Below are 109,169 nucleotides of genomic sequence, written 5' to 3'. Positions count from 1 at the left end.
GCCATACGCGTGACCGCTTAGGGACTTCCTGCCCCAAAAGCGGCCGTCCACTCGCCATGGCCAGTGCCTCAACGATCTTGAGCGAAGTCTTACCGACAGCACCAGATGCAATCGTTGCCGACACATGCCGCCTCAATAGATGGCGGCCGTAAATCCAATCGCGCGCCGGAATGACTGATGGTTCTCGCCACACGAACGGAGACGGCTCAAATGAAATATTGTCGTTCGCAGTCTTTGGACCAAACAGCGACCTGACTTCGTCCCTTGTTAAAGTCTCCTTGCTCTGGTGGTAGAATGCCCGAACGTCTCCTATTCGCTCCTCCGGTACTTTCCTTACGTCCAAGTTAACATTCAACAACGAATAGGCGCGATCGTGCGTGAGATAGGTTTCGGAAAGCCAACCTATCTCTTGGGCGGCCCGCATAGCGCTAACTATGTCACCCTGCTTCCAACGCGATATGACGTCGCGCGCGAACTGCTCGCCTTCGCTCAACGAAGCAGTCTTCAATGCGCACCGCCCTTCTCCAGATTTTCGAGAAGAAACGCGATGTAGTCGGAGCAATCGTACAATCTGCGATGAAAGCCGACTTGACGGTTCGTGAGTGTTACTGCGTCACGCCATATCCCGCCGCCATAGTATGGCTCAAGCAACTGAACATCGGCGTCGCTCAATGCGATCTGCGCACTCAATTCGCGAAGCTGGTTAGCAGCCTCCCCGTTCCGGGCGTCCTCGGAATATTTCGAAGCCCGATCTTCGCGCCAAGTTGCCGAAGCTAATGCTCTAAGCTTTAGGTCTCGTTCAATCGTGTTTAGCGCTGTCATCAACTTCACTCGCCCATCGCTGCAATTTCAGCCGCGAACTTCTGAGTGTAGAACGTGAGGCCTTCAGCCACCTGCATTGTATTTTCGTCCTCGTACAGCACGATGGTACGCTTCTTGACGACGTCGACGCCGATCAATTGCGCCTTGAGCACCTTGCCGTCTTTCTCGATAAAGCCCAACACGGGCTCACCAACCGAGACGATAGATTTGGTCATAAAATTTTCCATAATGATTGAATGTAACGGCGCCCAACGTGCGGGCGCCGTGCTTGCTGCAATTCAGTTACGCAGCGATCCAAGCGAGGTATTCACCGCCTTCTCGCTTCGCGAACACGTCCATGGACGTGTTCATTTGCAAAAAGCGGCGCGGTCCGTTGGTCGCGTCGGGGTTTGTGCCGATCGCAAAGTAAATGTCCAAAGTCGCGGTAATCGAAAAGACGGCAGCGCCGAGAACTTCGCTTTCGACGGGACTAGCGTTGGTGGTTGTGCCTGCAGTCGCCATGCTCTGCGACCACTTGCATTCAGCAAGCAGCGCGATATTTCTTTTGTTATAGCCTGCATAGCCACAGCTAACGTGTACGCCTGAAAAGGCCATGTGTAGAATTTCCTTACATGATTGATTAGGCCGCGCGGACCGCTGCGGCCAGTTCTGATAGAGCGCGACTGAAGCGGGTGCTTTCGTCGTCGCGGGACTTCACAGCGTCGACACGGGCAAGGCCGTTGCTAGGATCGCTAACAATCGACACTTCAAACAGCTTCACCGCCTTTAGGGTTCGTCTAGCCGGATGATGCTTGCCGTGCATCACCCACGAAGTAGCGCGGTAGCCAATTGACATACCGTTGAGCGCGCCCATTTTCATAAGTTCGTAGACGTCAGCGCCTCGCGACGTCTTCGTGGCAATCTTGCCTTCGACGTACAGGCCGTTGTCGTCTTCGTGCATCGAAGTCCAGCGGCCAACTGGCATTTCGCCTTCAACGCCATGTTGCCACAGCATTTGAACCGGCCTGTTTTCTCGCTTGGCTTCTGCCAGCGTGTCAGCGAATGCGCCCTTGGCTACAATGTCGCCGTGTGAGTCGATGTTGCCGAAGACGGAAGCGTAGCCGCTGAAAGTGCCCTGCTCGTCCCATTCTTTAACTTCGAAGGGACGACTTAGCTTTTCCATTCAGGCCAACTCCGAGAGCTTTCGAAGGAATTTGTCAAACGCTCTATCGACGTCGGACGAAGCGGCATCTACGCGGACAATGTCGCCCCCGATTACTTTGTACTCACCTTCGGGCAATTTTGACCAGTCGAACGACTTCGTGTTGGCACTGGCTTTCTCGTAATACTCGCTCATCTTTAAGCAAGCTCCTTCGGAAGGCGCTTCAGATAGCCCGCCTTCTTTTCGGCGAGCAGATATTCCGCAAGCCCCGATGTTCGCTGCGATGGCACACCCAGGAACTCTGGCGCGTTCAAGCAAATGCCATGCAGACCAGCGCCGGAATCGATGAGTGACTTTCTGAGGTTCCAATATTTCGAGTTCGCGGAATAGGCGGCTGCGAGTGCCTCGTTCAACGCAATCCGTATCGCGTCGTGTTGCGGCTTCACGTCATCGCAAATCTTTCTTCCTGCCTTGCGTGTCTCGTCCGCGATCTGCCGACTCAGAAGATGTGAAGCGTCCGCCAATGCGTTGTTGTTCGCTGTCTCCTTTCGAAGGAGTGAGTCCAAGTCGTTATCAATTGAGACGTCCTGATTGTTGATGACTCGTTGAACGTTTTCAGATGCGGTCAGATTTACATTTCCCGACGCAATCTTTTCTTGCGTTAGTTGAAAAACCCGATCATCTGATTCTTTTTTACGTCTCTCAACGTCTCGATGCTTTGCCTTCAGATTGGTCAGCCCTTCGAAGCCGGGGACGATGTCAGCGCGTAGATTTTGAATGTTCATTGAAAATGCTCCAATATGATTATGCTGCATTGGCCACGCGGGCCGTCCAATGATCCGTGTTCATGAACGCAGCTAGTTCGAACAGGACTTTGCCGGAGATGCGCTTCGTAGTGGAGACGCCCTCCTCTCTCGACTTCGCGGCTTTAACGCCAAAGACCGTTTCGGTAGGCAACCGGCCAGCGCGTTCGCGAACGATACTGATACGCGGCCGTTCCAGATCGACAACGACGTAGGCGTTGTAGCTGTTTACGGCGTCGGACAGATGGCCTTCGATGCCTCGCGGATCGAAGCTATCTAACATTGCCGCAATCGCGTCGCCCGCTCGGTTGCCGTCCTTGTCGCGGAGGTCGTAGTACAACTGCGCCGCCTTTGCGGCATTGTGCGCCGGGACGTCTGCGACGCAGCCAAGTAGCAACAGGGTCGCGTGGGTGCTGTCGACATCTGCGTGGCTGGAGCCTTCGCATTTTGGAATGAGTCCGTCTTCCCGCTCAGTGCGGTAGACGGCGTTGACCGTCGACGCTCGAAATCCGGTGATCGCCGGAAACGATTTCAATAGTTCGGGTGCCGTAGGCACGGCTATGTCTCCTTGTCTGTTGGAGGTTGGTGCACGGCGCATTCCGCCGTGCGTTGGTGTAAAAAAAACGCGGACGCCCTGCGGTAAAGGGCGCCCGCGCAAGTCCAGTCCGCCGCCAGAGGCGCCGGGGCTGAGTAATTCATATGTCAGGGGTTGGCAGGTGGTCCGGGCAACAAAAAAGCCGCCCAATGGGCGGCCCGGACGCAACTACGACCTATGAGTACATCCTAACCTAAAATGGTACAAAAGTCAAATCACAGCCTATGCGGGATTGATATCATGGATCTTTTTTCTGCCGCCCTCGCTGAGCCGTCGACTTCACTAGTTGCCTTTGCAACCATCTCGCCTAATTGGCCTGTAACAGCCCGTAATGCTGAGCCAATAAGAACAGTCCGACCTTGAACCTCTCCAACCCAACGGCTCGCGCCGTCTTGGGGCATTTGGCGCCAGTCAGGGCCACGCCCACAGCCGCAAGGTCGTCCTGCCCGTCTAGCAGGATCATATCGACAGGCCGCCTGTAGACGTCCGGCAACGTGTCCCGGGCCGCTCTGTAGCGTTCGCGGCTCTGCGTCTGCAGTCGCCCCACGGGCAAGCCGCCACCCGATCCCCCGCCCGTGCGAACGCGGCCGTAGTCGATCCCGATCAAGGTCGACATACCGGCGCCGTACCAGTCTTCGTAATACTTGTCCCCGGCCACCTTCAGAGCCGCGTTCAGCATGGCGTCTGGATAGAGCTTCCCCTGCTCTGCCAGCCTTTCTAGGAGGCTCTTCCGAAACTGGCGCGGCTTGGGCGCGTCGTCGTTAGCAGGCTGGTATTTGGTCTTGGCGGCGGTAACTGAAATGTCGAGCAATCAAGTCTCCGCAAAAAGCGATTGCCCGCGCGCTGCCGCACACGGGCGTTTCTGTTCAAAATGTTCGAAGCCCGGTGCCGAGTCCCAATGGCAACCGATAGCTGACCTTATACTCGAAGAAGGCCCCAAAAGTCAATGTGTATCTAGAAATAATTCAATGATTTCAAAGTGGTATGGCCGCGCCATTGAAATCGTTGGCCGAATTTCGCGATTGTCCAACTATTCGAAGCAGATTTCTCCGGACACCTCGTTACGCGCTAACGTACGTCGTATTCGTCGGCTACGACGATCTATGCTTTCGTTGGACTGGCGGCGCGATTATTGGTGCGCCAGCCGGTTTCATCATCAACATCAGTCGGCGCCTCTTCGGCTGAGCCACTTACCGCCGCTTCGTATCCGACCAGACGCCGAAGCTGAAAATCCCGCTTCGTTCTTGTCGGCTACAGGGTTCAATCCCCTCAGCCGGCACCAGCAACGGTTCACGCTGACCTGTGGGCTCCGTTCGTCGGCTTCTATCCCGGCACGCATCGGAATGGCATTGCCGCGAGCTCAGAGGCCGTGCAGGAGGATTCCGAGACTGCATGGTCCCGCTGCTGCCCACCTTCCTCGACAACGCCTTGGCCGAATGGCGCCTCGATCGCGACTAGCCAGCGAGCGCTGGACGTCAGCCGGACCGATCAGGGCCCTATTCGGCTGAGATGAAGCACAGGCTCGTCTCCCTCCGCCCAGTCGATCTTGTAAACACCTTCCGACTTACCTCGTTCTTCAGCATCGAAAGCGTTGGCATATCGCCGCCAAAACGCCTCGTCGGCGGCCGCGATGACAAGCAACGTATAGTCCTTCAATCTCTCTTCGAGTGACACATCGCATGTCCAAATATCCGCAGCCGAATAGGGCTTTCCCAGCGACCAGCAAGCTGACTGGGTCGGGTTCTCGTACATTTCAAACTGAAAAGCGTAGATCCCGAACCCGGTATCGGCCTGTTTGATGAAGTAGACAGTTTCGGCGGGTTTCAGAAACTGCTTGGCGTGGTCGGCAAGCCGCCGAACCTGACGCCTGGGGAGTTCGACGTTGGTCTTGCGATATTGCACGTCAGTGCCGAGTTCGAGCTCGAGACGGAATAATAGAGGATAATATGCAAGGAGAGCGATCAAGAGCAGCGCCGGACCCCAAGGCTTTCGCATCCTGTGAATGAACGCGGTCACGATCAAGGTTGCGCAGAGGGCTGACCAAGCCAGCAAATACGTCCCAAGGTACCTTTCGAAAGAGGCTAATTGGAGCGCTTCGTAGTCCGAGAAGCGTTCGATGTATAGAATGAGAAGCAGCAGGATAAAGGCTGCGGCACCTAATGCGATGGTCGCAAACGTCAAGGCGTAGGATGCGAGAGACTTCCTGAACAGAAGACATACGATCAAACTTACGGCGGTGAGCGTTGCAAGCACGTAGATGGGCCGGATCGCCGTGGTCGGACGGATGCCGAATAATGGCACTCCGCTGTAGGCTGGGAGGCCGATGGTCAGTCGCGTATACATCTCTCGTACGATCTGAGAATTGCGCGCCGTGAGCCCATCGTCTCGCAATGCGCTTGCCAAGGTCTTCAAACCATTGACGAGATAACCAGAACCGGATTCACCGCCTATCGACATAGAGAATTTTGTCCAAAGGCTGTGCGTCACGATGACAGCGGCGGGCACAATTAGGATTTCGACCAGCGTCCGCCCCGTCAGCACACGATCTCGACGCCGCAGCAGAATTGAAATCGAGCTGACCGCGCAGGCGACCATCGCGAACGGAAGGCCGGTTGCCTTCAAGAGCACCAGAAGCCCGCAGAATAGTGAATTGCAGACAATGATCGCGGCGACGGACTCTTCCGTCAACGCCACGACAAAGGCGGCTCCCAGAACCATCGCAAGAAGCACGTCGACCAGCGTATCATCGAATGAAAACTGAAACAGGAAAACAAGCAAAAATATGAGTGCGACGCTCGCGGCGCCCGCGGTTAAACTCTTCCTGGCCGCCGGTGCGGCGAGAACCGCAATTGCGCTGATCGACAACATGAAATGGAAGAGCAGCGCTTTGGGTTCGCTGTATCCGGAGAATTTATTGAAGAAGTAATTGGCCAGTGCCGCGCCCGGTGGATAGCTCTTGCTGCCGATCCAAAAGCTGCTGCCCTCAAACATGCGATCGTAGATCGCGAGAAATTTTGTCATTCGGGTCCACAGACCCAGGTCGTCCCAAACGTAGAAACTATAATCACTCTTCGCGAGGTAGAAGACGACGATGAGGAACGCCGGCGTGATCAGCCGCGCAACCGGCATAATTGATCGCGCATCGCGCCGGAACGCGAAAAAGACGTAAGGCAGAACCGCCCAACCTAGGAATGCCAAAGCATATGTCGCTACAGCAAGCAGGTCGAAAAGCGACGCCACAAATAGAACGATAACGATGGCCGAAAGTGTCGCTAGAACGCAATTCTCGATTTGCGCGCCTAGCCTCAACGAAAGGACCAGCGCAAGCGACAGGACAGCGATAACCGGCACGAACAGCAACATGTTGGACGATCTCAGTAAAATTTAGCGATGGTCACGATGTACTTCACCCGCCAAACGACCGCGTCGGCGGCCCGCATCTCGACGGTAACTTCGTCGCTCGATCGGAACCAACTTGAGTCACGATACTCCAGCCGCGCGCCCTCGATCGGCCGCCCGTTGCAATTCTCGTGGACCGAGCTGGCAATGACACCAGAGACGCTGTCAATCTTCGCCGTGCCGTGCTTGGCCGTCGCCACAATCTTCCAGCCGTTCGTCGACTTACAATCGGGCCCATGAGATGCTAGCCAGACGTTAATTGGCGCCGCCTTCCCGCGAGGGACTGTGATGGGCACATCGGGCATAGTTGAAAGCTGTGGATCGCTCGGGTTCAGGAGCTTTTGAAAGCCGAACAAAACTATCGCTAAGGTAGTAACATAGTACGGAACTTCTCCGCGTATCAAAGGGGGCCCTCTTTGGCTGATGCATGCTTGGCCGTGGTTATTCCATGCTTTCGCGTCAAAAATCAAATACTCGAGGTTATCGGGGCGATACAGGCTGAGGTTGCGTTCATCTTCGTGGTTGACGACAAATGCCCCGAGCAGACGGGCGACTACGTTGAGGCCCATTGCAGTGATAAACGAGTCGTCGTTCTCAGGCATCCCGCGAATCAGGGTGTCGGCGGCGCGGTGATGACCGGTTACAAGGCCGCCATGAAGGCCGGTGCGGACATCATCGTGAAGATCGACGGCGACGGTCAGATGGATCCTCGGCTCATCCCCTTTTTCGTCGAGCCAATCATCAACGGTGAGGCTGACTACACGAAGGGAAATCGCTTTTTCTTCTTAGACGAATTGCGGTCGATGCCGACACTGCGAATCTTCGGAAATTCCATACTGTCATTCTGCAGCAAGGTCTCGACCGGCTATTGGACGGTCTTCGACCCTACGAATGGGTTCACCGCCATTCATACGAACGTCGCCCAACTCCTTCCCTTCGCGTCGATCAGCAAACGATATTTCTTCGAGACGGACATGCTGTTTCGCCTCAACATCGTACGCGCGGTCGTCGTCGACATTCCGATGGATGCGAAGTACGGGGACGAGCAGAGCAACCTCAAAATTTCGAAGATCATCGCGGAGTTCAGCTTCAAACATTTCAGAAATGTCGTGAAGAGAATTGTGTATACCTACTACCTCCGAGATCTATCGCTTGCATCGTTCGAACTTCCCATCGGCCTATTTTTGATGGTCGGCGGCGCAACATTCGGAATAAACCGATGGGTCGCCGGCGCACACCTCCATGCGGCCGCGACCGCGGGAACGGTCATGCTCGCCGCCCTGCCGTTTTTGGCGGGCCTCCAACTTATTCTGGCGTTCTTGGGGTACGACATTTCGTCGGCACCTAAGCGGCCGATTCACAAAAGCCTTCGCAGGGCGAAATTGCTCGGCACTGAAACTCATTGAAATCGCCGTCCGAATCACCGGAACCGGTCATCGCTCGCTTACCTGCAAGAATGCGTGGCCAGAACGAAGGTTGGTGTTGCCGTAACCGGCGACATGTCGCGTGGAAAGGCGCAGCGCCGGTTTTGCTCGATCATGGGTTGCGGTGATAGCCCTCACCGATTAGGATTCAAGCAGGACGCCGATTTTTCGCGCGGCGGCGCGACACCGGGGGCGGGAAATAGCGATGCCGTCTTTGAAGCTTTCACAGGTCGCCGGGATCTTTCTGGCCCTGATCGCGGTCTATTTCCCGGTCGCGCTTTATCTGCAGTACAGCTTCGTTCCGAAGCCTGACCCGCCGAAAGTCACGCAACTGACCGGCCCGTTCCGCAAGCTCGACCCGACCGCCTATCAGGCTCCGATGCCGACGCTTGACGGGTTCGGAGATTTTGAAAGCCTCCCGACCCGATCGACCGTCACACTTTTTGAAAATGGACGACCGCTCGGCCCGGCGCACAGTCCCAAGGCGGTCGTCAACGGCGGATACTCGCATCACCGCGGCACCGGAATCATCTTCTCGGCCAGCGACAACAGCGATCCGAACACCAACGGGCGAACCTATTCGGTGACATGGCGATGACGGCGGGATCTGGAACGACCACATCCATCCGCGTTCGTCAGCTCGACGTCTTCCTGATGCTGCAGTGTGGGAGATGCTCGACGTCTGCGCCGGTGATCTCCACCCATACATGCTTCGACCGCTCGAAGACCGATTTGATTGGCGCGGGGAAGTTCGGGTCTGCGATCGCGCCGAGGGCGACGCCGATCATCGCCGGCAGATTGTCGGCTTTCCAATAAACGGTCGAGCCGCAATCAGGACAAAAATAGGAGCGGACCGTGCCGCCGCTCTCGGCGGGACGGACATATTCCTTCGTCGTCCCGAAAATTGTGACGGTGTCTGCAGGATAAAAGGCACCGACGCCAAATGGCGCGCCGCTCCGCCGCTGGCATTCGATACAATGACAGGCCGCGACCCGGTTGGTCGGTCCCGGAAGCGAAAGTGAGACTGCGCCACAACTGCATCTGGCATCGATCATTGACTACACTCCTTGTGTCTAACTCTTGCATGTCCGGGCATTTTGTTCCGCCGAATCTCGCATGGCCTCATGCACAACCATCCGTATCGCGCTCCGTAACTCGAAGCGGTGGACTCGGAGCTTGCATGGCAATTTTGACCAACGAAGAAAATCTCGCCGTGCAGGCGAAACTCAATTTCATCCTCGGTGCCAAGACATACGATACATATTTCCAGGGGTTTCACTGCTCGGAATTGTCTGACGGGATCGCCATCGCCTATGCCAAGAGCGAGTACATGGCCGGTGTTATCAGCGCGGAATTCAGCGGCGAGATCGCAGTGGCGGTCGAAAGTATCGTCGGAGAACGCGTGACGGCCGTGCTGGTCTTGCCGCCTCCCACGTTGCGGCGATGAGCGCGGAGCGGCCGGTCAAACGGCCCCCGCGCCGCCGTCCGGCAACTCATCCATCCGCCAGAGCCCGATACTCTTGTCGCGCCAGCCGCCACCGCCCTCGTCGCAGCGCTCATCGATCAGCTCGGACGGGCGCGGCCAGTGGAACGGCGCCTTGGTCATGTTGAGCGCGCGCCAGTCGCCGTCCTCGCAATCGCCATTGTTGTCCCACTCCGGAAACGTCGTAACCAGCAGGAATTGCGCGCCGCTTGCACGAAAGCGAGCGATGGCGCGCGCGATGTTCTGGAAGCTCAGATGCACGAGGCAGTCGCGGCACAGGATGACGTCGCAACCCGGCAAGGAATCGCGCGTGATGTCGGCGACCAGAAAGCGGCCGCGCACATCGCCTCGCGCCACGCGCGCCATGTTGGCCGCGATCAGCGACGGCACGATGTCGATGCCGGTATAATCGACCTCGAGCTCGACGCTGCCGATCCAGCCCGCATCGCCGCAAGGCGCATCGAGCAGCGAACGCGCGCCAAGCCGCTGCAACAGGCCGGGCAGCGTCTCGCGGATTCCTGAGGTGGCATGCCCCTCCGACCCAAGGCCCGAGACCGAGGTCGGAGCGCCCCACAGGTTGGTCCGCTGAATCCGCTCGAAGCGCGCGGCAAGATCGAGGCCGGCAAAATTCTCGCGGTCGGCAACGAACCGTTCATGGGCGAGAACAGAGGGACGATGGACAATCATCGGGTGGGAACTCGCGTCAAGATTCCGTCGCAAGCATACTATAGGGGCGAGCCATTCAATCCGGAATCTCTCGCAAGCGAGTTCGTTGATGATCACCCGACGAATGGCCCTGGGCGGTCTCGCCGCTCTGCTGTCACCCATTGCCGCGCGCGGCGCACCCGGCGAGCAATTCAACGTCGCGAGCGGACATGACAGCCTGCCGGTGTCGCGTTATGCGGCGGCAGTCGACGGAAAACGTCCCGCCGTCATCGTGCTGCACGGCTCCCGCGGGATTGAGCTCAGGGCCCGCGCCTATGAGCGATACGCCGACGCGCTGACGGCACAGGGCATCGACACCTATTTTCTCCGCTACATGACACCGGCCGACATGGCTGCGTTGACATCCACCTCGCACGACATCCGCGAGGCCTATGAGACGACGCGGTTCGACGGCTGGGCCGATACGGTCGCCGCCACCGTGACGGCGGTCCGCGATCGATCGGACAGTTCGGGACGCATCGGCCTGCTCGGCTTCTCGCTGGGCAGCTATGTCGCCGCCGAGGCTGCCGCGCGCGACACCCGCATCAAAGCCCTCGCGGCGCTCTATGGCGGCATGCCCAAAGCGATGACCGCCAAGGTCAAGCACCTGCCGCCGCTGATCGCGCTGCATGGCGAAGCGGACAAGAACGTCCCGATCGCGGAAGGCCGGCAACTGGTCGCGCTCGGCAAGTCGGTCGGCGCCGAGACCGAATTCGTGCCCTATCCGGGCGAGGCTCACGGCTTCGATTTCTCGGACACCGATCCGATGACCCAGGATGCGATCGATCGGGTCACGCGGTTCTTCCAGGCCAAACTCATCGTCTGAGCTTAATCCGGCTTCTGCCACTCCATGATGTAGAAGAACGGCACGCGACGATGATGCGCAATTCTATTGGGATCGCCGGCTGTGGGCTGCGGTTCAACGAACAGGCGCAACTGGAGGCCGTGACCGAGCAGCAGCGTCATGTAGGTGCTGAGCGGACGATGCCAGTTCTGGACACGGATGCCGCTCCAGCTGACCCAGATCGGCCGCTCGTCCATGTAGTGGTCGATCGCGAAGCGCAGGACACCCTCGCGGTCGCGCGTCCATCCGTCGGGCTGCCCCGCGGTATTGAAGCTGGTCAGGTTCGCGATCAGCAGCGTGCCGCCCGGCCTCAGCGCGGCCGTCATCTTCGCGATAGCCCCAGCAAGATCTGGCATGTCGATCAGGCTGAGATAACTGACAACCAGGTCGAACTCCGCCTCGACCTCCATCGTCTCGGCGGAGCCGAGCCGGTAGTCGCCCTGCGGATCCAATTCCCTGGCGCGCGCAAGCAGCACCTCGGTCGGATCGATGCCGGTGGTGCGGATGCCGGCACGCTGCATGATGCGGCAGAACCGCCCTTCCCCGCAGCCGACATCGAGCGCATTGCGGAAGCCGCGCCCCTCGACGCGCGCCCGCATCGGTGCATCCAGCACAAAACGCCGGCCATAGTCGCCGTGTTCGCCCTGCTCGACGATCCATGCGGACGCGGACGCGGCCCAGCCGTCGCCGATGTCATCGCTCATGGCGTAGCCTTCGCGAATGGAGTTGGCCGCTTGCGAGCGGGGACGGCTACTGACCACAGATTGGATCAGAGTTCAACATGAGGTAGCATGCGAGCCGCATGCCGTCCTACACCAACCGGGAAAACGCCAAGATCATCGCCGGAGCCGTCGCGGCCGTCGTCGCGACGCTGTTTCTCTTCGCGGTCGCGATGGCGTTCTTGCTACAATAAGATCTGTGGTCCGCCGGCGGCCTGGAGTGCCGCCGGATCTTCTCCGTCGCGCGGCTCAGGCCGCGCGCACCGTCCGCAGGAATTTTCCGACTTCGTCCTTCAGCCGATTGCTGTCGGTCGCCAGCATCTTCGCGGTCGAGAGCACCTGCGAGGACGCCGAGCCGGTCTCGGCCGCGCCGCGCTGCACGTCGGTGATGTTGGTCGAGACCTGCTGGGTGCCGTGCGCGGCCTGCTGCACGTTACGCGAGATCTCCTGGGTCGCGGCGCCCTGCTCCTCGACGGCGGCGGCAATGGTCGAGGACACTTCCGACAGCCGCTCGATGGTCGCGGAAATGTCGCGGATCGCCGTCACCGATTCCTGGGTGGCGTTCTGGATGCCGGAGATCTGCTGGCTGATCTCGCCGGTCGCCTTCGCGGTCTGCTCTGCCAGCGTCTTCACCTCGGAGGCGACGACGGCGAAGCCGCGGCCGGCCTCGCCCGCGCGCGCCGCCTCGATGGTGGCGTTCAGCGCCAGGAGATTGGTCTGGCCCGCAATGGTGTTGATCAGCTCGACGACGTCGCCGATGCGCGTTGCCGCGACCGAGAGCTCGCTGACACGCTCGGTGGTGGTGCGGGCCTGATTGACGGCCTCGCTCGCCATGCGCGCGGATTCCTGCACCTGCCGGCTGATCTCGTTGACCGAGGACGACAATTCCTCGGTTGCAGTCGCGACCGACTGGACGTTTCCGGTGGCTTCACCGGAGGCAACCGCGACCACCGAGGTCAGCTCCTGCGCGCGGTGCGCCGTGGTGGCCAGCGTCGAGGACGACGCTTCGAGCTCGGTCGAGGCGGATCCGACGGTGTCGATGATCTCGCCGACCGCGCGCTCAAAACCGTCGGCCAGGTTGAACATGTCGCGGCGGCGTTGCTCGGCAGCCTGCTTCTCGGCTTCCACCTGGGCCGCCTTGAGCCGCTCGACCTCGATCGCGTTGGTCTTGAACACCTCGACCGTTTTGGCCATCTCGCCGATCTCGTCGCGGCGATCCTTCTCCGGCACCTCGGTCTTGAGATCGTTGCGCGCCAGGCCCTCCATGGCGAACTTGAGCCGGGCGATCGGCTTCGACATCGCCACGAGGCCGATGAAGAGTGCGATCGCGATGCCGACGATCAGGCCGCCGGCACTGACGCTCACCACGGTCCAGGTCGCGGATTTGGTATCACGCTCGATCGCTTCCTTGCGCTGGGTCACGGCCTTGGACGTATCGGCCGTGAACTTGGCAACGCGATCGAGGGCGGCATCGATCAGCGGATCACACTCCTTGTGAGCACGATCGGCGGCCTTGGCGTTGTCTTCCGGGCTGTTCGCAGCCGCGCCGGCCTGGAGCACGGGATCGCAGCCCGCAAAGGCAGCCGTCAACTGCGCGCCGACGCTCTTCGTTTCGCTCGCTCGCGCCGGGTCGTCCTGCTCCGCAGCGTCCAGGTACTGGCGAATCTCATTGCGGTTCTGGTTCGCGATCTTGAGGCGATTGGCGTTGCCCGCCTCGGTCGTCTCGGTGAACACCGCATAGAGCGCGGCGTGATAGGTCTCGATGCGGCGTTGGGCCCGCGTGAGATTGAGGGCCGACGACTGCATCGCGGTGAGTTCGCTGAAACCGTCGACGGCCGCCGACAGCTCACGGATGCCGAAGGCGGCGACGGCGACCAGGGCGCAGCCCATCACGGTCACGATCAGCGCAACCTTCAACACGATCTTCAAATTGTTCAAAAAGCTCATCGCAGCCGCCTAATATTTTCCGGTCACCATTGACCGAAGCAGTCCCAGCGGCGGCATTGGAACCCGCTAACGTTAAAATTTGATACTAAATGACGCGCGTAACCTTACGGGAAAATACCCAATCGGCGGCCGCGTGTAAGCCTCACGTAAGTTTCGATCGATTATGGGGCCGCCCGAGCCGCCATTGCTCGCCCGGAACCAACCGCCGGGCTCGCTCGTTCTCGCCCCCATGCGGATCAGAGAAGACAATCGAAACATGTTCCTGCTGACGACGGTCGCGCTGTGCTGCGCGGTTGTCGCCGGCGCGCTCGCGGTGCTCAAGCCCGCTCTTGCGGTGCTCGAGCCTACGCTTGCGGTGCTTCAGCCGGTGTATGGAGAGCCTCCCGCGAAGCAGGTCGCCGACAGCAGGTCGATCGATAGCTCGGGCCTATCCCAGGTCAGGGTGGTCGGCGGCGCCCCGTTCGTGCCCAACGTCAATCCGCGCCAGCGCTAGCTCGCGATCAGGTCGGAGAGGCCTCGTGGCCGTCCTCGGACCGGGCTTGGGCACGCACCAGATTCTCGACGAACGCGATCACCTCCGCCCGCTTGTCAGGTGGCAATGACAGAAAGGCGCGCACGAGCCGCAGGCCCTGCGCTTCCTCCGACTGGTCGGCCCCGGAATCCATCCATCCAATGTCGGGCGTCCGGGAAAAATATGCAATCCCCTGCATACAGCCTGCTTGATTCGGCGCCCCGGCTTTGGTGGAATAGCTCCAAACAGGGTGGTGGATCATGAAGTGGATCAGAGAGCGCGACGCGCTGATCGCGCAGACACTGGCCTTCGTCCAATCGGTTTCCGGCAAGAAGGACGACATCCGTCAGCCGGATACCGCTGCTGCTGCGCCGGTTCTGGCTGCGGAGATCGTCTCCGTCCAGACCGTGACTGTCGCGTTCGAGCCGCAGCCGGCCAATCCACCGCCGCTCGCCCCGCTGCCGCAGCCCCCGCCGGTCCCTTTGCCACCTCGCGCGGCAGGCGATTTCCGCAGCGAGATGCAGACCCGCATCGCCAATTTCAGAAAGCATCAGGAGCGCTTCGAGCGCGAGCGCGAGGAATATTGCGCGGCGACCCTGAGCAAGCTGCGCGCCGCCATCAGCGCTTCCGGCCCGCCGCCGGCCCAGAAGTAGGGCCGGCCCGGCTCCGACCAAGACGCTAGAGCCAGGACCTTACAGCCACGACCACACCAGCCAGAGATTGGCTGCGCAGGCGCCTAAAAGTGCCAGCGTCAGTGGCAGAAGCATGTGCCCGCAGCAGGTTTTCAGGTCGGTCGTCATGGCCGGAAACATCCGCTGATTCCGCCAAACGAGTCCCAATGTTTCTTTTTTTACGGATTCAGGACTCGTTAAGGACTCAAGCGCCCAGCTCCCTCACCCCCTCGATCACGGCCCCGTGATCGAGGCGGAACCTCCCATGGATGAAGTCGTTAACGCGCTTTCCGGGAGCGGGAAGCATGCCCTACGCCCTGTTCTGCAACGACAGCCAGATCAGCAAAGCCTATCCCGATGAGGCCGACGTCTGGAAGCTCGCGCAACGGAGCGGCCTGGTCGTGGACATCGGCACCGACGACGATCGGCACGGTCCGCGCCGGGTGCTCGACAATGACTATGAGATCAAATCGTGCCGGGCTGCCCAAGGCGAGGACCCCGCCAAGAACAAGGCGGACGCCGAGCGGGAATCCAGGATGGAGCTTCAGCTCAACTCGTGAGAGCCGAGGCCAGGGCTACCGCTTTTGAGGAAAGCGTGGCGGGACGTTCGCCTGTGGCCATCCTTCGAGACGCCCCCTCCGGCGGGCCCTCGGGATGAGGATGGCGTATGTGGCAGCAATCTCGCCAGCAAAAGCTGCCGTTCAGCCTCATCCTGGGGAGACCGCGGAGCGGTCGTCTCGAAGGACGAGGCGCTCGCGCAGGCCTTGCCAAGCTCACATGCGATAGCCTGCGGCCGATAGAAGGGAGCCTCAGGGCGTCGCTGTCGCCAGCGAGGCCTGCTCACCGGCCAGCGCCACGCAGGCCTTGCGGCGGTGCAGCCCGCGGATCGCGCCCGTCACCTTCAGCACTTTGCCCGACTGACAGGAGGCGTCCTTCACGAAGGCGACCTCGTAAGGTGCCAACATCAGAGGCTCGGATTTGAGGATTGTTTGGGCAGAGCACGGCAGGGCGACGAAGCACGAGACCACCACCACCGACGCCAAGATACGCATGTTCGTTGTCCCACCAGCCGGCAATTGAGTAATTAACGCTTTCCGGAGCGCGAGTTCCGTAAGTCGCAAAAATTATTTTTGCTTTACCCGATCCCCGTGACACGCGTGAGAAGGCGCGCGCCAGACTGTTTGCTTGCAAATGACGCGCCAGATGGTTCACGCAAGGCAAACAAGCGGTCGGCATGGGGTTGGCAGACGACATGGGGCTGGCAAACGAAAGGCCGGCGGGAAGCCGGCCTTTGTCGGATCGTGGTCGTGCTAGTGCGCGGCGGATTAGTAGCGCGAGGCCGCCGGACCGCCCCAGCCGAAGCGGTAGTTCACACCGACCTTGACGGTATGCTCGTCGTCCCGGCCGCGAACGCCGACGACGTCGGCCGGACCGGACGTGATCGTCGTGCTGCCGAAATTGTAATACTGGTATTCGGCCTTGGCCGACCAGTTCGGCGCGAACATGTATTCCAGGCCGGCGCCAACGGTATAGCCGTCCTTGCTGTTGCCGGTGGCGGTGAAGGTCTGCGGCACGCCGGCAATGTTCACGCCCAGCCCGCCGTTGCGCCAGGCGTAACCGCCCTTGGCGTAGAGCAGCGTCGGGCCCCAGGTGTAGCCGATGCGGCCGGTCACCGATCCGAGTTGGTCGGTGCCGGACGTCACCTGCGTGCCCAGCGGGAACGTGACGCCCTTGTTGTTGGTCGGCAGCCAGGAGTACTGCGCCTCGATACCCACCACCCAATTGGGCGCGAACTGGTAGTCGAAGCCGCCCTGCACGCCGCCCAGGAAGCGGGCGTCGCTGGACTGGAAGCTGCTGTCCCCGGCGAAGGCGCCGCCGACATGGCCGCCGATGTAGAAGCCGGTCCAGTTGTAGATCACCTGCGGCGGCGTATAGGCCGGAGCCTTGGTGTAGGTGCGCGGCTGCATATCCGCCGCGGCCGCCGGTGCGGCCAGCGCAAGCAGAGCTGCTGCACCGAGCAAAATGGTCTTCATGGTCATCCCCGTTCTTTCAGTTACGACACTCAGGAAACAACGTGGCGTGAATTGGGTTGCTTCGCGGCGATGCCGGAACGTTGATCGTTCGTGACTGTGACGGAGCGGCAACATCGCGCTTTTGTTCCATCACGTCGGCCTGCGCCGACAGATTTTGTCGTCCGCACAAGTCCAGCCGTAACGATTTGTCGCAAGGCAAAACCGATCCGTTCAAAGCTCGCCGAAATGTGATCCGGCGACCCCGGCGGTTGTTGTCCTAACACCGCGCGATGAAGACGGGCTTTGCGCTACCGCGTCATCTTTTCCAGTTCTGGAAAGGGTGCGTAAACCGCGCCTGCGCAGATCTCGTTGGCGCGATCGATGACGCGGTCGGCGCGGCCGTTGACGTAGACGACGGCGCGCTCACGCACCGTCCTATAGCTGCCGTCGGTCTCGCGCGGGGTGAAGTGCAGGCAGCTGATATAGAACTGCCGGCCACCAACCTCCCGCAGCACCGGATCGGCCATGCTGGCGTCGCGCACGCCGACTGGATTGTTGAGATAGGTGCGCATCAGGGCCAGCGCGTCGGTGCGAAAATTGTCGGGAAACGGCTGAGGGCCTCCGGCCTGGCTTCCCTCCATCAGGCTGGGACGGTCACCGTCGCCGCCGAAACATCCCGCGAGCGCCAGCGGCAATGCCAGGATCAGTGCCAGGCTCGCCGCACGTTTCGCCAATCGCCCCACAGTTCGCGCTCACCGCTCAATCGACCTGGAGCGTTCCAGCCCCATGGTTGCAATCATGCATGTCTAGAGGTGTTTTGCCCGACGAGTCAAACGGATTCGCAAAATCCGCAGATGCGTGTCCATCGGCTCGTTGCTGCCGTCTACTGTGCATGGGGTTGTTTTCGAGATTCCTGTTTGCGCGCTCGACGCGACGGAAATTCGTTGCGGCAAACGGCGCACCGGCCCGCCGCCAGCACCTCGCGCTTGCGCGCGGGGCGTGACGTGCGAGCCGGGCCTGAACTCCACACGCGGCGGCAGGGCAATCCAGGGATGCCGCCGCGCGGGATCAGTTTTTAGCTGCGCTTCTCGGTGGTCACCGGCTTGGTGACACTCGACTGCGTCTTCAGCGACTTCTTGGTCGACAGATGCTTGTGGTGATGGCGATGCGTCCGCACCGTCTTGTGCTCGTCCGGCGTGATCGCGGCATTGGCGTTCATCGCCTTGGTCTTGGTATCGACCTTGGCATCGGCCTTCACATCCGGCTTGGCGGTCGACTTGACGTCGGCGCTCTTGCCATCCGTCTTGACGCCCGTCTTGGCGTCGGCCTTCACGCCGGCGTCGGGTTTGGCGGCGGTGGTCGAGACCTTGCTCTGGGTCTGGTCCGCCTTGATCACCGGTGCAGCGGTCGTGGTCTTGCCGGCTTCAGCGGCGAAGGCCGGGGCTGCGATGACGGAGGCTGCGAGCAAGGCTGCGGAAATGGTCTTCAACATGGTGGTCTCCTCTTGGAAGGATCTTAGGCGGCGCCCTCTCGCCAACCCTTCGATCATGGGTCAGAGCCTAGGGGGAGCGCACTGAACCCTGTCTGAAGCCCTCTGCCAGCTTCCGTTCATCTGGATGACAAGTTTGTCATCTGAGGAAAGGCGAATAGACCGGGGGGCCGGGGAATGTTTTTGCGAACCGGGTGTTCCGGTATTCGGGCAATCGTGTAGGATCGCCACGTTCCATACGGGAGAACTTCAATGCGCAAACTCTCAATGCTAGTTGTGCCGGGACTCGTCGCCATGTCGCTGGCGGCCGCGCCGGTGCTGACCAGCGCCTATGCCGCGGGCAGCGACGAGCCCTCCTCGCCGCCAAAGTCGGACTCCTCGTCCACCAAGAAGGGCAAGAAGAAGAGCTCTTCCGTCAGCGATCCGAAATTCCTCGCGGCCTATCGCACCGCCTACACCACGATCTACGACAATCACGACTACACCGGCGCGATCGGCCAGTTGAAGTCGCTCAAGCGTGACGACGTCGCCGACGTCGCCAACCTGATCGGCTACTCCTATCGCAAGCTCGGCGACTACCAGTCGTCCAAGGTCTATTACGAGATCGCGTTGAAGGACGATCCGAACCACGTCCGCACCTGGCAGTATTACGGCCTCTGGCAGCTCGAGCAGGGTAACCGCGAACAGGCCCAGTATCATCTGAACAAGATCGCCATGCTCGCCGGCACCGACAGCTCCGAGTATCGCTCGCTGGCGGCCGCGCTCGACAAGCCGACCGGCGCGACGCTCGTCTACTAAAGGCATCGCATCTTCGCATCACGCGAACGGGCACAACCTGACGGTTGTGCCCGTTCTGCTTTCTCGGCTAGCTTCTCGCAACCAATCCCCTCGCAAACCGGTAGCGCAATGGACAAGTGGCTGCGATCCGCGATCGACTACATCAGCTCCTGGATCGAATTCCAGCAGACGACCTTCCAACAGCCCGGCGTCCTGGTCGCCTTCGTCCATCGCGGCGAGGTCGTCGCCGAGCATGCGTTCGGCCTTGCCGATCTCGACACCGGTGAGAAGCTCACCCCGCGCCACCGCTTCCGCATCGCCTCGCACTCGAAGAGCTTTACCTCGGCCGGCATCATGAAGCTGCGCGAGCAGCGCAAGCTCAGGCTCGACGATCCCGTCGGCCAATATGTCAGCGGCCTGCATCCGCGTGTGGCGGAGACCACGATTGCGCAGGTGCTGTCGCACAGCGCCGGGCTGACGCGCGATGGCGCCGATTCCGGCCAGTTCATCGACAGCCGTCCCTATCTCAACGCCAGGGAGCTACTCGCCGAGTTGAAGGGGCCGACCGCGATCGAGCCCGGCACGCGCTTCAAATATTCCAACCACGGCTTTGGCCTGATGGGCCTCGTCATCGAAGCCGTGACCAAGGAGCCCTACTCCGCCTGGATCAAGCGCGAGATCATCGAGCCTGCGGGCTTGCGCGAGACGGAGCCGAACGCGCCGCTTCCGAAGGGCGCGCTGTTTGCGCGCGGCCACACGCGCAAGCTGCCGTTCGGCGAGCGCTGCGTCATCCCGGGCGACAATCCGGCGCACGCGATGGCGTCCGCCGCGGGCTTCGTCGCCACCGCCGCGGACACCGCACGATTCTTCGCGCAGCTGGCTCCCAATGCCAGGAAGAGCGTCCTGTCGGTCGCGAGCCGACGCGAGATGACGCGGCATCAATGGCGCGTGCCGCAGAGCTTCGAGGCCTATTACGGCCTCGGCGTCAACGCCGGCAAGACTGACGGCTGGGATTGGTTCGGCCATGGCGGCGGCTTCCAGGGCTATATCTCGCGGACCTGCTCCATCCCCGGATGCGAACTCGCGATCAGCATCCTCAGCAACTCCATCGACGGCGCGGCTCCGTTCTGGATGGACGGTGCGATGCAGATCCTTCGCGTGTTCAAGACCCGCGGCGCACCCGACCGTCGCGTGCGCGACTGGACCGGCCGCTGGTGGACGATCTGGGGCGCGACCGACCTCGTGCCCGCCGGCAATCGCGTGCTCGTCGCCAATCCCCAGTTCAACAACCCGTTCATGGATGCCGCCGAGATCGAGGTCACCGGCCGCGACACCGGCAAGCTCGCCTGGGCGGCCGGCTATTCCAGCCATGGAGAGCCGGTGCGCCGCATCCGCGACAAGCGCGGCAAGGTCAGCGACGTCTGGCTTGGAGGAGCAAATCTCAAGCCTGCGAGCACCGTCGCGCGCGAGATCGCGCGTCGGTATCAGCCGCAGAAGAAGAAGCGATAGCAACCGCGCGTCGGAGCATAGACCGGCTACGCTCGGTCAGGGCACACGGCGCCCATTCTGTGGGCTTGACAAATTTTCCCCCGACTTCAACTCTCCCCGGAGATCGCAAGCGATTGTCGCGGATGGTGGAAGATCATGTTCTCAGTATCACGTCGCAGATTCCTGACGGGTTCAGCAGCAGGTGGCCTTGCCCTCGCAGCACCGCGCGCATTTGCCGCCGATAAACTCAAGGTCGCCGGCATCCACGCCTCGCCTGTCGAGAATGCCTGGAATTCACGACTGCACGAAGCGCTGCAATCCGCGGCCAAGGACGGCGTCATTGAGTATGTGTTTTCGGAAGGCGTGTCCGGCACCGACTATCCGCGTGCCATGCGCGAGTATGCCGAGCAGGGCCACAAGCTGATCGTCGGGGAATCCTATGCGGTCGAGGCTCAGGCGCGGCAATTGGCCGCCGACTATCCGCAAACCGCTTTCCTGATGGGATCGAGCGGCAAGCCGTCAGGAGACAATTTCGGCACCTTCGGCACATGGAATCATGAGGCTGCCTATCTCGCCGGCATGCTCGCCGCGCCTCTTTCCAAGAGCGGTACCTTCGGCACGGTCGGCGCAATCCCGATTCCGGAAGTCAACATCCTGATCAACGCGTTTCGATCGGGGGTGAAGGAGGTGCGGCCCGACGCCAAATTCCTGATCGGATTCATCGGTACTTTCTTCGATCCTCCCAAGGCGCGCGAATCCGGCCTCGCGCAGATCGACGCCGGCGCGGATATCCTGTTTGGCGAGCGCATCGGGACGGCCGACGCCGCCAAGGAGAAGAAGATCAAGTCAATCGGTTCACTGCTCGACTACACGCCGCGTTACCCGGACACGGTGTTCGCGAACGCAATGTGGTACTTCCGTCCCATTCTCGACGCGGCCATCGCTGATGCGAAAGCCGGCGCCAAGGCAGGCAAGGACTACTCCTCCTTCAGCTTCATGAAGGCGGGAGGCAACGACGTCGTGTTCAGCAAGAGCATGGTCGCTCCGGAATCGATTGCCGCAATGGAAGCCAAGCGGGACGCGATCAAATCCGGCAGCTTCACTGTCCCTGTCGACCCCAAAGAACCAACCTAGTTCCTTGAGGAGTTGACTGGCGCCGTTTCTCCCAGTCCTTCGGGGATGTGCATTGTGACAGACGCACGCGATCCGCAGGATGGTGTGACCCTTGGTGCAGCCGTTCGTGCTGGACGAACGACCAGCCGCGACGTCCTCGAAGCGGCCCTTGAGCGCGCAAGCGCCGTCAGCCGGTTGGGGGCGATCAGCCATCTCGCGGCCGACATAGGTCAGCAGCAGGCCGCATTGATCGACGCACGCCGTGGACCGTTCGCACAAGACGATCGAGGTCCTTTTTGCGGCGTCCCTTTCCTGATGAAGGACCTCGGTGCTGCGGCCAAGGGCCTTCCTGTCGTCTGCGGCTCGCGCGCGCTCAAGCCGGTGCCGGCCGACAGTGATGATGTCCTTGCACAGCGCTTCCGCAAATCCGGACTTGTTCCGTTCGGTCTCACCACCGTTCCGGAGTTCGGCCTGTCGCTGAGCAGCGAACCGGCCCTGGGGCCGATCGCACGCAATCCTCTCGATCCGTCTCGGACGCCCGGCGGATCGTCCGGAGGTGCCGCGGCCGCCGTCGCCGCGGGCGTGGTGGCGCTTGCGCACGCCACGGACGCCGGCGGATCGATTCGTGTTCCGGCGGCCTGTTGTGGTCTCGTCGGGCTGAAGCCAAGCCGTGGTGCCGTCCCTGGGGGACCGAGCTTCCAGAACCACCTCGGCGGTCTCGCCTCCGAGTTCGTCGTCAGCCGCTCGCTCCGCGACACGGCCGTCGCCCTCGACTGCTGTAGCGGATCGGCTGGCGGACCCTGCCCCGATCCCGACCTTGGCAAGCCGCTCGCCGATCGCCTCGACATTCCGCCCAGCGGCCTGCGGATCGGGCTCTGCTCCGACGTCAGCGAAGGCGCGCCGATCCAGCCGAGCTATCGCGAGGCCGTGCATCACGCGGGCTCCGTGCTGGCCGCCGCCGGCCATCAGGTCACCGATATCGGTCCCGAAATTCTCAATCCTCTCGCCCGCAACGCCGCTCTGGTTTTTGACAGGGTCATCTCAGTCAATCTGGCGCGAACACTTGGTGACGTCTCCGCCGTGGAGCCGCTGACCGCCGCCGTCGTGCAGCGTGGGCTTGCCATCACCGCGCGCGAACTTCAGGATGCCGAGCTCACCGGCGTCCGTGTCGCGCACACCCTCTGGCGGCTTTTCGATGAGTTCGACGTGATCATCACGCCTATGCTGAGCGGGCCGCCGCCATCGATCGGATCCTTTCCCATGGACCACGGCGATGTCGATCTGCACTGGCGGCGCATGTCGGATTTCGCGCCCTACGCCATGATCTCAAATGTGGGCGGCACGCCGGCGCTGTCGATCCCGCACGGGATCGACGACCGGGGCCTTCCGCTGTCCGTGCAACTGATCGGTCCCATGGCGGCCGATGGCCTGCTGCTGCGCCTTGCGCGCCAGCTGCAAAAGGCGGTGCCGTGGCATTTCGCCGCGCCAATCGCCGGATTGCCGCGATGAACGAGACCGTCCTGAGCCTGGAGGGGATCACCAAGCGGTTCGGTTCTCTCATCGCGAACGACGACGTCACTCTGAATTTGCGGCGCGGCGAATTGCTGGCTCTGCTTGGCGAGAATGGCGCCGGCAAGACGACCTTGATGAACATCCTGTTCGGTCACTACGCAGCGGATGCAGGTCGCGTCGTCGCTTTCGGCCGCGAGCTGCCGCCCGGGCGCCCTCGTGCGGCGATCGACGCCGGGATCGGCATGGTCCATCAGCATTTTGCGCTCGCGGCAAACCTGACCGTCCTGGAGAACATCGTCGCAGGAACGGAGAACATCGGTCGGCTTCGTGGCCGCTGGCGAGAGGCGCGCGCCAAGCTCACGGAGATTGCCCGGCGCTTCGGCCTTGCGATCGACCCTGATGCGCGGGTCGGCGACCTCTCGGTCGGCGAGCGGCAGCGGGTGGAGATTCTCAAGGCACTCTATCGCGACGCCCGCATCCTGATCCTCGACGAACCCACCGCCGTCTTGACGCCGCAGGAAGCCGAGAAGCTATTCGATACGCTGCGTGTCATGGCTGCGAACGGCCTTTCGCTCATCTTCATTTCGCACAAGCTGCATGAAATCCTTGCTGCCGCAGATCGGATCGTGGTGTTGCGCGCCGGCAAGGTCACGGCCGAACGGATCACGGCCAACACCAACAAGAACGAACTTGCCGAACTGATGGTGGGGCGGCCCGTCACGCGGCCCGCCCGGGAGCCACAACAACCGGGCGCGCTGGTCATGCGGGCCGCAAATGTCTCTGTCGCGGGCTTCAAGCCGCTTTCGGATATTTCCTTCGAATTGCGCGCGGGCGAGACGCTCGGCATCATCGGCGTCTCCGGCAACGGACAGTCGACGCTCGGTCGGCTTCTCGGAGGCCTCGTCAAGCCGACGGCGGGCCGTTTCGAGCTTCTTGGAGCAACCGTTGCAGAGCCGACGCCTGCCTCGTTCGTTGCATCAGGTGTTGGCCGCATTCCCGAGGACCGCAATGTCGATGGCACGGTCAGCGACATGACGCTGTGGGAAAATTCCGTGCTGGAGCGGATCGGCGAGCAGCGCTTTTCGGCCTTTGGCCTGGTTCGTCGATCAGGTGCGCGCGCCTTCGCGAAAGCCATCATCGAGCGGTTCGATGTCCGCGGCGGTGTGCCCGACACACCGATCCGCCTGCTGTCCGGCGGCAACATGCAGAAGCTCATTCTCGGGCGAAACCTTCTGACCTCGCCGCGTATTCTGATTGCGGCCCAGCCGACCCGCGGGCTCGACGAAGGCGCGGTCGCTGCGGTCCACGCCGAGATCCTCGCGGCGCGTCGCGCCGGCGCCGGGGTCCTTCTCATCTCGGAGGATCTCGACGAAATCCTGCAACTGGCGGATCGGGTCCAGGCGATCGCAAACGGTCGTCTCTCGCCGTCGATCCCGATTGAAGATGCAGAGCCGCGCCGGCTCGGCCTGATGATGGCGGGCGCCTGGAGCGAGATGGCTTGATGCGGCTCGATCGACGCGCCCATGTTCCTGTGACGCTCGCCGTTGCGGCCCCGTTCGGCGCCGTTCTGGTCGCGCTGTTGCTCGCCGGCATTCTGATTGCGATGAGCGGCGCTCCGGTCCTGGAGGCCTATCGACGCATCCTGACCAGCGCGTTCGGCTCCAAATCGTCGATCACCGAAACGCTCACGCGGGCGACACCGTTGATCCTCACCGGCCTCGCGGTGGCGGTCGCCTTCCGGACGCGTCTGTGGAATATCGGTGCCGAAGGCCAATTCTATTCCGGAGCGCTGGTCGCCGCGATGCTGGGCTCGCAGCACGGGCTACAACTCCCGGGCCCGGCACTGATTCCGGTCCTGATGGTCGCGGGAGCCGCGGCCGGCGCGCTATTGATGCTCGCCCCGCTCGGGCTGCGACTGCGTTTCGGCGTCGACGAAGTGGTCACGACGCTGCTGTTGAATTTCATCACGATCCTGACGGTGTCGATGATGATCGACGGCCCGCTGAAGGACCCCATGGCTTTCGGCTGGCCCCAGTCGGTCCCGATCGTTGGCGACGCCTTTCTTCCCAAGCTCGTTTCGCGCTCCAGGCTGCATATTGGATTTCTCATCGCGATCGGCCTCGCCGTCCTGATCTGGTTCGTCCAGGAGCGGACTGTGTTCGGCCTCAAGACTCGCGCCGCAGGCCTCAACCCCGCAGCGACCAACTTCGCTGGTATCAAGGTCAATCGTCTGCTGGTGCAGGCTGCTTGCGTCTCTGGCGGCCTCGCCGGCCTTGCCGGTGCGATCGAGGTCCTTGGCGTGAAGGGGTATGTGACGACCGACCTGTCGCCCGGTTTTGGCTACACCGGTATCATCGTTGCGATGCTCGCGAGCCTGAATCCGATCGGCGTCGTCGTCACGGCCATTTTCGTTGCGACAATATTCGTCGGATCGGACGGCATGAGCCGCGGGCTCGGCGTGCCGAGTTTCATTGCCGATGTCATCGTGGCTCTGTCGCTGCTGGCCGTGCTGGTGGCGCTGGTGCTCACCAATTACAGGATCCGCCGTTGACCGCCGCGCTGGACCTTTTCGCATCTGCCGGGCTCTGGGCGGCCATGCTTCGCATCGCAACGCCGCTCATCTTCGGCACGCTCGGCGCGCTGCTCTGCGAGCGGTCGGGCGTTCTCAACCTCGGCATCGAGGGTATCATGACGTTCGGCGCCATGATCGGCTGGCTGACCGTCTATCATGGCGGCGATCTCTGGCTCGGTCTGCTCGCCGCGGCGCTCGCTGGGGCAGCGTTCGGTCTGCTGCATGCACTCCTCACCGTCCCGCTCGGTGTCTCGCAACATGTCGCCGGCCTCGGCATCACGCTGTTCGCCTCGAGCCTTGCCTATTTCATCTTCCGCCTCGCGATCCCCGTATCGGGTTCGCCGCCGACAATCGTGCCGTTCCAGGTCCTCCAGATCCCGCTGCTCTCGAACCTTCCGTTTCTCGGCGAAGCGCTGTTCCACCAGACCGCTCCCACCTACATCGCGATCCTGCTCGCTCTGTTGCTCGGTTACGTGCTGAGCGCGACGCCATTGGGGCTAGCCATCAGGATCGTGGGCGAGAACCCGCATGCAGCCGAGGCCCAGGGGCTGGATCCGATCGCCATCAGGGTCGGCGCGATCGCCTTCGGCAGCGCCCTCATGGGCCTGGGCGGCGCGTTTCTCACCCTGTCGGCCTTCAACAGCTTCTTCCCGACCATGGTGCAGGGACGGGGCTGGGTCTGCATCGCGCTCGTCGTCTTCGCATCATGGCGCCCGACACGGGCGCTTCTCGGCGCGCTGCTCTTTGCACTGTTCGATGCCTATCAGCTTCGCCTCCAGCATATCGTTGGCAAGGCGGTGCCGTATCAGCTTTTCCTGATGCTGCCCTATGTGATGTCCATCGTCGCCTTGCTCGTGATGGCGCGGCGTGCGCGGGTCCCGCAAGCGCTGATGCAACCGTTCCGGCGCGGCGAACGCTAGGATTCCCTCGGCGGTCTCCTACTCCCTGATCAGGGTCTCCACCTCGCTCCGAAGCGCCTGTCGCGAGCCGTCGCGCGAATAGAACATGTGGCCGCCGGGATAGACGACAAACTTCACGCGCGACGTCACAAAGGACGGCAGCTGGTCGAGCGCCCGCTTTGTGCCGAAATAGGGCGTTGCGAGATCGAACAGGCCGTGCGCGACCAGCACGTTCAGCTTCGCATCGGTGGCGAGAATCTGGCGCAGCTCCGACAGCGATTGCGGCGGGTTGATGCCGCCACCAAAGTCCCAGTTGCGCTCGACCGCGCCATTGAGGACTTCATAGGAGCCGTCGGGGCGCCAATTGAGCTTGCGCGTGAGCACATCGACCGCGGCACTCGTCAGCGGCGCCTGAAGCGCATCGCCTGAAGGGTCGCCGAAGCGCGAGCTGCTCGAATCCGGATACGGATCGAGACCGCGCACGGAGGCGTCATAGCGCCCGGTCACCATGCCGTTCTTGCGGTCGAGCTCGCGGCGGAATTCGCTGACGTCGAAGCGGCCGGCGAGCCTGCGGCTCACCGCAGGGTCGAGGCCGGTCAGCTCGGCGACCTTGTCGGCCAGGCGATTGGTGGCTTCCTTGTCTGCCTCGCCCTTGACGAGGTCGGCTAGAAACTCGCCGCGGGCGTAGGCCTCGACGTCAGCGAGATCGGCGCGCTTGACCGGCCCCTTGGCTTCACGCGCCACCGCCACATAGCTCGGCAAGGTCGCGACATATTGCAGAAGGCTCGTGCCCGTGAACTCGCGGAAATCCAGGAGCGGCGACACCAGGATCAACCCTTTGACGCCGACACCGTGCTGAATCTGCAACTGGCGCACGACCTTCGGCCCGCGAATCCCACCATAGCTCTCGCCCGCCACATATTTCGGCGAGGTCAGTCGGTTGTGCTTCTCGAGCCAGCGGCGGATCACGAGCGCAATCGAGTTGACGTCGCCGTCGACCGAATAGAACCGCTTGCGTGTATCCTCGCCGCTCGCGATGACACGGCTGTAGCCTGTGCCGACGGGATCGATGAAGACGAGATCGGTGAAGTCGAGCCAGGTTTCCGCATTCGGCTTCACCTCGGGCGAAGCCGACGGCGACAACCCCTCGCCGTCGAGCGGCAGCCGCCACGGCCCGGCCGCGCCGAACTGCAGCCACGCCGACGAGGCACCGGGCCCGCCGTTGAACAGGAACGTCACCGGACGCGTGGCGCGATCGGCACCGTCCAGCTCGTAAGACGTGGTGGCGATGTCGGCGAGCGGCTCCCCCTTCTCGTCGAATACGCGGACGGAGCCGGCGGTCGCGGCGAAGTTGAGCGTTCGGCCCGGCAGATCGAGGGTCTGCTTGGTGGTCTGGTCGCCCGGCAGACGATGCTGGTCGGCGGCCGCGGGCGACGCCTGCGCTGCATTGCCGCCCCGCCCGCCCTTCTGCCCCGCGGGCGCCGCCGCCTCGTTGCGCGGCTGCGGCGGATCGTCCGCGCGCGCCAAATCCGTGAGCGCCAGGCCCGCAAGCGCGAAAGCAGACACCGTCAGCACCAACCCCGCGCGGCGCAGCATCGGCAAGCTCATGATCATGATCGTTCTCCCAGCCGCCCGTCGGTCCCCGGCCACAGCTGTAGCGGGCAATTGCGACGGTTTGGGGGATCGGAAGCCTTGGGAAGGGCATTCCGGGCCGATCCGCATCGCTTTTGTCTGGAATCGGGATGCCGGGCCGACCGACCCGTTTGCCTTGCCGGGCGGTCGTCCTCGACAATAGAGGCCCAGGTCGTATAGACGACCTCGGCGGAACTTTCTCGAGCCAGCGACACCTGCCTGGAAGCCAAGATCTGGAAGCCATGACCAAGCCATCGCGATACGACCGGATCGCCTTCGTCGCCAGCCCGAGCAGCGACGCAGAGGCCGCCCTCCACCAGCTCAGCACGCAATATGGCAATTGCGATCCGAGCGAGGCCGACGTCGTGGTCGCGCTCGGCGGCGACGGGCTGATGCTCCAGACGCTGCACCAGCACATGCGCTCGGGAAAGCCGATCTACGGCATGCACCGCGGCACGGTCGGCTTCCTCATGAACGAGTACTCGACGCACGATCTGCGCACGCGCCTCGAGGCGGCGCATGAATCCGAGATCAACCCGCTGCTGATGCGCGCGACCGATACCAACGACCGCGTCCACCTGCATCACGCCATCAACGAGGTCTATCTGTTCCGCCAGACCTCCCAGGCAGCGCGCCTGCGCATCCTGATCGACGAGCGCGAGCGCATGCCCGAACTGATCGCCGACGGCATCATCGTGGCGACGCCGGCAGGCTCGACCGCCTATAACCTCTCCGCCCAAGGACCGATCCTGCCGATCAACGCCGCTTTGCTGGCGCTGACACCGATCAGCGCCTTCCGGCCGCGGCGCTGGCGCGGCGCACTGCTGCCCAACACGGCCTATGTCGTGATCGAGGTGCTCGAAGACGACAAGCGGCCCGTCGCGGCCGTCGCCGACCATGAGGAGGTACGCAGGGTCCGGCGCGTCGAGATCCTCTCCGACAAGACCATCTCGATGCGCATGCTGTTCGACCCAGGCCACAGCCTGGAAGAGCGTATCCTGCGCGAGCAGTTCGGCTACTGACCTGCCCGCCCCGCAGCCCTCCGGGCGCCCGATCGCAACGCTTCGTTAACCCTCCGCACGATATGGTTAATGAAAGTTGACCCTTTGGCCTGGGCGTCATGTTTCGCATCGACTTCAACAAGCTGCGCTTCCTCGTCTGCGACGACAATCCGCACATGCGCCGCATCCTGCGGACGCTGCTGCATTCGTTCGGCGCGCGCGAGGTCTATGAGGCGGAGGACGGCGCGACCGCGCTGGAAATGTACAGCCATTACGTGCCCGACATCGTCATCACCGACTGGGCGATGCCGATCTTCGACGGGCTCGAGCTTGCGCAGATGATCCGACAGCCGGAATCCAAGGGTAACCCCTACGCGCCGATCATCATGCTGACGGGGCATTCCGAGAAGCGCCGCGTCACGGTCGCGCGCGATGCCGGCGTCACCGAATTCCTGGCCAAGCCGATCTCGGCCAAGGGCCTCTACCAGCGCATTCTCAACGTGGTCGCCAGTCCCCGGCCCTTCATCAAGACCAAAACCTATTTCGGCCCTGACCGGCGCCGCAACACCAATTCCGCCTATATGGGTCCGGAGCGCCGCGTCGGCGAAAAGCACGAGGTGCTCCAGCAGCCCTCGCTGCTCGACAAGGCCCGCTCCTCCATCTAGCGCAACGTCTCACCCGACGAGGCAGGCATCATGGCGAAGAACAGCGCAAAGGATATCGAGGTCACGGCCTTCGCCACGCATCATGTGATCACGCAGCCCAATCCGCTGCGCAAGGTTCTGCGCCGGGTCGCAGAAAAGGACATGGACGATCCGATCGCACGCGCCGAGAAGGCGCTTGCCGATCTGTCCGGCGAGTTCAAGAGCTGGATGACGACCGAGGTCAACCGGCTATCGTCTGCCTATGTCGTCATCCGCAACGACGGCTTCACCAAGGAGCGGCGCGACGAGCTGTTCCACGCCGCGCACGACATCAAGGGCGACGCCGCCACGTTCGGCTTTCCCGCCGCGGCGGGAGTTGCCGAGAGCCTGTGCCGCGTCATCGAGCATGCGCCGGATCTCGAGAAGGTGCCGGCCGAGCTGTTCACGCACCACATCAACGCGATCCTCGCCATCGTGCACGAGAACACCAAGCTCGACAGCATCAGCGTCTCCGCCGAGCTCAGCCGCCGTCTGCGCAAGGTCGCCGATGATTATCTCGCCGACGTCAACCGCGACCGCCCCGAGCATCTCGAAGTGATCCTCGCACCGAGCATCGTGCCGGCGGAGTAGTCCTCCCTTTCGGCAAGGTAAGATATCGTAGGGTGGGCAAAGCGGAGCGTGCCCACCAGTCAGCTCATTAGGCGGATAAATCGTGGGCACGGCGCAAGGGCGCCTTTGCCCACCCTACGGCATCTCGTTATGCCGCAATCAGATCGTCATACATGGGATCGATTGTGTCTTCCGCGACGAGCTCGTCGCAGAACAATCTCGCCTCTTCGCGCGCGGATTCGGTGGCGAAGCGGCGCAGCAGGACCATCAGCGGCTCGGTGGCGCCGCGGTCGGTCTCGCAATGGGTGAGCACGCGCTCGACCATGCGACGGCGCAAGCGTGCCGCGGTGTCGTCGGTGTCGACAAAGCCCTGCTCGTGGCAGGCATCGAGCGCGACCTGGAAGGCCGCGAACGTGGCCTCGGGCAACCCGGCGCGACGGAGTAGCGCGTGCAGGCTGTTGCCGCCACGGTCGTGCAGCAGTGCGGAGACGCGCGCGAGCGGCAGATCGGCGAGTTCGGCGAGCGCGGCGTCGAACAGGTCGAGATTGCTCGACAGCAGCGCACGCAGGATCAGACCCGCGGTGAGCTGGCCGGTGATCCGCAGATGCTTCACCAGGCCCTGCATGTCGTCGCCGCGCGAGCGCGCTGCGATGTTGATGGTGGAGCGATCGCGCGCCTCGATCGTCATGCGCTCGGCACGGTCGGCGCTCAGCCAATTCCGCGCCACCACGAACTGCGCCAGCGTCTCGGAGAGCTTTGCCACCAGCGCGGCGCGGGTTGCAGCGGGAATGTCGTCCAGCACCAGCATCGCCTCGCGGATCGCGGCGAGATGGCCGTGGCGTTCGACGATGCGATTCCACGAGAACGGTGCCAGCTCGGCGTGCGGGTTTTCGATGAGCTCCAGCGCGGCGGCCGCGCAGCCCACCTCGGCGATGGCGGCGCAGACCGAGACCGGCAGCGCGATGCGGCGGGCGACCGCACATTGCACGTCGTCATTGCCGGTCGCGACGATGTCGACGAGATCGGCATCGATCAGCAGCGGTGAATGTTCGAGCACGGGCAGCGCCACGGTCGGCTGGTCCGCCGACAGCGCCCGCACGATCGACGGCGGCGCATCCGTGCTGCGTGCAAAAGCCTCGGCCATCGCCTGCCGCACCAGCGGCGAAGGATCGTCGAGCAGCATCAGCAGCGCGCCTTCGGCGGCGACACGGTCGTCGTGAGAAAGGTCCGAGATCAGCCAGGCCCGGGCCAATGCCCGCGTTGCCTCCGCCCGCTCACCGGCGGGCGCGGTCCTGATCCAATTGATGAACTGCCGAACAATCATGGTGCTTCCGGCTTACGCAACGAAAAAACGAAACGGTGACGGCTTGTCACCTGCAACACAAAATAAACCACGACGCTTAACAAAGCGTTCACCATAACTGGCTGGTTTTATTGATGATTTGTTAAGGGCTGAAAACGGCCCGACGGCCGCGACCGCGCGCTAGCTCGAGAACGTGCCGCTGCGATCGCTGAAGAGATCGAGCGGTTGCGGCGGCCGCACGTCGGGCGTTGATGACGCGACCGAAGTGAGCGAGGCGTTGTTGCCCCACAATTTCTGCACCGTCGTCGAGACCGGCTGCGTTGTATCGCCGGGTTGATAGATCGAACGGAATGCCGGTGTGACGGGCGCGCTGTCGGCGACCGTCGTCGACGACGTCGCGCTCACCGGCGTCACGCCACGTGCATCCGGGAAGGTCTGGAGATAGGCGGCGCTGTTGGCCATCGGTGCGGTGGGCTGCACGCCGTTGGCGGCGGCAACCTGCGTGGTCGACGGCGTGTCGCCATACATCGCCATCGCGCTGCGCGTCGATTTCGCATTCGAGGCGCTGGCGTAGCGCGCATTCAGCACCGAATAGACTTCGGAGACGCTGCGCGCACGACCGTCCTTGGCATAGAAGATCGAGCGGTTGGAAGATGCTGCGTTAGGAAACAGCCGCGCACCGACCGCTTGCGGGTTGTCCTCGGCATTGGCAATCAGTTTCGCCGCACCGCCGACGCCCATGAAATGCGCCATGTAGAGCTCGCTGTCGGACGGCCTGCGGCCGAGCAGACCGGTGAGCTTGAAGCTGTTGGACTGCGTCAGCGCCGCCGCCATGCTGGACGCGGCCTCGGGATCGTCGCGCAGCTTCATGATGGATCGCTTCATGAAGGGATCGTCGACGGTATATGTGCCTGACGACGTCCGTGTGATCGCGTCGGAATAGTTGCCGTAGCCGAGCTGGGCGCCCGCCTCCTTCACCGTGCCAAGCCAGGTCTGGTCGATGAACTGATAGAGGCCGTGGGCGGACGAGGTGGTGGCGCTGGCCGACGGATCGAAATCCGATTCCATCTTGGCGGTGGTCAGCATGTATTCGAAGCTGACGCCGGTCTGGTTCGAGCCCTGCTTGATCGCACCAGCGACGCGCTTCAAGCCGTCGGTCGCGGCTGTCTGCGAGGCACTGGAATTGTCGACCGACATGATGGACTGCCCGCCCCGCGCGGCGTTGAGCGGCGCCGGCAATTCGGCGGCCTGATCGTCCCACCGTGGGACAGTTATGGTTAACGCGGGGTTAATTTGGCGGTCGCGCTCATTCCGGTGCCGATCGGCAGCGGGCAAGCCCTACTTCTTGTAGACCGCGTTCGGATCGAACAGCCTGTCAGCATCGACGAAGACGAGCTTCGCACCACCACCCTCGGCTTCGACCTTGCGATAGAAGCAGGATCGGCGGCCGGTGTGGCAGGCCGCGCCGATCTGCTCGACGCGGAGCCAGACCGCATCCTGGTCGCAATCGGTACGGATCTCGACCACGCGCTGGGTCTGACCTGAGGTCTCACCTTTTCGCCACAAGGCATTGCGCGAGCGGCTGAAGTACCAGGCTTCACCGGTGGAAATGGTCTTGCGCAGCGCCTCGTCATTCATATGCGCGACCATCAGCACGTCACCGGTAGCGATGTCTGTCGCAACGCAGGTCACGAGGCCGTTCGCATCGAACTTGGGGAGGAAGGCCAGGCCTTCCTCGATCTCGTGGGAGTGTGCGGACACGACAAATCTCGCCGGTTGTTCGCGAGGTCAGCGCGCCATGCCTCGCACCATGGACAGGAAGCGGGCCTGCTCCGCCGGGTTGTCGCGGAACATGCCGGTGTAGCGGCTGGTGAAGGTCGAGGCGCCATGCTTGGCGACGCCGCGCACCGACATGCAGGTATGCTCGGCCTCGATCAGGATGGCAACGCCACGTGGCTTCAGGATCTCGTCGATCGCGGCTGCGATCTGCGCCGTGAGATGCTCCTGGGTCTGGAGCCGGCGGGCGAAGATGTCGGTCAGGCGCGCAAGCTTCGACAGGCCGACGACACGCTCCACCGGCGTATAGGCGATGTGCGCCTTGCCGTAGAACGGCATCATGTGATGCTCGCATTGCGACGTGAACTCGATGTCTCGCACCAGCACGAAGTCGTCATAGCCGGCGGTCTCGCCGAAAGTGCGGTCCAGCACCTCGGCCGGGCATTGGTGGTAGCCCTGATAGAGCTCGTCGAAAGCCTCGACCACGCGACGCGGCGTATCGAGCAGGCCTTCACGCCCGGTGTTCTCGCCGATATAGGCGAGCAGCGTTTTCACCGCCGCTTCCGCCTCGGCACGCGCTGGACGCGGCTGGTCGGCGCGGACGGCGGCCGCAAGGAATTCGGCAGGATCGAGCTCGGCCGGGCGGCTCTCGAGCTGCTTGTCAGAGGGCTTGCTCGGGCGGATAGATTTGATTGCAGCGTCCATATCGACTCCGTTCGACGGCCTTGCGGCCGGAGTGTCACCGGCAGACGGGGCGGACAAGCCGCCGGACGCCTGAAGAGAACAGTATTTGGCGAAAGAGGTCTCTTGGCAATAACGCCGGCAATGCAGATCTGGATCATCGCCTGCGCACCGCCGGACTGTTTTTCCGCCAGTTCCAGCCCTATATAGGTCCATGGACCGCGCCCGCCAAGGCCGATCCGGCAGGTAAGTGTTGGACTCCATCACATGCTGAACGACATCTATAACAAGCGGATCATCGAGCTGGCCGGGAATATTCCGCGCCTCGGACGGTTGTCGGACCCCGACGCGAGTGCCACCGCCCATTCCAAGCTGTGCGGCTCGACCGTGAAGATCGACCTCAAGATGGAGGGCGACACCGTCACCGACTTCGCCCATGACGTGAAGGCCTGTGCGCTGGGCCAGGCCTCTTCATCCATCATGGCAAGTCACGTGGTCGGCTCGACTGCGAGCGAACTCCGTGAGTTACGCGAAACCGTTCGCAAGATGCTGAAAGAGAATGGTTCGCCTCCCGAAGGCAAGTGGGAGGAAATCAAATTCCTCGAACCGGTCCGCGACTACAAGGCACGCCATGCCTCGACGCTGCTGACCTTCGATGCGGTGGTGGATGCGATCGGCCAGATCGAGGCCAAGGCGAAGCAGCCGGTCCCAGCGCAGGGCTGAGACCACGCTGAAGCCTCTACTTCGGTGGGAGCGCAGCCGGCGTCGCGGCACCACCTGTCGGCACCACAGCTTCGGCCGTCTTCGTCGACTTGGCAGGCTGCGCCTGCTCCTCGCCGAACCTTGCCTGCGTCTTCGGCGCAAGCTCGGCCACCGCAGGCGCCATCACATCCACATGCGGCAGCACGTCAGCGACCAGATCGGTCGTCACGAGATTGGTCAGCTTCAGCTCGGCTGCGTCGAGCTCGTGGAGATCTTCCCAGGGCGGCACGTTGAGCGCGAGCGACAGCAGGTCGCCTGCCCCGCCCATGTCGAAGGTGTATTTGGCGAGCCGGCCGATGTCGCGTTCCACGATCATCAGATCCTGCGCGCTGTAGCTCGCCGCCTTGGCGTCATCGGCGCGATCGCCCATCCAGATCTGATGGACGCGGACATGGGCCGCTTCCGGCACGTAGCGCTTCTTGCCGGCCAGCAGCAGGAACACGCACATGGATTCGCAATAGGCTTCCGAGGCAACCGCCGGACGGGTGCCCTGCTGCGTGATGCCCACGGTGGTGAGGAGGCCGAGATTGCGGAAGCGCCGGCCGAGCGTGATGGCGTCGTTGACGGAACCGCCACTGGAGTCGAGCACGACGGTGGCGCCGCCGAGCTGGCGTCCGCGGGCAAAGTCGTCGAAGTCCTTCGGTGTATCAGCAGTGATGATGCCGACTGCGCTGACCCAGCCTCGGCAATTGGGCTCGCAGGCCACCCAGCCAAACTTCATCGGCAGCTTGCGCTCTTCAAGCGAGGCGCCGGCGCTGGCCGACGAACCGAAAGTCGCGATGGCGCCCGCCAACACGACGCCACAAGCGGCGGTTCCCATCAGCAACCAGCCACGAAGGTTGAGCGACTTCAGAACTCTCAAACTGGTTCCTTCCCCAAGCCCCAAAAGCAATCAGGTAAGCCCCGTTTCGACGTTCCCTGAGTCTACACGTGGACGTCACAAAAATGGTATCCGGGGGAATACAGATCGTCCATAGGTACTTGCTGCACTGCTCCCAGAAAGCAGGCAAACTATGGCGTGGACACAACAGCTCGCTGTTCCCTGCGCTGGAACTGCGCAACCGGACGCTCACGATGGCGGCAAAGCGCACATGAAGCACACAAGCTGTGAGCACTGCTCCACCCCTGTCGCTGAGGCGCTGCGGCTGCCTCGCAGATTCGGCCGCGCGCTGATCTGGCTCTATCGGCACACGCTGTCGCCGTTGGTCGGCTACAACTGCCGGCATCTGCCGACCTGCTCCGTGTATGGCGACGAGGCGATCGAGCGGTTCGGACTCTGGGCCGGCGGCTGGATGACGCTCGCGCGCCTGCTGCGCTGCAACCCCTTCGGCACCTCTGGCATCGACAACGTGCCTGTCGCCGCGCCGAGGGGCGCGCGCTGGTACCTGCCCTGGCGCTACGGCCGCTGGCGCGGTGTCAACGCCTCGTAAGCATGCTGCGGTGCTTTGCGCATCGCTGCTCCGACCGGAACCGGAACTTTTCCATCGCGTTGTCGTGTTGCTCCTCAGGGAGGAAACAATAATGCGCTGGAAAATCAGCCCTCATTCTCACGTCCGGCCTGGTTCACATCTTGGCTCCCATCCGCGGGATCACGACCCCCGCACCATCGACATGGTCGCTATCATCGCGCTGCTCGTGCTCGTCGTCGGCTCCGGCTGGTATCTGGCAACAAGCCTTGCAACGCCGCCGAGCACAACGGCGTTCATCGTGCCAAGCCAGAGCGTGCACTGGTAGCTAGCGGAACCAGAAGAAGCGTCCCGGCGGCGGCGGGATCGACTCGGGCGGACGCAGCCGCTTCGGCCGCGGTTTCGGCGGCGGTTCAACAAACGAGGTCGTCTCCGCGGTCGGCGCGACCTCGCTCCCCGGGATCTTCACCGACAGCAGCAAGTTCGACTCGTGCATCCGCCAGCGATAGCCGACGCCGAAATCGATCGGCTGGGCGCGTGTGAACAGCTCGGCGTAACGCTCCTGATAGCGGCCTGGGAATTCGTCGATCGGCCCCAGATAGCGGCCGAACGGGAAGAAGCGCCACTGCCGCGAATTGTAGTTGGCGAGCGGAATGCCGGAATCGTCCTGGATGATGGTCGCGCTGTTGGCGAGCAGCCAGTCGCGGGCGACGGTGAAGTTTCCCGCGTGCAAGAGATACGACGCACTCTTGAGCAGGCTGTTGCCTGGCCCGAGCGTCTCGCAGAATTTCAGGAAGCCGGTTGCGCGCGCCCCGGAATTGGAAAGATCGGTCGAGAAATAATACAGCGTGCGCACCTCGCCGTCGGCACCTGCAAAGATGATGCGAACCCCGCGCGTGGCGTTCGGCCCCGGATTGTCGTTGCCCGTGTGCACCCCGCCCTTGTTGTCGAGCGCGACCGTCTCGACGTTGCGGATGGTTTTGCCGGAGCGCGCCAAGAAGACGTAGAGGATCGGCAAGGTGCCGTTGACCTGATTGGCGTGCAGGTCGACCTTCATCTGCTTGGTGATGAAGAAGGAGAAGCTCAGGATCGAGCCGAGCGAGCGCTCGACATTGTAGAGCGCGGCACCAACCGAGCCGCGCGGCAGCCTGGTCAGATCGGGCACCGCACCGACCGGCTCCAGCGCACCCAGCACGTAGGTGCTGGCCTTGGAGTAAAAGGCGTTGGCGTAGAGGAAATCCGGGCCGCTGAAGAAATAGAACATGGTCGGCCGCGGTGCGGCGAGATTGACGTCCGACCAGCTCCGGATCTTCGATAATTGCCGCTGCTCGAGCTGGGCGAAGGCGCCGTCGAAGAATTTTGCGTGATGCTGCCAGGACGGGTCCCTGGTCAGCGCAACCAGCGGCGAGTCGGCCGAAGGCTGCATGCCCGCGAGGAAGCGCGCGGTGTCGTCGAAGGTGACTTCGGCCGCGCGCGCGGACGAGATGGCCGCAGCCATAATGGCAAGAGCGACGGCCGCAATTCTCATGGGTCGAAACATGTCTATTCGCGATTGTGAGACGTAGCAGCGGCGACCGGCCGCCTGCGGAAAACAGCATAAATCACAAGGCCCGAGAGCATGACGAGCATGCCCGACAGCGACTGCACAGGCCGCTCGGTCAAGAGGTAGTACATCATCGACGCGGTCACGAGCAGGAAGATGAGCGGCGTGAACGGGTATCCCCAAGCGCGATAGGGCCGCGGCAAATCGGGATCGGTGATGCGCAGCTTGATGACGCCGGCAACCGTGAAGAACGAGCAGAACAGCAGCGAGAACTGGATGAAGTCGAGCACCGCCTCGAAGCTGCGCGTGAACAGCAGCAGGTTGGCGACTGCGAGCTGAAACAGGATGGCGTAGGCCGGCGCGCCCCTCGCCGATCGCGTCGAGAACATCCGCAGCGCCGGGATGTCCTCACCCATCGTCATCATCACGCGCGGGCCGATCCACATCATCGCGCTGATCGAGGAGATCAGGCCGACGCAGATCATGGCGCCGACGATCCGGCCGCCGAGGCCTCCGAAGATGGCGCTGCCGGCTACGCTTGCGACGTCGAGCTGGCCGGCCAGCGCGCTGATTGGCGTCGAGTAGAGGAACACAGCGTTGAGCGCGACATAGAGCACCAGCACGATCACCGTGCCCGCGAGCAACGCACGCGGCAGGCTCTGCTGCGGTGTGTTCATCTCGCCGATGATGTAGGTCGCGGCGTTCCAGCCCGAGAACGAGTACATCACGAAGACAAGCCCGATCGCGAAAGGCGCGCTCAAGATATAGGAGAGATCACCGGCGTGCGGCGCAAAGGAGATCGGCTGCGGCGTGCCGGCGACGAAGCCTGCGACCAGGAAACCGACGATCAGCACGACCTTGAGGATGGTCGAGATCAGCTGGAAGGTCGAGGAGTGCCTGACGCCGGTCAATTGCACGATCGAGACCAGCCACACCACGCCGATGGCGAGCGGGATCGGTGGCACCTCGGGCATGACGGACTTGGCGTATTCGCCGAAAGCCATGGCCGCGAGCGCTACGGGTGCGGCAAAGCCGACCGTCGCCGAAACCCATCCCGCAAGAAAGCCGAAGGCCGGATGATAGGCGCGGCCGAGGAAATTGTACTCGCCGCTCGAGCGCGGAAACATCGCGCCCAACTCGCTGTAGGAGAACACGCCGCACAGCGCGACGATGCCGCCGACGGTCCACAGCGCGAGGATCGAGAAGCCCGAGGGGATGTCCTTGACCTGGAAACCGAGGCTGGTGAAGACGCCGACCCCGATCATGTCGGCAACGACGATCGCGGTTGCGACCAAAACGGAAACCCCGGAGCCACCTCCGCTCAGCCGCCCGGTCCAGGGCGCCGTTCCCGCATCTGATGCCGTCATCTGGGTCCTTAGCCTCAGGCGTCGCGCCTCGTGGGAGGCATCGTGCAGATTGGTCCAGTCAATTCAAGCAGGGTTAACAAGGGTTAAATGAGGCGGCCAAGATGGGTAACCAGCCACCTTTTAAGCCGGCCTTTGGGCAATAAACCCCTATTTGGCCGCGGAAATACGCACTCCCCTCCCACAATCGCGACACGATTGCATGGTCTTTTTTGACCGTTCCGGATGTGGGGAAGTTTCTCCGGACGCTTAACGTCACCTAAACGCCAGTCGGCTCAATTGTCTCAAGATCGCCGATGGACGTGTGACTTGGGTCGTGACTTGGGGTCATGGGTGGATGGTCGGGGCCGTTCCGAAATTGAAGGCAGACGTGCGCGCTGACCGGACCAAGGCGTCCGGGGCGCGGCGTTATGCGCTTCGGATCGCCCTGATCTCAGGCTTGGTGCCGTTGTCACTGACGCTGGTTCAATGCGGCAGGGCTCCCAATCCGGCGGCGCTGGCGGCGAACTCGCAGGCCAACGTCCAGGTCGTTGCGAAGACCAATCCGCAAGCCCAGAGCGGTGACACGTTCGAAGATCGCTTCCCCGCCCCGCAGTTCAGGGAGCGCTTCCCTTCGGCGAGCGAGAGTCTTCTGCAACGACAGATGTCGGACTTCTCGCCCAAGCGCGCCGTACAGCAACCGCCTCAGCCGGAGCAGGCACCCTACAAGATCGCCTCGCTGGAGCCGCAAATCCCCTACCAGCGTCCACCACGGCAAGACCTGACGACGCTGGTCAGCATGAAGTCCTCGGCCTTCCCTTATTTCGGCAACAACCCTGCGTCCGACGCGCCCTTCCTCAACATCTCCAAGGGCGACCGCCGCGGCCACCGCAGCTATTCCGGGCGCGTGTTCTGGCAGGACGAGACCTACAACGACAGCCGCGTGCTCATGCACGTCCCCGAGCATTTCGACGTCCGCAAGCCTGGCGTGATCGTGGTGTTCTTCCACGGCAATGGCGCAACGCTCGAGCGCGACGTGCGCGACCGCCAGCTGGTGCCGCGGCAGATCACCGATTCCGGCGCCAATGCCGTGCTGCTTGCGCCGCAGATGGCGGTCGATGCCGCCGATTCCAGCGCTGGAAAATTCTGGCAACCCGGTGGCCTCAAGCGCTTCATGGAAGAGTCTGCCAGTCACCTCGCGCAGCTGACCGGTGATCCCAACAGCGCGCGTGCCTTTGCCAACATGCCGATCGTGATCGTCGGCTATAGCGGCGGCTTCTTGCCGACCGCCTGGAGCCTCGAGGTCGGCGGCATCAGCGACCGCGTCCGCGGTGTCGTGCTGCTCGATGCGGTCTATGGCGAAATGGACAAGTTCGCCTCCTGGATCGAGAGCCATCGCTCGGGCTTCTTCGTCAGCTCCTATACGCACTACACCGCACGGCGCGACCGCGAGTTGATGAGCATGCTGCGGCAGAAGGGCATCGGCGTTTCCGAGGACATGGATGGGCCGTTGCGTCCCGGCAGTGTCGTGTTCGTCGAAACCGGCGACGGCATTACCCACCGCGACTACGTTAACCGCGCGTGGACGCAATACCCGCTGAAGGACGTGCTGGTGAAGATGTCGGCAACGCCGGCGCTGGCGCTGACGCGCGTCGCAGCCACCAGCTCTTCCGCGCCAAGCCGTTAGTCTGGATTTTGCGCGCGCCGGCATTTCGCTGCGCTGGCTGCGATTCCGTCGGGCCGTGATCAAAATGCGGTGTTGATGGCCGACAATCCCCGGCAGCTACCGGATTGCTTCTGCCGGCCACGACCATATTTTGCCGGCCAAGCTGCACTTGAACCAGTGCACCTGGAATACCGCGGGGACAGGCAGTGCGTCAGGGACTGTACAAGGTCGACTTCCATACCGTTCATGGGACGGGCTGCGGAGTCGTCTATGTGACGGATGGCAAGATGCGCGGCGGCAATTCGGCCTTCGCCTTCATTGGCACCTATGCGGGCGAAGGCGACAGCATCAAGGTCAAGATCTCGACCGAGCGCTACAACGACGACCCGTCGTTCAAGGCGCTGTTCGGCATCGACCGGATCACGTTGACACTCGCCGGCCGCGAGGACGGCGACACGGCCGAGTTCGAAGGCACCGCGCTGCAAGTGCCGGGCGTTGCCTTCAGGGCGGTGCTGAGCCGGATCGCCGACTAGGCGCCCGGCCCTCGCAGCACGGCCCTAGGTCTTGGGCAGCTTCGGAATGCTCTCGGCAAAGCCGTTGAAGCAGGCCAGCCGCTCGTCCTCTTCCTTGAAGAACCGGCAATCGGCGTAGCCCTTGGCCTTCGCCGGCTTGGGCTTGGGCGTCGGCGGGATAATGGCGTCGTAGCAGTTGAGCCGGTCCTTGGTGCCATCGTCGGTTTCGAGGCAGGCCTGGAGCCGCGCCGCGACCGATTGCGGCTTGCCCTTGGGCGCTGCAGCCGGCTTGGCGGCGGCTTCCTTGGTGCCGGCCTTGGTCCCCTTGGGCTTCACCTGCACCAGCGGCTTGTCCCCCACCATCGGTGGCTTGTCGGTCTGTGCAAATGCGGAGGCTGAATAGAGCACCGCGGCAACCGCCAGAATCATCCTCATTTCAGTCAACTCTCTTTGGTCCCCATGCCTCGCCTTCTAGCGCTCCCGCGCGCGGTTTGCCAAGCGCCTTGCGCACAGGAAAGCACGCGATTCAGGCCGGAGCGGCGGCCCGCTGGGGCCGGCTCAGGATCACCAGGATCAGCGCCAGCACGACGAAGCCGGACGCCACGAAGCCGAGCGGATGCAGCAGCTCGCGGGCGAACAGCAGTCCGCCGATGGCGGAGCCGACGGCCTGGCCGATATAGAGCACGGAGGTGTTGAGGGCGACGGTCGCCGATGCAAGCTGCGGGGCGGCTGCGACCAGCCGCACCTGCTGCATCGAATTGGTCGATGCGAAGCCCAATCCCCAGATCGCGACCGCGCCCGCCATCGACATGAGCGTGCCGGCACCGAGCGCCCAGCCCGTGATGCCCGCCAGCAGCAGGCAGGTGAACAGCAGCGAGGTTCGGTAAGGTCCCCAGGTGTCGACGATGCGGGTCGCGATGACGACACCAAGGAAACCACAGACGCCGTAGGTGCCGAACACCATGCCGATCGCATCGGGGCTGGCGTCGGTGAGCTTCTTGAGCAGCGGGCCCATGAAGGTGAACACCACGAACTGACCGGACATTTGCAACATGGTGATCGCAAGCAGCAACAGGATGGTCCGGCTGCGCCCGACCGCGCCCCAGGTTTTCAGGTCGACCGGTGTGCCCTTCAAACCGGCTGGCAGACGCACGAGCAGCAACAGGAAGCTGACGCAACCGAGCACACCGATCTCGCCATAGGCGGCGCGCCAGCCATAGCGGCTGGCGATGAAGGTGATCAGAGGAAGGCCGATGGCGGCAGCCAACGACCAGCCGAGGAAGATGTAGGCAATCGTACTGCCACGCCGCTCCGCCGGCACGATCAGCGCCGCCGTACCGGCGGCCTGAGGCGTGTAGAGCGCGCCGACCGCGAGCATCACCAGGCGGATAACGAGGAGGCTCGCGTAATCCGGCGCAAAGGCCGAGGCGAGATTGCCGAGGGCGAGCACCGCGAGTGTGGTCGTGAGCAAGATCCGCCGTTCGATGCGGCTGGTCAGCCATGCCGTCAGCGGCGAGCCGATGCATAGTGTGATCGCACCGAATGTGATGAGCAGCCCGGCCGCATGGATGCTGATCCCGAGCCCCGCCGACAATTCCGGCAGCATTCCCGCCGGCGCCAGCACCGAGCAACCGGTGACGAGATTGCCAAGCATCAGGGCGGTGGGCGCGAAACGGCCGGCGCGGGGATTTTCCATGCAAATGCATGTAGAGCAGGCGCGCCGCCAGCGAAAGGGCGCCGTTCGAAATAGTTCGGCCTCGCCCCGGCTTTTGCGCGCCTCTTTCTTGGAATTGCCGGATTGCGCAGGCCGAATCGCCTGATATATCGCTCGTTCCCGCTTACCTGCGCTCGTTCGCAGGAGTGAGCCTCAGGAGAAAAGCAATGTCCGATCAGCCCAAATCCGAATCCGGCTTTCAATATAGCCTCAGCAATCTCAAGCCTGTGACCCCAGCCGCCAAAGTCACCCTCACCTTCCCCGACGGCGCCCAGCGCCAATATGACAAGAGCATCACTGGCCTCGAGATCGCCAAGGGCATATCGCCCTCGCTGGCCAAGCGCACCGTCGCAATGGCGCTCGACGGCGAGCTCGCCGACCTCAACGATCCCATCGAAGCCGATGCGAAGATCGAGCTGGTCAACCGCGACGATCCGCGCGCGCTCGAATTGATCCGCCACGACTGCGCGCACGTGCTGGCTGAGGCCGTGCAATCGCTTTGGCCGGGCACTCAGGTCACGATCGGCCCGGTGATCGAGAACGGCTTCTATTACGACTTCTTCCGCAACGAGCCGTTCACGCCGGAAGACTTTGCCGCGATCGAAAAAAAGATGCGCGAGATCATCGCGCGCGACAAACCCTTCACGAAAGAGGTTTGGGATCGCGAAAAGACCAAACAGGTGTTCCGCGACAAGGGCGAAGCCTTCAAGGTCGAGCTGGTCGACGCCATTCCCGGCACCGAGCCGATCAAGATCTACTACCAGGGCGACTGGTTCGATCTCTGCCGCGGCCCGCACATGACCTCGACCGGCAAGGTCGGCAACGCCTTCAAGCTGATGAAGGTGGCCGGCGCCTATTGGCGTGGCGACAGCAACAACCCGATGCTGACGCGCATCTATGGCACGGCCTTCGCCAAGCAGGAGGACCTCGACGCTTACCTCAAGCAGATCGAGGAAGCCGAGAAGCGCGATCATCGCAAGCTCGGGCGCGAGCTCGACCTTTTCCATTTCCAGGAGGAAGGTCCGGGCGTCGTGTTCTGGCACCCGAAGGGCTGGACCATCTTTCAGCAGCTCATCGCCTACATGCGCCGCCGCCTGAGCGGCGACTATAACGAAGTCAACGCGCCGCAGATCCTCGACAAGTCGTTGTGGGAGACCTCGGGCCATTGGGGTTGGTACCGCGAAAACATGTTCGCGGCGCAGTCGGCCGGCGACGAGGCCGAGGACAAGCGCTGGTTTGCGCTCAAGCCGATGAACTGCCCCGGTCACGTCCAGATCTTCAAGCACGGCCTGAAGAGCTACCGCGATCTCCCGCTGCGCCTCGCCGAATTCGGCGTGGTGCATCGTTACGAGCCGTCCGGCGCCATGCACGGATTGATGCGCGTGCGCGGCTTCACCCAGGACGACGCGCACATCTTCTGCACCGAGGATCAGCTTGCCGACGAGTGCCTGAAGATCAACGATCTCATCCTGTCGACCTATGCCGATTTCGGCTTCACCGGCGATCTCACCGTGAAGCTCTCCACGCGGCCGGAGAAACGCGTCGGCACGGATGCGATGTGGGATCACGCCGAACGCGTGATGGCAACTGTGCTGCGCGAGATCCAGGCGCAGAACAATCACATCAAGACCGAGATCAATCCGGGCGAAGGCGCCTTCTACGGGCCGAAGTTCGAGTACGTGCTGCGCGACGCCATCGGCCGCGACTGGCAGTGCGGCACCACGCAGGTCGACTTCAATCTGCCGGAGCGGTTCGGCGCGTTCTACATCGACCATGACGGCGGCAAGAAACCGCCGGTGATGGTGCACCGTGCGATCTGCGGCTCGATGGAGCGCTATATCGGCATCCTGATCGAGCACTATGCCGGCAACTTCCCGCTCTGGCTCTCGCCGGTGCAGGCGGTGGTCACGACCATCACCTCGGAAGGCGACGAATACGCCAAGGTGGTTATGGAGCAGGCGCGGCGCGCGGGGCTACGGGTCGAGATCGACCTGCGCAACGAAAAGATCAACTACAAGGTCCGCGAGCACTCGCTGGCCAAGATCCCGGCACTGCTCGTGGTCGGCAAGAAAGAGGCCGAGACGCATTCGGTCTCCGTCCGCCGGCTCGGCAGCGACGGCCAGAAAGTGATGACGACCGAGGAGGCAATCGCCGCCCTGGTCGACGAGGCGACCCCGCCGGATGTCCGGCGGATGCGCCAGGCGGTCTGATCCCTGAAATCGATCTAAAATCGCTTTCGGTTGCGGGCGTGCATGCTTATCTCGGCATGGCACGCCCGTTGCCCATCTGAAGAGGCCATCGCAATGCCCGACGCCATCGAACTCCTCAAGACCCGCCGCTCCGTCAAGCCGCGCGAGATGACCGGCCCCGGCCCCTCGCCGGCCGAGCTCGAGACCATTTTGACCATCGGCGCGCGCGTGCCCGATCACGGCAAGCTCGCACCATGGCGCTTCATCATTTTCGAAGGCGATGCTCGCCAGCGCGCCGGTGAGGTGATCGCCAAAGTCTTCGCGCGGAAGAATCCTGGCGCACCCGCAGCCGATATCGAGACCGAGCGCAAGCGTCTCACCGATGCGCCGCTGGTGATCGGCATCGTCAGCTTCACCAAGCCGCATCCCAAGGTGCCGGCGTGGGAGCAGGAATTGTCGGCGGGCGCGAGCGTCATGAACATCGTCACGGCCGCCACCGCGCTCGGCTACGGCGCCTGCTGGCTGACCGGCTGGTTCTCCTTCGATCGCGACGTGCTGGACGGGCTTGGCCTCAAGGCCGACGAGAAGCTCGCCGGCCTCGTTCACATCGGCACGCCGACCAAGCCGAGCGAGGACCGTCCGCGACCGGTCCTTTCCGAAATCGTGACGCGCTTTTAATCGAAGTCTTGTTGACGCATCGGACGTCTTGCGGCTTTGTTCCCTGCTTGGGAGGAAGCCCGGATGAAGCGTCGTGAATTCTTGGTCGGAGCCGCGATGCTGGCCGGCTCGATGGCGAAAGGCCGCGCCGCCACCAACATCCCGGCGCCGTCGCCTGACGGACTCGACCGCATCACCGACTATTTTAACAACGAGGTGACGACCGGCCGGCTGCCGGGCGCCATCGTTCTGGTGCAGCAGCACGGCAAGGAGGTCTATCGCAAGACCTTCGGCGTACGCGACACCAGGACGGGCCTCGCGATGACGCCCGACACGATCTTCTCGATCCACTCGATGACCAAGCCGATCACGTGCCTTGGCGCGATGATGCTGATCGACGAAGGCAAGCTCGCGCTCACCGACCCCTTGTCGAAATACATTCCTCTCTTTGCCGACACCCAGGTCGGCATCGAGCCGGATGGCACCTCGAAACTCGGACTGGAGCCGCCGAACCGCCCCGTCAACATCGAGGATCTGCTGCGGCAGACCTCGGGTATCAGCTACGACTACATCGGTGCCCCCTGGGTCATGGAGGTCTATCAGGCCGCCAATATTTTCGAGGGCCCGTTCAACAACAGGCAATTCGCCGACCGCATCGCCAAGCTGCCGCTGACCCGTCAGCCCGGGACATTGTGGCGCTACGGCCATTCCACCGACGTGCTCGGCGCCGTCATCGAGATCATCTCGGGCCAGACGCTGTACCATTTCCTCAAGCAACGCATCCTCGATCCGCTCGGCATGACCAGCACCAAATTCGTGCTGACGACGCCGGAGGAGCGCACGCGGATGGCGCGGCCGCTGCCGAACGACCCGATCCTGCTTGCCGGCGAGCGGGACCGCCTCGCCCATCCCGAATGGGAATCCGGCGGTGGAGGCCTGCTCTCGACCATCACCGACTATCAGCGCTTCTCGCAGATGCTACTCAACGGCGGCGAGTTCGAGGGCAAGCGTTACCTCAGCCCGGCGACCTTCAAGGCGATGACGACCGACCACGTCGGTCCCGGCTCCGGCGTCGGCCGCGACTATTTCTATTTCCCCGGCGATGGTTTTGGCTATGGCTACGGCATCGGCGTACGCACCGATCCCGGCAACGCAAAGCCGCCGCCGGCAGGTTCGATCGGCGAATTGAAATGGGACAGCGGCAGCGGCACCTATTTCGGCGTCGATCCGAAGCTCGACATGGTCTACGTCCTGATGCAGCAGACCCAGAACGAGCGCGGCCGCATCACGCCTGCGTTCAAGGCCCTGGTCTACGATTGCTACCCCGACGAGTTACGCCGCCCGTGAGGCGCGCTGGCCGAAATCGGCCAGCAGCTTTGCGATGTCGGCAGCGGGCCGCGCCGCGCTGAACAGAAAACCCTGCACCTCGTTGCAGCCTTCGGCGCGCAGCCAGTCGAGCTGGTCCTCGGTCTCGACGCCTTCCGCGGTCGTGGTGATATTGAGGCTGCGCCCAAGGCCGGAGATCGCACGCACGATCGCGCCGCAATCGGGCCGCTGCGCCAGATCCTTCACGAAGGAGCGGTCGATCTTGATCTTGTCGAACGGGAAGCTGCGGAGATAGCTCAGGCTGGAATAGCCGGTGCCGAAATCATCCATGGAGATGCTCACGCCGAGCTCGCGCAATTGATGCAGGATCGCGAGATTGGCATCGGTCTCGGCCAGGAAGATCGACTCGGTGATTTCGAGCTCGAGCCGTTTCGGCGACAGGCCGGATTGCGCCAGCGCCGAGATCACGACCTGAACCAGGTTGCGGCTGCGGAATTGCGCCGGCGACAGATTGACCGCGACCTTGACGTCGGCTGGCCACTTCACCGCTTCGGCGCAGGCCTCGCGCAGCACCCACTCGCCGAGCTGGGTGATCAGGCCGATATCCTCCGCGACCGGAATGAACTCCGCCGGCGAGATCATGCCCTTGTCGGGATGACGCCAGCGCAGCAGCGACTCGAAGCCTGAGATGCGGTCGGAAGCTATCGACACCAGCGGCTGGTAGTGCAGCTCGAACTCGCCATTGGCGAACGCACGACGCAGGTCGAGCTCCATGTCGCGACGCTTCTGCGCCTGCAGATCCATCTCGCGCTCGAAGAAATGATGCACGCCGCCGCCGTCGGATTTCGCCCGATACAGCGCCATGTCGGCGTTGCGCATCAACTCCTCCGAGGTCACGCCGTCGCCCGGCGACAGCGCGATGCCGATGCTGGCGCCGATCACCATCTCCTGGCCATCGATGTCGTAGGGCGCTTTCAGCATGTCGATCAGCAGGGCCGCACAGGCGCTGGCCTCGTTCGGCGAGACCTCGGCCGCCAGGATCACGGCGAACTCGTCGCCGCCGAGCCTTGCTGCGAGGTTGACGCCGCGGACCACGGTGGAGAGGCGTTGGGCCACCTCCTTGAGCAGACGGTCGCCCGCCGGATGCCCGAAGGAGTCGTTGATGTTCTTGAACAGGTCGAGGTCGATATAGAGCACGCCGACACGCTTGCCTGCAGCCTGATCGAGTGCCTGCTTCAGGCGCTCCTGGAAATATTCGCGGTTCGGCAGATCGGTGAGCCCGTCATGGTGGGCCATATGCGCGATCCGTGCCTCGGCCTTGCGCCGTTCGGTGATGTCGACGACCGCGACCAGGTAGCCGTCGCGATCGTCGAAGGTGACGCGGCGGCCGAAGGTCAGCACCTCGATCTCGCTGCCGTCGGCGCGCAGATGCCGCCAGTTGCGCGAGGAATGATAGGTGTCGCCGATCCGCTCGAGCGCCTCGGCATGGCTGTCCCATTCGTCCTGCGGCCAGATCTCGGGCAACGTCATGCGCAGGAACGCAGCGCGGCTGTAGCCGTAATGCTGGACCGCGGCGTCGTTGACGCCAAGGAACTGCTTGGTGTCGGCGTCGAACACCCACATCGGCATCGGGTTGTTGTCGAACAGCAGGCGGAACGAGGCGTCGCGGCGCTTCAGCGCTGTGACATCGGAGATCGTCAGCGAGACCACGTCGGCGAAGGCCGTGGCGCTGAACCGGAGGTAGCGACCCTCGTGCTCGATCTCGAGCTGCTCGCCGCGGCCACCGGAGACGGCCTTGAGCAGAAAATGCATGATCTCCGGCGAAGCCAGCAGCGTGCTGCCCTCGCCGATCCGCCGCCAGAGCAGGCTTCCGCTCGCGACCTTCAGCAGCAGGCCCGCGCTCTTGTTGTGGTGCACGACCTGCAGATCGAACGGCGCGCCGTTGGCGTCGCGCAGGGTCGCCAGCGACACCACCGCGTCATCGGTCGACGAGAAGATCGCGTCGAGCAGATTATATTGCGCGCCGCGTTCGTTGACGTAGGCGCCGACCAGCGTCGCGCCCCAGCGCGAGGCCGTCGGCAATGCCAGCACATCGTAGGTCCGGACCATGCCGTCGCGCACGCAATGGGCGGCGGCCTGGTGCGGCTGTCCGTTCTTGAGCGCGCTTGCCACCGCTTCCGACAACGCGGTGGCGCAGTCCGGCGACAACTCGGCGACCGGAATGTCCCAGCGCTCCTCGCCGAGCCATTTCTGCACGTAGCGTCCGCTGCGCGAGAGTTCGAGCGCGCCATCACCCTTGAGCAGCGCGATATGGTCGGCCAGCCGTCCGAGGCTGCCGAGCATCACGTCCTCATAACGCGGCAGCCGGTCACCCGGCTTCAACGCGGCACGCCATTTGCGCTGAAGCACCGGGATGTCGTCAAACATTTCGGTGACCGGTTTGCCCGGTATCTTCTTCGCGGCACTCATTGCAGTCCCCAACGCACTTTCCCACCGCATCCAATGCAAGCCCGCTTAATGGCATGTAAAAAGGTCGCAGCCGCGGTTCCATTTTAGCGATTATGACAGTTTTAAGTCGCGCCTTGGTTAGTGCGCGTTAGAGACTATGACGGTCGCTTAAAATGCGATGCGTCGCCACGTCGTCATTGCTTCGTCCGAGGCTACGGCCGCGCGTCTGCCATCTTCTCGATCACCAGATCCAGCAACGTCCGCAAACGCGCCAAACGCCTGAGATCGCGGTGATAGCCGACATAGGTGTCGCGACCGGGCGGGCTGGCGCCGATGTCGAGCGCGACCAGGCGGCGATCGCGATCACCAAGTGGACGTGGCAGCACCGCAAGGCCGCCACCGCCGGCGCAGAGCTCGGCCTGCGCCTGGCGGTTGTTGCTGCGCGAGGCGATCTCCGCCTTCGGCAGCGTGCGCTTCAGCCAGACCGCGTCGGGCATATCGGAAAATTCGGCGTTCATGGTCACGATGCGGACGCCGCTGCCGTCACCGGCACGCGGCGGCTTGCTGCCCTTCTTACCGTAGAGCCCGTAGGGAATGTGGAGCAGTTTCCTGGAAATGACCTCGGGCTCATCGAAAGGCTTGATGCGAAACACCAGATCGGCTTCGCGCCGCGGCAGGCTGTAGAGCCGCGCATCGGTGAGGAGCTCGACGACCACCTTGGGATGGCGTTTGCCGAAGGCCGCGATCACCGGCGACAGCATCACCGTGCCGAACCAGTCCGACGAGGACAGGCGCAAAGTCCCGTCGAGCTGCGTCTCCGTGCCCGTCGCCTGCCGTTGAAGCGCGATCGCCTCCTCCTCGATCCGCTCGGCATGCGCCAGCACGGCCGTGCCTTCATCGGTGAGGACAAAGCCGTCGGCGGTGCGCTGGAACAGCGTCTGCCCGAGCGCCTGTTCGAGCGCACGCAACCGCCGCCCCATGGTCGGCTGGGTCTGGCCGATTTTTCGCGCGGCAGCCCCGAGCGTGCCCTCGCGGGCAATCGCCAGGAAGATGCGCAGATCGCCCCACTCCATCGAAGTCCCCCGATCAAAACCTGGTCATTCAAAAATGCACGATCATCGTACATCCTTGTTCGTTCCCATGCAAAAAATCATGGGCATATTGGAGGGCGACAACGGAGCAAGACGATCATGACGAGACAATCGACAATGCGCGCAGGCGTGCTGGAGACCCATAACGCGCCCTTGCGCATCTCCAACATCTCAACGCCCGAGATCGGCCCCCGCGAGGTGCTGGTGCGGGTGCGCGCAAGCGGGGTCAATCCGCTCGACACCAAGATCCATGCGGGCGCCGCCGCCCATTCCCGCCATCCGCTGCCCGCGATCCCCGGTATCGATCTCGCCGGCATTGTCGAGCAGGCCGGCCGCGAGGTCTCGCGGTTCAAGGCTGGCGACGAAGTCTATGGCATGACCGGCGGGGTCGGCGGCGTGCAGGGGTCGCTGGCCGAATTCGCCGCAGTCGATGCCGACCTGCTGGCGCTCAAGCCGGCCAATATCAGCATGCGCGAGGCCGCCGCGCTCCCCCTGATCTTCATCACGGCGTGGGAAGGCCTGATCGACCGCGCAGGCCTCAAGGCCGGACAGAAGGTCCTGATCCATGGCGGCGCAGGCGGCGTCGGCCATGTCGCGATCCAGATCGCGCGTGCGTTCGGCGCGGAGGTGTTCGCGACCGGCTCGGCATCCCAGCGCGCGACGATCGAAAGCTTTGGCGCTGCATTCATCGACCGCGACACCACGGTTGAGACCTACGTCGGCGAACACACCGGCGGCCGCGGCTTCGACATCGTCTACGATACCGTCGGCGGCAAGGTGCTCGATGCGTCCTTTGCGGCGGTGCGCCGCTTCGGTCATGTCGTGAGCGCGCTCGGCTGGGGCACGCATGCGCTGGCGCCGCTGTCGTTCCGCGCCGCCACCTATTCCGGCGTGTTCACGCTGCTGCCGCTGCTCTCCGGCGAAGGCCGCGCGCATCACGGGGAGATCATGGCGGAAGCCACGCGGCTCGCCGAGGCCGGCAAGCTGGTGCCGCTGCTCGATGCCAGGCGCTTCACCATGGAGAGCGTTGGTGAGGCCTATGCGCTGATCCGGGACCATGCCGCCAAGGGCAAGCTGGTGGTCGATATCTGAGGGCGCGAGCTCTTGTAGCCCGGATGCAGCGAAGCGAAATCCGGGCAACCAAGCTTCACGCGCCCCTAATCCTCGCTCGACGCCGTGAAGCGGTTGCGCAAATGGGCCTGCGACAACAGGAAGAACAGCGCGCGCTCTCCATAATATTTGGCGGACGGCCGCGAACGTTCGAAGCCGTCGGCAAATATCTTGCCGGACTGGTCGCAGACCTGCCACCGCCAACCGAACCGTTTGCGTCTGGTGAGGATCACTTCGAACATGCCGACGAGTTTGCCCCTGCTCCTTGCCGGTCGCGCAAGCCCACAAGGCTGCGCCGGCCTCCCCCATTGGACGGATGCCCGACATATAACCCAGCAGGAAGGAAAGCGAATTAAATTGATTATCGGAAATACGTATCCTGCACCGGTATGACGAAGTCGCAACGCGCCTGGAATAAGCCGGTGCCGCCGGTGTTTTTAATGCCTTCGCGGCGGAGCTTGGTAGCGCTTACAGCGATACACAGGGGAGAAATGTCCGGTAAGCGAACGCTCACCGGGCATTCACAACAAATGTTAGCGGCCGACCCGCGCCTGAAGATGTGCGGGGTAACGGTCGCCTTGCACCGTCACATTGGCCAGCTCCCCCAGAATCGCAGCGAGATCCGCAGTCGTCAGTGTCACCGCAGCCGCGCCGAGATTTTCCGCGAGCCGGTGCAGCTTGGTGGTGCCGGGTATCGGCACGATCCAGGGCTTCTGTGCGAGCAGCCAGGCCAGCGCGATCTGTGCAGGAGTCACATTTCGCGCTGCGGCGAGCTCGCCGAGCAGATCGACCAGCGCCTGATTAGCTTTGCGTGCGCTCAATGAGAAGCGCGGCACGATATTGCGGAAATCGCTGCTGTCGAACGCCGTGCTCTCGTTGATCGCGCCGGTCAGAAAGCCCTTGCCGAGCGGGCTGAACGGAACGAAGCCGATGCCGAGCTCCTCCAGCGTCGACAAGATCTCCTGCTCCGGCTCACGCCACCACAGCGAATACTCGCTTTGCAGCGCGGTGACGGGCTGCACCGCGTGGGCACGACGGATGCTCGAGGCGCCCGCCTCGGACAGGCCGAAATGCAGCACCTTGCCCTCGCGGATCAAATCCTTGACCGCGCCGGCGGTATCCTCGATCGGCACCGCGGGATCGACGCGATGCTGATAGAACAAGTCGATGCGGTCGGTCCTGAGCCGCTTCAACGCAGCCTCCGCCACCGCCTTGACGTTGGCGGGAGAGCTGTCGAGCCCGGCGCCGACCTTGCCGCCTTTGAAGCCGAACTTGGTTGCGATCACCACCCTGTCGCGGACCGGCGCTAGCGCCTCGCCGACCAGTTCCTCGTTGACGAAGGGGCCATAGGCCTCGGCGGTGTCGAAGAACGTCACGCCGCGTTCGAACGCCGTCCGGATCAGTGTGATTGCTTGTGACGTCTCGGTCGCGGGGCCGTAGCCGTAACTCAGTCCCATGCAGCCGAGGCCGAGGGCCGAGACCTCGAGACCACTCTTGCCCAGTTTGCGCGTCTGCATTGCTGCTCTCCTCTAGAGATCAATTTCGGCAGCAAATTTAGGCCGCGCGCGGGCCTGCGATTAGGTGATAAAATCGGCATGTACTCATGATCTGGACTCATGAATGGCCCGCACCAACACCAACGATCTGCTCGCCTTTCTCGCCGTCGCGCGCGAACGCAGCTTTACCCGCGCAGCCGCCCAGCTCGGCGTGTCGCAATCGGCGCTCAGCCACACCGTGCGCGCGCTAGAGGAGCGGCTGGGCTTGAGGCTTCTCACCCGCACCACCCGCAGCGTCGCGCCAACGGAGGCCGGCGAACGGCTGCTCCGAACCATCGGGCCGCGCTTCGACGAGATTGATGCCGAACTGTCAGCGCTCACCGCGTTGCGCGCCACACCTGCCGGCACGGTCCGCATCACCACGGGCGAACACGCGGCGCAGACGATCCTGTGGCCGGCGCTGGCAAAACTCTTGCCGCGCTATCCCGACGTCAAGGTCGAGCTCGTCGTCGACTATGGCCTCACCGACATCGTCGCCGAGCGTTACGACGCCGGCGTCCGTCTGGGCGAGCAGGTCGCCAGGGACATGATCGCGGTGCGGATCGGGCCGGAGATGCGGATGGCCGTGGTCGGCGCGCCCGCCTATTTCGCCGCGCGCGGCAGGCCGAAGCGGCCGCAGGATCTCACCGAGCACAATTGCATCAACCTGCGCCTGCCGACCTATGGCGGGATCTATGCCTGGGAGTTCGAGAAGCGCGGCCGCGTCATCAAGGTACGCGTCGACGGCCAGCTCGTGTTCAATACCGGCCTGCTCAGGATGAATGCCGTGCTGGCGGGGCTCGGCCTCGCCTACATCCCGGAAGATCTCGTCAAGCGCGAGATCGCCGACGGCCGGCTGGTCCGCGTGCTCGCCGACTGGTGCGCGCCGTTCGCCGGCTATCACCTGTATTACCCCAGCCGGCGGCAGCCGACGCCGGCGTTTGCGGTGCTGGTGGAGGCGCTGAGATACCGGAAGTGAGGGAGCACGCTCTCGTGCCCCGGACGCAGCGGAGCGTCACTTCGTGCCGCGCCGCGTCCGGGACACGAGCAAGGTTAGCGCGCGACGACTTCGACTTCGCCGTCGACGCCGTTGACGACGTTGAAACCGCGCTCGTAGACCTTGCCCTCGTTCTTGGCGATGGCGCGGTACTCGCCTTCGGAGAGCACGACGCGCGGGAAGGCGCCGATCGATTCCTTGATGACGTCGCCACCCGGCGTCAGCACCGACCAGGCGGTGTTGGCGAGCGCCTCGCCACCCTTGTCGCTGACGAGCTTGAGCGTGATCACGGCGGCGCGGTGGGTGATGGTGACGTCGGTCAGCTTGCCGGCCTGGACGCGGATGTCCGAGCGCACCACCGAGTTGGCGTCGCCATAGTTGGAGATGATGTAGTAGGTGCCCTCCGGCAGCAGCACCACGTCGCCGGCGGCGACGTTCGGCACCAGCGAGGCACGCTCGCCGGACTCGAACTGGCTGCCCTTGTAGATCGCGAACGAGATCTGGTTCAGCGGAATGCGGCTGGTGCCGACGCGGCCCTCGATGCGCAGGCCGCCGGCCGGCAGCACGAAGGATTCGCGATCCGTCTCTGCCTTCAGGCTGACGGTTCGCACCGCGCTGACGAGGCCGAAGGCGACGTGCACGACATAATTGCCCGGCGGCAGCACGATGTTGGGCGTCGCACTGCGATCCTCGCGGATCAGCTTGAAGGTGCCGTTCTCGTCGGGACGATCGGCGAACACCCGCCACACCAGGCCGCTGCTGATCGCCGGCGTGTCCTTGCCGTATTTGGCGCTCAGCGACAGCACGGCCTGTCCGGGCGCGGCGGCATTGAGGGGGGCTGCCGGCGGAACGCTCGTCACCGCGGGCGGCGGCATGCTGGGCGTATTCGGCTGTGTCAGGGTCGGCGGCAGGCTCGGCGGGGGACCGGCGCCTGGACCCGAGGGCGGCGCCAGGCTGACGGCCCCACCGGGATCGGGCACCGACGCCGGAGGCACCGGCGGCGGCCGATCCGAGAAAAGCTGCGCTTGGGCGGCAGTCTGGCCGAGAACGACAAGGCACGCGGCAAGGACAAGCGCCGGCAGCAGCCTGCCGCCGCGCCGCCATCCGATGATGCCGTCACCCCCGAGAGTCATGCTCTCTGCTTTTCACCGAAAACGCGGCAAATTCAAGCCTCTGAAACCCCAAGAACTACGGCCTCAAGGCATTCTTTGGAACCCGGTTGACGCCTGCGTGATTACATCAGAGGCAACCGGCCCCCGCCACACTCCTGCCCCCTGCGTCCCAAACGCTATAAACCAAGCTTTGCCGTCTTTCTGGCGAAGCGGAAGCGCGGCGCCTACTCTGGAGTGAGGACGGCCCGGAGTAGGAGAGTTTCGGTGCTGGAAATCTTGAGAGGTCGCGGCGTGAACGGCGCGAACGGAGAAAAAGTCGGCCTCGGCAGCATCCGCCGGCCCGTCATTGGCCTGGCGCTGGGCGGCGGCGCGGCGCGCGGTTTTGCCCATATCGGTATCATGAGGACGCTGCTGGCCAACGGCATCGTACCCGATGTCGTGGTCGGCACCTCGATCGGCGCGGTGGTCGGCGGCCTCCATGCGGCCGGCCGCCTCGATACGCTCGAAGAGTGGGGTCGCAGCCTGCAAGGCATGCGCAACATCCTCGGCTATCTCGACATCCGCCTCGACGGCTCCGGCCTGATCGGCGGCGAGAAGCTCGCCATCCGACTTGAGAAGGCGGTCGGCCAAACCCTGATCGAAGACCTTCCGGTCAAGTTCGCGAGCGTCGCGACCGAGGTCCGCACCGGCCACGAGATCTGGCTGACTCGGGGACGCCTGGTCGAGGCGATGCGCGCCTCCTATGCGCTGCCCGGCATCTTCTCGCCGGTGATGATCGGCGACCGATGGCTGGTCGACGGCGCGCTGGTGAACCCGGTGCCGGTTTCGGCGGCGCGGGCGCTCGGCGCCGAAATCGTCATCGCCGTCAATCTGTCCACCGACGTCTTCACCCATTCGACGACGATCTATCAGCACGGTGCGGTGCCCGCGCCGGTCGCCCAAGTGACCGAGGAGGCCCCGGCCAAACGGCGCTTTCCGCGCTTCTTCTCGGCGGAGAAAACCGTCAAGCGCGAGTTCTTCGGCAGCGCCGGACGTCCCGGCATCTCCTCGGTGATGATCGACGCCTTCAACATCATGCAGGACCGCATCACCCGCGCGCGGCTTGCCGGCGATCCGCCCGATCTCCTGATCACGCCACGGGTCGGTCAGTTCGGCTGGTTCGACTTCCATCGTGCCGAGGAGCTGATCGCGCACGGCACCCGCGCCGCCGAACGCGCGCTGGAGTCGATCCAGGAGACGATCGACGTGCTGGCGCCGGCGCCCGAAGGCACCGCGCCCAAAGCGATCGAGTAAGCCCGGCGCGTAAGCCCGCTCAGGCCGTCTTGATGTAGTCGCGCAGGGCTTCCTGCTCGGACTCGTATTCCTGGACCCGGCGCTTGACGATGTCGCCGATCGAGATCAGCCCGACCACCTTGCCGTTTTCGACGACGGGCAGATGGCGGAACTTGCCGGTGGTCATCATCTCCATGAGTTCGGCAACCGTGTCGGTCTCCTTGCAGGTGACGACCTTGCGGGTCATGACCTGAGACACCGGCTCCTCCAGCACACCCGCACCGCGCTCGCCAAGCACGCGGACGATATCGCGCTCCGACAGGATGCCCTCGAGCCGGCTCTGGTTCATCACCAGCACCGCGCCGATCTTCTTCTCGGCAAGCAGCTTGACCGCGGCAGCCAGCGTCGCGTCGGGCTCGACGCTCATGATCTGGTGGCCCTTGGTATTGAGAATGGAACGTATTGTCATTGTCGCCTCCCTGAATCGAATCCGTCCGCTTGGCGCGGTTTGGACTTGTTCGCGAGTCTTCAACTAACAGTTTCGGCGCCGGTTTCACGTTCAGGCACTTTGCGAAGCGCAGCTTCTATGAGCTTGCTGCTTCGGAACATTCTTCCAGCGAATGATGGATGAATTCGGGCCGCGCCGCAAGCGCCGCGTCAAATACCGTCCGAAATGTCCTGTGATGACGCATCCGCAGCATCATCGTTTCGCACGCGCGGCACGGGATCGAACAGCGCGAACAGCAACAGCCCTGCGAAGAAGCCACCGATATGCGCTTCCCAAGCGACACCCGCGCTGTCGCTTTCGACACCGATGGCGCCGACGCCGAAGACGATGTTCATCACGAACCAAACGCTCAGGAAACCGACGATCCGCCGGTCGCGCAGTGCCTGCAACAGCGGCAGCGCCGGAACCTTGGCGGCGGTATCGGCGTCCGAACGGCTGAACGACAGGAAGCTGCCGCGCACAAAGGCGAACCGGATCGCCGCCGCCATCGCGCCCGACACAGAGGCCGAGGCGCCGATCATCGGCACCACCGCGTGCTCATGGGTGACGAGATGGGCGAGCGCGCCGGCAGCCGCCGTCACCGAAAGGAACACGAAGAAGCGCACCGCGCCAAAGCGCCGCGCCAGCGCACTGCCGAACGGCAGCAGCCACAGCACGTTGAAGGCGAGATGGGTGAGATTGGCATGCAGCAGCGAATAGGTGACGAAGGTCCACACCTTGGCACCGGCGCCGCCCTCGAATTGCAAATTGACCAGCGAGGAATCGTAGCGCTTCGGGATGAAGCCGAACACGTCGATGGTCCAGTTCTCCAGCTCCGGCGGCAGCAACACCCGCAGATGGATCACCGCCAGCAGGACGACATAGGCCGTCAGCGGCCACGGCAGCGTCAGGATCGGCTCGCGCGGGGCCTCTTCGGCGACGACCGGCTGGTCTGACGGTGGTTCTAGCGGGGAATCCAAGGCGGTTCGCTTTCAGGCGCGATCGAAGCAAGAACTTGGAGATAGTCGCCTTTACCGGCCTTGCGCAAGTGCACAAAAGGAAAAGGCAGGGCCCTGGGAAAGCCCTGCCTGTCCGTGTCGATCTTCCTGACACTGCAGAGGAACAAGGCGTATCCCCACCCCTCCCCGCGGCCAGTGACCAAACTGTTTGACGCCCGTGTACAGGCCTCGCCGAGAACCTGGATGAAAGCGGCGAAGCTTGCGACCGCGATGACCTTAGCAGCCGCGCGGCCGAGCGAAAGCGCATAGTTAATTTAACGTTAACGACGCAAAGACGGCCCGCACGAGGCCAAAAACGCTCCCACGGCATGGACGCTGCAATTCCCCTCCTGCACAACAACACAGGGATCTCAGGTGCACTGAAGCGGGACAGATTTGTCCCATGAGGTTGCGCCGAGGGGTGAGCGTCAGTCATGAAACATCCATCGAGCCGCGCGTTCTTCGCGTATTGGGACAAGAAGCGCGGCGGCGCGCGAGCGCCTGACCGGGCCGATATCGATCCCGCCGCCGTGCGCGAATTGCTCGGCGACATCTTCGTCCTGTCCTGCGAGCCAAAGCTCGGCTTCCCCTTCCGCGTTGCCGGCACCCGCGTCTGTGCGCTCGCAGGCTGCGATCTCAAGGACCAGAGCTTTGCGGCGATGTTCACCGAGGCCAGCCGCCGCGAGATCGAGGAAATCACCACCATCGTCGCCGACGAGACGTTAGGTGCCATCGCCGGTCTCACGGCTACGCGCGAGGACGGCAGCAAGGCCCATCTCGAGCTGCTGCTGCTACCTTTCAACGCGCGCCCGCACACGCCGGTCAGCGTCACCGGCGTGCTCGCGCCGTTCGACGACGAATGCGGCGCGCTCGGCCCGTTCACCGTCACCTCCTGGCGCTATCTGCACCAGCCGGAGAAATTGTTGCCGCGCGCCATTCGAAAATTGCAGGTTGCACGCGGGCTGATGGTGTATGAGGGGCTGCGGTAGCTTTCGTTTCGACGCGAGCGAACGCCGCACCTTCGATGCAGCCCCTCACCTGGACGAAACAACTATGTCCGACATCATCAATTTCGGCGCGCTCGCGCTCCGCTTCCTGCACAGCAAGGATGACACCGGCGGCAGCGTCGACATCTTCGAAATGACGTTGCAACCGAATGCGCGGATGCCGATCCCGCATTATCACGACCGCTGGGACGAAACGATCTACGGGCTGTCCGGCGTCTCGACCTGGACGATCGACGGCAAGCAGAACAACCTTGCCCCCGGAGAATCGGTCTTCATCAAGCGCGGCATCGTGCACGGCTTTACCAACCGCTCCACGGAGCCGGCGACTTGCCTGTGCATCTTGAGCCCCGGGGTGTTGGGCCCGCAATATTTTAAGGAGATGGCCGCGCTGCTGTCGGCCGGCGCGCCACCCGATCCCACAAGGATGAAAGAGACGATGCTGCGCTACGGTCTGGTGCCGGCACCGCCTGCGTAAAACCCGCGATGCGAGGACAGGCTGCATGGTACAACCCGCCCCGCGCGTCTTCGAGATCGCTTACGGCATCGCCAGATGCCAGGCGCCGTTCAGGAAGCCGTCGCCGGTGACATCACCGGGCTTGGTGTCCTTGGCGAAGGTGTAGAGCGGCTTGCCCTTGTGGGCCCACTGCTTGGAGCCATCGTCGCGGGTGATGATGGTATAGCCGTCGCCGGCGGCGTCGCTGGCCTCGGCCTTCAGCGCCGGCCAGTTTGTCGCACACGGGCCGTTGCAGGCCGACTTGCCGTCCATGTCCTTGTCGAAGGTATAGAGCGACATGCCCTTGGCGTCGGTGAGCACGTTGCCCTTGTCGGTCTTGCCGGTCTTGGTCGGCGGCGCCGCGAAGGCGGCCGAGGTCATCGCGAGCGTTGCGGCGAGCGTGAGCGCGAAGCGGATCGAGGATGTCGTCATGGTCTCTCCTGTCATGCAATTGGCTTGCACGAGGTAGGACGCCGCGCGACAACTCATATTCCTGAGACGGCAGCAAAGATATTTTTGGCTGCGCACATCAGCGCGGCGGAATAAATCGCGATGGTTGATACGGAACAAGCAAGATGAGCAAGCCGCACTGGCGCCGCGCGCACGCCGGCGACCTCGCCGCGATCAGCGCGATCGCAGCGCGCATTCATCCCGATCTCTCCGAGCGCCCGGACGTGTTCGCGGAAAAGATGCGGCTTTATCCGGATGGCTGTTGCGTGCTCGCTGCAGGCGACGAGATCGCAGGCTACGGCCTCGCGCATCCCTGGATGCGGCAACAGATTCCACCGCTCGACGGATTCCTCGAGCGATTGCCCGATGCTGCAGACTGTCTCTATGTGCACGATGTCGCCGTGCTGCCCGACTTCCGCGGCGGCACGACGCGCGCTTATGTCGCGGAGATCGAACAGCTCGCGCGATCATCAGGCATCACGACGCTTGCGCTGGTCTCGGTCTACACCACGCGACCGCTGTGGGAGCATCTCGGCTTCCGAGGCGTCGTGCCGGATGCGGCGCTGCGCGACAAACTCTCGTCCTACGGCGCGGGCGCGACCTACATGCTACGCGAGCTCGCCCAATAGCCGCCCTCTCCGCGCAGTCGGCCTCACGCGGGCGTGAAGCCGATCCCCGAACCGATTTCCACCAGCCGTCGTCGAAGACCTGTGCGAGCCGTTCCGGTCTCGCCGAACAGAGGCTGGAGAACTCCCATGAAACTCACATTGCCTGGCGTGGCGTTGATTGCACTCGCGGCGACGACCGCGTTCACCGCAACCAGCGCCAACGCGCTGCAGCTCCGCACCTATCGCTGCGACGTTCCCTTCTTCGAAAGCTGCGGCGTCATCAACCTCCAACCGCAGCCCCCCGCACCGCCCCCATCACCCGCCGCAACCGCGATACGTCGCCGACCTACATGAAGCAGATCGATTCGCGTTACAGCTCCGCGATGAATAACGCCGGCGGAGGTGGCGGGGGCGGTGGTGGCGGCGGCGGTGGCGGTGGCGGCGGTGGTGGTGGTGGTGGTGGCGGCGGAGGTCGCTGAGCTCACACTTTGCTTTTCAGATGATGTCGCCGGTGCAACCCGGCGGCATCATCGCTGTCTGCGCTGACGGTCGGCCGCTCAGCCGCGGTGCTTCTTCTTGTTCTTCTTCCCGGCAGCACCCGGCCATTCGGTGACGGACGGCGCATATTTGGCGTCACCCGATTTGTTTCCGAATTTCTTGTTCTTCTTCCCAAACGCCGGCTTGCCGAATTGGTCGCCGTCGTGAGGCTTACCGTGGGGCTTGGCCTGCGGCTTACCCTGGTGCCTGGCTTCCGGCTTTCCGCGCGGCCTGTCGTGAGGCTTCGGCCCCTTCGCATTCCAGGGATCGTCACTGCGGCGGACAACATGATCGTCGTCCCCTTCATCGCGCTGCGGAGCGCGTGAGCGCTTCTCCGCAGGCGCCTGCTCTTGCGGCGCGCCCGTCATCGGCTCGATGCGGATGCTGTCTTCCTTGTCCGGACGCTTGACCTTGGCGGCGAAGGACTCGGCGACACGCTCGGAGATCTCGAACTCGGTGGTGGTGTCCGAGATCTTGATCGCGCCGATGTCGCGCTTGTCGATGCCGCCACGGCGGCAGATCATCGGCAACAGCCAGCGCGCTTCTGCATTCTTGCGGCGGCCGATGGCGGCGCGGAACCAGACCGTGGGCTCCGCCATCACATGCTTTTTCCCCGATTTGGCGCGAGGCCTCTCGGACCGGTCGTCGTCACGCGGCCTTCGATCGTCGCGCGATGTGCGATCGTCACGATGACGCTCGTCGCGCGGCCGGCTGCTTCGCTCACCGGGATCGATGATGTCTTCAGGCGACGGCAGTCGCGCCCGATAGAGCCGCGCCAGCGCTGCGGCGATATCCTCGGCCGACCGCTCGGCCAGCAGGGCCTTCGCGAGCTCGAGATCATCGGCGGTCGTCTCCTCGGTGAACAAGACGTCCTTCATGCGCTCATGATCGAGCTTGCGGATCTCATCCGCCTGCGGCGCCGTACCCCAGACCGCGTCGGTGCCCGAGAGATTGAGCAGCAGCTCGGCGCGACGCCGTCGCGCAGGCGGCACCAGGAGGACGCTTGTCCCCTTGCGGCCCGCGCGCCCGGTTCGGCCGGAGCGATGCTGCATCACCTCGGGGTCGTTCGGCAGGTCGGCATGAATGACGAGGTCGAGGCTCGGCAGATCGATGCCGCGAGCGGCAACGTCGGTCGCGACGCAAACGCGGGCGCGCCCGTCCCGGAGCGACTGGAGCGCCAGAGTGCGCTCGTTCTGCGTCAACTCGCCTGACAGAGCGACCACGGAGAAACCGCGCTCCAGCAGCGCCGCCTGCAAGTGCCTGACGGCATCGCGCGTGTTGCAGAACACCAGCGCGCTCGGCGCCTCGTAGAAGCGCAGCACGTTGACGGCCGCATGCTCGACATCGCCGGGAGCGACGCGGATGGCGCGATACTCGATGTCGGCGTGACCGCCTTCGTCGCCGGCGACCTCGATCCGGAACGCGTCCTGCTGATACTGTTTTGCCAGTGCCACGATGCCGCGCGGGAACGTCGCCGAGAACAGCAGCGTGCGGCGCGTCTCCGGCGTGGTCTCGAGGATGAACTCCATGTCCTCGCGAAAGCCGAGATTGAGCATCTCGTCGGCCTCGTCGAGAACGACGACCTTCAATTCGGAGATGTCGAGCCGGCCGCGACGCAAATGATCGCACAGGCGGCCGGGCGTGCCGACGACGATATGGGCGCCCGCGGCTAGCTCGCGCTGCTCGCGGCGCGGGTCCATGCCGCCGACGCAGGAGACGACGCGCGCGCGCGCTTGCGCATAGAGCCATGTCAGCTCGCGCTGGACCTGCAAGGCGAGCTCGCGCGTCGGCGCGACGATCAAAGCCAGGGGTGCTCCCGCCTGCTCGAACTGCTCGGCACCATCGAGCAAATCCTTGGCCATGGCCAAACCGTAAGCGACGGTCTTGCCCGAGCCGGTCTGGGCCGACACCAGGAGGTCGCGGTCAACCGCATCTTCGCCGAGCACGGCGAGCTGAACGGGGGTCGGGGAATCGTAATTGCGCTCAGCCAAGGCACGGGCGAGCGGCGGGGTCAGGGCCGGAAAGGACACGGAATGGAAAACCTTGGTTGGTCCGGGGGCGCGGAACGGAAAGCCGAGGGGCCCGACGCTGCAGTCACTGCAGAAGGCCCGGTCACACCCATGATGATTTTGATTTGGAGGCTCTTTACGCCAGAAGCGGCCAAATCACCATGGCTTTGATGCATGGCATTGGCGACAGGGTGAACAAGGCCGGGATGCTCAACCCCGCACTTTTGGCGCGCTTTGGCCCCTTCAGCGCGCTTTTGGGCCGGAACGGCGGACTTTTGCGGTCATCTCGCCTAGATTGCGCGCGGTCGGGCGTACCAGGGATGCATGAATGACCTCGGCGGGCGAACGTCAGTGCGGCGACTGCACGCTCTGCTGCAAGGTCATGGCGATCGAGGCGCTTGCCAAGCCGGCCGGCAACTGGTGCGCGCACTGCAAGCCCGGCCGCGGTTGCGCGATCTACGCCGACCGGCCTGCCGAATGTAAGGAATTCGCCTGCCTCTGGCTCGTCAACGAGCTCCTCGACGAGCGCTGGAAGCCGAGCCGCTCGAAGCTGGTCGTGACCACGTCGGACGACGGCGTCGAGATCCGCTGCGACCCGGGCTCTCCCAACGCCTGGCGCAAGGAGCCTTACGCCACCGATATCCGCACCTGGGCCGTCGAAGGCGAGCACAACGACATGACGGTGCTCGTGATCATCGGCCAGCGCATGATTTTGGTCACGCCGGAGCACGAGTTCGATCTCGGCATTGTGGGGCCGGACCAACGTATCGTCCGTGAGCTGGAGGGCACGAAAGTGGTGGGCGTAACGGTAAGCGACGTGACAACCGCGTGCAGCCACGACCAGGACTAAATGCTGTGGCCGAGTGAGCATCCTTCGGTCGACACCGAACCATCAGATCGGCCCATTGCGCTAGGCTCCGGACAATCGCGGTAATCGATGCGAGCATGCGAAGAGGTGAACACAGATGCCCGACAACAAGACAGCCGAGGCCGCTTTGGCGGATCTCAATCGCAACTATGTCCGCGCCGTTGACGAGGCCGATGTCGCCTGGTTCGACGCCAATCTCGCCGTTGACTTTCGCAACACCAACCCGGACGGCACACTGATCGACCGGTCGGCATTCCTGGTGCAGATCGGCCGCGGCTCGACGGTACGCGACATTCGCGAGCACGACGTGATCATCCGCGTGCTCGGCGACTTTGCCATCATTCACGCGCGCACCAGCTATCGTAAGCCGGACGGCAGCGAAGGTGCAGGCCGGTACACGGACGATTGGCAGTTCCGGGACGGACGTTGGCAGTGCGTCTCTGCTCACGTGTCACGCGCATGAACGAGAGGACCGCGGCCGATGCCCGTCGCTCCGCCGCTGTCACGCGGATGGATGCCGGGCTTGCCGTATCGGTCATCCGATCCCAAATCGGGGCTCACGAGACTCATGGGGTGAAATATGGCCGACAGCATATCGCTTGCCGACAAGCTCGCGACCTTTCAAGATTTCTGGTCGCCGCGCACGGTCACGACCTTCAACGATTGCGACGTGATGGTGGTGAAGGTGAAGGGAGAGTTCACCTGGCACAAGCACGACGACACCGACGATTTCTTTCTCGTGCTGAAGGGCACGCTCGACATCGAGTTGCGGGACCGCACCGTGACGCTCGGACCGGGCGAGCTCTATGTGGTGCCCAAGGGTGTCGAACACCGCCCGGTGGCCCGCGAGGAGGTTCACCTGATGCTCATTGAGCCCTCGGGCACGCCGAACACAGGCGACAAGGCCACCGCTGCAGCGCGCAAGCTCGCGTAGCAAGTGCGGTGCTAATCCCTTGAGGCCACCAGCCTGCTGACACCGCCGGCCAGCCTTGCCTTGGTCCGCACCACAAAATCTTTTGCCGCACGGCTCAAGGCGCGGATGGCGCGCCAGGCCTCGGTCGCCTGCAGCCATGCCTTCATCTCGGAAAACTTCCCGTAGACCCAGGCGAACGCCGGAATCCGCATCAGCTTATCGCGCGTGAGGTGGAACAGGCGCTCGACCAGCACGAGCTTGAGCAACTCGCAACCGATGAACGCCGCTACGCCGCTCAGGAACTGCCCGGTCGCGACGAGGTACGCCGCCACCGGCTTGATCGGCTCCAGGATGATCACGGGCACGGAGAACAGCGCGAGCGACGGATAAGGCGGCAGCGACTTGATCCAGGCGCGCAGCCGCTTGAATTCGAAATGCCGCGAAAGCCAGCGCGAGATCGGCCGCGCCACGGCCATGAACACCGCATCCACCAGGAAGTAGATGGCAGCCAGGATGTAGGTGATGGGCTTCAGGATTCGCTTCACAATAACTCTCCCGCGAACTGAAAGCCGGAACCTTGGCCTAAGTTTCACCGCGACGTGAATAAGTCGCGGATTCCCTGTGGAACTTTTGGGGCAGTTGCCCTGCCCTGATTTAGATCTCGGCGTGGATCTCCAGATTCATCGCAACAAGCCGCCACTATACCGCAGTTCGTAAAGCGATGCGCCATCATGCCGCGCGATCGTCTCGATGCCATGGAAGCGATCGAGCGCGCCCTCGGCCTCGTTGCGATAGATCATGCCCGCCTGCTCAAACCGGCGCGGTCCTCGAACGGGCTCCTCGACGCTGACGCCTAGCAGCGCCTGGCGCAGGAATTTGTAGACGGCGAGAAAACTGTCCCGCTCCTTGATCTCTGCGCCCACGCCTCCGCTGTAGCTCATCGACCAGATGACGCGATCGTCGCGCGACACGGTTTCCTGCCCAACGAAAAATCCCATCCCGAAATAGATATCGCGATAAGCGTAAGGCGGCGCACGGTGCTCGAGCTGCTTTGAGCCGGCGAGCAGCGGCGCGGCCACGGTCGCGTCGTCATCGAGGCCTGCATAGGTGCGCCGCTTGGCCTCGACCAGGAACGCCGCGAGATCGGGCGGAATGGACGACATCGTCTACTCCACCAAGTCCGGCCACGGCACGATGGTCGACTTCACCGTCTTCATCGCCATCGCGTCCTCCACGGCTTGCGAGACGCCCTCCTCCGTGAACGGATAGATCGTCTGCATCTTCAGCCAGGGATATTTGTCGCGGGTGCGATAGAGCATGTCGACGCCGAGCGGGAGATCATTACCGGTGAAGCCCCAGGATCCCAGCACGTTGAGGTCCTTGGTGCAGATGCGGTGCCAGGATGTCTCGATCGAGCCGGCGTCGGTGAACTGGCCCATCTCGACATAGGTGCCGCCGTCGCGCAGCATCTCGATGCCCTCGGGCCCCGCGGTCGGGTGGCCCGAGCAATCCATCACCAGATCAGCACCAAAGCCGCCGACGATCTCGCGCACGCGCGCGATGCGCTCCTGCGGTGATTTGATCTCCTCGATATTGACCGTCGCTTCCGCACCGAACTCGCGCGCCAGCTTGAGGCGCGGCTCTTCCGGCGCGCCGACGCAGATGACGCGCCCTGCTCCCATCTCGCGTGCCGCCGCGACCGCCAAAATGCCGATCGGGCCGGAGCCCTGGATCACCACCGTGTCGGCCCAGGTGAAGCCACCGGCGCGGGTCGCACGGTTGAAGGCGCGGATGCAGGAGGTCAGCGGCTCCGACAGCGCGCCAAGGCGCAGCGACATGTCGTCGGGCAGCTTGTAAATCTTGGTGCCCGGCAGCATGTCGAGATCGACATAGACATATTCAGCCCAGCCGCCCCACATGTGCGGCGCCTTGTCGAAGCCGAGATAGCGCCCGTAATAAACCGGCGTCAGGCATTTGTTGGCGGTCTGCGGATAGTGGATACAGTAGTAGCATTTGCCGCAGGGCATCAGCGGCGGGATCATCACCTTCGATCCGACCTTGAGCAGCTTGCTCATGAAATCCTCGGTGAACTCGTCACCGCATTCGACGATGACGCCGCCGATCTCATGGCCAAGCGTGAACGGCCAGGGCAGCGGCTTCGGCCAGTGGCCTTTCAGGATATGCAAATCCGTGCCGCAGACGCCGCACGCGCCGATCTTGATCAGCGCACCCTTGCGGCCGACCTTCGGCCACGGCACGGTCTTGATCACGGGCTCCGAGCCCGGTCCGGCGTGGGTGCAGACGCGGATCTGTTCCATGGCTGTTTCCTCGGGGCCCGTCTGTTATGATTGATGGGTGCGGGCGTGGGGCGAAGCGTATGTGAGATGCGCGGTCGTGCCAAGGTGCGATAGTTCGGGGACAACGCCGATGCTGCGTGATTATCGCGACGACGATGCCGAAGCGATCATACGCGTCGCGCTCGCCGCATTCGCCGAGTTCGAGCAGCACTATTCCGACTGGCCGTTGTTCAACAGCCATGTCGCAAAAATGCCGACGCTCGCGAGAACCGGCGAGATCATCGTCGCCGAACATGACGGCCAGATCGTCGGCGCCGTGGCCTATGTCGGCCCGAAGGCGCCGAAGCCGGCCTTCTTCGAGCCGGCCTGGCCGATCATCCGCATGCTGGTGGTCGACCCCGCTGCACGCGGCAAGGGCATCGGCCGGCAGCTGACGGAAGAATGCCTGCGCCGCGCGGAGCGCGACCAGTCGGGTGTTATCGCGCTGCATACGACGCCGATCATGACGGTCGCACTGCCGATGTATCTGCGGATGGGATTTGTCTGGGTTCGGGAGGCGCCGGATATTTTGGGCGTGCCCTATGGGGTGTATGTGAAGTCGCTTGCGTAGTCTCCTGGCTACATCGCCGCGACAAACTCCGCCGTCATCCTGAGGTGCTCGTCTTGCGAAGCAAGGCGAGCCTCGAAGGATGGGCCGCGAGCGCTTGCGGCTCATCCTTCGAGGCTCGCTTCGCTCGCACCTCAGGATGACGGCGGTGTGTGTGGCGACAGTGCATGGCAGATGCCTGAGCACATCCAAGTGTCTTGAGCGCCCGCCGTCGAACGTGTAAGGCCCGAGCAGTCCCCACCCAGGTGCCCGTTTGAACCCTCTCCCCCAAAATCCCGTGGCCTCGTCCGGCTCGTTCGCGGCGATGAAGTCCGTGCCGTATCGGCTCCAGTTCATCGCTTACGTGCTGGCGATGATGGCGGACAATATCGAGCATGTGATCAGCTATTGGGTGGTGTTCCAGAAATTCCACTCGCCGACGCTGGGCGGTTTTGCGGTGCTGTCGCACTGGTTGCCGTTCCTGCTGTTCTCGGTCGTGGTCGGCGGGCTCGCCGACCGGTTCGATCCGCGCCGCATCATCCAGTGCGGCATGCTGCTGTTCATCGTGGCCTCGGCCGGCTGGGGCTTCTTCTTCATCACCGACACCATCCAGATGTGGCACGCGATGCTGCTGCTGGTGATCCATGGTTGCGCCGGCGTGCTGTGGCAAACGCCGAACCAGCTGCTGCTCTACGATCTCGTGGGTCCTGCCGACCTTCCGAGCGCGGTGCGGCTGAACGCGATGGCACGCTATCTCGGCATTCTGGTCGGGCCTGCGGTGGGCGGGCTCATCATGCTGACGCTCGGCACCTCGCACGGCATCATCTTCAACACGCTGTTCTATCTGCCGATGCTGCTGTGGCTGTTCTGGGCACCGGTACGCGACAGCAGCGTGGCCGTGCGGCGCTTCGCCGTGCGCGGCTTTGCTGACATCCTACTGACAATGCGCGCCATCGGCACCCAGCCGGTGCTGACCGCCATGACATGGCTCGCCGGCCTTACCTCCTTCATGATCGGCAACGCCTATCACGCGCAGATGCCGGGCTTTGCCGGCGATCTCGGCCATGGCGATCCCGGCGTCTCCTACAGCGTGCTGCTCGCGGCCGATGCCGCCGGCGCGCTGCTCGCCGGCATCGCGCTGGAATCCTGGGGACGGTTGAAAGGCACGCCGCGCACCGCGATCCTGCTGGCAACGCTGTGGAGCGTCGCGCTGCTCGGCTTCGCCGCGGTGCGGATCTATCCGGTCGCGATCGCGCTGCTGTTCTTTGCCGGCTTCTTCGAGCTATCGTTCAACACCATGGCGCAGGCGCTGGTGCAGTTGAATGCGCCGGCCGATATCCGCGGCCGCGTCGTCGGCCTCTATAATATGGCGGGACTTGGCATGAGGGCGTTCAGCGGCATCACCGTCGGCGTCTTTGGTGCCGCGATCGGCATTCACTGGTCACTGGGACTATCGGCCGCAGTGCTGCTGATGCTGCTGCTGTTGCTGTATCAGCGCGCGGCGAGGAAGACTGTCGGTTGACTCTCGCCCCTCCCCACCGCACGCTCGATCAGCGGGCTGGGGAGATCAGGCATTGCGCAATCGCTGGACCATTCTTGCGATCCTGTTCGTCGTTCGCCTCACCATCGCGTTCCAGTTCCAGAGCGTGGCCGCCGTCGCGCCGCTGCTCAACAAGACATTCGGTGTCGGGCTCGCCGACATCGGCATCCTGATCGGGCTCTATTTCACGCCTGGCGTCGTGCTGGCGCTGCCCGGCGGCGCGATCGGCCGCACCCTCGGCGACAAACCGACCACGATCGCCGCGCTGCTGCTGATGACGGCCGGCAGCCTGGTGATGGCCACCACCGAGATCTGGGGCCTGCAGATGGCAGGCCGGCTGATCTCCGGCGCCGGTGGTGTGCTGCTGACGGTGCAGCTCACCAAGATGGGCACCGACTGGTTCGCGGGGAAGGAGATCGCCACCGCAATGGCGATCTTCGTCAACTCCTGGCCGGCGGGCGTTGCGATCTCGCTGCTGGTGCTGCCGGCGATCGGCACCGCCTATGGCGCGGGCGCCGTATTCGCCGCGACGGGCGCGCTGAGCGCGATCGGTGTTGCGCTGATCATGTTCTATCAGCCGCCACCGGGCGCAACGGTCAGCGCCGCCGGCTCTGCCCGTCTCGATCCGCTCGCGCTGCTCGCGGTGATCGTCGCCGGCCTGATCTGGGGCCTCTTTAATGTCGGCTTCGCCATGATCTTCTCGTTCGGCCCTGCCTTGCTCGCCGAGCGCGGCTGGAGCATCGCCGCGGCAGGCTCGGCGATCAGCGTCGTGATGTGGCTGTCGGTGGTTTCGGTGCCGGCCGGCGGATACCTGGCCGATCGTTTCAAGCACCCCTTTATATTGGTGATCACCGCCAGCCTCCTGGTGGCCGCCCTGCTGGCCTGGTTGAGCCGGTCCGACGCCGTCATCACGATCCTGGTCCTGATCGGCCTGATCGGCGGCCATCCGGCCGGCCCGATCATGAGCCTGGCCGCCCGCGTGCTCGTGCCGGAGACCCGGGCGATCGGGATGGGCGTGTTTTACACCCTCTTCTATGCCGCGATGATGCTGGGGCCGGCGGTGGCCGGGCGGCTGGCCAAATCGGCGGGGACGGCGGCGGTCGCGCTCGACCTCGGCGCGCTGACGGTATTGGCCTGCCCGCCCTTGATGTGGCTTTTCGAACGCATTGTGTCGGTGCGTATCCGTCGCGCCAAATCATAACGCGGCATTAACCCTATGCACCTTAGGGTCGTGCCGGACTCCGCCCGGGCGGGGGGTCGGGTAGTGAAAATGGCGTTGGCGAACAAAAAATTTCTTCCGGCCGCCGAGGAACGTCGGCGTTTCCAGCGGGTGAAGGTGCACCTGCTCGGCCGTTACATGCTGCCGGATCGCCGTGAATTCCCCTGCCAGGTGATCAACATGTCGCCCGGCGGGCTGGCGCTGCTGGCGCCCGGCATCGGCAATGTCGGCGACCGCGTGGTCGCCTATCTCGACCATATCGGCCGCGTCGAAGGCAAGATCACCCGGATCATCGACAACGGCTTTGCCATGACGGTCGGCGCGACGCCGCGCAAGCGCGACAAGCTCGCCGCCCAACTGACCTGGCTCGCCAACCGCGACATTCTCAACCTGCCGGAAGATCGCCGCCACGACCGTATCGTGCCGCGCAACCCGATCGCGGTGCTGACGCTCGAGGACGGCACCAAGATGACCTGCCGCATCATCGACCTCTCGCTGTCCGGCGCGGCCATCGCCGCCGAGAACCGCCCGCCGCTGAAATCGACGGTGATGCTCGGCCGGGTCCAGGGCCGCGTGGTCCGAAACCTCGAAGACGGCTTCGCGCTGGAGTTCCTGCACTCGCAGCCGATCGAGACACTCGAAGAGAGCGTTACCGCGCGGTAAAGCGAGAGCTTGCCAAAACCCCTGTTTTCCAGGCCTCAAAGGCGGCTTCCGTGATCCGGACGCCGCCTTTTTCACGCGCGGCGGAGGCATTTTGCGCGTTAACGCGCAGCCCGTTTGCGCGCTGAAACATCGGTTCCGCCAGCGTTTCCGCGTTAATCCCTACAATTTGAATCAATTGCAGTCGTCTCAAATTTTACTCGAATTTTCTTCAAGTATAGATCGAATTCACCGCGGTTTTTACTAGCATTCGTCTCGACTTGACTTGGTCGACTTAGCGGCAACTCAAAAGCTCCATGCGAAATGTGGTCCCAACAAGAAACGGGGGCCGCAATGTTGGACTTCAGGGGACGGGGGAAGGCACTGGCACTTGCTGCCATGCTCTTCGGGATCAGCGCTGCAGCGCAGGCCGGTGAAAGCCGTCTGCTCTACGCGAGCCTCGGCGACACCACGCGTGCGCCGATCGGCTGGGTCGAGTTTTGTGCAGAGAATGCCGCTCAGTGTCAGGGCGGGCCGACGCAGCCGCGCGACATCGTGATGTCGCAGACCGCGTGGCGCGATCTGACCAAGGTCAATCGCTGGGTCAACGAGACCATCAAGCCTTTGACCGACCAGGAGCACTGGGGCGTGATCGAGAAGTGGTCGCTGCCGACCGACGGTTACGGCGACTGTGAAGACTACGTGCTGTTGAAGCGCAAGATGCTGATTGATGCCGGTTGGCCGCGTGAGGCCCTCCTCATCACCGTCGTGCGTGACAGGAAGGGCGAAGGACACGCGGTGCTGACGGTGAAGACCGACAAGGGCGAGTTCGTTCTCGACAATCAGAACGAGAGCGTCGTTGCCTGGACGGAGACCGGCTACCGCTTCGTCAAGCGCCAGTCGCAGGCCGATCCCAATGTCTGGGTTTCGCTCGGCGATACCAAGCCGGCGGTCTCCACCGCCAGCGCAAGAGACCAGTAGTTAGATCAGTAGGAACGAGACAACGAGTTACGCGACCCGGTCACATCCCCACCCCTCCCCGTCCCAGACCGGTTCGCGCGCGGCCAGCCATCCCCCAATGGCTGGCCGCAACTTTTTTGGGAGGTGCAATGACGCGCGCCTTCGTCAGTGCGGCAGGATGTTCTTGTAGACCTTGCCGTCCTTCATGATCACCACAAAACTCTTCGCGGGATCCGCAACGAGGGTGATGTCGTCGAGCGGATTGCCGTCGACCAGCAGGAGATCGGCGAGCGCGCCCTCCTCGACCACGCCGAGCTTGCCGGGATAAGGATTGCGCAGGCCGGACAGGCTCAGCAGTTCCGCGTTGGTCGACGTCGCCATGACCAGCGCTTCGGCCGGCGTGTACCAGCGCGTCAGCGCGGCGAGCATCGAGCCCTGCTTTTCCGCCAGCGCCTGCGAGAACAGGACGTCGGTGCCGAAAGCGGTCTTGAGGTGGTATTTCTTTGCCAACTCATAGACACGGTCGGTGCCGGCAACGACCTGCCGCAACTTGTCCTGCTCCGAAGGCCCGAGCCCGGCGCCGGCCGACATATCCAGGAACGGCTGTGTGCTCAGCCAGATCCCCTTCTCCGCCATCAGCTTTGCGCTCGCCTCGTCCATGAGGTGACCGTGCTCGATACATTTCACGCCGGCGGCGATGGAGCGCTGGATCGCGACCGGCGTATAGGCATGCGTGGCGACGTAGGTGCCCCAATTGTCGGCGGCCTCGACGGCGGCGCGCAGCTCGGGCTCGGTGAAGGTGGAGACGTCGAGCGGGCTGAACGGGGATGCGACGCCGCCGCCCGCGGTGAGCTTGACCTGCGAAGCCCCCTGCATCAGCTGCTCGCGGGCGCGCACGCGCACCTCGTCGGGACTGTCGGCAACCATGCTGCCGCCGATCCGCTCCATGCGGCTGAGCATGCCGCCGATGGTGCGCGGCAGATCGGAGAGCTGGCGGAAGTCGCCATGACCGCCGGTGATGGTGATGATGGCGCCGGACGGATAAATGCGCGGACCGGCAACGAGGTCCTCGTCAATGGCCTGCTTGAGGCCAAAGGTCGGCCCACCCATGTCGCGTATGGTGGTGAAGCCGCGCATCAGCGTTGCGGTCGCCTCGCTGGCGGCGAGCAGATTGTTGTAGCCGATATCGCCTGCAAGAGCCGCCATCGGCGTCGGGCGCACCAGCATGGCGTGCCAATGCGCGTCGATCAGCCCCGGCATCAGCACACGGCCGCCGCCGGCGATGATCTGGCTGGTCGCGGTGATGTCCGTGGTCGAGATCTTCTCGATCTTGCCGTCCCTGACGAGGACATTGGATGCGGCCGAGAGCGTCGCGTTCCTACCGTCAAAGATCCTGACGTTGCGGAACAGGACGGTCGCGTCCTGCTGGCCGGCCGCAGGCGATGCGCTGCAGACAATCATTGCGAGCAGCGCCGCGAGGCCGGCCCGCATACTCAATCCCGACATGTTCGATCTCCGCGCTGAGGTGCCGCTACGCGGCGGCTCCGACAGGCCGCCAGGCAATGGTCAGCCAGCCGATGCCGTGCGACAACAGATCAATGCCGAGCAGCATGCCCAACACCCAGAGCCCTGTCATCGGAAAACCGGTGAGAATGATCAGACCGGCGAGCACGCCGAACAGTCCGGACGCCAACATGATGCCGCCGCCCTGCTGCCAGCGGCCGATGCCGATCAGGATGCGGACTATTCCGGAGATCAGGAGTGCAAGGCCAAGCGCATAGGTCAGCAGCAGCGCGCCGGTCAGCGGCTGGCTGATGAGCACGATGCCGAAGGCGATGTAGAGAACGCCAAGCACCACCTGCCAGACAAAGCCGCCCCAGCCCTTGGTCCAGAACGCGTGGAAGACCTCGAAGGCGCCGGTGGCAATCGCCATCCAGCCGATGAACAGCGCGCTGATCACGGTAAAGAAGGCAACATCGCCCAGCACCATCAGCCCCGTGAACACCATGAAGAGACCCAGGAGCACGCAGACCCAGCGGCGTGGCTGCGGCAGGCCGGTCGCGCCCATGGGCGCACCATGATCGTAAGTCGTCATGACCTTCTCCCTTGATTATCTCCAGCGCCAGCCGCAATGGCGCCGACCGCGATGCCACCAGCACACCCAGCGCCGGCGCTTCCGATGCCGCGGCGGTGGCCGGTGCGGCGGTCGATGTGGTGGTCGATGCGGTGGGCGGTGTGGCGGCCGAGGCGATGGGCGGTTGGGTGACGCCGACGACGGACCGGCACCTTGCGCGTAGGTTTGGCCGACAGGATCACGCGCGCCGGAGGCAGAATGATCGGCCGGCGACGCCTCAGGCAGAGCCTCGGCGTCTCCTGACCAGATGCTTGCTCCTGCGCCCGCCAGGATAACGCCGCCGAACAGCGTGCGCAGCGCATCGCGGCGATCGATCTCATGCATAGGACTCTCCTTCACAAAGTCCCCTGCCCTCTGAACTCACGTCTTTGCAGCCGACTCATCACTCGGAATCTCACCCGGCAGATAATCCGGCAGCCGCCCGGCCGGGATGATCGCGATCAGTGCGAGGCCCGCCATGAAGAGCAGTCCAATCTTCAGCGCACGCAGCCGCGCTTCGGTATTCACGCGCACGGCTTCGGCGACCTGTTGCGGCGATCCGTTCGTGCGTTCCAGAACGCTGAGCAGACGGTCGTTGCTGACGAAAGTGATGTTGTCGAGATCGACCTGGGCCTGCAGTTCCGGCGTCAGCACCGGGCTCGCCGTGATCTTGCCGAGCGCGATCGTGCTGAGCAGGCCGACCATCAGCGCGCCGGCCACCGCCGTTCCGACCGCGGAAGCCAGGTTCTGCGTCGTCCCGCGCAGGGACCCGACGTCGCCCGCGAGTATCTTCGGCGACGATGTCACCAGGACGTTAAACAGCAACGTCACCAGCGAGCCCTGACCGATGCCGAACAGGACGAGCCCGAACAGCACCGGAACCTCGCTCCAGTCGTTGTGCACGACGAAGGCGAGCCAGGCCAGCCCGACGGTGCAGAAGGCGAAGCCGTAGCGGCCGATCTGGCGCGGTGTCAGCCGGTCGTAGACATTGACGATCAGCATTGCCGCGAAGAAGACGGTGAGATTGAACGGCATCATCGCGATCGCGGTCGCGAGCGGCGTGCGCCCCTGCACGATCTGGATGTAGAGCGGCACGGTAAAATTCAAGGCCGCCTCGAGTGCCACCACCGCGAACAGCGAATAGACGGCGCAGCGCTCTTCGGGAGAGTCGATCACCGCAAGCGCCAGCAGCGGCGTCTTGCCGGCGGCCTGCCGCCGGTGCGTCCACATCAGGAAGGCCTGGCCCAGCACGATTCCGAGCACGATCATGACCGGCGCGGGCGAAAGACCGACGAGATCGAACGGCGCATTCGCCGTCGCAACCGCAAGGCCCCATCCGTTGAGATTGTTGAAGCCGAAACTGATGAGGACAATCGCACTCGCGGCGAGCACGACGCCGACGACATCGATCTCCACATCCGGCCGGCCGTGATCGGGCTTGAGACGGAAGCTCAACAGGAACGCGATGGCGGAAGCCGCAATCAGAACGCCGAACGTCGGCCGCCAGCCGATATAAGTTCCGAGCACGCCACCGATGATGAAGGCCAGAACGCCGGCCGCAGCACGTGCCGAACCAAGTGCACCAAGTGCGGTTGCCTGCTGCTTGCCTGCATAATTCTCGGCAATCAGCGCAACCAGCGAGGGCACGATCACCGATCCCGCCGCGCCACAGAGCGCCTGCGCAGAGATCATGACGGAAGCCGACGGACTGAAGGTCATCATGATTTGCGAGATGAAGAACAGCACCACTGCGCCGCGAAAAACCCGCAACGCACCAAAGCGCTGGGCAAGCTTGGCGCCGAGCATCACAAAACCCGCAACCAGCATCGAATACGCCACGATGCCCGTCGCGACGGTCGTTGGCGGCACACCGAAACTCGCGACCATTCCGCCCATCGCCACTGGCAGTGAAGCGACATTGAACGACATGATCATCTGGCCCAGCGCAATCGCGATCATGGGAACCCACGACGCGCGCTCCTCCTGGTGAATGCCGCCGATCGACATTGTCTGCGTGACCATGACGTCCCTCCGGCTTGTTTAGCGTTGCGATCGGTCAGGTCTGCGGGCCCACCGATCTTTTTTCGCATTCATTGTTCCGGTTGCGATACGAACAGATCCATCCCCAGCCGCTGCGACAGGAATTTTGCCGCAAGCTGTCCCCGCACGCTGTTGCCGGCCGCGTCGAGCGGCGGCGCGAAGGTGCCGAAGCCTCCCTTGCCCGGCGACACCGCGACGATGCCGCCGCCGATCCCGCTCTTGCCGGGCAGCCCAATATCGTAGAGCCAGTCGCCCGACGTCTCATACAGCCCGGCGGTGATCATGACGGCGAGCGCGTAATGGCAGACCTCGGCATCGACGACACGCTGCTTGGTGACCGGGTTGACGCCGCCATCGGCCAACGTCGCTCCCATCACAGCGAGATCGCGGGCGCTCACGTTGAGCGAGCACTGCCGCGTGTAGAGATCAGTCGCTTCCTTGGCGTCGCAATAGATGCGGTCGTAGCTCTCCAGCAGCCGCGCGATGCTGCGGTTGCGGAAATTGGTCTGCGACGCCGACGCATAGACCTCTTCGTTGAGCGGCAGCGTGCGCCCGGCAAAGCGCGACAATCCGTCGTGGATGAATGACCACCGCGCTTCGGCAGTCGCGCCCGGCGCAAGGCTCGTCGTCGCGATCGCGCCGGCGTTGACCATCGGATTGGTGCGGCCGCTACCCTGCTCGATTGCGGCAAGCGAATTGAACGGAAGACCGGTCGCGTTGGCGCCGAGCTTCGCGCGCGCTTCCTCGGGCCCGATGGTTTCACAGACCAGCGCGAACAGGAACGGCTTCGACACGCTCATGATCGAGAATTCGTAGTCGACGTCGCCGGCGCCATAGACGTGCCCGCCGGTGCCGACCACGCAGACGCCGAACAACTCGCTCGGCACCCGGGCAAGCGCCGGATAGACCTGCGAGTTCTCGCCATCGCGATTTGATTTGAAGCGCCGCTGCGCCTCGTTGACCAGCGACTGCACAGTGTCTGGGGCCGGCAGGTGGCCGGTCGAGACATAGGCCGGCTCCCGCTCTTCGACTGCCGAATGCGACGCCATTGCACCACTCCGTGGAACGGATTCGACTGCTGCCGAAACAGATCCAGAACTCTCCGGGCGACGGTAAGTTGATGCTCCTGTCCCACCAGAGTCAATTTGCAACTATAGGGCGATTCTGCAATTCAGCCATACGCCTCCAATGGAAATACATCTCAAGAGGCATTTGCTTGGGAAACTTCGGCAAATGAGTAAGCGAGGCTGCCTCGCTTGCATCAAACTCTCGTCAAAATCGAACAGCGCACGCGGCCTCCAGACAACGCAAGATTGCAACCAAGGCTGACAGGCGTACGATCGGGCGATCTGCGCGGCAGGAGATCAATGGGGCGAGCGGTGGGCTTCAAGCCCAAGGCGCGCAGCAAGCGGTGAGGCGTAACATGGTGGCACAAACGACTGACGGTCCCGTCCTGCTCATCAAGAAACTCGGCGGGCTCTTCGCAATCATTATCGGATGCCTGCTGACCGCGGTCGGCGTGACCTTTGAATCCGGCGGCACGACGTTCATCGGTGTCCTTCTGCTGGTCATTGGCGCTGTCCTACTCGTGCTGAAGATCATCAGGCGCAACGAAGGATCTTCGCTGTCCTAGCCGAGCGGTGCGGTTCGCTTACGCGCCCAGCACGTCGGCGAGCCGCAGCTCGTCGGCGGCGGGATCCTTCAGGAACAGCTCGGCCTCGATCTCGTTCAGATGCGACAGCATCTGCGAGCGCGCAGCCTGCTTGTCGCGCTTGCGGATCGCGGTGACGATCTCCGCATGATGATCGGTGCCGCAGGCCGGCGTGTCGTGACGGCGATAGAGCAGGATGATCAGCGAAGAGCGCGCGATCAGCTCCTTCAGAAAGCCGAGATAGATGCTGTGACCGCTCATCTCGGCGATGAGACGGTGAAATTCGCCAGAGAGCCGAACTGACGCGCGCGCATCGCCGCGCAATTCCGCCTCACGCTCTTCGGCGAGATGTTGCTGGAGACGATTGATCCATGCGGGCGAGACGGCTTCGCAGGCGTGATCGACGATGGTGGGCTCAATCAGGCGGCGCGCTTCGAACACCTCGCGGGCATCCGCAGGCGTCGGGCGCGCGACGAAGGCGCCACGGTTCTTCTCGATGTTGACGATGCCCTCATGCGCGAGCTGCTGCAGCGCGGTACGGACCAGCGTGCGGCTCGCGCCATAGATCTCGCCGATCTCGTCTTCGCCGAGCTTGGTGCCCGGTAGCAGGCGATGCTCGAGGATCGCCGCAGTCACGCCTTCCCTGATCCGGCTGACGCGATCGCTCACGTCGGGCGCATCGGATTTCGGGCGGGATTTGGCGGCCATTCGTTCGAGGGTTGGGTTTGAGGGTTTGGTCGGCGACGTTCGGTCTCGAATGGTAATCGACGAGCTGTATCCAATCACAGGCGAAACTTTATACAATCTTCGCCCATTTTGTGTGCATACTATCGCCCGCGCGGCAGGTCGCGCAGCGCTGCTGGATTCGATCTAACGATTTGACTCCACTGCACAGTTCTAAGATTCGGCCGGCCAAGGGCGGTTGGCACGGACCTTGCGGAGAGACGCGGAGCACCGCCCCTCCTTCGGACACACCATGGCCACTCCTGCCGCTCTCGAACTGGTCGCCGTCACCAAGCGCTACGACACGACGCTGGCGGTCGACACAGTCAATCTGAAGATCCCCGCCGGCACCTATTGCTGTCTGCTCGGACCGTCCGGATGCGGAAAAACCTCGACTTTGCGGATGATCGCGGGCCACGAAGCCGTCAGCGATGGCGACATCATCCTGGGCGCGCAGAACGTCACCGACCTCGAGCCCGCCAAGCGCGGCACGGCGATGATGTTCCAGTCCTACGCGCTGTTTCCGCATCTGAGCGTGCTCGACAATGTTGCGTTTGCCCTGAAAATGCGCGGCGTCGACCGCGCGACGCGGCACAAACGGGCCGGCGAATTGCTGGAGCTGGTGGCGATGAGCCCTTACGCCGGCCGCCTGCCGGCTCAGCTCTCCGGCGGCCAGCAGCAACGCGTCGCGCTCGCGCGCGCCCTGATCACCGAGCCGCAGATTCTGCTGCTCGACGAGCCGCTGTCCGCACTCGATCCGTTCCTGCGGGTGAGGATGCGCGGCGAGCTGAAGCGGCTGCAGCGCGAGCTCGGCATCAGCTTCATCCAGGTCACCCACGGCCAGGAAGAGGCAATGGCGCTCGCCGACCACATCGTGGTGATGAACCAGGGCAGGATCGAGCAGCAGGGCACCGCCCGCGACATCTTCCATCATCCCCGCACCGAATTTGTGGCCCGCTTCATCGGCGGCCACAACGTCCTCAGCGACGCCGGCAAGCTCATCGCCGTGCGCGCCGATCAGCTCGGCATCAAGCCGGTCACTGACGGCGCGTTCGGCGCACCGGCGCTGCTGACCCAGACCGAGTACCAGGGCTCCTACGTCGCCGTCTCGCTCACGCTCGACGATGGCACCGCCCTGTTCTCCCATGTTCCCGAGGCCACCTTCGACGTCCACCCGTTCCGTCCGGGCGACCGCGTGCTGGCCACCTGGGATCCCGCCAAGGCGCAACGTCTGCAATAGCGCCGTCATCATAGAAAATGCGCAACACAGAGGAGTGACTGGAATGACTGAGACCACCAAGAAGACCGGCGTCAGCCGCCGCACGCTACTCAAGAGCACCGCAGGTCTCGCCGGCCTTGCCGCCGGCTCCGGCGCCATCACCGGCTTCCCTTACGTGATGTCGGCCGAGCCGAAGGTGCTGCGCTATCTCGGCACCGCCGTGAACGAGGGCGACGACATCTCCAAGCAGTGCCTGAAAGACACCGGCATCAAGATCGAATACATCACCGCGACCACCGACGACGTCACCAAGCGCGTGATGACCCAGCCGAACTCCTTCGACGTGCTGGATACCGAATATTTCTCGCTGAAGAAGATCGTGCCGTCGGGCAACATCCTTGCCCTCGACGCCAAGAAGATTAAGGAATTCGACAACATCACACCGGTCTTCACCAAGGGCGAGACGCCCGGCGGCAAGAAGATCGGCGGCCAGGGCACCGCGCCTTGGAAGGTGCTGTACCTCGAAGGCAAGGACTCCAAGAAGTTCGCGACGTCGGCGACCGAGTTCGTCACGCTGATTCCGACCGTCTACAACGCCGACACGCTCGGCATCCGCCCCGACATCATCAAGCGCCCGATCAACTCCTGGGCTGAACTGCTCAACCCCGAGTTCAAGGGCAAGGCCTCGATCCTCAACATCCCCTCGATCGGCATCATGGATGCCGCGATGGTCGTGGAAGCCACCGGCAAGTACAAATATGCCGACAAGGGCAACATGACCAAGGAAGAGATCGATCTCACCATGAAGGTGATGACCGAGGCCAAGAAGGCCGGCCAGTTCCGCGCGTTCTGGAAGGACTTCAACGAGAGCGTCAACCTGATGGCCTCGGGCGAAACGGTGATCCAGTCGATGTGGTCGCCCGCGGTGACCAAGGTGCGTTCGATGGGCATCGCCTGCACCTTCCAGCCGCTCAAGGAAGGTTATCGCTCCTGGGCTTCCGGCTTCTGCGTCTCCAAGGGCGTCTCGGGTCAGAAACTCGACTGGGCCTATGAGTTCGTGAACTGGTTCTTGTCCGGCTATGCCGGCGCCTATCTCAACCGCCAGGGCTATTACTCGGCAGTGCTCTCGACCGCGAAGGCGAACATGGAGCCCTACGAGTGGGCCTACTGGATGGAAGGCAAGCCGGCCGAGAAGGACATCAAGGCGCCCGACGGCTCGCTGCTGGAGAAGGCCGGCGCGGTGCGTGACGGCGGCTCCTACGAGGACCGCATGGGCGGCGTCGCCTGCTGGAACGCCGTGATGGACGAGAACGACTACATGGTCCGCAAGTGGAACGAGTTCATCGCCGCGTGATGGATACGTCGGAAGACATCCTGCAACAGGCATCCCCGGACGTTGTCCGGGGATCCGAGACTGGGCGCGCTGCGAAAGCGGCGCGCCTGTCGCCCTCCTTCGTCTCCTGGCTGCAGGCCGGGCCGATGATGCTGGTGTTTCTCGCCTTCTTCCTGATCCCGCTCGTCTTCGTCGTCATCGTCTCGTTCTGGGACTACAACGAATATCAATTGCTGCCCGCCTTCTCCGGCCGCGGCTACACCGATACGTTCGAAGGCTGCATCGCGCAGCTCCCCGATCTCTGCACCATCGCCAAGACCTATCTGAAGACGCTGAAGCTGTGCTTCCTGGTCTGGGCCATCACGCTCTTCATCGGCTTCTGGGTCGCCTATTTCCTCGCCTTCCACATCAAGTCCAAGACCTGGCAGATGGGACTGTCGCTGCTCTGCACGATCCCGTTCTGGACCTCCAACGTCATCCGCATGATCGCCTGGATCCCGCTGCTCGGGCGCAATGGCCTGGTGAACTCGGGCCTGATGAAAACGGGCCTGATCGGCCAGCCGATCGAATGGCTGCTATTCTCCGAATTCTCCGTGGTGCTGGCGCTGGTTCATCTTTTCACCTTCTTCATGGTGGTGCCGATCTTCAATTCGATGATCCGCATCGACAAGTCGTTGATCGAAGCAGCCTATGACGCTGGCGCCACCGGCTTCCAGACGCTGGTCAACGTCATCATTCCGCTCGCCAAGCCCGGCATCGTGATCGGGTCGATCTTCGTGATCACCATCGTGATGGGCGACTTCATCACCATCGGCGTGATGGGCGGCCAGCAGATCGCGGCGGCCGGCAAGATCATCGAGACGCGGGTGAACGCGCTGCAATTCCCGGCCGCGGCCGCCAATGCGGTGATCCTGCTCGTCATCACCTTCCTGATCATCACCATGATGTCGCGCATCGTCGACATCAAGAAGGAGCTGTAGGCGATGAAGGAAGGACGCCCGCGCTCGTTCTACGTGCTTGCGATCTTCTTCGCGGCCTATGTGCTGTTTCTCTACGGGCCGATGATCGCGATCTACGTGCTGTCGTTCCAGGGACCGCAAGGCGGCCTCACCTTCCCGATGAACGGCGTATCGACCTACTGGCTGACAAAGCTGTTCCAGGGCACCGGCATCGTCGATCTCGGCGCGGCCTTCCGCCGCTCGCTGCTGCTCGGCGTCATCGTGATGGCGGTCACCGTCGTGCTGTCGGTCGCCGCCGGCATGGCCTTCCGCAGAAAATTCAAGGCGCAAAGCATACTGTTCTACTCGGCGATCGCGAGCCTGATCGTGCCCTCGATCATCACCTCGCTCGGGATCTCGCTCGAATTCCGCATCGTCGACGATTTGATCAAGGCGCATTGGAACGAGAATTTCGAGACCTCGATGGGCCTGCTCACCTCCGGGCTCGGCGCGCATCTGACCTGGACGCTGCCGTTCGGCCTGCTCATCATGTTCGCGATCTTCAACCGCTTCGACCCGCGCCTCGAGGAAGCCGCGCGCGATCTGGGTGCGACGCCGTGGCAGGCGTTCCGCCATGTCGTGCTGCCGATCATCCTGCCCTCGGTGATCGGCATCGGCCTGTTCGGCTTCACGCTGTCCTGGGACGAGCTGGCGCGCTCCAGCCAGGCGATCGGCGCGGTGAATACACTGCCACTCGATCTCCAGGGCCTCACCACGACGGTGACGAACCCGGACATCTACGCGCTCGGCACCATCATCTCCGCAGTGTCCTTTGCGGTGATCACGCTTGCGCTCGGCACCATCCACATGCTCAACAAGCGGCAGGCGGCCAAGGGTTCGGACGCCGGCAAAGGACTTGTCTGATCGCGATGCGGCTGCACGTCGTCAATCCCAACACCACCGCCACGATGACGGCGAAGATCGCCGCGGCTGCGCGCGCGATCGCGCTGGCCGACACCGTGATCGATGCACGCCAGCCCGCGATGGGACCGGTCTCGATCGAAGGATTTTACGACGAGGCCTTCGCCGTCCCCGGCATGCTCGGCTGCATCCGCGAGGCCGACCGCGACGGCGCGGACGCGCATATCATCGCCTGCTTTGACGACACCGGTCTCGACGCGGCACGTGCGGCGGCCAGAGCGCCGGTGATCGGCATTGGCGAGGCCGGCTTCCATGTCGCGAGCCTGGTCGCGGCGCGCTTTGCGGTGGTGACGACGCTCGGTGTCTCCATCGTGCCGATCGAGCATAATTTGCGGAAGTACGGCCTCGCCGAGCGCTGCGCCCGCGTGCGCGCCGCCGAGGTCCCCGTGCTCGCGCTCGAGGACCGCAGCGCGGACGCCCTCGGTAAAATCTCAGCGGAAATCACCGCCGCGATCCGCGACGACCGCGCCGAGGCCATTGTGCTGGGGTGCGCCGGCATGGCCGATCTTGCCACCGAGCTCTCGGCCACCCACGGTCTGCCGGTGGTCGACGGCGTCGCGGCCGCGGTGACGCTGGCCGAGGGACTGGTGCGGCTTGGGCTGACGACCTCCCGATTAGGCCCCTACGCGGCGCCGCGTTCGAAAACCTATTCAGGCCCGTTTGCGCCGTTTCAGCCGTGAGCTTCCTGTACCCTGATACTCTCGCTCATCCCGAATTCGGCCCGGACGGCGACTTCTTTTAGGCCTGCGGGCCGCGCCCGCCGGAGCCGCGGCCTTGGGCGAATTGCGCTTTTTCCGCCTGCGGCCACCTTTTCGTCCCATTTGTTGCTGAACTGTAACGCTTTCGGGACGCCCCGGCCGCCTTGTTCTGCGTTCTTGTGCTGCCGCTCTTCGCCACGCACCAAGTTTCAATTTGGGTTTTGTCAGCGATGCTCGATCTCGCAGAGGACACACCGTCCAATCCGTTTCTCCGTCTCGGTGGCCAGCCGATCGCGCTGACGGCCGCAGCGCTGGTGCTGCTGATCGCCGGCGTCACCTCGATCGCGGTCTGGCGCGCCTATAACGGCGTTGCGCCCGAGACCGACCGGGTGGTCGCCTCGCGGCAGCTTCAGGCGCGCACGGCGCAGGCCTCCGAGCAGCTCGTCGAGAAGACCAGGGGACTGGAGGCGACCCAACAGGAATCGATCGACCAGCTTCAGGTGGTGCAGGACCAGCTTTTGACCATGAAGAAGCTGCTCGCCTCGCAGCAGGCCGACACCAAGCGCCTGTCGGACCAGGTCGCCAGCTTGAACGAATCGATCGACGGTCTGCGGCAATCCTTTGCCAGCGTGCGCTCCACCGAGGCGGATACGCCCTCGGTTACCCGGAAGAAACCGGTGCGTCACCGCGTCCATGCCAGCGCCCGCAAACGCTCACGCGGCTGATTCGATCCGGGGCCGCCGCCTTTTATTTTCGCTACTTGTGAACTGGATCACATTCATCCGTATGATTCCGCGCGATGCTCGCCCATACCGGATGGCGTGAGCCGATTTTAATATCCGGGGCTGGCAAGGTCGTTGACGGTATACTGCGTCAACGGCCTTGTTTTTTACTGCCGCGGTATTCTGATGCCTCGGCCAGGCCCCCACACTCCTCGCAACCTCTATTCGCAGACCTGCGCGCGACGAACGCGCCAGCCCGACTGCGTCATGACGCGCTTCCGCACGAGATAGCACTGCGCGCCATAGCCGCCATCGTCGTAGCCAGCGCCGTAATAATAGGGATCGCCGTAGTACGGGTAGCCGTAGCCATAGGCACCGTAATAGCCGGCGCCTGCGATGCCGGCGCCGATTGCGACACCCGGCCAGAAGCCGCCGCCGTGCCAGCCACCGTGTCCCCAACCACCGCCACCGCCCCAATGGCCGCCTCCGCCAAAGCCGCCTCTCGCCTGCGCCGCCTGGGGCGCTGCGAGTCCGACCGCTGCGATGGCCAGTGCGGCCATGATCGTCTTGCGCAACATCAACTCATCCTCCGCGTGGAAACGCTCCACATTCCAAAGAGAGGCCAAGCTAATGTCACCCGATCATTGATGATAGGCAGGGTGGCTCACTTCCGCGCGAGCGTCAGCAGCCGCGGCAGATGCTCTTCATCCTCTTGTCGAGCAGCTGGTTCTCGGCGTTCACTGTCGCATCGGCGCTGGCGTTCGCACCAGAGGCCGCGCCGGTGGTGACGCCGGGCGCCGTGTTTGCGCCCGAGGATTGCGCTGTGCCTGCGCTGTTGGTGCCAGGCGGCGGCGCCGGTGCATTAGCGACGCCGGAGGTTGATCCGCTCGCGCCGCCGGTGGCTTGCGCGAACGAGATCGCCGGCGTCGCGGCGAGAGCGAAGATCACGATCAACGTCTTGATGGAAGCGCTTGCGGACGATCTGCTCATCGGAAATTCTCCTTGCCCCATCAACGGCTGCGGCAAATTCAAGTTCCGGAACAATTCCCGTCACATCAGCTTGAAGCAGAGAGGCAGAAACGATCATGCGCAAACTGATCGCGTTCGACGAGGATACGCTCGACAAGCTGAAGCAATTGGGCCGCGACAGGATGGCGACGTTTCAAGAGCTCGCGGATGAAGCCTTCGCCGACCTCCTGAAGAAGCACGGCATCCCGATCGACCTCAGGGACGCCTTGCGCAAGAGCGCGAGACTCGACGGCGTGGCGGAGAAGCCAACGGCGCGCTCCAGAACCCGAAAGGCAAAAGCAAGATGACAGATCGCGATCCCTTTGCAGACGGCGAACGCGCCGCGCGCGAGAACATCCCGGCCGAAGCCAATCCTTACGCAGACGGCAGTAATGAGCATGCCCTGTGGGCAGCCGGACACGAGAAGGTCGCGGGCGCAATCGAGGCCCGCGAGTCCGAGGGAAGCTAGCCGATCCGCTTCAGGCCCTTCTTGAAGCGCGGACCGTTGGCGACGTAGAATCGCGTAGCGCTTCCCATCTTCTGCACCTGGGCGTCGTCGAGCGTGCGGATCACGCGCGCGGGCGAGCCGATGATCAACGAGCGCTCGGGGAACTCCTTGCCCTCGGTGATGACGGAGCCGGCGCCGACGATGCTGTTGCGACCGATCTTCGCGCCGTTCATCACGATCGAGCCCATGCCGATCAGCGCGCCCTCTTCGATGGTGCAGCCGTGCAGGATGACGTTGTGGCCGACGGTGCAGTTCTTGCCGATCACCAGCGGAAAGCCGAGATCGGTGTGACAGGTCGAGCCGTCCTGCACGTTGGCGCCCTCGCCGATCTCGATCCACTCGTTGTCGCCGCGCAGCACGGCGCCGAACCAGACGCTCGCGCCCGGCTTCAGGCGCACGCGGCCGATCACGGTCGCGGTCTCCGCGATGAAGTAATTGCCGTCAGAGGGAAGATCGGGCGCCTGCCCGTCGAGCTCGTAGATCGCCATGGAGGTCTCCTGTCGCGTCAACCCAAGCCATAGCGAAACGACGACGAACAGGCAAAGGGCCGCCGCAGCGGGCAGCCCTGCAAGGCGTCAGCCCAGCACGCCAGTCGCGCGCAGCGTCATCAGGAAGAAGGTGCCGCTCATCATGCTCCAGAAGCCGGCGATGACGGTCGCCATCATCACGAACTCGAAGCGACGGCTTTCCAGCCGCATGCCGCGCAGCGTGTTGCGCATGATGATGAAGGGCGCCGCGAACACCAGGAACGGCACCGCCGCAAACGTCCTGGGGGCCACGCCCTCCTGCAACAGCCCGAAGCCCGCGGGCCTCTGCGACATCGCCTGGTATCCATTTGCGAGCGCGCCCGCGAGCGCGAAGCCGATGCAGATCGAGAAGAGAGTGTTGAAAGCTTCAGGTGTCATCGGAACAGTCCGCCCATACGCAACGCGAGGAGCTTTCCTGTGACAAATAGTGCCGGTTAACGCTACATTATCCTTAAGCGAAGGTTAACGCTGCCGCCCGGCCCGCGCAGAGCCCTCTTCCGTTCCCGGCCGCGCGGAACCTTCCGCGATATCACCGCCCCGTGGCATATTCGCCGGTGATTCGTCGGCCACCGGCCGACCCCGGGCCATTCGCGCGACGTCATGACGGTGTTTTCGGCAACCTCCCCTCGCTCTTCCAGGACCGGCGCAAGGACGCGCATCCGGGCGCATCTCCTCCCGCTTGCGCTCACCGGCATCTTCGCGGCGAGCGCGATCGCGCTGGTTGCCTATTTGCTGTGGCCGACCTGGACCACCGGCGGTGCGGACGCGCCGGACAAGCTGCCGGTCAGCGTCGGCGGCACGCTGTTCAACCTGCCGATCTCCGCGATCCGGATGAAGATCCAGCGGCACTCCGGACCGCAGGAGCGCATCGATCTCGATTTCCTCTATCCCTCGCTGGAGGCGCCGAACGGGCCGCGACACGTGACGGCCGATACGGTGGACACCGCGATGCAGCCGATCGACCGCATCTTCCTGTCGATATCAGCGCATCACGATGCGCTGTCGCCCGAGCAGCGAACCGCGACGATCTATCCGCGCTATTTCGACCAGGCCGCGGCGGCAGCGGACGACGGGCTGGCGATGCGGACGTTCCGCACCGACACGCCCTATGGCAGCGAGGATTTCTATTCCGCGACGAGCCCTGCGCTCACGGCGCGCTGCACGCGCGATGGAGCCACGCCCGGCATGTGCCTGTCCGAGCGCCGCGTCGGCGGCGCCGACCTCACCTTCCGCTTTCCGCGCAGCTGGCTGTCGCAATGGCGTGACGTCGCCGACGGAATGGAGAAGCTGACGACGCAGTTGCGCGGGCCGCACAGCTGAGCGCGGACCCTCCGCGACAAAAACTCGAAAACAACCCCATGCACAGTAGCCGGGAACAAATTCGCCTTTTTCGAAATCCGGCTTGACCCGTCGGGCAAAACAAGCGCATGATGGCACCATGAGGCGATCGACTGCGTGCCGCTACGCTCCCTGGTGCTGGGGTGGCCGCACCGCTGTGTGATAGAAATCACAGATTGTAGATTGCACTCGTCCATTCTGCGGATAATCTGACGCTATTGCATTCGGGGGCTGGAATGCGGTTTCGGCTGTTTGTTTTATTGATTGTTGCGACCTGGCTTTCGATCTGGCTCGGAACCGGCTCTGCACTCGCCGAGAAGCGCGTCGCGCTCGTCATCGGCAACTCGGCCTACAAGCACGTGGGAAGGCTGGCGAACCCCGCAAACGATGCCGCGCTGGTCGGCGGCATGTTCAGGAAAGCAGGTTTCGACGCCGTGGACGTCAGGGTCGACCTGAACGTGGTCGACATGCGCAAGGCGCTGCGCGAATTCGGCGGCAAGGCCCGCGAGGCCGATGTCGCGGTCATCTACTACGCCGGCCATGGCATCGAGCTCGACGGCACCAACTATCTGATCCCGACCGATGCCGCCCTTGAGACCGACACCGACGTTCTGGACGAGGCGTTCCCGCTCGACAGGGTGCTGTTCGCCATCGAACCCGCCAAGCAGCTGCGCCTCGTCATCCTGGACGCCTGCCGCGACAATCCCTTTGCCAAAACGATGAAGCGGACGGTGGCCTCCCGTGGCATCGGCCGCGGCCTTGCCAAGGTGGAGCCGACCAATCCGAATACCATGATCGCCTTCGCGGCGAAGGCCGGTTCGACCGCTTCGGACGGCGACACGAAGAACAGCCCGTTTGCCACAGCTCTCGTCGAACGCCTCCCAACGCCGGGTCTCGATCTGCGCAAGGCTTTCGGCTTCGTGCGCGACGATGTTCTCAAGGTCACCGGATCCAAGCAGGAGCCGTATGTGTACGGCTCGCTTGGAGGCGATGACGTGTCGCTCGTTGCAGCAAAGCCAGTTGTCGCCGGACCGCAAGCCAACCCGGATGCCGAGGTTCGGCGCGACTATGAACTGGCGCTTCAGCTGGGTACGCGTGACGGATGGACGGCCTTCCTGAACCGTGTTCCCAGCGGTTTCTATGCGGATCTCGCCAAGGGCCAGCTGAATAAGATCGCCGCCGAAGAAACCCGCGCCGCCGCTGCGGAAAGAGCCAGGCAGGCCGAGGACGAGAAGGCCCGGCTCGCGACCGAGCGGGCCAAGAAGGCCGAGCAGGAAAAGGCCGCAGCCACCGCGAAGGCCGCCGAAGACGCCCGGCTTGCGGCGGAGAAGACCAAGCAGATCGAAGAGGCCAAGGCGGCCGCAGCCGAGCAGCGGCGGAAGGAGGCCGAAGCCGCAGCGGCAAAGGCGACGGCCGATCAGCAGTCTTCCGAGAACGAGCAGAAAACGGCCGCCGTAAGTCCTCCACCTACGCAGCCGAGCCTGTCTCCGCAGGAGACAACGAGGCTGGTTCAATCCGAACTGCGCCGCGTCGGCTGTCTGGCGACATCGGCAGACGGCGACTGGAATACGTCATCGCAGCGCTCGCTGACGCTGTTCAACAAATATGCGGGGACGACGTTCGACGCCAAGCTTGCGAGCTTCGAAGCGCTGGACGCCATCAAGGCCAAGCCGGGCCGGGTCTGCCCGCTTGTTTGCGATCGCGGCTTCAAGGCCGATGGCGATGCTTGCGTCAAGATCGCATGCCGCGCCGGCTATCGCGTCAATGATGATAACGAGTGCGAGAAGGCGCAAGACAAGAAGCCGGTCGCGACCCGCGAGGATACCAAGAAGCGCGATACGGAGCGGAAACAGGTCGAAGCCGCACCGACGAAGCCGTCTGCATCCGGTCAAATGATTTGTAACAACGCGGGGTGTCGGCCGGTGAGGCCCGGCTGTCGGATCGGAACCCAAAAGTATGGCTCCGCAACCTCCATGGTAGGAGGGGGACAAGCGGAAGTGTGCGACTGAGCCGCGGCCGGGTGGTGTCTCATCAAACTGAGACACCACCCGCCGCCGAGACGATAGCTGCGCCATTCACGGCGAAAGCGCAGGACGTGTCGTCATCTCGCTGGCGAGTAAATTGATCGAGCCAACGACACGAGTCGTCACGCCGTTCACGCAGCCGCGCCCGCGCGGGCCGGTAGATTGCCGCTCTCGGCGAGCACCTGCGCGAACCGGTCGACATCCTCGACGGTGTTGAACAGGCCGAAGGAAATGCGGATGCCGTCGCGCTCGGGGGACACCCGCACCTGCCGGCTGGCCAGATAGTCGGCCCACGCATCCGCCGGCAGATCGAGCACGTAGATGTGCGGTGAGCGATCGGCGCGCGCGCGCGGCCCGACCAGGCGGACGCCGAGATCATCCATACGCTCGATCAGGCGATCGCCCAGATCGTAAAGGTGCGCTTCGATGGCGGATTGGCCGACGCTCTCGATCAGCGTCAGCGAAGCGTCGAGCGCGTGGATATCGGGCAAATTCAAATTGCCGATCTCGAACCGCCCGGCGTCCGCCTTAAGCTGCATGTTGTCGGCGCGCGCGATGTAGTCGCCCGGCGGATGCGCGAGGCTGGACATAGCAAGGTAAGCCGGCTGGAGTTCGTCCAGCCCCTGCCGGCAATAGAGGATGCCGAGACCCTGCGGCACCAGCAGCCCCTTGTGGCAGCCCGACCCGATCAGGCTCGCGCCGCTCGCCCTCGCATCCAGCGGGATGACACCGGTCGACTGCATCGCGTCGATGACGAAATAGAGCTTCTTCTGCGCACAGAGCGCTCCGATGCCGTCGATGTCGAAACGATGTCCCGCATGAAAGGTGACGTGCGAGAGCGAGATCGCGCGCGTGCGGGCATCGATATGAGGCGCGAACATCTCGGCGCGCGCCGTCTCGCCCGTCATCGGCACGAAACGCACCTCCACGCCCTTCCGCCGCAGATTGAGGAAAGCGTAGGCGTTGTTGGGATGATCGCCTTCGACGAGAAGCACGTTGTCTCCCGCCGTCAGCGGCAACGCGTTCGCCGCAATATTCATTCCCTCCGAGGTGTTCTTGGTGAAAGCGATCTCGGCCGGCGCAGCGTTGAGCAGTTTTGCCACCCGGGCGCGGACCTGCTCGATCCGGTCAAGCCAGACAGGCTTGGGGCCGGCCGTCTCGAGCCCTTCCCGATAGAAGCCGATCAGGGCCTCGCGAACGCTGGTGGCAAGCGGCGTCTGATGGGCGGAATCGAGATAGAGCAAGCGCTCGGTCACGGGGAACTGGCGGCGGATTGCGGCAACATCGTAGTGCATGATGATTGGCCCTGGCATCAATCGACAAAGGACGGAACGGGGTGGGCCGCAGCGAGCTCCTGCAGCCTGTGAAGCCGCGCCGAATTGACGGGAGCCTTCGGGCCGGCACGCAGGATCTCCGCAACCTCGCGACCGAGCCTGGTTGCCTCGGCCGTGTCGAAGCCGCGGATCGTCAGCGCGATGCTGCCAAACCGGAAGGCGGTCCGTGGTTCGCCGGCCTGCCCCGGCGCACGCATGGCGTTGCCGATGATCCCGTGGGCGCCGAGCCCCGCGACCAGTTCCGGCTGCGTCCAGCTCTCGCCGGTGTAGGCCATGATCATGTGGGAGTCCGTGCCGCCCGTGTAGAGTTCGATCCCGCCCTCTTCCAGGCCCGCGCCGAAGGCCTTTGCATTCGCGACGACGTCACGCATCAGCTGCGCGAAAGCGGGTCGGGTAATCATCTCCATCTGCACCGCCCGCGCCGCGATCATGTTCGAGGCCGCCGGGCCCTGCAGACCGGGATAGACGGCGGCGTCGATGGCGGCGGCGAAACGCTGCCTGGCGAAGACGAAGGCGCCGTTGCGCGGTCCGCAGAGCGTCTTCTGCGTCGAGGTGGTGGACACGTCGGAGAACGGGACGGGATTGGCATGAAGGCCGGCGGCGATCAGCCCCGCGACATGGGCGATGTCGGTGAAGAACAGCGCGCCGACCTCGTCGGCAATGGTCTTCAGTCCGGCAAAGTCGATCTCACGCGGATACGAGGATGGACCGGCGAGGAGGACGTGCGGCTTCACCTTGCGCGCGAGGTCGCGGGCCTGATCCAGGTCGATCGCGCCGGTGCGGGTGACGCCGAACGAAACCACCTCGCGGTTCGCGCCGGTGATATGACGCATGGCGCCGTGGCTGACATGGCCGCCGGCGAGCTCGTCGAAAGTCAGCAACCGCGCGCCTTCGGCCGGCAGGATCGCGCGCAGCACCGCGACGTTGGCGATGGTCGAAGACAGCGCCTGCACGTTGACATATTCGGCGCCGAAGATCGCCTTGGCCCGATCGATGGCGAGGTTCTCGATCGCGTCGAGCTCTTCGCAATTGGCGACGCTGCGGCGGCCGGGCAGTCCCATCGGCGCACGGTTGACGAGATGCGTTCCCTCGATCTGGCGCAGTCCGAGCGGCGCATAGGACGCCGAAGCGATCATGTTGAGGGACGACGTCTCCCGCTTCCGATCCTGGTCGATCAGCGCGACGACGTCGGCGCCGATCTGATGGGCATTGGCGCCGAAGAGATCGGGCCAGTTGGTGTCAGTTGAATGGGCCTGAACGGCCGTCGAAAGTGACATGTGTCGTCCTCTTTGCAGGTGATCGGAATGCGCTTGGTCCGCGCGTGCGGGGGCGCCTGCTGCGTCAGTGACGGAGCACGCGCGAGAGAAAGGTTCTGGTACGTTCATGGGTCGGCCGGTCGAAGATCTCCGCCGGCGTGCCGACCTCCAGAATGCGTCCGTGATCGATGTAGACGACGCGGTCGGCGACCTCGCGGGCAAAACCCATCTCATGGGTCACGATCATCATCGTCATGCCCTCGCGCGCGAGCTCGCGCATGACGTCGAGAACTTCACCGACCATCTCGGGGTCGAGCGCCGAGGTCGGCTCGTCGAACAGCATGATGTGCGGCTCCATTGCGAGCGACCTCGCAATGGCAACGCGCTGCTGCTGACCACCGGACAACTGGGCCGGAAGCTTGTGGGCGTGATCGCGCAAGCCCACCCTCTCGAGCAGACGCAATGCGTTCGCCCTCGCCTCATCCGGCTTGCGGCCGCGAACGCGGATCGGCGCGATCGCGACGTTGTCGATCGCGCTCATATGCGGAAACAGATTGAACTGCTGGAACACCATGCCGACGCCCTTGCGGATCCGGGCCAGTTCCTTCTCGCCGCCGATCGCACGATCGGCCTCCGTCGGCATGCTGAAGCCGTCCACGGTCAGCCGCCCGCTCTGGTACATCTCCAGACCGTTGACACAACGGATCAGGGTCGACTTTCCCGACCCGCTGGCGCCGATGATGACGACGACCTCGCCGCGCCCGACGTCGAGATCGACGTCTTTCAGGACCTGAAACGCGCCAAAGGACTTATTGAGATGGCCGATGCTGACGATGGCATCGCGCGACTGCACGGCCGCCGGGCTCTGGATGGCGTTCATCGTGATCCCCTTGCGAGATGGGCTTCGAGGCGGCGCGACGCGTAGGTGATGGCACCACCGATGGCGAGATAGACGGCAAACAGGAAGACGTAGATCTCGTAGGTCCGGCCGCTGTTCTGCGGATCGGCCAGGATCATCTGCCCGGCGCGCAGGAAATCGGTCAGGCCGATGATGAAGACCAGCGTCGCGCCGTTGAAGATGTCGAGGATCTGTCCGACCAGCGAGGGAACGACAACGCGCAGCGCCTGCGGCAGGACGATATCGACGTTGAGAGTCCAGCTGCTCATCGCGAGCGACTTTGCCGCTTCGATCTGGCCCTTCGGCACTGCCTGAAGTCCGCTGCGGACATATTCGGCGACATAGGCCGCAAAGAACAGCGCAAAGCCGGCCATGCCGCGCAGCAGCCCCGGGACCGAGGTATCCGGCGCCAGCAGCGGCACGATGATCCAGATCCAGTAGACGACGAGGATCAACGGCACCGACCGCATCGTCTCGATATAGGCGGTCGAGATTACGCGCAGGCTGGTGATGCGGCTCTGCCGGCCGAGCGCGAGCAGGATTCCGAACGGCAACGTCAGGATCGAGACCGCGATCGTCAGGACGACGCTGAGCAGCAGACCGCCCCAGACCTCGAAGCCCGGCGGCGAGACCACGACGAAGATTGCGACCACTCCCGCGAGCAGTCCCGACAGCACGATGCGCTGGTCCACAGCCCAACGGTGGGCGCCGATCCATGCCGCGATGCCGAGCGCGGCGCTGGCGGCCGTGAGCATGCCGGAATGCACGTCGATTGCGGTTGCTACCGCTGCCGAGATCAGGATCGCGAGCACAGCGACTGATGTCAGCGCCGATCGACCCGGGCGGAGTGAAAGGCCGAGACCCGCACCGAACATCGCGCAGAGCGTCGCGACGGAGAACCATGCCCGCCACAACTGGTCGGCGGGATAGATGCCGGTCATCAGCACCTTGAAGCTGCCGCCGACGACTTGCCAATGCGCCTGGACCAGCACCCAGTAGCCAAAGGCATAGACCGCCCAGGCCAGCAGCGGGATCACGACGAGCGACAGCGCGGCGTCGAACGGTTTTGCGAAGAGGTTGCGGTGGACCCACCGCAGCGCGAGCGTGGTCATCGCGTCCTCCGTCCGTTGACACGCGCGTTGAGGCCATTCACGCAGGCGCTGATGATCCAGCTCAGCGCGAGATAGGTCAGCATCACGATCACGACGCCTTCGAGATTTCTCCCGGTCTGGTTCGAGACGGTGCCGTAGACGTTGAACAGGTCGGGGAAGCCGATGGCGATCCCGAGCGAGGTATCCTTGGTCAGGCTGATGTAGCGGTTGGCCAGCGACGGCAGGACGATCCGGAAGACCTGGGGAAGGATGATGTCGCGCAGCGTGTGGGAACGCGACAATCCGAGCGAGGCAGAGGCCTCCCATTGCCCCTTCGGCAAGGACTCGATCGCGCCGCGGACGATCTCGGCGACATAGGCGGAGCTGTTGACGACGATCGCGATGAGCAGCGCCGTCATTTCCGGTGAAATGGCAAAGCCTCCACGCGCGCCGAACCGGGTCGCGACCGGCAGGTCAAGGCCAAGAGGAAAACCGATGACGGCGGCTACGATCAGGGCCGCGATCGCTGCTGCCAGAAAGATCAGCCGGAGCCGCAGTCCACGCAGAATTACGCAAGCGGCAACCAAGGCGAAGGCCGCAGCGAGCAATCCCCAGGACGCGGCTCCAGCGCGCTCGGACACCGCGAGGCCGGGCAGGAAAACACCCGAACGACTGGCAAGCAGGCCGCCGAACCAGTTCGACGCGGCACTGGCGGGAGGAAACCGCAGGACCACCGCAAAATACCAGAACACGATCTGGATCAGCAGCGGCGTGTTGCGGATGGCTTCGACCAGTCCAAAGCAAAGGTTACGCACCAGCCAGTTGGTCGAGAGCCGGCCGATGCCGACCAGCGTGCCGAACATGGTGCAGAGGACGATCGCCGAGAGGGCGACCTTGAGCGAATTCCAGAGGCCCGCGAACAGCGCCTGCAGATTGGTGTTGGAAGGAGAGAAAGGCTCCAGAATTGGCCACCCACCCGCGAACGAAGGCACGACACCTTCACTGAGGGAGAAGTTCGCGACATTGCCGAGGTAGCCGAACGAGAACTGGATGCCTTTGCGGGCGAGTGCCTCGCGGACCGCGAGGCCGAGCCAGATGACGAGCCCCGCCACCGCAATGACGATCGCCGCCTGCACGAGCCATTTGAACGCGATCAGCAGGCCGCGACGCGCCGGCGGGATGCTGTGATATTCGGCGATCTCTGTGCTCATGATGCCCTCCCCGGATCGAGGCGAGCCCGTTGGCTCGCCCGCGACCATGTGGCTCAGTTCCACGGAGGCGAATATTCGGCACCGCCCTTGGTCCACATCGCGTTGGGCGTGCCGGCACGGTCGATGAAGTACGGCGTCTTGGGGCCGAGGTTGCGGTCGTAGATCTCGCCGTAATTGCCGACCGACTTGATCATGCTGGCGACGAAATCATCGGCGACGCCGAAGTCCTTGCCAAAACCGTCCTTCACGCCGAGGAATTTCTGGACGAAAGCGGTCTCGTCCTTCTGCCTGTCGGCGAGATTAGCCGACGTGATGTCCCATTCCTCCGCCTGGAACAGCGCGAAGGTCGCCCAGCGCAGCACGTTGCGCCATTTGGAATCGTTGGCAATGACGAAACCCGCGAACGGCGACTTGTTGAGAGTCTCGGGCAGGATGGTGAAGTCGTCCGGCTTGGGCGAGTTGCCACGCCAGGCCGCAAGCGCCGATTTATCCGTCGACATCGCGTTGCAGCGGTCGCTTTGCAGCGCGCCAAACAGCTTCTCGAGATTCTCGAAGGTGAGAACTTTTGTGGTCTTGAAACCGCGCACGCGGACGAAGGCAGCGAGCGTGGCTTCGGTGCCGGAGCCCTGCGTCGTGCAGATCGTCGCGCCGTCCAGCTCGGCCACGGATTTCACGCCGGATGCCGACTTCACCATCATGCCGGTGCCGTCGTAGAAATTGATCGGCAGGAAATCGATGCCGACCGCGGATTCGCGCACCGGCTTGACCGTCGTGTGCGCAAAGACGACATCGGCCTGTCCGGTCTGAAGAGCGTTGAAGCGGCTCTTGTCGGTGACGATGACGAAGTTGACCTTGCTGGCATCGCCGAGAACGGCCGCGGCCATGGCGCGGCAGAAATCGGCATCCAACCCCTCGATCTTGCCGGTCTTGGTGTTGAGGTAGCCGAAGCCGGGAGCGGTGTTGTCGGTGCCGCAGTTGAGGATGCCGCGCTGCTTGACGTTGTCGAGGACGGAGGCGGATGCACCGCTTGCCCACAGCGATGCTGCGGCGAGCGCAGCGATCAGGAATTTGGAACGAGCCATCTGAAACCCCTCTTTGCCTGTTGTCGTCCAACGCGTGTCAGCCGGGCTTGGGATGTGCTCCTCTTGTGACGACCCGAACTGCTCTGGGAGTAAGGCTACAGCCGCAAAACAATTCTGGTCTACTTAATTAATTTCGCGATATACATTAGAGAATATGCATGATTGTGTTCTGGGCATTTGCTGGAGCTAAAGGATGGATTTCGCCCGACTCCGCACGCTTCGTGAGCTTTCGCTGCGAAAAACAATGGCAGCGGTGGCCGAGGCTCTGCTGATCTCTCCCTCGGCGGTTTCTCAGCAAATCGCGCAGCTCGAGGACGAGACCGGCGTCGAACTGGTCGAGCGCAGGGGCCGCGGCGTACGGCTGACGCCGGCGGGACAGCGACTGGCAGACCATGCCGGGCGGGTCATCGGCGTCCTGGAGGAAGCAAAGACCGACCTTGCGGAGCTGAAGAAGACCGTCGCGGGCGAATTGCGCGTCTCGGCTTTTCCCTCGGTCGCCGCATCGCTCATTCCGCCGACGATCAGGGCGATGTCGGCGCGCTTCCCTGATCTGGTGACGATATTCGAGGAGCTCGAGCCCGACGACAGCCTGGCCGCGCTGCGCGCCTGGCAGACGGATGTCGCGATCGTCGACGACCTGACGACGTCAGCAAGCCTCTCGGAGACGCAGGTCGAGATGCTGCATCTTCTCGACGATCATCTCCACGTCCTGCTGCCGCGCGACCATCCGCTGGCCGAGCGTCCTCACCTCACCCTGCCCGAGTTGGCGGCGGAACGATGGGTCCTCGACACGACGTCCGCGACCTATTCGGACGTGATCGTCGGCGCCTGCCGCAGCGCCGGCTTCGATCCCATCGTCAATGCGCGCTGCCACAGTTTCGAAGTGGTCAGGGCGATGGTCGAGGCAGGCTGCTCGGTATCGATCAATCCCGGCTTGCGCGGTCGCGACCATATCGGCACGTTGCGGCTGAAGGAGATCAAGCCGATCATCACGCGGCGGATCTTCGTGGCGTTTCGCACCGGTGAACGACGCAATCCGGCGATCGCCGAATTCGTCAGCGCGCTTCGGGTGGTGGCTGAGTCGATGAAGGCGCAGCGGTGATCGCTATGAGTGATGCAGCAGCAAACCTGCCACCGGGCGCCCGGCTCCTGGGACGCGAATGGATTGGCTTTGACGAAAGCGGAGACGCCGTGATCCGCTTCCAGGCTCAACCCGCCTTCACCAACAGACACGGGACCGTCCAGGGCGGATTTCTCGCGGCGATGCTGGACTCCGCGACCGGAATTTGCGCGCTCGCAAAACTCTCGCCCGACCTGACGGTGGTCACCAGGAGCCTCGACACGCGCTTCCTGAAACCTGCGGCGGTGGGAGCCATCACGGCACGGGCGCGCGTGATCGAGCAGACGGAGCGCGACATGGTGGTGCAAGCCGAGCTCGTCGATGCCGAAGGCATCACGGTCGCCGACGCAACGGCGCGGCTACGCATTCTTGCAAAGAAATAGATTTTGTGGCGGGAACTACCGCAAAACGACTTCAACGCATGGAATGGAGACAGATATGCCCCGCGCCTTCAAAGTCGTCGACGCGTTTTCGGCAAAGCCGCTCCTGGGCAATCCCGTCGCAGTCGTCCTCGATGGTTCGGGACTGACCGACAACGACATGCAGGCCATCGCCGGTTGGACGAACCTTTCCGAAACGACGTTCGTTCTGCCGCCGACCAAGCCCGGCGCGGACTATCGTCTGCGGATTTTCAACCCGGCCGCGGAAATGCCGTTCGCCGGCCATCCGACATTGGGGAGCGCCCACGCCGTCCTGGAAGCCGGCGTCGCGCGGCCGAGGCATGGCAAGCTCGTTCAGGAGTGCGGTGTCGGGTTGGTGGACGTTGCGGTGAATGGCGAGGGTCCCGATCGGATTTTGACTCTCACGCTTCCGCCGGCGACGGTGACCTCACTGACAGACGATGAGATTGACGAGGTTGAAGCGATCCTGCGGCACCCGATCTTGCGCGATGCCAGGCCCGCGATCATCAATGTCGGGGCCGTCTGGATCATCGCGCAGCTGGCAAGCATCGGCGCCGTGCTCGGCCTGCAGCCCGATCTGGTCCGCTCGGCCGCGTTCGAAAGGCGCAAGGGTGCAACCGGCATCACGGTGTTCGCGACGCATTCCGAAGGCAGTCATGACATCGAGGTCAGGACCTTTGCCCCGTCCTGCGGCGTCAATGAAGACCCGGTCTGCGGAAGCGGCAATGGCAGCGTTGCCGTGTTCCGGTCGACGCGGGGCCTGCTGCCTGCCGGCGGGACGCGCTACAAATCCGAGCAAGGCAGGCGTGTCGGGCGCGATGGCAAGATCAGCGTTGCGGTCGACGCAGACGGTCGCGTTCACGTCGGCGGAGCCTGCGTTACGACCGTCGACGGCCTGATCGCATCATAGCGCGGGTCCGTCTTCGACGGATCTCGCGCTCGACCCGTACGGTCATTGCGAGCGAAGCGAAACAATCCGGTTCCCTTCGCGGAGACAGCCTGGATTGCTTGGCTTCGCTCGCAATGACGAAAGTGGCTATTCCTGATCGACCAGATCGTCCTCGAGGATCGCCATCTGGAACTGGAACGAGCGATCATCGTCCTCGTCGTCGACGAAGAGCACGCCGATGAACTCCTCGCCGATATAGACCTCGGCGCTGTCATCCTTCTTCGGCCGCGGCACGACGCGGATCTTGGGATTGCCGAATACGCGCTTCAGATACGCATCGAGCTTTCTGACTTCTTTGACGTCCACGGCAAGTCTCCGATCAAAATTGGTCGGCGGGTTTTAGGACGAGACGCGGCGAACCGCCAGCAGGAATTGCCAAAGAATTTGGGGACGAAAAGGGCCGGAGAATCCGGCCCTTAACGCGCGAGTCTAGAGCCCCATCGCGTTGATCATCTGGTCCATGGTGCGCGACGGCTCGGCGCAGCCGGCCTCGCCCACGATCTTGGCCGGCACGCCCGCGACGGTGACGTTGTGCGGCACCGGCTTGACCACGACCGAGCCGGCCGCGATGCGCGCGCAATGGCCGATCTCGATGTTGCCGAGGATCTTGGCGCCGGCGCCGATCAGCACGCCATGGCGAATCTTGGGATGACGGTCCTCGTTCTCCTTGCCGGTGCCGCCGAGCGTGACGCCGTGCAGGATCGAGACGTCGTCCTCGATCACAGCCGTCTCACCGCAGACGAAGCCGGTGGCGTGGTCGAGGAAGATGCCGCGGCCGATGCGCGCGGCGGGATTGATGTCGGTCTGGAACACCGCGGACGCGCGGCTCTGGAGATAATACGCAAAATCCTTGCGGCCCTTCAGATAGAGCCAGTGCGCGAGGCGATGGGTCTGGATCGCATGGAAGCCCTTGAAGTAGAGCAAGGGATCGATGAAGCGCGAGGTCGCGGGATCGCGGTCGTAGACGGCGACGAGATCGGCGCGGAAGGCGTTGCCCAAATCAGGATCGTCGCGCAGCGCCTCGTCGAAGGTCTGGCGCACCAGATCGCCCGACAGCGCGGCGTGATCGAGCCGGTCGGCGACGCGGTGGACCACCGAATCCTCGAGGCGGCTGTGATGCAGCACCGTCGAATAGATGAAGGTCGCAAGCTCGGGCTCGCGATGGACGATGTCCTCCGCCTCGCCGCGGATCCGGTCCCAGATCGGATCGAGCGTTGCGAGCTTTCCTCCCGGATTGACCTGATGCACTGCCATGGGATCTGCTCTTTCGAATTGGCTCGTTTGGCTGGGTCTATACCACAGTCTAGACGACAAAGTCCTGACCGGCTTGCCTGAGAGTGAACAGCGCCTTGCCCCGCGAAAGCATACCAACGCGTTGAAACACAAGAGTTTCCCGGAACGCCCCCAAGCGGCAAGGTCGGCTTGAAATGGTCAGAGTTGCGCCAAATTCAAGCCGGGCGGCGTCAAACTATTGGTGAATTTCGTCTCAACCGTTATTGCGGGCATGGTCCGGACGAGGACGGAGCGGATTTGAGCATCACCACCGACAGTTTGCGCAGGCGCGCCACGGATAGCTTTTGGCTGCGGCTGGCGGCGGTGGCACTGCCCCTCCTCCTGATCGCGCCGGCGTTCTGGAACGGCTATCCGCTGTTACAATGGGATACCGGCGGCTATCTGGCGCGCTGGTACGAGGGCTATCTGGTCCCCAGCCGCTCCACCGTGTTCGGCCTCTATCTGCATTACGGCGAGAATTTCGGCTTCTGGATCAACCTCGCGATCCAGTCGCTGGCGACGCTATGGCTGTTGCAACTGACGCTGCGCGTGCTGGGCTTGATGCAGACATTCCGCTTCGTCGCGATCAGCCTGCTGCTGATCCTGTCGACGGCCCTGCCCTGGCTCGCCAGCATGCTCCTCACCGACATCTTTGCGGGACTGTCGATCCTGTCGCTGTTCCTGCTGATCGTCGGCGCAGGCCGGACGTCGACGCTCGAAAAGATCTCGCTGTTCGTCTTTACCGCCTTTGCCGCCGCGACCCACAGCGCCACGCTCGGCGTGCTGCTCGGGCTGTGCGCCGCCGGCTGGATAATGCGGCCGTTCCTCGGGCCTCGCCTCCCGATGGCCGGGCTGGCGCAGGCGAGCCTGACGATTGTCGTCGGCGGCTTGATGCTGGTGTCGGCGAACCATGCGCTGTCAGGCAAATGGGCCTGGACGCCCGGCGGCACCGGCGTCGCCTTCGGCCGCATGATGCAGGACGGCATCGTTGCGCAATATTTGAACGACCACTGCCCGCGCGAGAACTTCAAGCTCTGTCCCTATCGCAACGAGCTGCCGGCGACCGCCGATGAGTTCCTGTGGGGCCACAGCATGTTCAACACGCTCGGCCGCTTCGAGGGCATGAACGACGAGATGGGCACCATCGTCGTGCAATCGCTCGCGGCCTATCCGGCCTGGCAGGCCGAGGCGGCCTTGCGCGCGATGGGGCAGCAATTGCTGCATGTGGCGACCGGCGAAGGCACCAGCGGCTGGATTCCCCATACCTACGGCATCATCGAGCGCTACATCCCGACGCAGGTGGCCGCGATGCGCGAGGCGCGGCAGCAGCAATGGGGCCTCGATTTCAGCTACGTCAACTGGCTGCACGTGCCGGTCGCACTGGTCTCGATGCTGGGACTGCTCGCACTGCTCGGACGCGCGCTCGGCGATCGGAAGCTCGACGATCTGACGCTGCTGGCCGCGACGGTGACGCTGGCGCTGCTCGGCAACGCCTTCATCTGCGGCATCATCTCGGGGCCGCACGACCGCTACGGCGCGCGCATGGTGTGGGTTGCGACCTTCGTGGTGCTGATGGCGCTGTTCCGCTCGATCGGCGACGACGACGAGCCAGCGGACGAGGCCTCAGCCGCGGCGTGACAGGAAGTCGAGCACGCCGGTCTTGTAGACCTTGTCGCCGACCGCGCGCATGTGATCGCGGCCCGGGATGTCGAGCACTTCCGAGCCGGGGATGATCGCACCGAGCGCGCTGGCAGAGCCCGCAACATCATCAAGGCTACCGACCGCGATCAGCACGGGCACGTCGATGCGCGCCGCCTCCTCCCTGGTCATGAGATCGCGCGTGCCGCGCAGGCAGGCGGCGAGCGCGCGGCGGTCGGATCGGGTCTGGTCCGCAAACGCACGAAAGGTGCGGCCGACGGGATCGGTGACGTCGTCGAGCGAGGGCGCTTCCAGCGCCTTGGCGACGTTCTCGCCGGGCCCGGTGCCCTCGATCAGGCCGCCGATGCCGATGCCGCCGAGGATCGCCGAGCGCAGGCGCTGCGGCTCGTTCAGCCCAAGCCAGGCCGTCATCCGCCCGCCCATCGAATAGCCCATGATGTCGGCCTGCGGGATGGCGAGATGATCCATCAGCGCGAGCACGTCGCCGGCCATGGTCGGAATCGAGTACTGCGCGGACTCGTAGAGTTTTGCGCTGTCGCCATGGCCGCGATTGTCCAGCGCAATGACGCGGCGGCCGTTCTTGCGCAGCTCCGAGACCCAGGTCGGGTAGACCCAGTTCACGTTCTTGCTCGAGGCAAAGCCGTGCACCAGGATGATCGGATCGCCCTCGCCTTCGTCGAGATAGGCAATTTCAACAGCGCCGTTGTGAAAGCTCGGCATCAGCAGTTCCGCAGATTTGAGGGAAAGGGTGATCTTAGGCCGTGACGGCCGCACTGGCCAGAGCGGCCTCGGCGGCGGCCTGTGCCCGGCGCAGCCGCCGGGCCCGCCTGCGATCGCACCAGGCTTGCGTCAGGCGCTCGGTGGTGGCCTTGATCGAGGACAGCAGGCCGAACAGCGTCAGTGCCGCACCGAACAGCCACAGCGTGAGATCGAACGCGCCGCCGACGAGCAGCAGCGCGCCGCGGCCGAGCAGCTTCATGATCGCGCGTGTCTTGCCGCCCTGCGCTTCCGCAAGCCGCGCCGCGCGCGCGACGTCTTTCGGGCCCTCCGCGATGCGCAGCGTGTCCATGGCGCCGCGCGTGCCGGTCTTCTCGGCCACGCGCGTGACGTCCTTGCCGAGCCGGACCAGCGCCCCGGCCTTCTCGACGCGGAACGCGGCCTTGATCGCGCTCACCGTCTCGCCCGGACGCAGCACCGAGCCGGAGGCAACTGCGTTCTGCAGCATCGGCGTGTCGACCACCTCGCGCGCGGAACGGCCGGCCCATGTGGCGAGACCTTCGCCGAGCCGCCCGACCTTGCGCGCATCCTTCACCAGCGTCAGCCCGGCCCGCACCGGCGCGGCACCTCCGGCTGACACATAGGTCACGGCCGTCACCGCGAGGCCCGCGGTCGCAAGGCCGAGCACGAGACGATCGGTGTCCTCGCCCATGGCGAGATGCTTGCTCTCGCGGACGACGTCCCTGATATCGCCGATCACGAAGAGATCGCCGGCCACGGTCCCGGACAGGCTCGCGACATCGTCGGCATTGCCGGTGACGAGCCCCGTGGCGAAACGCTTGGCAAAATGCGAGGTCGAATTTTCGGTTTTGACGGCATCGCCGACCCGGCTCAGGAGATCATCGGGCAGCGCGATGTTGCGGTCACGCGCGAGCGCGACAAAACTGTCGGCGAGATCGGCATCGCCCGCGACGAGCGCCGCCTCGATATTGTCCTGGACCAGGCGGTCGTTGTTCGCGAGAGCCGCATCGAGCTTGAGCTCGGACAGGGCGGCGGGATCGTCCTGGGCGGCGAGAATCGCGCCGGCGTCGCGGGCATGCGGCGCTACCTGCGCGAGCACAAGGCTGCATGCAGCGATCCCGGTCAACGCTGAGCTGATTCGCAGCCACTTCATGTTGAAAGCCTGGACGGTCCTAAGATCGGTTGCCTAAGATCGGTTGCGCCTGATCGTTCGTCTTTTGCCGCAATTGGACGCGTCCACAGACATAGTATGCCAAAATTGCGACACAACGTCCCCGACGAAAGAAGGGCTTCTCTCAGGCCGCAAGATTGTGTCGAATTTGCATGAGCAAATGAGCATGGGGCAATTGCGAACCTTTCGGTTCCGGCGGGCTAGCAATCACCTGCACCCATCAGTATGGTCCGCGGCGTCGAAATTATGCCGCGTCACCGCTGATTGTGTCTGCCGCCATTGCCACTCCAGGATGAACTACGATGTCCGACCATGTCGTCCCGCACTTCCATAACGATGCCGGTGTCCCCGTCATCGAGATCGGCTCGCAAGAGTTCATGTGCGTCGGCGCCAACCCTCCGTTCGATCATCCGCACGTCTTCCTGGACCTCGGCAACGACAACGAGATCATCTGCCCGTACTGCTCGACGCTGTACCGCTTCGCGGCCGACCTGAAAGCGGGCGAAGCCCGTCCGCCGGAATGCGTCTTGAAGGACAAGGTCGCCTGACCGCTCAACTCGGTCAGGGGTGGCCCTCCCGCGAACGATCGTCATTGCCGGTGCCGGAATCGGAGGACTGACGGCTGCGCTTGCGCTCGCCGCCCGCGGATTTCGCATCGTCGTGCTGGAAAAGGCCGAGCGGCTCGAAGAGGTCGGCGCCGGCCTGCAACTCTCCCCCAATGCCAGCCGCGTGCTGGTCGAGCTCGGTCTGACCGAACGGCTGAAGCAGCGCGCTGTCGTGCCCGAAGCGGTCTCGATCATGAGCGCGCGCGCCGGCGGCGAACTTTTGCGGATGCCGCTCGGCGAGGCCGCAGCAATACGCGCCGGCGCCCCCTATTGGGTGGTCCACCGCGCCGATCTGCAATCCGCGCTCGCAGGCGCCGTCGCGGATCATCCCGATATCGACCTGAAACTGGGCGCGACATTCGAGGATGTCGCACCCCATGCCAAGGGACTGACGGTGGTCCATCGCAGCGGAACCATCCGCCGCAGCGATCTCGCCAGCGCCCTGATCGGTGCCGACGGCATCTGGTCGACAGTCCGCCAACATATGTTTCCCGAGGTGCAGCCGCGCTTCTCCGGACTGATCGCCTGGCGCGGCACGCTGGATGCCACGCAGCTGCCCAAGGACTACACCGCGCGGCGGGTGCAGCTCTGGATGGGCGCGAACGCCCATCTCGTCGCCTACCCGATCGCCGGCGGCCGCCAGCTCAATGTGGTGGCGGTGCTGCCGGGCACCTGGAACAGGCCGGGCTGGAGCACGCCAGGCGATCCCTCCGAGGTGATGGACGCCTTCGCCGCACCACGCTGGCCGCCGATGGCGCGGATGATGCTCGCGGCGGTCGAGAGCTGGCGCAAATGGGCGCTGTTCGGCGTACCGGACGGATGTCCCTGGAGCGAGGGCCCGGTCGCGCTGCTCGGCGACGCCGTGCACGCGATGCTGCCGTTCGCGGCCCAAGGCGCCGGCATGGCGATCGAGGATGCAGCCATGCTCGCCCGGCATCTGAGCATCGAAGCTGCCGAGAACGCAGGCAGCGTCGCGGCTGCGCTGAAGCAATATGGCCTGATGCGTCAGGTCCGTGTCAGGAAGGTACAGCGGACCGCGCGGCAGCAGGGCCGGATCTATCATCTCGGCGGCCCCTTCGCGCTCGCGCGCGATCTCGCCATCCGCGCGCTCGGGCCGGAGCGCATGCTGGCGCGGCAGGACTGGATCTACGGCTGGCGTCCCTAGAGCATGATCCGGAAAAGTGCGCAGCGGTTTTCCCTCGCGACAAACGCGGAACGCGTTTGCGCGGAGTTCATGCTCAAAGAAACTAACGGACGCGGAAGCCTCAGCGTTTCGGCGCGGGCTTGATGTCCGGCCGTTGCGGCGCGGCCGCCACCGGTGGCGTATTGGGCGGCGTTTCCCGGCACTTGTTGCGGCGCCAGGCGTCGTCGGCCAACTGCGCCATGCCACGAACCGCGACGTAATCGTTACGATAGGCAAGCTCGGACACGACGGCGCCGCCGGCCCCGGTCTCCGCCTTGTTCATCAGCTTCTGCAAATCGGCGGTGCGGTCGGCGAGCGCCTTGCGCTCCCCTTCGAGCTGCTTGCAGTCGTACAATTCGTATCGGGCGGGATCGGCAAAGGCCGGAGCGATCGTCTCGCTCACGCCGGCGCAGCCGGAGAGCGCGAAGCCCGCCGCGACCAGCGCGGCAACCGCGCAGCACGCGCGCAGGGAAGAGGAAAGCGAAGCAGGCATGGCCGGAAAAATAGTCCCCGTGAATTGAGAATGCCTAAAGCAGGGCCAGATGTCCGGATTGAGGCTTTGCCTTGTGGCGCCGGCTCGCTTAAGGAAAGAACCGCCTGTCCGGCGCACCAGCGCCAATTCCAGACCGCTGGACAGGACTTAAGTGTTTGATCTCGTTGGATCAAGCGGGCATGGCGGAATTGGTAGACGCAAGGGACTTAAAATCCCTCGGTGCGCAAGCGCTGTGCCGGTTCGACCCCGGCTGCCCGCACCAACGGACGAGGTGGTCATTTCACGAACTTTCCGGCACCATTATTTTTCGCCCTCATCATCCTCATTCACCGCAAGAGACGCCGACGGCCGAACAGGACCTAGCGCTAGAACCATGGATCCTGCTTGATCAATCTCCACTGCTGGGAGCTTGAGTTCTGCATCGGCAGGAGAATGATCGAGGAGTTCGTCTCGCTTGAGGATGCCGTAACGTACAGGCGAGTGCCTTTGAGCCTGATGACGTAGACGTCACCCCTGTCCCGGATGAACTCCCAATATTGCGCCTTGTCGCCGCTTAGCGGCTGCTGCCACAGAGCAGTTTGCGGAACGGGAGCTGCAGACGGTTGCAGTGTCTTGCCGGTGTAGAGATTTTGCAGCTGATAGGTATTGCGCTCAACCTGGATGAATTTCCAGGTCATGCATTTCCAACTCCAGTGATCGTAGAGAATGATGGCGTTGCCATCCTCGGTTTTTGCGGCGTAGGGACGCAGGTTCTTCTCGGACTGAACGTTTTGAATGGCGTACGTGCTTCCCGCCTCCTGCGCGCGAGACGCGCCCGTCAGAGTCAGGACGAACGTTATCAGCGAAATGGCAAGCTTCTTCATACCGTGTCCGGAATTTGCTGAGGCGTAGGCGGCCTCTGTCTTTGAACTCAGAATTGGAAGCGAACACCCGACATGCGTTCGAGCTCATCGACGAGGATGCGGCCAGCCTCAGCGTCGTCGGCGAGAGGCGCGGTCTTATCTTCGATCGGATGACCACGCAGTCTCATGAAGCCGCCTGGTCCATAATAACCACCGGGCTTCACGGCCCTGGATGTCGCAGCCATAAGCGTCGGCTCCGCTCCCATGGCAGCGTTCTGGATCAACGGATACAGGGCAAAGGCCGAAAGCAGCATGAGCGTGCTGGTGTCGGCGAAGAGATTTGTCTTTGACGCACCTGGATGGCAGATAACCGACAGCAGGCGGTCCCCGGCCCGCCTTTGTAGCTCTCTCGCTACCAAGACATTTGCAAGCTTGGTTTTCGCGTAGGCTTTGATGGGTTTGTAGCCTTGCCTGGAATCGAGGTCCGCGATGGGGACCGGCCCCCCCATCGCGTGGGTGCCGGATGCGACTGTCACCACGCGCGGCGCGCTCGATCGGAGCAATGCAGGAAGCAACATCGCTGTAAGCCGGTACGGGCCCAGGACATTCGTCGCAAACTGCAGCTCGTGGCCATCCACGCTTTCCCGGCGATCCGGGAGCGCCATGACACCCGCGTTGTTGATCAGCACGTCAATCGACTGAGGCTGTGCCAGCTGGCTTTCCGCAAAGGCTTTGACCGATGTCGGGTTTGAGAGGTCGAGTTTGCCGGTGGCGACCTTCGCGTTTGGCACGATATCAAGGATGCGGTGAGCCGCCTCTTCAGCCTTGGCCTGGTTGCGGGAGGCGATCGTCACCTCAGCTTCGGCCCGTGCCAGCTCAAGGGCTGCATGCCAGCCAATGCCGCTGTTCGCACCGGTCACGACGATGCGCTTGCCGGCTTGCGAAGGGATATCCTTCACCGTCCATTCGTTAGTCATACTCATTACTTTCGTTTGTTGAGAGACGGTGCGAAGCGAGCAGCGAGAAGCTCCACGCGCTCTTTCAGTACCGTCGTGGTGGGCTCATCGCCGAGAAGCCCATCAAGCGCGAGCAGGAACACCTCGGCGGCCGCTTCATCGCCGCCAAGGATCGTCGCAACGCATTCCGACGCCACGCGACGGTGCAGTGCTTCGATT

General features: G+C 63.7%; 124 protein-coding genes and 1 tRNA gene (2 of these 125 running past the window's edge). 59 read left to right on the top strand and 66 right to left on the bottom strand.

Translation table 11 applies throughout. The annotated features are described in order from the left end of the window. The 11 genes from QA645_RS17025 to QA645_RS16975 form a co-directional block, all read right to left on the bottom strand. On the bottom strand, nt 1–508 hold the beginning of the coding sequence (locus QA645_RS17025; protein ID WP_283051654.1) for an AAA family ATPase. 923 nt of this gene lie to the left of the window's left edge; only the first 508 of its 1,431 coding nucleotides appear in the window; its start codon is at nt 506–508; the stop codon falls past the left edge of the window. Continuing rightward, nucleotides 505–822 (bottom strand): hypothetical protein, encoded by a 318-nt coding sequence (locus QA645_RS17020; RefSeq protein WP_283051652.1) that lies wholly within the window; start codon nt 820–822, stop codon nt 505–507. Before QA645_RS17020 ends, QA645_RS17025 begins: the two co-directional genes overlap by 4 nt. Before the next feature lie 5 nt (nt 823–827). Next, nucleotides 828–1,037: a hypothetical protein gene (locus QA645_RS17015; protein ID WP_283051651.1), complete on the bottom strand. Its 210-nt coding sequence runs from the start codon at nt 1,035–1,037 to the stop codon at nt 828–830. A gap of 67 nt (nt 1,038–1,104) precedes the next feature. Further along, the gene (locus tag QA645_RS17010) at nt 1,105–1,416 is read right to left on the bottom strand and encodes a hypothetical protein (RefSeq protein WP_283051650.1); all 312 of its coding nucleotides are present in this window, start codon (nt 1,414–1,416) and stop codon (nt 1,105–1,107) included. Nucleotides 1,417–1,441: 25 nt separating this feature from the next. After that, entirely contained in the window at nt 1,442–1,984 is a 543-nt protein-coding gene (locus QA645_RS17005; protein ID WP_283051649.1) for an HK97 family phage prohead protease, read from the bottom strand. After that, nucleotides 1,985–2,158 (bottom strand): hypothetical protein, encoded by a 174-nt coding sequence (locus QA645_RS17000; protein ID WP_283051648.1) that lies wholly within the window; start codon nt 2,156–2,158, stop codon nt 1,985–1,987. It abuts the gene before it with no gap. Nucleotides 2,159–2,160: 2 nt separating this feature from the next. Then, nucleotides 2,161–2,748, bottom strand: a complete 588-nt coding sequence (locus tag QA645_RS16995; protein ID WP_283051647.1) for a hypothetical protein — start codon at nt 2,746–2,748, stop codon at nt 2,161–2,163. 19 nt (nt 2,749–2,767) lie between these two features. Beyond that, a complete protein-coding gene (locus tag QA645_RS16990) occupies nt 2,768–3,322 on the bottom strand; it encodes a hypothetical protein (RefSeq protein ID WP_283051645.1) in 555 nt (184 codons plus the stop codon). A 346-nt stretch (nt 3,323–3,668) separates the two neighbouring features. Further along, the gene (locus tag QA645_RS16985) at nt 3,669–4,172 is read right to left on the bottom strand and encodes a hypothetical protein (RefSeq protein ID WP_283051643.1); all 504 of its coding nucleotides are present in this window, start codon (nt 4,170–4,172) and stop codon (nt 3,669–3,671) included. A gap of 677 nt (nt 4,173–4,849) precedes the next feature. Next, nucleotides 4,850–6,724, bottom strand: a complete 1,875-nt coding sequence (locus QA645_RS16980; RefSeq protein WP_283051641.1) for a hypothetical protein — start codon at nt 6,722–6,724, stop codon at nt 4,850–4,852. Nucleotides 6,725–6,735: 11 nt separating this feature from the next. Further along, the gene (locus tag QA645_RS16975) at nt 6,736–7,362 is read right to left on the bottom strand and encodes a hypothetical protein (RefSeq protein ID WP_283053677.1); all 627 of its coding nucleotides are present in this window, start codon (nt 7,360–7,362) and stop codon (nt 6,736–6,738) included. Here QA645_RS16975 and QA645_RS16970 point away from each other — a divergent pair. Both QA645_RS16970 and QA645_RS16965 read left to right on the top strand, forming a co-directional pair. Continuing rightward, a complete protein-coding gene (locus QA645_RS16970) occupies nt 7,243–8,166 on the top strand; it encodes a glycosyltransferase family 2 protein (protein WP_283053231.1) in 924 nt (307 codons plus the stop codon). The genes QA645_RS16975 and QA645_RS16970 overlap by 120 nt on opposite strands. Nucleotides 8,167–8,389: 223 nt before the next feature. Next, nucleotides 8,390–8,782: a hypothetical protein gene (locus tag QA645_RS16965; protein WP_283051639.1), complete on the top strand. Its 393-nt coding sequence runs from the start codon at nt 8,390–8,392 to the stop codon at nt 8,780–8,782. A 37-nt stretch (nt 8,783–8,819) separates the two neighbouring features. Here the strand turns inward: QA645_RS16965 and QA645_RS16960 are convergent, their stop codons facing one another. Further along, nucleotides 8,820–9,239 carry a GFA family protein gene (locus tag QA645_RS16960; protein WP_283051638.1) on the bottom strand — a complete coding sequence of 140 codons (420 nt, stop codon included), beginning with the start codon at nt 9,237–9,239 and terminating at the stop codon, nt 8,820–8,822. A 125-nt stretch (nt 9,240–9,364) separates the two neighbouring features. Between QA645_RS16960 and QA645_RS16955 the strand changes: the two genes are divergently transcribed. Further along, nucleotides 9,365–9,631: a hypothetical protein gene (locus QA645_RS16955; protein ID WP_283051637.1), complete on the top strand. Its 267-nt coding sequence runs from the start codon at nt 9,365–9,367 to the stop codon at nt 9,629–9,631. A 15-nt stretch (nt 9,632–9,646) separates the two neighbouring features. Here QA645_RS16955 and QA645_RS16950 read toward each other — a convergent pair whose 3' ends face one another. After that, nucleotides 9,647–10,354 (bottom strand): class I SAM-dependent methyltransferase, encoded by a 708-nt coding sequence (locus tag QA645_RS16950; protein WP_254194270.1) that lies wholly within the window; start codon nt 10,352–10,354, stop codon nt 9,647–9,649. An 88-nt stretch (nt 10,355–10,442) separates the two neighbouring features. On the opposite strand from QA645_RS16950, the gene QA645_RS16945 reads away from it, so the two are divergent. Then, nucleotides 10,443–11,198, top strand: coding sequence for a dienelactone hydrolase family protein (locus tag QA645_RS16945; protein ID WP_283051634.1), 756 nt, complete (start codon nt 10,443–10,445; stop codon nt 11,196–11,198). 2 nt (nt 11,199–11,200) lie between these two features. Here QA645_RS16945 and QA645_RS16940 read toward each other — a convergent pair whose 3' ends face one another. Continuing rightward, complete coding sequence (locus QA645_RS16940; RefSeq protein ID WP_283051632.1) at nt 11,201–11,920, bottom strand: class I SAM-dependent methyltransferase; 720 nt, start codon at nt 11,918–11,920, stop codon at nt 11,201–11,203. A gap of 264 nt (nt 11,921–12,184) precedes the next feature. Beyond that, entirely contained in the window at nt 12,185–13,882 is a 1,698-nt protein-coding gene (locus QA645_RS16935) for a HAMP domain-containing methyl-accepting chemotaxis protein (RefSeq protein WP_283051630.1), read from the bottom strand. A 256-nt stretch (nt 13,883–14,138) separates the two neighbouring features. On the opposite strand from QA645_RS16935, the gene QA645_RS16930 reads away from it, so the two are divergent. After that, nucleotides 14,139–14,375, top strand: a complete 237-nt coding sequence (locus QA645_RS16930; RefSeq protein WP_283051629.1) for a hypothetical protein — start codon at nt 14,139–14,141, stop codon at nt 14,373–14,375. 7 nt (nt 14,376–14,382) lie between these two features. Here QA645_RS16930 and QA645_RS16925 read toward each other — a convergent pair whose 3' ends face one another. Beyond that, nucleotides 14,383–14,592 carry a hypothetical protein gene (locus QA645_RS16925; protein ID WP_283053675.1) on the bottom strand — a complete coding sequence of 70 codons (210 nt, stop codon included), beginning with the start codon at nt 14,590–14,592 and terminating at the stop codon, nt 14,383–14,385. A gap of 61 nt (nt 14,593–14,653) precedes the next feature. Here QA645_RS16925 and QA645_RS16920 point away from each other — a divergent pair, with 61 nt between their 5' ends. Both QA645_RS16920 and QA645_RS16915 read left to right on the top strand, forming a co-directional pair. Beyond that, nucleotides 14,654–15,046 carry a hypothetical protein gene (locus QA645_RS16920; RefSeq protein WP_283051627.1) on the top strand — a complete coding sequence of 131 codons (393 nt, stop codon included), beginning with the start codon at nt 14,654–14,656 and terminating at the stop codon, nt 15,044–15,046. 323 nt (nt 15,047–15,369) lie between these two features. Further along, nucleotides 15,370–15,624 (top strand): hypothetical protein, encoded by a 255-nt coding sequence (locus QA645_RS16915; protein ID WP_283051625.1) that lies wholly within the window; start codon nt 15,370–15,372, stop codon nt 15,622–15,624. Nucleotides 15,625–15,873: 249 nt separating this feature from the next. Here QA645_RS16915 and QA645_RS16910 read toward each other — a convergent pair whose 3' ends face one another. From QA645_RS16910 to QA645_RS16895, 4 genes are all read right to left on the bottom strand, one after another. Next, entirely contained in the window at nt 15,874–16,116 is a 243-nt protein-coding gene (locus tag QA645_RS16910; protein WP_254132290.1) for a hypothetical protein, read from the bottom strand. Nucleotides 16,117–16,389: 273 nt separating this feature from the next. Continuing rightward, nucleotides 16,390–17,097, bottom strand: coding sequence for an outer membrane protein (locus QA645_RS16905; RefSeq protein ID WP_254132291.1), 708 nt, complete (start codon nt 17,095–17,097; stop codon nt 16,390–16,392). A gap of 287 nt (nt 17,098–17,384) precedes the next feature. Further along, complete coding sequence (locus QA645_RS16900) at nt 17,385–17,819, bottom strand: hypothetical protein (protein WP_283051621.1); 435 nt, start codon at nt 17,817–17,819, stop codon at nt 17,385–17,387. 332 nt (nt 17,820–18,151) lie between these two features. After that, entirely contained in the window at nt 18,152–18,568 is a 417-nt protein-coding gene (locus QA645_RS16895; protein ID WP_283051618.1) for a hypothetical protein, read from the bottom strand. 249 nt (nt 18,569–18,817) lie between these two features. Here QA645_RS16895 and QA645_RS16890 point away from each other — a divergent pair, with 249 nt between their 5' ends. From QA645_RS16890 to QA645_RS16860, 7 genes are all read left to right on the top strand, one after another. After that, a complete protein-coding gene (locus QA645_RS16890) occupies nt 18,818–19,363 on the top strand; it encodes a tetratricopeptide repeat protein (RefSeq protein WP_254132294.1) in 546 nt (181 codons plus the stop codon). 108 nt (nt 19,364–19,471) lie between these two features. Continuing rightward, on the top strand, nt 19,472–20,851 hold the full coding sequence (locus QA645_RS16885) for a serine hydrolase domain-containing protein (RefSeq protein WP_283051616.1): 1,380 nt from the start codon (nt 19,472–19,474) through the stop codon (nt 20,849–20,851). A 135-nt stretch (nt 20,852–20,986) separates the two neighbouring features. Next, nucleotides 20,987–21,964: a BMP family protein gene (locus QA645_RS16880; protein WP_254132296.1), complete on the top strand. Its 978-nt coding sequence runs from the start codon at nt 20,987–20,989 to the stop codon at nt 21,962–21,964. 54 nt (nt 21,965–22,018) lie between these two features. Next, a complete protein-coding gene (locus QA645_RS16875) occupies nt 22,019–23,452 on the top strand; it encodes an amidase (protein WP_283051615.1) in 1,434 nt (477 codons plus the stop codon). After that, nucleotides 23,449–24,957, top strand: coding sequence for an ABC transporter ATP-binding protein (locus QA645_RS16870; RefSeq protein ID WP_254132298.1), 1,509 nt, complete (start codon nt 23,449–23,451; stop codon nt 24,955–24,957). Before QA645_RS16875 ends, QA645_RS16870 begins: the two co-directional genes overlap by 4 nt. Next, nucleotides 24,957–26,006, top strand: coding sequence for an ABC transporter permease (locus QA645_RS16865; protein WP_283051612.1), 1,050 nt, complete (start codon nt 24,957–24,959; stop codon nt 26,004–26,006). Before QA645_RS16870 ends, QA645_RS16865 begins: the two co-directional genes overlap by 1 nt. Then, complete coding sequence (locus QA645_RS16860; RefSeq protein ID WP_254194280.1) at nt 26,003–26,947, top strand: ABC transporter permease; 945 nt, start codon at nt 26,003–26,005, stop codon at nt 26,945–26,947. The genes QA645_RS16865 and QA645_RS16860 overlap by 4 nt, the downstream gene beginning before the upstream one ends. 18 nt (nt 26,948–26,965) lie before the next feature. On the opposite strand, the gene QA645_RS16855 is transcribed toward QA645_RS16860, so the two are convergent. Beyond that, nucleotides 26,966–28,540: a peptidase S10 gene (locus QA645_RS16855; protein ID WP_283051609.1), complete on the bottom strand. Its 1,575-nt coding sequence runs from the start codon at nt 28,538–28,540 to the stop codon at nt 26,966–26,968. A gap of 260 nt (nt 28,541–28,800) precedes the next feature. On the opposite strand from QA645_RS16855, the gene QA645_RS16850 reads away from it, so the two are divergent. The 3 genes from QA645_RS16850 (at nt 28,801) to QA645_RS16840 (ending at nt 30,833) form a co-directional block, all read left to right on the top strand. After that, entirely contained in the window at nt 28,801–29,580 is a 780-nt protein-coding gene (locus tag QA645_RS16850; RefSeq protein ID WP_283051608.1) for an NAD kinase, read from the top strand. A gap of 98 nt (nt 29,581–29,678) precedes the next feature. Beyond that, nucleotides 29,679–30,224, top strand: coding sequence for a response regulator (locus tag QA645_RS16845; protein WP_008133731.1), 546 nt, complete (start codon nt 29,679–29,681; stop codon nt 30,222–30,224). A 30-nt stretch (nt 30,225–30,254) separates the two neighbouring features. Further along, complete coding sequence (locus tag QA645_RS16840) at nt 30,255–30,833, top strand: Hpt domain-containing protein (RefSeq protein ID WP_254194282.1); 579 nt, start codon at nt 30,255–30,257, stop codon at nt 30,831–30,833. Nucleotides 30,834–30,960: 127 nt separating this feature from the next. On the opposite strand, the gene QA645_RS16835 is transcribed toward QA645_RS16840, so the two are convergent. The 4 genes from QA645_RS16835 to folE all read right to left on the bottom strand — a co-directional run bounded on the left by QA645_RS16835 (nt 30,961) and on the right by folE (nt 34,596). Then, nucleotides 30,961–32,136 (bottom strand): DUF2336 domain-containing protein, encoded by a 1,176-nt coding sequence (locus QA645_RS16835; RefSeq protein WP_283051603.1) that lies wholly within the window; start codon nt 32,134–32,136, stop codon nt 30,961–30,963. A gap of 159 nt (nt 32,137–32,295) precedes the next feature. Then, complete coding sequence (locus QA645_RS16830; protein ID WP_283051602.1) at nt 32,296–33,312, bottom strand: lytic transglycosylase domain-containing protein; 1,017 nt, start codon at nt 33,310–33,312, stop codon at nt 32,296–32,298. Between the two features lie 141 nt (nt 33,313–33,453). Next, entirely contained in the window at nt 33,454–33,876 is a 423-nt protein-coding gene (gene hisI / locus QA645_RS16825; protein WP_283051600.1) for a phosphoribosyl-AMP cyclohydrolase, read from the bottom strand. Between the two features lie 27 nt (nt 33,877–33,903). Then, nucleotides 33,904–34,596, bottom strand: a complete 693-nt coding sequence (gene folE, locus QA645_RS16820) for a GTP cyclohydrolase I FolE (protein WP_254132307.1) — start codon at nt 34,594–34,596, stop codon at nt 33,904–33,906. 243 nt (nt 34,597–34,839) lie between these two features. On the opposite strand from folE, the gene QA645_RS16815 reads away from it, so the two are divergent. Then, a complete protein-coding gene (locus QA645_RS16815) occupies nt 34,840–35,295 on the top strand; it encodes an iron-sulfur cluster assembly scaffold protein (protein WP_254132308.1) in 456 nt (151 codons plus the stop codon). 16 nt (nt 35,296–35,311) lie between these two features. Here the strand turns inward: QA645_RS16815 and QA645_RS16810 are convergent, their stop codons facing one another. Beyond that, nucleotides 35,312–36,154, bottom strand: coding sequence for a hypothetical protein (locus tag QA645_RS16810; RefSeq protein ID WP_254196273.1), 843 nt, complete (start codon nt 36,152–36,154; stop codon nt 35,312–35,314). A 271-nt stretch (nt 36,155–36,425) separates the two neighbouring features. Here QA645_RS16810 and yidD point away from each other — a divergent pair, with 271 nt between their 5' ends. Further along, complete coding sequence (yidD, locus tag QA645_RS16805; RefSeq protein ID WP_254194287.1) at nt 36,426–36,764, top strand: membrane protein insertion efficiency factor YidD; 339 nt, start codon at nt 36,426–36,428, stop codon at nt 36,762–36,764. A 91-nt stretch (nt 36,765–36,855) separates the two neighbouring features. Next, nucleotides 36,856–37,068 (top strand): hypothetical protein, encoded by a 213-nt coding sequence (locus QA645_RS16800; RefSeq protein WP_254132311.1) that lies wholly within the window; start codon nt 36,856–36,858, stop codon nt 37,066–37,068. On the opposite strand, the gene QA645_RS16795 is transcribed toward QA645_RS16800, so the two are convergent. Then, nucleotides 37,069–38,280, bottom strand: coding sequence for a hypothetical protein (locus tag QA645_RS16795; RefSeq protein ID WP_283051598.1), 1,212 nt, complete (start codon nt 38,278–38,280; stop codon nt 37,069–37,071). Nucleotides 38,281–38,282: 2 nt separating this feature from the next. Continuing rightward, nucleotides 38,283–39,650: an amino acid permease gene (locus QA645_RS16790; RefSeq protein ID WP_283051597.1), complete on the bottom strand. Its 1,368-nt coding sequence runs from the start codon at nt 39,648–39,650 to the stop codon at nt 38,283–38,285. A gap of 334 nt (nt 39,651–39,984) precedes the next feature. Between QA645_RS16790 and QA645_RS16785 the strand changes: the two genes are divergently transcribed. Both QA645_RS16785 and QA645_RS16780 read left to right on the top strand, forming a co-directional pair. Beyond that, complete coding sequence (locus tag QA645_RS16785) at nt 39,985–41,313, top strand: alpha/beta hydrolase (RefSeq protein WP_283051596.1); 1,329 nt, start codon at nt 39,985–39,987, stop codon at nt 41,311–41,313. A gap of 185 nt (nt 41,314–41,498) precedes the next feature. Then, complete coding sequence (locus tag QA645_RS16780; protein WP_254132315.1) at nt 41,499–41,825, top strand: GrlR family regulatory protein; 327 nt, start codon at nt 41,499–41,501, stop codon at nt 41,823–41,825. 24 nt (nt 41,826–41,849) lie between these two features. Here QA645_RS16780 and QA645_RS16775 read toward each other — a convergent pair whose 3' ends face one another. Next, nucleotides 41,850–42,239: a hypothetical protein gene (locus QA645_RS16775; RefSeq protein WP_254132316.1), complete on the bottom strand. Its 390-nt coding sequence runs from the start codon at nt 42,237–42,239 to the stop codon at nt 41,850–41,852. Between the two features lie 91 nt (nt 42,240–42,330). Further along, nucleotides 42,331–43,500 carry an MFS transporter gene (locus tag QA645_RS16770; protein ID WP_283051593.1) on the bottom strand — a complete coding sequence of 390 codons (1,170 nt, stop codon included), beginning with the start codon at nt 43,498–43,500 and terminating at the stop codon, nt 42,331–42,333. A gap of 185 nt (nt 43,501–43,685) precedes the next feature. Here QA645_RS16770 and thrS point away from each other — a divergent pair, with 185 nt between their 5' ends. From thrS to QA645_RS16755, 3 genes are all read left to right on the top strand, one after another. Continuing rightward, the gene (gene thrS, locus QA645_RS16765) at nt 43,686–45,728 is read left to right on the top strand and encodes a threonine--tRNA ligase (RefSeq protein ID WP_254132318.1); all 2,043 of its coding nucleotides are present in this window, start codon (nt 43,686–43,688) and stop codon (nt 45,726–45,728) included. 93 nt (nt 45,729–45,821) lie between these two features. Continuing rightward, complete coding sequence (locus QA645_RS16760; protein WP_254132319.1) at nt 45,822–46,385, top strand: nitroreductase; 564 nt, start codon at nt 45,822–45,824, stop codon at nt 46,383–46,385. 63 nt (nt 46,386–46,448) lie between these two features. Continuing rightward, nucleotides 46,449–47,711, top strand: coding sequence for a serine hydrolase domain-containing protein (locus QA645_RS16755; protein WP_283051588.1), 1,263 nt, complete (start codon nt 46,449–46,451; stop codon nt 47,709–47,711). On the opposite strand, the gene QA645_RS16750 is transcribed toward QA645_RS16755, so the two are convergent. Both QA645_RS16750 and QA645_RS16745 read right to left on the bottom strand, forming a co-directional pair. Then, entirely contained in the window at nt 47,697–50,159 is a 2,463-nt protein-coding gene (locus QA645_RS16750) for an EAL domain-containing protein (protein ID WP_283051586.1), read from the bottom strand. The two genes, QA645_RS16755 and QA645_RS16750, sit on opposite strands and share 15 nt — an antisense overlap. A 191-nt stretch (nt 50,160–50,350) precedes the next feature. Next, nucleotides 50,351–51,211 carry a LysR family transcriptional regulator gene (locus QA645_RS16745; protein ID WP_283051584.1) on the bottom strand — a complete coding sequence of 287 codons (861 nt, stop codon included), beginning with the start codon at nt 51,209–51,211 and terminating at the stop codon, nt 50,351–50,353. Nucleotides 51,212–51,328: 117 nt separating this feature from the next. Between QA645_RS16745 and QA645_RS16740 the strand changes: the two genes are divergently transcribed. After that, nucleotides 51,329–52,321 (top strand): zinc-dependent alcohol dehydrogenase family protein, encoded by a 993-nt coding sequence (locus tag QA645_RS16740; protein ID WP_283051582.1) that lies wholly within the window; start codon nt 51,329–51,331, stop codon nt 52,319–52,321. A 65-nt stretch (nt 52,322–52,386) separates the two neighbouring features. Here the strand turns inward: QA645_RS16740 and QA645_RS16735 are convergent, their stop codons facing one another. Beyond that, on the bottom strand, nt 52,387–52,581 hold the full coding sequence (locus QA645_RS16735; protein WP_254132324.1) for a hypothetical protein: 195 nt from the start codon (nt 52,579–52,581) through the stop codon (nt 52,387–52,389). A 291-nt stretch (nt 52,582–52,872) separates the two neighbouring features. Then, nucleotides 52,873–53,856 carry an aldo/keto reductase gene (locus tag QA645_RS16730; RefSeq protein ID WP_283051580.1) on the bottom strand — a complete coding sequence of 328 codons (984 nt, stop codon included), beginning with the start codon at nt 53,854–53,856 and terminating at the stop codon, nt 52,873–52,875. A gap of 103 nt (nt 53,857–53,959) precedes the next feature. Between QA645_RS16730 and QA645_RS16725 the strand changes: the two genes are divergently transcribed. Then, entirely contained in the window at nt 53,960–54,853 is an 894-nt protein-coding gene (locus tag QA645_RS16725; protein ID WP_283051579.1) for a LysR family transcriptional regulator, read from the top strand. A gap of 74 nt (nt 54,854–54,927) precedes the next feature. Here the strand turns inward: QA645_RS16725 and QA645_RS16720 are convergent, their stop codons facing one another. Continuing rightward, nucleotides 54,928–56,004: a hypothetical protein gene (locus QA645_RS16720; protein WP_254132327.1), complete on the bottom strand. Its 1,077-nt coding sequence runs from the start codon at nt 56,002–56,004 to the stop codon at nt 54,928–54,930. A gap of 243 nt (nt 56,005–56,247) precedes the next feature. On the opposite strand from QA645_RS16720, the gene QA645_RS16715 reads away from it, so the two are divergent. Next, entirely contained in the window at nt 56,248–57,276 is a 1,029-nt protein-coding gene (locus tag QA645_RS16715) for a patatin-like phospholipase family protein (RefSeq protein ID WP_283051578.1), read from the top strand. A gap of 19 nt (nt 57,277–57,295) precedes the next feature. On the opposite strand, the gene QA645_RS16710 is transcribed toward QA645_RS16715, so the two are convergent. After that, nucleotides 57,296–57,724, bottom strand: a complete 429-nt coding sequence (locus QA645_RS16710) for a CBS domain-containing protein (RefSeq protein ID WP_254132329.1) — start codon at nt 57,722–57,724, stop codon at nt 57,296–57,298. 188 nt (nt 57,725–57,912) lie between these two features. Further along, nucleotides 57,913–58,722, bottom strand: a complete 810-nt coding sequence (locus QA645_RS16705) for a rhomboid family intramembrane serine protease (protein WP_283051577.1) — start codon at nt 58,720–58,722, stop codon at nt 57,913–57,915. Between the two features lie 452 nt (nt 58,723–59,174). On the opposite strand from QA645_RS16705, the gene QA645_RS16700 reads away from it, so the two are divergent. Both QA645_RS16700 and QA645_RS16695 read left to right on the top strand, forming a co-directional pair. After that, on the top strand, nt 59,175–59,729 hold the full coding sequence (locus tag QA645_RS16700) for a PAS domain-containing protein (RefSeq protein WP_283051575.1): 555 nt from the start codon (nt 59,175–59,177) through the stop codon (nt 59,727–59,729). 64 nt (nt 59,730–59,793) lie between these two features. Then, nucleotides 59,794–60,222: a cupin domain-containing protein gene (locus QA645_RS16695; RefSeq protein WP_283051573.1), complete on the top strand. Its 429-nt coding sequence runs from the start codon at nt 59,794–59,796 to the stop codon at nt 60,220–60,222. A gap of 60 nt (nt 60,223–60,282) precedes the next feature. On the opposite strand, the gene QA645_RS16690 is transcribed toward QA645_RS16695, so the two are convergent. Further along, nucleotides 60,283–60,672 (bottom strand): hypothetical protein, encoded by a 390-nt coding sequence (locus tag QA645_RS16690; RefSeq protein WP_283051571.1) that lies wholly within the window; start codon nt 60,670–60,672, stop codon nt 60,283–60,285. A 143-nt stretch (nt 60,673–60,815) separates the two neighbouring features. Here QA645_RS16690 and QA645_RS16685 point away from each other — a divergent pair, with 143 nt between their 5' ends. The 3 genes from QA645_RS16685 to QA645_RS16675 all read left to right on the top strand — a co-directional run bounded on the left by QA645_RS16685 (nt 60,816) and on the right by QA645_RS16675 (nt 61,777). Beyond that, on the top strand, nt 60,816–61,319 hold the full coding sequence (locus QA645_RS16685) for a GNAT family N-acetyltransferase (RefSeq protein ID WP_283051569.1): 504 nt from the start codon (nt 60,816–60,818) through the stop codon (nt 61,317–61,319). Nucleotides 61,320–61,445: 126 nt separating this feature from the next. Continuing rightward, complete coding sequence (locus QA645_RS16680; protein WP_283051566.1) at nt 61,446–61,652, top strand: hypothetical protein; 207 nt, start codon at nt 61,446–61,448, stop codon at nt 61,650–61,652. Beyond that, entirely contained in the window at nt 61,649–61,777 is a 129-nt protein-coding gene (locus tag QA645_RS16675; RefSeq protein WP_283051565.1) for a hypothetical protein, read from the top strand. The genes QA645_RS16680 and QA645_RS16675 overlap by 4 nt, the downstream gene beginning before the upstream one ends. 78 nt (nt 61,778–61,855) lie before the next feature. Here QA645_RS16675 and QA645_RS16670 read toward each other — a convergent pair whose 3' ends face one another. Next, nucleotides 61,856–63,865 (bottom strand): DEAD/DEAH box helicase, encoded by a 2,010-nt coding sequence (locus QA645_RS16670; protein ID WP_283051563.1) that lies wholly within the window; start codon nt 63,863–63,865, stop codon nt 61,856–61,858. Between the two features lie 307 nt (nt 63,866–64,172). Between QA645_RS16670 and QA645_RS16665 the strand changes: the two genes are divergently transcribed. The 3 genes from QA645_RS16665 to QA645_RS16655 all read left to right on the top strand — a co-directional run bounded on the left by QA645_RS16665 (nt 64,173) and on the right by QA645_RS16655 (nt 65,646). Beyond that, nucleotides 64,173–64,694: a hypothetical protein gene (locus tag QA645_RS16665; protein WP_283051561.1), complete on the top strand. Its 522-nt coding sequence runs from the start codon at nt 64,173–64,175 to the stop codon at nt 64,692–64,694. Between the two features lie 115 nt (nt 64,695–64,809). Then, nucleotides 64,810–65,175, top strand: a complete 366-nt coding sequence (locus QA645_RS16660; protein ID WP_254132338.1) for a nuclear transport factor 2 family protein — start codon at nt 64,810–64,812, stop codon at nt 65,173–65,175. A 117-nt stretch (nt 65,176–65,292) separates the two neighbouring features. Further along, on the top strand, nt 65,293–65,646 hold the full coding sequence (locus tag QA645_RS16655; RefSeq protein WP_254132339.1) for a cupin domain-containing protein: 354 nt from the start codon (nt 65,293–65,295) through the stop codon (nt 65,644–65,646). An 11-nt stretch (nt 65,647–65,657) separates the two neighbouring features. Here the strand turns inward: QA645_RS16655 and QA645_RS16650 are convergent, their stop codons facing one another. The 3 genes from QA645_RS16650 to QA645_RS16640 form a co-directional block, all read right to left on the bottom strand. After that, nucleotides 65,658–66,170 (bottom strand): hypothetical protein, encoded by a 513-nt coding sequence (locus tag QA645_RS16650; protein WP_254194305.1) that lies wholly within the window; start codon nt 66,168–66,170, stop codon nt 65,658–65,660. A gap of 135 nt (nt 66,171–66,305) precedes the next feature. Beyond that, nucleotides 66,306–66,788 carry a DUF5680 domain-containing protein gene (locus tag QA645_RS16645; RefSeq protein WP_283051560.1) on the bottom strand — a complete coding sequence of 161 codons (483 nt, stop codon included), beginning with the start codon at nt 66,786–66,788 and terminating at the stop codon, nt 66,306–66,308. 3 nt (nt 66,789–66,791) lie between these two features. Beyond that, the gene (locus tag QA645_RS16640) at nt 66,792–67,943 is read right to left on the bottom strand and encodes a zinc-binding dehydrogenase (RefSeq protein WP_283051557.1); all 1,152 of its coding nucleotides are present in this window, start codon (nt 67,941–67,943) and stop codon (nt 66,792–66,794) included. A gap of 109 nt (nt 67,944–68,052) precedes the next feature. On the opposite strand from QA645_RS16640, the gene QA645_RS16635 reads away from it, so the two are divergent. From QA645_RS16635 to QA645_RS16620, 4 genes are all read left to right on the top strand, one after another. Then, nucleotides 68,053–68,532 carry a GNAT family N-acetyltransferase gene (locus tag QA645_RS16635; protein WP_283051555.1) on the top strand — a complete coding sequence of 160 codons (480 nt, stop codon included), beginning with the start codon at nt 68,053–68,055 and terminating at the stop codon, nt 68,530–68,532. A 301-nt stretch (nt 68,533–68,833) separates the two neighbouring features. After that, nucleotides 68,834–70,030, top strand: coding sequence for an MFS transporter (locus QA645_RS16630; RefSeq protein ID WP_283053229.1), 1,197 nt, complete (start codon nt 68,834–68,836; stop codon nt 70,028–70,030). A gap of 52 nt (nt 70,031–70,082) precedes the next feature. Next, nucleotides 70,083–71,249, top strand: a complete 1,167-nt coding sequence (locus QA645_RS16625) for an MFS transporter (protein ID WP_283051554.1) — start codon at nt 70,083–70,085, stop codon at nt 71,247–71,249. A 69-nt stretch (nt 71,250–71,318) separates the two neighbouring features. Next, nucleotides 71,319–71,930, top strand: a complete 612-nt coding sequence (locus tag QA645_RS16620) for a PilZ domain-containing protein (protein WP_212331855.1) — start codon at nt 71,319–71,321, stop codon at nt 71,928–71,930. Here the strand turns inward: QA645_RS16620 and QA645_RS16615 are convergent. Next, nucleotides 71,917–72,120: a hypothetical protein gene (locus tag QA645_RS16615; protein WP_283051551.1), complete on the bottom strand. Its 204-nt coding sequence runs from the start codon at nt 72,118–72,120 to the stop codon at nt 71,917–71,919. The genes QA645_RS16620 and QA645_RS16615 overlap by 14 nt on opposite strands. Before the next feature lie 140 nt (nt 72,121–72,260). Between QA645_RS16615 and QA645_RS16610 the strand changes: the two genes are divergently transcribed. Then, nucleotides 72,261–72,887 (top strand): transglutaminase-like cysteine peptidase, encoded by a 627-nt coding sequence (locus QA645_RS16610; protein WP_283051549.1) that lies wholly within the window; start codon nt 72,261–72,263, stop codon nt 72,885–72,887. A gap of 144 nt (nt 72,888–73,031) precedes the next feature. On the opposite strand, the gene QA645_RS16605 is transcribed toward QA645_RS16610, so the two are convergent. From QA645_RS16605 to glsA, 4 genes are all read right to left on the bottom strand, one after another. After that, entirely contained in the window at nt 73,032–74,372 is a 1,341-nt protein-coding gene (locus QA645_RS16605; RefSeq protein ID WP_283051547.1) for an amidohydrolase family protein, read from the bottom strand. 25 nt (nt 74,373–74,397) lie between these two features. Then, nucleotides 74,398–74,961 (bottom strand): HdeD family acid-resistance protein, encoded by a 564-nt coding sequence (locus QA645_RS16600; protein ID WP_254132348.1) that lies wholly within the window; start codon nt 74,959–74,961, stop codon nt 74,398–74,400. Nucleotides 74,962–75,360: 399 nt separating this feature from the next. Continuing rightward, nucleotides 75,361–77,001: an MFS transporter gene (locus QA645_RS16595; RefSeq protein WP_283051545.1), complete on the bottom strand. Its 1,641-nt coding sequence runs from the start codon at nt 76,999–77,001 to the stop codon at nt 75,361–75,363. Between the two features lie 68 nt (nt 77,002–77,069). Further along, on the bottom strand, nt 77,070–78,068 hold the full coding sequence (gene glsA, locus QA645_RS16590; protein WP_283051543.1) for a glutaminase A: 999 nt from the start codon (nt 78,066–78,068) through the stop codon (nt 77,070–77,072). Nucleotides 78,069–78,442: 374 nt separating this feature from the next. On the opposite strand from glsA, the gene QA645_RS16585 reads away from it, so the two are divergent. Then, entirely contained in the window at nt 78,443–78,652 is a 210-nt protein-coding gene (locus QA645_RS16585) for a hypothetical protein (protein WP_254132351.1), read from the top strand. 18 nt (nt 78,653–78,670) lie between these two features. Here QA645_RS16585 and QA645_RS16580 read toward each other — a convergent pair whose 3' ends face one another. Beyond that, nucleotides 78,671–79,378: a GntR family transcriptional regulator gene (locus tag QA645_RS16580; RefSeq protein WP_254132352.1), complete on the bottom strand. Its 708-nt coding sequence runs from the start codon at nt 79,376–79,378 to the stop codon at nt 78,671–78,673. A 268-nt stretch (nt 79,379–79,646) separates the two neighbouring features. On the opposite strand from QA645_RS16580, the gene QA645_RS16575 reads away from it, so the two are divergent. The 6 genes from QA645_RS16575 to QA645_RS16550 all read left to right on the top strand — a co-directional run bounded on the left by QA645_RS16575 (nt 79,647) and on the right by QA645_RS16550 (nt 85,287). Continuing rightward, nucleotides 79,647–80,633: an ABC transporter ATP-binding protein gene (locus QA645_RS16575; protein WP_254132353.1), complete on the top strand. Its 987-nt coding sequence runs from the start codon at nt 79,647–79,649 to the stop codon at nt 80,631–80,633. A gap of 43 nt (nt 80,634–80,676) precedes the next feature. Next, nucleotides 80,677–81,966, top strand: coding sequence for a PotD/PotF family extracellular solute-binding protein (locus QA645_RS16570; protein WP_283051539.1), 1,290 nt, complete (start codon nt 80,677–80,679; stop codon nt 81,964–81,966). Then, nucleotides 81,966–82,925 carry an ABC transporter permease gene (locus QA645_RS16565; RefSeq protein WP_283053227.1) on the top strand — a complete coding sequence of 320 codons (960 nt, stop codon included), beginning with the start codon at nt 81,966–81,968 and terminating at the stop codon, nt 82,923–82,925. Before QA645_RS16570 ends, QA645_RS16565 begins: the two co-directional genes overlap by 1 nt. Nucleotides 82,926–82,928: 3 nt before the next feature. Beyond that, nucleotides 82,929–83,807: an ABC transporter permease gene (locus QA645_RS16560; protein WP_254132355.1), complete on the top strand. Its 879-nt coding sequence runs from the start codon at nt 82,929–82,931 to the stop codon at nt 83,805–83,807. Nucleotides 83,808–83,812: 5 nt separating this feature from the next. Further along, nucleotides 83,813–84,544, top strand: coding sequence for an aspartate/glutamate racemase family protein (locus tag QA645_RS16555; RefSeq protein WP_283051537.1), 732 nt, complete (start codon nt 83,813–83,815; stop codon nt 84,542–84,544). Between the two features lie 248 nt (nt 84,545–84,792). Further along, a complete protein-coding gene (locus QA645_RS16550; protein ID WP_254194315.1) occupies nt 84,793–85,287 on the top strand; it encodes a hypothetical protein in 495 nt (164 codons plus the stop codon). Nucleotides 85,288–85,505: 218 nt separating this feature from the next. On the opposite strand, the gene QA645_RS16545 is transcribed toward QA645_RS16550, so the two are convergent. Beyond that, complete coding sequence (locus QA645_RS16545; RefSeq protein WP_283051535.1) at nt 85,506–85,862, bottom strand: hypothetical protein; 357 nt, start codon at nt 85,860–85,862, stop codon at nt 85,506–85,508. Nucleotides 85,863–85,965: 103 nt separating this feature from the next. Further along, complete coding sequence (locus QA645_RS16540) at nt 85,966–86,274, bottom strand: hypothetical protein (protein WP_283051534.1); 309 nt, start codon at nt 86,272–86,274, stop codon at nt 85,966–85,968. A gap of 95 nt (nt 86,275–86,369) precedes the next feature. On the opposite strand from QA645_RS16540, the gene QA645_RS16535 reads away from it, so the two are divergent. Then, the gene (locus QA645_RS16535) at nt 86,370–86,600 is read left to right on the top strand and encodes a hypothetical protein (protein ID WP_283051531.1); all 231 of its coding nucleotides are present in this window, start codon (nt 86,370–86,372) and stop codon (nt 86,598–86,600) included. Next, the gene (locus QA645_RS16530; RefSeq protein ID WP_283051529.1) at nt 86,597–86,761 is read left to right on the top strand and encodes a hypothetical protein; all 165 of its coding nucleotides are present in this window, start codon (nt 86,597–86,599) and stop codon (nt 86,759–86,761) included. The genes QA645_RS16535 and QA645_RS16530 overlap by 4 nt, the downstream gene beginning before the upstream one ends. Here the strand turns inward: QA645_RS16530 and QA645_RS16525 are convergent. Both QA645_RS16525 and QA645_RS16520 read right to left on the bottom strand, forming a co-directional pair. Then, nucleotides 86,758–87,288 (bottom strand): gamma carbonic anhydrase family protein, encoded by a 531-nt coding sequence (locus tag QA645_RS16525; RefSeq protein ID WP_283051528.1) that lies wholly within the window; start codon nt 87,286–87,288, stop codon nt 86,758–86,760. The genes QA645_RS16530 and QA645_RS16525 overlap by 4 nt on opposite strands. Before the next feature lie 87 nt (nt 87,289–87,375). Then, on the bottom strand, nt 87,376–87,705 hold the full coding sequence (locus tag QA645_RS16520) for a hypothetical protein (protein ID WP_027536204.1): 330 nt from the start codon (nt 87,703–87,705) through the stop codon (nt 87,376–87,378). A gap of 222 nt (nt 87,706–87,927) precedes the next feature. Between QA645_RS16520 and QA645_RS16515 the strand changes: the two genes are divergently transcribed. After that, nucleotides 87,928–88,647 (top strand): hypothetical protein, encoded by a 720-nt coding sequence (locus QA645_RS16515; RefSeq protein WP_283051527.1) that lies wholly within the window; start codon nt 87,928–87,930, stop codon nt 88,645–88,647. A 254-nt stretch (nt 88,648–88,901) separates the two neighbouring features. Beyond that, nucleotides 88,902–90,674 (top strand): caspase family protein, encoded by a 1,773-nt coding sequence (locus QA645_RS16510; protein ID WP_283051524.1) that lies wholly within the window; start codon nt 88,902–88,904, stop codon nt 90,672–90,674. 146 nt (nt 90,675–90,820) lie between these two features. On the opposite strand, the gene QA645_RS16505 is transcribed toward QA645_RS16510, so the two are convergent. The 6 genes from QA645_RS16505 to QA645_RS16480 form a co-directional block, all read right to left on the bottom strand. After that, entirely contained in the window at nt 90,821–91,990 is a 1,170-nt protein-coding gene (locus QA645_RS16505; protein ID WP_283053225.1) for an aminotransferase class V-fold PLP-dependent enzyme, read from the bottom strand. 11 nt (nt 91,991–92,001) lie between these two features. Continuing rightward, nucleotides 92,002–93,300, bottom strand: a complete 1,299-nt coding sequence (locus QA645_RS16500) for a hypothetical protein (RefSeq protein WP_283051521.1) — start codon at nt 93,298–93,300, stop codon at nt 92,002–92,004. Nucleotides 93,301–93,364: 64 nt separating this feature from the next. Beyond that, nucleotides 93,365–94,159 carry an amino acid ABC transporter ATP-binding protein gene (locus QA645_RS16495; protein ID WP_256568306.1) on the bottom strand — a complete coding sequence of 265 codons (795 nt, stop codon included), beginning with the start codon at nt 94,157–94,159 and terminating at the stop codon, nt 93,365–93,367. Continuing rightward, nucleotides 94,156–95,289 (bottom strand): amino acid ABC transporter permease, encoded by a 1,134-nt coding sequence (locus QA645_RS16490; RefSeq protein ID WP_283051518.1) that lies wholly within the window; start codon nt 95,287–95,289, stop codon nt 94,156–94,158. Before QA645_RS16490 ends, QA645_RS16495 begins: the two co-directional genes overlap by 4 nt. Further along, nucleotides 95,286–96,479 carry an ABC transporter permease subunit gene (locus QA645_RS16485; RefSeq protein ID WP_283051517.1) on the bottom strand — a complete coding sequence of 398 codons (1,194 nt, stop codon included), beginning with the start codon at nt 96,477–96,479 and terminating at the stop codon, nt 95,286–95,288. Before QA645_RS16485 ends, QA645_RS16490 begins: the two co-directional genes overlap by 4 nt. A 53-nt stretch (nt 96,480–96,532) precedes the next feature. After that, the gene (locus QA645_RS16480) at nt 96,533–97,561 is read right to left on the bottom strand and encodes a transporter substrate-binding domain-containing protein (protein ID WP_283051514.1); all 1,029 of its coding nucleotides are present in this window, start codon (nt 97,559–97,561) and stop codon (nt 96,533–96,535) included. Between the two features lie 193 nt (nt 97,562–97,754). On the opposite strand from QA645_RS16480, the gene QA645_RS16475 reads away from it, so the two are divergent. From QA645_RS16475 to QA645_RS16465, 3 genes are read left to right on the top strand one after another with little or no spacing between them, the layout of a single operon-like run. Further along, the gene (locus QA645_RS16475; RefSeq protein ID WP_254132367.1) at nt 97,755–98,663 is read left to right on the top strand and encodes a LysR family transcriptional regulator; all 909 of its coding nucleotides are present in this window, start codon (nt 97,755–97,757) and stop codon (nt 98,661–98,663) included. A gap of 5 nt (nt 98,664–98,668) precedes the next feature. Then, a complete protein-coding gene (locus QA645_RS16470; protein ID WP_283051511.1) occupies nt 98,669–99,064 on the top strand; it encodes a PaaI family thioesterase in 396 nt (131 codons plus the stop codon). 55 nt (nt 99,065–99,119) lie between these two features. Further along, nucleotides 99,120–99,992 (top strand): PhzF family phenazine biosynthesis protein, encoded by an 873-nt coding sequence (locus QA645_RS16465; RefSeq protein ID WP_283051509.1) that lies wholly within the window; start codon nt 99,120–99,122, stop codon nt 99,990–99,992. A gap of 126 nt (nt 99,993–100,118) precedes the next feature. Here the strand turns inward: QA645_RS16465 and QA645_RS16460 are convergent, their stop codons facing one another. Next, nucleotides 100,119–100,337 carry a DUF3126 family protein gene (locus QA645_RS16460; RefSeq protein WP_007602550.1) on the bottom strand — a complete coding sequence of 73 codons (219 nt, stop codon included), beginning with the start codon at nt 100,335–100,337 and terminating at the stop codon, nt 100,119–100,121. A 123-nt stretch (nt 100,338–100,460) separates the two neighbouring features. Then, nucleotides 100,461–101,285: a serine O-acetyltransferase gene (cysE, locus tag QA645_RS16455; RefSeq protein ID WP_254132370.1), complete on the bottom strand. Its 825-nt coding sequence runs from the start codon at nt 101,283–101,285 to the stop codon at nt 100,461–100,463. 276 nt (nt 101,286–101,561) lie between these two features. Between cysE and QA645_RS16450 the strand changes: the two genes are divergently transcribed. Continuing rightward, complete coding sequence (locus tag QA645_RS16450) at nt 101,562–102,941, top strand: hypothetical protein (protein WP_283051506.1); 1,380 nt, start codon at nt 101,562–101,564, stop codon at nt 102,939–102,941. On the opposite strand, the gene QA645_RS16445 is transcribed toward QA645_RS16450, so the two are convergent. Both QA645_RS16445 and QA645_RS16440 read right to left on the bottom strand, forming a co-directional pair. After that, nucleotides 102,927–103,682, bottom strand: coding sequence for an alpha/beta hydrolase (locus QA645_RS16445; RefSeq protein ID WP_254194327.1), 756 nt, complete (start codon nt 103,680–103,682; stop codon nt 102,927–102,929). The two genes, QA645_RS16450 and QA645_RS16445, sit on opposite strands and share 15 nt — an antisense overlap. A 34-nt stretch (nt 103,683–103,716) precedes the next feature. Continuing rightward, the gene (locus QA645_RS16440) at nt 103,717–104,853 is read right to left on the bottom strand and encodes a hypothetical protein (RefSeq protein WP_283051504.1); all 1,137 of its coding nucleotides are present in this window, start codon (nt 104,851–104,853) and stop codon (nt 103,717–103,719) included. A 320-nt stretch (nt 104,854–105,173) separates the two neighbouring features. On the opposite strand from QA645_RS16440, the gene QA645_RS16435 reads away from it, so the two are divergent. Together QA645_RS16435 and QA645_RS16430 are read left to right on the top strand one after the other, a co-directional pair. Next, nucleotides 105,174–105,419, top strand: a complete 246-nt coding sequence (locus tag QA645_RS16435) for a zinc-finger domain-containing protein (protein WP_007602543.1) — start codon at nt 105,174–105,176, stop codon at nt 105,417–105,419. A gap of 19 nt (nt 105,420–105,438) precedes the next feature. Further along, entirely contained in the window at nt 105,439–106,641 is a 1,203-nt protein-coding gene (locus QA645_RS16430; RefSeq protein WP_283051502.1) for an FAD-dependent monooxygenase, read from the top strand. Nucleotides 106,642–106,741: 100 nt separating this feature from the next. Here QA645_RS16430 and QA645_RS16425 read toward each other — a convergent pair whose 3' ends face one another. After that, complete coding sequence (locus QA645_RS16425; RefSeq protein WP_254132375.1) at nt 106,742–107,152, bottom strand: twin-arginine translocation pathway signal; 411 nt, start codon at nt 107,150–107,152, stop codon at nt 106,742–106,744. 173 nt (nt 107,153–107,325) lie between these two features. Here QA645_RS16425 and QA645_RS16420 point away from each other — a divergent pair. After that, nucleotides 107,326–107,414: transfer RNA gene (locus QA645_RS16420), tRNA-Leu, on the top strand. A gap of 103 nt (nt 107,415–107,517) precedes the next feature. Here the strand turns inward: QA645_RS16420 and QA645_RS16415 are convergent. The 3 genes in view from QA645_RS16415 to QA645_RS16405 are tightly spaced (at most 47 nt apart) and all read right to left on the bottom strand, a layout consistent with a single transcriptional unit that may run on beyond the window. Beyond that, a complete protein-coding gene (locus tag QA645_RS16415) occupies nt 107,518–108,015 on the bottom strand; it encodes an RICIN domain-containing protein (protein ID WP_283051501.1) in 498 nt (165 codons plus the stop codon). Between the two features lie 47 nt (nt 108,016–108,062). Further along, the gene (locus QA645_RS16410) at nt 108,063–108,971 is read right to left on the bottom strand and encodes an oxidoreductase (protein WP_283051500.1); all 909 of its coding nucleotides are present in this window, start codon (nt 108,969–108,971) and stop codon (nt 108,063–108,065) included. Nucleotides 108,972–108,976: 5 nt separating this feature from the next. Next, nucleotides 108,977–109,169: the 3' end of a TetR/AcrR family transcriptional regulator gene (locus tag QA645_RS16405; RefSeq protein ID WP_283051498.1), read on the bottom strand. The gene runs 368 nt beyond the window's last position; 193 of the gene's 561 nt are visible here — the last part of the coding sequence; its start codon lies beyond the right edge, outside the window; its stop codon occupies nt 108,977–108,979.

The sequence above is a fragment of the Bradyrhizobium sp. CIAT3101 genome, from assembly GCF_029714945.1.
In the GTDB taxonomy this organism is placed as follows: Bacteria; Pseudomonadota; Alphaproteobacteria; order Rhizobiales; family Xanthobacteraceae; genus Bradyrhizobium.
Note: the sequence above shows the minus strand (reverse complement) of the source record. Positions and strands in the feature narration are given on the sequence as shown.

Excerpts from the sequence above, each read along its gene's own strand:
- QA645_RS17020 (WP_283051652.1), bottom strand. The coding sequence starts at position 822 with ATGACAGCGCTAAACACGATTGAACGAGACCTAAAGCTTAGAGCATTA.
- QA645_RS17015 (WP_283051651.1), bottom strand. The coding sequence starts at position 1,037 with ATGACCAAATCTATCGTCTCGGTTGGTGAGCCCGTGTTGGGCTTTATC.
- QA645_RS17010 (WP_283051650.1), bottom strand. The coding sequence starts at position 1,416 with ATGGCCTTTTCAGGCGTACACGTTAGCTGTGGCTATGCAGGCTATAAC.
- QA645_RS17005 (WP_283051649.1), bottom strand. The coding sequence starts at position 1,984 with ATGGAAAAGCTAAGTCGTCCCTTCGAAGTTAAAGAATGGGACGAGCAG.
- QA645_RS17000 (WP_283051648.1), bottom strand. The coding sequence starts at position 2,158 with ATGAGCGAGTATTACGAGAAAGCCAGTGCCAACACGAAGTCGTTCGAC.
- QA645_RS16995 (WP_283051647.1), bottom strand. The coding sequence starts at position 2,748 with ATGAACATTCAAAATCTACGCGCTGACATCGTCCCCGGCTTCGAAGGG.
- QA645_RS16980 (WP_283051641.1), bottom strand. The coding sequence starts at position 6,724 with ATGTTGCTGTTCGTGCCGGTTATCGCTGTCCTGTCGCTTGCGCTGGTC.
- QA645_RS16975 (WP_283053677.1), bottom strand. The coding sequence starts at position 7,362 with ATGCCTGAGAACGACGACTCGTTTATCACTGCAATGGGCCTCAACGTA.
- QA645_RS16965 (WP_283051639.1), top strand. The coding sequence starts at position 8,390 with ATGCCGTCTTTGAAGCTTTCACAGGTCGCCGGGATCTTTCTGGCCCTG.
- QA645_RS16960 (WP_283051638.1), bottom strand. The coding sequence starts at position 9,239 with ATGATCGATGCCAGATGCAGTTGTGGCGCAGTCTCACTTTCGCTTCCG.
- QA645_RS16955 (WP_283051637.1), top strand. The coding sequence starts at position 9,365 with ATGGCAATTTTGACCAACGAAGAAAATCTCGCCGTGCAGGCGAAACTC.
- QA645_RS16950 (WP_254194270.1), bottom strand. The coding sequence starts at position 10,354 with ATGATTGTCCATCGTCCCTCTGTTCTCGCCCATGAACGGTTCGTTGCC.
- QA645_RS16945 (WP_283051634.1), top strand. The coding sequence starts at position 10,443 with ATGATCACCCGACGAATGGCCCTGGGCGGTCTCGCCGCTCTGCTGTCA.
- QA645_RS16940 (WP_283051632.1), bottom strand. The coding sequence starts at position 11,920 with ATGAGCGATGACATCGGCGACGGCTGGGCCGCGTCCGCGTCCGCATGG.
- QA645_RS16935 (WP_283051630.1), bottom strand. The coding sequence starts at position 13,882 with ATGAGCTTTTTGAACAATTTGAAGATCGTGTTGAAGGTTGCGCTGATC.
- QA645_RS16930 (WP_283051629.1), top strand. The coding sequence starts at position 14,139 with ATGTTCCTGCTGACGACGGTCGCGCTGTGCTGCGCGGTTGTCGCCGGC.
- QA645_RS16925 (WP_283053675.1), bottom strand. The coding sequence starts at position 14,592 with ATGCAGGGGATTGCATATTTTTCCCGGACGCCCGACATTGGATGGATG.
- QA645_RS16920 (WP_283051627.1), top strand. The coding sequence starts at position 14,654 with ATGAAGTGGATCAGAGAGCGCGACGCGCTGATCGCGCAGACACTGGCC.
- QA645_RS16915 (WP_283051625.1), top strand. The coding sequence starts at position 15,370 with ATGCCCTACGCCCTGTTCTGCAACGACAGCCAGATCAGCAAAGCCTAT.
- QA645_RS16910 (WP_254132290.1), bottom strand. The coding sequence starts at position 16,116 with ATGCGTATCTTGGCGTCGGTGGTGGTGGTCTCGTGCTTCGTCGCCCTG.
- QA645_RS16905 (WP_254132291.1), bottom strand. The coding sequence starts at position 17,097 with ATGAAGACCATTTTGCTCGGTGCAGCAGCTCTGCTTGCGCTGGCCGCA.
- QA645_RS16895 (WP_283051618.1), bottom strand. The coding sequence starts at position 18,568 with ATGTTGAAGACCATTTCCGCAGCCTTGCTCGCAGCCTCCGTCATCGCA.
- QA645_RS16890 (WP_254132294.1), top strand. The coding sequence starts at position 18,818 with ATGCGCAAACTCTCAATGCTAGTTGTGCCGGGACTCGTCGCCATGTCG.
- QA645_RS16885 (WP_283051616.1), top strand. The coding sequence starts at position 19,472 with ATGGACAAGTGGCTGCGATCCGCGATCGACTACATCAGCTCCTGGATC.
- QA645_RS16880 (WP_254132296.1), top strand. The coding sequence starts at position 20,987 with ATGTTCTCAGTATCACGTCGCAGATTCCTGACGGGTTCAGCAGCAGGT.
- QA645_RS16870 (WP_254132298.1), top strand. The coding sequence starts at position 23,449 with ATGAACGAGACCGTCCTGAGCCTGGAGGGGATCACCAAGCGGTTCGGT.
- QA645_RS16865 (WP_283051612.1), top strand. The coding sequence starts at position 24,957 with ATGCGGCTCGATCGACGCGCCCATGTTCCTGTGACGCTCGCCGTTGCG.
- QA645_RS16855 (WP_283051609.1), bottom strand. The coding sequence starts at position 28,540 with ATGATCATGAGCTTGCCGATGCTGCGCCGCGCGGGGTTGGTGCTGACG.
- QA645_RS16850 (WP_283051608.1), top strand. The coding sequence starts at position 28,801 with ATGACCAAGCCATCGCGATACGACCGGATCGCCTTCGTCGCCAGCCCG.
- QA645_RS16845 (WP_008133731.1), top strand. The coding sequence starts at position 29,679 with ATGTTTCGCATCGACTTCAACAAGCTGCGCTTCCTCGTCTGCGACGAC.
- QA645_RS16840 (WP_254194282.1), top strand. The coding sequence starts at position 30,255 with ATGGCGAAGAACAGCGCAAAGGATATCGAGGTCACGGCCTTCGCCACG.
- QA645_RS16835 (WP_283051603.1), bottom strand. The coding sequence starts at position 32,136 with ATGATTGTTCGGCAGTTCATCAATTGGATCAGGACCGCGCCCGCCGGT.
- QA645_RS16830 (WP_283051602.1), bottom strand. The coding sequence starts at position 33,312 with ATGTCGGTCGACAATTCCAGTGCCTCGCAGACAGCCGCGACCGACGGC.
- folE (WP_254132307.1), bottom strand. The coding sequence starts at position 34,596 with ATGGACGCTGCAATCAAATCTATCCGCCCGAGCAAGCCCTCTGACAAG.
- QA645_RS16815 (WP_254132308.1), top strand. The coding sequence starts at position 34,840 with ATGCTGAACGACATCTATAACAAGCGGATCATCGAGCTGGCCGGGAAT.
- QA645_RS16810 (WP_254196273.1), bottom strand. The coding sequence starts at position 36,154 with ATGGGAACCGCCGCTTGTGGCGTCGTGTTGGCGGGCGCCATCGCGACT.
- yidD (WP_254194287.1), top strand. The coding sequence starts at position 36,426 with ATGAAGCACACAAGCTGTGAGCACTGCTCCACCCCTGTCGCTGAGGCG.
- QA645_RS16800 (WP_254132311.1), top strand. The coding sequence starts at position 36,856 with ATGCGCTGGAAAATCAGCCCTCATTCTCACGTCCGGCCTGGTTCACAT.
- QA645_RS16795 (WP_283051598.1), bottom strand. The coding sequence starts at position 38,280 with ATGTTTCGACCCATGAGAATTGCGGCCGTCGCTCTTGCCATTATGGCT.
- QA645_RS16790 (WP_283051597.1), bottom strand. The coding sequence starts at position 39,650 with ATGACGGCATCAGATGCGGGAACGGCGCCCTGGACCGGGCGGCTGAGC.
- QA645_RS16785 (WP_283051596.1), top strand. The coding sequence starts at position 39,985 with ATGGTCGGGGCCGTTCCGAAATTGAAGGCAGACGTGCGCGCTGACCGG.
- QA645_RS16775 (WP_254132316.1), bottom strand. The coding sequence starts at position 42,239 with ATGAGGATGATTCTGGCGGTTGCCGCGGTGCTCTATTCAGCCTCCGCA.
- QA645_RS16770 (WP_283051593.1), bottom strand. The coding sequence starts at position 43,500 with ATGGAAAATCCCCGCGCCGGCCGTTTCGCGCCCACCGCCCTGATGCTT.
- thrS (WP_254132318.1), top strand. The coding sequence starts at position 43,686 with ATGTCCGATCAGCCCAAATCCGAATCCGGCTTTCAATATAGCCTCAGC.
- QA645_RS16760 (WP_254132319.1), top strand. The coding sequence starts at position 45,822 with ATGCCCGACGCCATCGAACTCCTCAAGACCCGCCGCTCCGTCAAGCCG.
- QA645_RS16755 (WP_283051588.1), top strand. The coding sequence starts at position 46,449 with ATGAAGCGTCGTGAATTCTTGGTCGGAGCCGCGATGCTGGCCGGCTCG.
- QA645_RS16750 (WP_283051586.1), bottom strand. The coding sequence starts at position 50,159 with ATGAGTGCCGCGAAGAAGATACCGGGCAAACCGGTCACCGAAATGTTT.
- QA645_RS16745 (WP_283051584.1), bottom strand. The coding sequence starts at position 51,211 with ATGGAGTGGGGCGATCTGCGCATCTTCCTGGCGATTGCCCGCGAGGGC.
- QA645_RS16740 (WP_283051582.1), top strand. The coding sequence starts at position 51,329 with ATGACGAGACAATCGACAATGCGCGCAGGCGTGCTGGAGACCCATAAC.
- QA645_RS16735 (WP_254132324.1), bottom strand. The coding sequence starts at position 52,581 with ATGTTCGAAGTGATCCTCACCAGACGCAAACGGTTCGGTTGGCGGTGG.
- QA645_RS16730 (WP_283051580.1), bottom strand. The coding sequence starts at position 53,856 with ATGCAGACGCGCAAACTGGGCAAGAGTGGTCTCGAGGTCTCGGCCCTC.
- QA645_RS16725 (WP_283051579.1), top strand. The coding sequence starts at position 53,960 with ATGGCCCGCACCAACACCAACGATCTGCTCGCCTTTCTCGCCGTCGCG.
- QA645_RS16720 (WP_254132327.1), bottom strand. The coding sequence starts at position 56,004 with ATGACTCTCGGGGGTGACGGCATCATCGGATGGCGGCGCGGCGGCAGG.
- QA645_RS16710 (WP_254132329.1), bottom strand. The coding sequence starts at position 57,724 with ATGACAATACGTTCCATTCTCAATACCAAGGGCCACCAGATCATGAGC.
- QA645_RS16700 (WP_283051575.1), top strand. The coding sequence starts at position 59,175 with ATGAAACATCCATCGAGCCGCGCGTTCTTCGCGTATTGGGACAAGAAG.
- QA645_RS16695 (WP_283051573.1), top strand. The coding sequence starts at position 59,794 with ATGTCCGACATCATCAATTTCGGCGCGCTCGCGCTCCGCTTCCTGCAC.
- QA645_RS16690 (WP_283051571.1), bottom strand. The coding sequence starts at position 60,672 with ATGACGACATCCTCGATCCGCTTCGCGCTCACGCTCGCCGCAACGCTC.
- QA645_RS16685 (WP_283051569.1), top strand. The coding sequence starts at position 60,816 with ATGAGCAAGCCGCACTGGCGCCGCGCGCACGCCGGCGACCTCGCCGCG.
- QA645_RS16680 (WP_283051566.1), top strand. The coding sequence starts at position 61,446 with ATGAAACTCACATTGCCTGGCGTGGCGTTGATTGCACTCGCGGCGACG.
- QA645_RS16675 (WP_283051565.1), top strand. The coding sequence starts at position 61,649 with ATGAAGCAGATCGATTCGCGTTACAGCTCCGCGATGAATAACGCCGGC.
- QA645_RS16665 (WP_283051561.1), top strand. The coding sequence starts at position 64,173 with ATGACCTCGGCGGGCGAACGTCAGTGCGGCGACTGCACGCTCTGCTGC.
- QA645_RS16660 (WP_254132338.1), top strand. The coding sequence starts at position 64,810 with ATGCCCGACAACAAGACAGCCGAGGCCGCTTTGGCGGATCTCAATCGC.
- QA645_RS16655 (WP_254132339.1), top strand. The coding sequence starts at position 65,293 with ATGGCCGACAGCATATCGCTTGCCGACAAGCTCGCGACCTTTCAAGAT.
- QA645_RS16645 (WP_283051560.1), bottom strand. The coding sequence starts at position 66,788 with ATGTCGTCCATTCCGCCCGATCTCGCGGCGTTCCTGGTCGAGGCCAAG.
- QA645_RS16640 (WP_283051557.1), bottom strand. The coding sequence starts at position 67,943 with ATGGAACAGATCCGCGTCTGCACCCACGCCGGACCGGGCTCGGAGCCC.
- QA645_RS16635 (WP_283051555.1), top strand. The coding sequence starts at position 68,053 with ATGCTGCGTGATTATCGCGACGACGATGCCGAAGCGATCATACGCGTC.
- QA645_RS16630 (WP_283053229.1), top strand. The coding sequence starts at position 68,834 with ATGAAGTCCGTGCCGTATCGGCTCCAGTTCATCGCTTACGTGCTGGCG.
- QA645_RS16620 (WP_212331855.1), top strand. The coding sequence starts at position 71,319 with ATGGCGTTGGCGAACAAAAAATTTCTTCCGGCCGCCGAGGAACGTCGG.
- QA645_RS16610 (WP_283051549.1), top strand. The coding sequence starts at position 72,261 with ATGTTGGACTTCAGGGGACGGGGGAAGGCACTGGCACTTGCTGCCATG.
- QA645_RS16605 (WP_283051547.1), bottom strand. The coding sequence starts at position 74,372 with ATGTCGGGATTGAGTATGCGGGCCGGCCTCGCGGCGCTGCTCGCAATG.
- QA645_RS16600 (WP_254132348.1), bottom strand. The coding sequence starts at position 74,961 with ATGACGACTTACGATCATGGTGCGCCCATGGGCGCGACCGGCCTGCCG.
- QA645_RS16595 (WP_283051545.1), bottom strand. The coding sequence starts at position 77,001 with ATGGTCACGCAGACAATGTCGATCGGCGGCATTCACCAGGAGGAGCGC.
- glsA (WP_283051543.1), bottom strand. The coding sequence starts at position 78,068 with ATGGCGTCGCATTCGGCAGTCGAAGAGCGGGAGCCGGCCTATGTCTCG.
- QA645_RS16585 (WP_254132351.1), top strand. The coding sequence starts at position 78,443 with ATGGTGGCACAAACGACTGACGGTCCCGTCCTGCTCATCAAGAAACTC.
- QA645_RS16580 (WP_254132352.1), bottom strand. The coding sequence starts at position 79,378 with ATGGCCGCCAAATCCCGCCCGAAATCCGATGCGCCCGACGTGAGCGAT.
- QA645_RS16575 (WP_254132353.1), top strand. The coding sequence starts at position 79,647 with ATGGCCACTCCTGCCGCTCTCGAACTGGTCGCCGTCACCAAGCGCTAC.
- QA645_RS16570 (WP_283051539.1), top strand. The coding sequence starts at position 80,677 with ATGACTGAGACCACCAAGAAGACCGGCGTCAGCCGCCGCACGCTACTC.
- QA645_RS16565 (WP_283053227.1), top strand. The coding sequence starts at position 81,966 with ATGGATACGTCGGAAGACATCCTGCAACAGGCATCCCCGGACGTTGTC.
- QA645_RS16560 (WP_254132355.1), top strand. The coding sequence starts at position 82,929 with ATGAAGGAAGGACGCCCGCGCTCGTTCTACGTGCTTGCGATCTTCTTC.
- QA645_RS16555 (WP_283051537.1), top strand. The coding sequence starts at position 83,813 with ATGCGGCTGCACGTCGTCAATCCCAACACCACCGCCACGATGACGGCG.
- QA645_RS16550 (WP_254194315.1), top strand. The coding sequence starts at position 84,793 with ATGCTCGATCTCGCAGAGGACACACCGTCCAATCCGTTTCTCCGTCTC.
- QA645_RS16545 (WP_283051535.1), bottom strand. The coding sequence starts at position 85,862 with ATGTTGCGCAAGACGATCATGGCCGCACTGGCCATCGCAGCGGTCGGA.
- QA645_RS16540 (WP_283051534.1), bottom strand. The coding sequence starts at position 86,274 with ATGAGCAGATCGTCCGCAAGCGCTTCCATCAAGACGTTGATCGTGATC.
- QA645_RS16535 (WP_283051531.1), top strand. The coding sequence starts at position 86,370 with ATGCGCAAACTGATCGCGTTCGACGAGGATACGCTCGACAAGCTGAAG.
- QA645_RS16530 (WP_283051529.1), top strand. The coding sequence starts at position 86,597 with ATGACAGATCGCGATCCCTTTGCAGACGGCGAACGCGCCGCGCGCGAG.
- QA645_RS16525 (WP_283051528.1), bottom strand. The coding sequence starts at position 87,288 with ATGGCGATCTACGAGCTCGACGGGCAGGCGCCCGATCTTCCCTCTGAC.
- QA645_RS16520 (WP_027536204.1), bottom strand. The coding sequence starts at position 87,705 with ATGACACCTGAAGCTTTCAACACTCTCTTCTCGATCTGCATCGGCTTC.
- QA645_RS16515 (WP_283051527.1), top strand. The coding sequence starts at position 87,928 with ATGACGGTGTTTTCGGCAACCTCCCCTCGCTCTTCCAGGACCGGCGCA.
- QA645_RS16510 (WP_283051524.1), top strand. The coding sequence starts at position 88,902 with ATGCGGTTTCGGCTGTTTGTTTTATTGATTGTTGCGACCTGGCTTTCG.
- QA645_RS16500 (WP_283051521.1), bottom strand. The coding sequence starts at position 93,300 with ATGTCACTTTCGACGGCCGTTCAGGCCCATTCAACTGACACCAACTGG.
- QA645_RS16495 (WP_256568306.1), bottom strand. The coding sequence starts at position 94,159 with ATGAACGCCATCCAGAGCCCGGCGGCCGTGCAGTCGCGCGATGCCATC.
- QA645_RS16490 (WP_283051518.1), bottom strand. The coding sequence starts at position 95,289 with ATGACCACGCTCGCGCTGCGGTGGGTCCACCGCAACCTCTTCGCAAAA.
- QA645_RS16485 (WP_283051517.1), bottom strand. The coding sequence starts at position 96,479 with ATGAGCACAGAGATCGCCGAATATCACAGCATCCCGCCGGCGCGTCGC.
- QA645_RS16480 (WP_283051514.1), bottom strand. The coding sequence starts at position 97,561 with ATGGCTCGTTCCAAATTCCTGATCGCTGCGCTCGCCGCAGCATCGCTG.
- QA645_RS16475 (WP_254132367.1), top strand. The coding sequence starts at position 97,755 with ATGGATTTCGCCCGACTCCGCACGCTTCGTGAGCTTTCGCTGCGAAAA.
- QA645_RS16470 (WP_283051511.1), top strand. The coding sequence starts at position 98,669 with ATGAGTGATGCAGCAGCAAACCTGCCACCGGGCGCCCGGCTCCTGGGA.
- QA645_RS16465 (WP_283051509.1), top strand. The coding sequence starts at position 99,120 with ATGCCCCGCGCCTTCAAAGTCGTCGACGCGTTTTCGGCAAAGCCGCTC.
- cysE (WP_254132370.1), bottom strand. The coding sequence starts at position 101,285 with ATGGCAGTGCATCAGGTCAATCCGGGAGGAAAGCTCGCAACGCTCGAT.
- QA645_RS16445 (WP_254194327.1), bottom strand. The coding sequence starts at position 103,682 with ATGCCGAGCTTTCACAACGGCGCTGTTGAAATTGCCTATCTCGACGAA.
- QA645_RS16440 (WP_283051504.1), bottom strand. The coding sequence starts at position 104,853 with ATGAAGTGGCTGCGAATCAGCTCAGCGTTGACCGGGATCGCTGCATGC.
- QA645_RS16435 (WP_007602543.1), top strand. The coding sequence starts at position 105,174 with ATGTCCGACCATGTCGTCCCGCACTTCCATAACGATGCCGGTGTCCCC.
- QA645_RS16425 (WP_254132375.1), bottom strand. The coding sequence starts at position 107,152 with ATGCCTGCTTCGCTTTCCTCTTCCCTGCGCGCGTGCTGCGCGGTTGCC.
- QA645_RS16415 (WP_283051501.1), bottom strand. The coding sequence starts at position 108,015 with ATGAAGAAGCTTGCCATTTCGCTGATAACGTTCGTCCTGACTCTGACG.
- QA645_RS16410 (WP_283051500.1), bottom strand. The coding sequence starts at position 108,971 with ATGACTAACGAATGGACGGTGAAGGATATCCCTTCGCAAGCCGGCAAG.